Source organism: Anaerococcus sp. Marseille-P3915, assembly GCF_900258475.1.
Lineage (GTDB): Bacteria > Bacillota > Clostridia > Tissierellales > Peptoniphilaceae > Anaerococcus > Anaerococcus kampingae.
The window spans coordinates 346,030-461,372 of the sequence record NZ_LT984888.1; the positions used below are offsets into that span (position 1 = coordinate 346,030).

The 115,343-nt window shown below is 36.8% G+C and carries 88 protein-coding genes and 2 pseudogenes (1 of these 90 running past the window's edge); 75 read left to right on the plus strand and 15 right to left on the minus strand.

Going from position 1 to position 115,343, the window contains the following annotated elements; translation table 11 throughout:
- The first annotated feature begins 497 nt into the window (after positions 1 to 497).
- Positions 498 to 1,627 (plus strand): IS3 family transposase gene (locus C8269_RS09260; protein ID WP_199792160.1). Its coding sequence is split into 2 segments (ribosomal slippage): positions 498 to 765 and positions 765 to 1,627, totalling 1,131 coding nucleotides; the frame shifts between segments, so codons are not numbered across the junction.
- A 982-nt stretch (positions 1,628 to 2,609) separates the two neighbouring features.
- On the opposite strand, the gene groL is transcribed toward C8269_RS09260, so the two are convergent.
- The 3 genes from groL to C8269_RS09275 form a co-directional block, all read right to left on the minus strand.
- On the minus strand, positions 2,610 to 4,229 hold the full coding sequence (gene groL, locus C8269_RS09265; protein WP_106461434.1) for a chaperonin GroEL: 1,620 nt from the start codon (positions 4,227 to 4,229) through the stop codon (positions 2,610 to 2,612).
- A gap of 15 nt (positions 4,230 to 4,244) precedes the next feature.
- Complete coding sequence (locus tag C8269_RS09270; protein ID WP_106461435.1) at positions 4,245 to 4,529, minus strand: co-chaperone GroES; 285 nt, start codon at positions 4,527 to 4,529, stop codon at positions 4,245 to 4,247.
- 120 nt (positions 4,530 to 4,649) lie between these two features.
- The gene (locus C8269_RS09275) at positions 4,650 to 5,138 is read right to left on the minus strand and encodes a hypothetical protein (RefSeq protein WP_106461436.1); all 489 of its coding nucleotides are present in this window, start codon (positions 5,136 to 5,138) and stop codon (positions 4,650 to 4,652) included.
- A gap of 152 nt (positions 5,139 to 5,290) precedes the next feature.
- On the opposite strand from C8269_RS09275, the gene C8269_RS09280 reads away from it, so the two are divergent.
- The 27 genes from C8269_RS09280 to C8269_RS09415 all read left to right on the plus strand — a co-directional run bounded on the left by C8269_RS09280 (position 5,291) and on the right by C8269_RS09415 (position 50,625).
- Positions 5,291 to 6,067: a hypothetical protein gene (locus C8269_RS09280; protein WP_106461437.1), complete on the plus strand. Its 777-nt coding sequence runs from the start codon at positions 5,291 to 5,293 to the stop codon at positions 6,065 to 6,067.
- A 534-nt stretch (positions 6,068 to 6,601) separates the two neighbouring features.
- Positions 6,602 to 21,595 carry a SpaA isopeptide-forming pilin-related protein gene (locus tag C8269_RS09285; protein WP_234025876.1) on the plus strand — a complete coding sequence of 4,998 codons (14,994 nt, stop codon included), beginning with the start codon at positions 6,602 to 6,604 and terminating at the stop codon, positions 21,593 to 21,595.
- A gap of 1,070 nt (positions 21,596 to 22,665) precedes the next feature.
- Positions 22,666 to 24,810 carry an isopeptide-forming domain-containing fimbrial protein gene (locus tag C8269_RS09295; RefSeq protein ID WP_106461439.1) on the plus strand — a complete coding sequence of 715 codons (2,145 nt, stop codon included), beginning with the start codon at positions 22,666 to 22,668 and terminating at the stop codon, positions 24,808 to 24,810.
- A 401-nt stretch (positions 24,811 to 25,211) separates the two neighbouring features.
- Positions 25,212 to 25,865, plus strand: a complete 654-nt coding sequence (locus C8269_RS09300) for a DUF6710 family protein (protein WP_442778141.1) — start codon at positions 25,212 to 25,214, stop codon at positions 25,863 to 25,865.
- Between the two features lie 197 nt (positions 25,866 to 26,062).
- On the plus strand, positions 26,063 to 27,325 hold the full coding sequence (locus C8269_RS09305) for a hypothetical protein (protein WP_106461441.1): 1,263 nt from the start codon (positions 26,063 to 26,065) through the stop codon (positions 27,323 to 27,325).
- Between the two features lie 1,106 nt (positions 27,326 to 28,431).
- Complete coding sequence (locus tag C8269_RS09310) at positions 28,432 to 29,586, plus strand: hypothetical protein (protein WP_106461442.1); 1,155 nt, start codon at positions 28,432 to 28,434, stop codon at positions 29,584 to 29,586.
- Positions 29,587 to 29,648: 62 nt separating this feature from the next.
- Complete coding sequence (locus C8269_RS09315; RefSeq protein ID WP_106461443.1) at positions 29,649 to 30,983, plus strand: hypothetical protein; 1,335 nt, start codon at positions 29,649 to 29,651, stop codon at positions 30,981 to 30,983.
- A 924-nt stretch (positions 30,984 to 31,907) separates the two neighbouring features.
- Complete coding sequence (gene gltX, locus C8269_RS09320) at positions 31,908 to 33,389, plus strand: glutamate--tRNA ligase (RefSeq protein ID WP_106461444.1); 1,482 nt, start codon at positions 31,908 to 31,910, stop codon at positions 33,387 to 33,389.
- A complete protein-coding gene (gene cysS / locus C8269_RS09325; RefSeq protein WP_106461445.1) occupies positions 33,389 to 34,807 on the plus strand; it encodes a cysteine--tRNA ligase in 1,419 nt (472 codons plus the stop codon). The genes gltX and cysS overlap by 1 nt, the downstream gene beginning before the upstream one ends.
- Complete coding sequence (gene rlmB, locus C8269_RS09330) at positions 34,807 to 35,511, plus strand: 23S rRNA (guanosine(2251)-2'-O)-methyltransferase RlmB (protein ID WP_106461446.1); 705 nt, start codon at positions 34,807 to 34,809, stop codon at positions 35,509 to 35,511. The genes cysS and rlmB overlap by 1 nt, the downstream gene beginning before the upstream one ends.
- Positions 35,498 to 36,037, plus strand: a complete 540-nt coding sequence (locus tag C8269_RS09335; protein ID WP_106461447.1) for an NYN domain-containing protein — start codon at positions 35,498 to 35,500, stop codon at positions 36,035 to 36,037. Before rlmB ends, C8269_RS09335 begins: the two co-directional genes overlap by 14 nt.
- A gap of 7 nt (positions 36,038 to 36,044) precedes the next feature.
- Entirely contained in the window at positions 36,045 to 37,085 is a 1,041-nt protein-coding gene (locus tag C8269_RS09340) for a sigma-70 family RNA polymerase sigma factor (RefSeq protein WP_399525091.1), read from the plus strand.
- 131 nt (positions 37,086 to 37,216) lie between these two features.
- Complete coding sequence (locus C8269_RS09345; RefSeq protein WP_106461448.1) at positions 37,217 to 37,951, plus strand: ABC transporter ATP-binding protein; 735 nt, start codon at positions 37,217 to 37,219, stop codon at positions 37,949 to 37,951.
- The gene (locus C8269_RS09350) at positions 37,932 to 39,584 is read left to right on the plus strand and encodes a hypothetical protein (protein WP_106461449.1); all 1,653 of its coding nucleotides are present in this window, start codon (positions 37,932 to 37,934) and stop codon (positions 39,582 to 39,584) included. The genes C8269_RS09345 and C8269_RS09350 overlap by 20 nt, the downstream gene beginning before the upstream one ends.
- A 61-nt stretch (positions 39,585 to 39,645) precedes the next feature.
- On the plus strand, positions 39,646 to 40,440 hold the full coding sequence (locus tag C8269_RS09355) for a nucleoside hydrolase (protein WP_106461450.1): 795 nt from the start codon (positions 39,646 to 39,648) through the stop codon (positions 40,438 to 40,440).
- Positions 40,431 to 40,916, plus strand: a complete 486-nt coding sequence (locus C8269_RS09360) for an FUSC family protein (protein ID WP_106461451.1) — start codon at positions 40,431 to 40,433, stop codon at positions 40,914 to 40,916. Before C8269_RS09355 ends, C8269_RS09360 begins: the two co-directional genes overlap by 10 nt.
- 113 nt (positions 40,917 to 41,029) lie before the next feature.
- On the plus strand, positions 41,030 to 41,575 hold the full coding sequence (locus C8269_RS09365) for an ECF transporter S component (protein ID WP_106461452.1): 546 nt from the start codon (positions 41,030 to 41,032) through the stop codon (positions 41,573 to 41,575).
- A gap of 55 nt (positions 41,576 to 41,630) precedes the next feature.
- On the plus strand, positions 41,631 to 42,269 hold the full coding sequence (locus C8269_RS09370) for a CpXC domain-containing protein (protein ID WP_106461453.1): 639 nt from the start codon (positions 41,631 to 41,633) through the stop codon (positions 42,267 to 42,269).
- Positions 42,270 to 42,345: 76 nt separating this feature from the next.
- Positions 42,346 to 43,653 (plus strand): coproporphyrinogen dehydrogenase HemZ, encoded by a 1,308-nt coding sequence (gene hemZ, locus C8269_RS09375; RefSeq protein WP_106461454.1) that lies wholly within the window; start codon positions 42,346 to 42,348, stop codon positions 43,651 to 43,653.
- Positions 43,646 to 45,052, plus strand: coding sequence for an aminoacyl-histidine dipeptidase (locus C8269_RS09380; protein WP_106461455.1), 1,407 nt, complete (start codon positions 43,646 to 43,648; stop codon positions 45,050 to 45,052). Before hemZ ends, C8269_RS09380 begins: the two co-directional genes overlap by 8 nt.
- A 129-nt stretch (positions 45,053 to 45,181) precedes the next feature.
- Positions 45,182 to 45,448: an HPr family phosphocarrier protein gene (locus C8269_RS09385; RefSeq protein WP_106461456.1), complete on the plus strand. Its 267-nt coding sequence runs from the start codon at positions 45,182 to 45,184 to the stop codon at positions 45,446 to 45,448.
- A 157-nt stretch (positions 45,449 to 45,605) separates the two neighbouring features.
- Positions 45,606 to 46,337, plus strand: a complete 732-nt coding sequence (gene sufC, locus C8269_RS09390; RefSeq protein ID WP_106461457.1) for a Fe-S cluster assembly ATPase SufC — start codon at positions 45,606 to 45,608, stop codon at positions 46,335 to 46,337.
- Between the two features lies 1 nt (position 46,338).
- A complete protein-coding gene (gene sufB, locus C8269_RS09395) occupies positions 46,339 to 47,751 on the plus strand; it encodes a Fe-S cluster assembly protein SufB (RefSeq protein WP_106461458.1) in 1,413 nt (470 codons plus the stop codon).
- Positions 47,751 to 48,794 (plus strand): SufD family Fe-S cluster assembly protein, encoded by a 1,044-nt coding sequence (locus tag C8269_RS09400; RefSeq protein ID WP_106461459.1) that lies wholly within the window; start codon positions 47,751 to 47,753, stop codon positions 48,792 to 48,794. The genes sufB and C8269_RS09400 overlap by 1 nt, the downstream gene beginning before the upstream one ends.
- A gap of 1 nt (position 48,795) precedes the next feature.
- Complete coding sequence (locus C8269_RS09405) at positions 48,796 to 50,016, plus strand: cysteine desulfurase (protein ID WP_106461460.1); 1,221 nt, start codon at positions 48,796 to 48,798, stop codon at positions 50,014 to 50,016.
- Entirely contained in the window at positions 50,016 to 50,447 is a 432-nt protein-coding gene (sufU, locus tag C8269_RS09410) for a Fe-S cluster assembly sulfur transfer protein SufU (RefSeq protein WP_106461461.1), read from the plus strand. The genes C8269_RS09405 and sufU overlap by 1 nt, the downstream gene beginning before the upstream one ends.
- The gene (locus tag C8269_RS09415; RefSeq protein WP_106461462.1) at positions 50,434 to 50,625 is read left to right on the plus strand and encodes a hypothetical protein; all 192 of its coding nucleotides are present in this window, start codon (positions 50,434 to 50,436) and stop codon (positions 50,623 to 50,625) included. The genes sufU and C8269_RS09415 overlap by 14 nt, the downstream gene beginning before the upstream one ends.
- Before the next feature lie 116 nt (positions 50,626 to 50,741).
- On the opposite strand, the gene C8269_RS09420 is transcribed toward C8269_RS09415, so the two are convergent.
- Entirely contained in the window at positions 50,742 to 51,986 is a 1,245-nt protein-coding gene (locus tag C8269_RS09420; protein WP_106461463.1) for a DUF6930 domain-containing protein, read from the minus strand.
- 324 nt (positions 51,987 to 52,310) lie between these two features.
- On the opposite strand from C8269_RS09420, the gene C8269_RS09425 reads away from it, so the two are divergent.
- Both C8269_RS09425 and C8269_RS11155 read left to right on the plus strand, forming a co-directional pair.
- Positions 52,311 to 52,535, plus strand: coding sequence for a hypothetical protein (locus C8269_RS09425; RefSeq protein WP_106461464.1), 225 nt, complete (start codon positions 52,311 to 52,313; stop codon positions 52,533 to 52,535).
- Positions 52,536 to 52,781: 246 nt separating this feature from the next.
- A pseudogene (locus C8269_RS11155) lies at positions 52,782 to 53,072 on the plus strand (Fic family protein); the annotation flags it as partial.
- 126 nt (positions 53,073 to 53,198) lie between these two features.
- Here the strand turns inward: C8269_RS11155 and C8269_RS09435 are convergent.
- Both C8269_RS09435 and C8269_RS09440 read right to left on the minus strand, forming a co-directional pair.
- Positions 53,199 to 53,444, minus strand: coding sequence for a hypothetical protein (locus tag C8269_RS09435; protein WP_106461465.1), 246 nt, complete (start codon positions 53,442 to 53,444; stop codon positions 53,199 to 53,201).
- A complete protein-coding gene (locus C8269_RS09440) occupies positions 53,434 to 53,925 on the minus strand; it encodes a dihydrofolate reductase (RefSeq protein WP_106461466.1) in 492 nt (163 codons plus the stop codon). The genes C8269_RS09435 and C8269_RS09440 overlap by 11 nt, the downstream gene beginning before the upstream one ends.
- Before the next feature lie 72 nt (positions 53,926 to 53,997).
- Between C8269_RS09440 and C8269_RS09445 the strand changes: the two genes are divergently transcribed.
- From C8269_RS09445 to C8269_RS09500, 12 genes are all read left to right on the plus strand, one after another.
- A complete protein-coding gene (locus tag C8269_RS09445; protein WP_106461467.1) occupies positions 53,998 to 54,555 on the plus strand; it encodes a chromate transporter in 558 nt (185 codons plus the stop codon).
- Positions 54,545 to 55,096: a chromate transporter gene (locus C8269_RS09450; RefSeq protein ID WP_106461468.1), complete on the plus strand. Its 552-nt coding sequence runs from the start codon at positions 54,545 to 54,547 to the stop codon at positions 55,094 to 55,096. Before C8269_RS09445 ends, C8269_RS09450 begins: the two co-directional genes overlap by 11 nt.
- A 245-nt stretch (positions 55,097 to 55,341) precedes the next feature.
- The gene (locus tag C8269_RS09455; RefSeq protein WP_106461469.1) at positions 55,342 to 56,346 is read left to right on the plus strand and encodes a LacI family DNA-binding transcriptional regulator; all 1,005 of its coding nucleotides are present in this window, start codon (positions 55,342 to 55,344) and stop codon (positions 56,344 to 56,346) included.
- 66 nt (positions 56,347 to 56,412) lie between these two features.
- On the plus strand, positions 56,413 to 57,483 hold the full coding sequence (uxuA, locus tag C8269_RS09460) for a mannonate dehydratase (RefSeq protein ID WP_106461470.1): 1,071 nt from the start codon (positions 56,413 to 56,415) through the stop codon (positions 57,481 to 57,483).
- A gap of 63 nt (positions 57,484 to 57,546) precedes the next feature.
- On the plus strand, positions 57,547 to 58,959 hold the full coding sequence (gene uxaC / locus C8269_RS09465; RefSeq protein WP_106461471.1) for a glucuronate isomerase: 1,413 nt from the start codon (positions 57,547 to 57,549) through the stop codon (positions 58,957 to 58,959).
- 66 nt (positions 58,960 to 59,025) lie between these two features.
- Positions 59,026 to 59,652 (plus strand): bifunctional 2-keto-4-hydroxyglutarate aldolase/2-keto-3-deoxy-6-phosphogluconate aldolase, encoded by a 627-nt coding sequence (locus C8269_RS09470; RefSeq protein ID WP_106461472.1) that lies wholly within the window; start codon positions 59,026 to 59,028, stop codon positions 59,650 to 59,652.
- Positions 59,652 to 60,677: a sugar kinase gene (locus C8269_RS09475; RefSeq protein WP_106461473.1), complete on the plus strand. Its 1,026-nt coding sequence runs from the start codon at positions 59,652 to 59,654 to the stop codon at positions 60,675 to 60,677. The genes C8269_RS09470 and C8269_RS09475 overlap by 1 nt, the downstream gene beginning before the upstream one ends.
- Positions 60,678 to 61,012: 335 nt before the next feature.
- Positions 61,013 to 62,182, plus strand: a complete 1,170-nt coding sequence (locus C8269_RS09480; protein ID WP_106461474.1) for a Gfo/Idh/MocA family protein — start codon at positions 61,013 to 61,015, stop codon at positions 62,180 to 62,182.
- Positions 62,183 to 62,186: 4 nt separating this feature from the next.
- Positions 62,187 to 63,212, plus strand: a complete 1,026-nt coding sequence (locus C8269_RS09485) for a Gfo/Idh/MocA family protein (protein ID WP_106461475.1) — start codon at positions 62,187 to 62,189, stop codon at positions 63,210 to 63,212.
- Positions 63,205 to 64,059, plus strand: a complete 855-nt coding sequence (locus C8269_RS09490; protein ID WP_106461476.1) for a sugar phosphate isomerase/epimerase family protein — start codon at positions 63,205 to 63,207, stop codon at positions 64,057 to 64,059. Before C8269_RS09485 ends, C8269_RS09490 begins: the two co-directional genes overlap by 8 nt.
- Positions 64,059 to 65,147, plus strand: coding sequence for a Gfo/Idh/MocA family protein (locus C8269_RS09495; protein WP_106461477.1), 1,089 nt, complete (start codon positions 64,059 to 64,061; stop codon positions 65,145 to 65,147). The genes C8269_RS09490 and C8269_RS09495 overlap by 1 nt, the downstream gene beginning before the upstream one ends.
- Positions 65,148 to 65,162: 15 nt before the next feature.
- Positions 65,163 to 66,554 (plus strand): MFS transporter, encoded by a 1,392-nt coding sequence (locus tag C8269_RS09500; RefSeq protein ID WP_106461478.1) that lies wholly within the window; start codon positions 65,163 to 65,165, stop codon positions 66,552 to 66,554.
- Between the two features lie 315 nt (positions 66,555 to 66,869).
- On the opposite strand, the gene C8269_RS09505 is transcribed toward C8269_RS09500, so the two are convergent.
- Positions 66,870 to 68,039 (minus strand): IS110 family transposase, encoded by a 1,170-nt coding sequence (locus C8269_RS09505; protein WP_106460365.1) that lies wholly within the window; start codon positions 68,037 to 68,039, stop codon positions 66,870 to 66,872.
- A 284-nt stretch (positions 68,040 to 68,323) separates the two neighbouring features.
- Between C8269_RS09505 and C8269_RS09510 the strand changes: the two genes are divergently transcribed.
- Positions 68,324 to 70,435, plus strand: coding sequence for a glycoside hydrolase family 3 protein (locus C8269_RS09510; protein ID WP_106461479.1), 2,112 nt, complete (start codon positions 68,324 to 68,326; stop codon positions 70,433 to 70,435).
- A gap of 711 nt (positions 70,436 to 71,146) precedes the next feature.
- Positions 71,147 to 72,139: a sugar kinase gene (locus tag C8269_RS09515; protein WP_106461480.1), complete on the plus strand. Its 993-nt coding sequence runs from the start codon at positions 71,147 to 71,149 to the stop codon at positions 72,137 to 72,139.
- A 60-nt stretch (positions 72,140 to 72,199) separates the two neighbouring features.
- On the opposite strand, the gene C8269_RS09520 is transcribed toward C8269_RS09515, so the two are convergent.
- The 3 genes from C8269_RS09520 to hcp form a co-directional block, all read right to left on the minus strand.
- Positions 72,200 to 72,880: a TMEM164 family acyltransferase gene (locus C8269_RS09520; RefSeq protein WP_106461481.1), complete on the minus strand. Its 681-nt coding sequence runs from the start codon at positions 72,878 to 72,880 to the stop codon at positions 72,200 to 72,202.
- 64 nt (positions 72,881 to 72,944) lie between these two features.
- Entirely contained in the window at positions 72,945 to 73,589 is a 645-nt protein-coding gene (locus tag C8269_RS09525; RefSeq protein ID WP_106461482.1) for a Crp/Fnr family transcriptional regulator, read from the minus strand.
- Positions 73,590 to 73,660: 71 nt separating this feature from the next.
- Positions 73,661 to 75,277 (minus strand): hydroxylamine reductase, encoded by a 1,617-nt coding sequence (gene hcp / locus C8269_RS09530; protein WP_106461483.1) that lies wholly within the window; start codon positions 75,275 to 75,277, stop codon positions 73,661 to 73,663.
- 176 nt (positions 75,278 to 75,453) lie between these two features.
- Between hcp and C8269_RS09535 the strand changes: the two genes are divergently transcribed.
- From C8269_RS09535 to C8269_RS09565, 7 genes are all read left to right on the plus strand, one after another.
- Positions 75,454 to 76,539, plus strand: coding sequence for a glycosyltransferase (locus C8269_RS09535; protein WP_106461484.1), 1,086 nt, complete (start codon positions 75,454 to 75,456; stop codon positions 76,537 to 76,539).
- Positions 76,540 to 76,701: 162 nt separating this feature from the next.
- The gene (locus C8269_RS09540; protein WP_106461485.1) at positions 76,702 to 78,315 is read left to right on the plus strand and encodes a mannitol dehydrogenase family protein; all 1,614 of its coding nucleotides are present in this window, start codon (positions 76,702 to 76,704) and stop codon (positions 78,313 to 78,315) included.
- 131 nt (positions 78,316 to 78,446) lie between these two features.
- Positions 78,447 to 78,824 carry a GntR family transcriptional regulator gene (locus tag C8269_RS09545; protein ID WP_106461486.1) on the plus strand — a complete coding sequence of 126 codons (378 nt, stop codon included), beginning with the start codon at positions 78,447 to 78,449 and terminating at the stop codon, positions 78,822 to 78,824.
- A complete protein-coding gene (locus C8269_RS09550; RefSeq protein ID WP_106461487.1) occupies positions 78,817 to 79,899 on the plus strand; it encodes a DUF5808 domain-containing protein in 1,083 nt (360 codons plus the stop codon). The genes C8269_RS09545 and C8269_RS09550 overlap by 8 nt, the downstream gene beginning before the upstream one ends.
- A gap of 121 nt (positions 79,900 to 80,020) precedes the next feature.
- Entirely contained in the window at positions 80,021 to 82,006 is a 1,986-nt protein-coding gene (tkt, locus tag C8269_RS09555) for a transketolase (protein ID WP_106461488.1), read from the plus strand.
- A gap of 78 nt (positions 82,007 to 82,084) precedes the next feature.
- Entirely contained in the window at positions 82,085 to 82,666 is a 582-nt protein-coding gene (locus C8269_RS09560; protein ID WP_106461489.1) for a DJ-1 family glyoxalase III, read from the plus strand.
- A gap of 7 nt (positions 82,667 to 82,673) precedes the next feature.
- Positions 82,674 to 83,657: an NAD-dependent epimerase/dehydratase family protein gene (locus C8269_RS09565; protein ID WP_106461490.1), complete on the plus strand. Its 984-nt coding sequence runs from the start codon at positions 82,674 to 82,676 to the stop codon at positions 83,655 to 83,657.
- A gap of 171 nt (positions 83,658 to 83,828) precedes the next feature.
- Here the strand turns inward: C8269_RS09565 and C8269_RS09570 are convergent, their stop codons facing one another.
- Positions 83,829 to 85,388, minus strand: a complete 1,560-nt coding sequence (locus C8269_RS09570; RefSeq protein WP_106460705.1) for an IS1182 family transposase — start codon at positions 85,386 to 85,388, stop codon at positions 83,829 to 83,831.
- 86 nt (positions 85,389 to 85,474) lie between these two features.
- On the minus strand, positions 85,475 to 85,912 hold the full coding sequence (gene msrB, locus C8269_RS09575; protein WP_106461491.1) for a peptide-methionine (R)-S-oxide reductase MsrB: 438 nt from the start codon (positions 85,910 to 85,912) through the stop codon (positions 85,475 to 85,477).
- Between the two features lie 114 nt (positions 85,913 to 86,026).
- Here msrB and C8269_RS09580 point away from each other — a divergent pair, with 114 nt between their 5' ends.
- The 4 genes from C8269_RS09580 to C8269_RS09595 all read left to right on the plus strand — a co-directional run bounded on the left by C8269_RS09580 (position 86,027) and on the right by C8269_RS09595 (position 94,058).
- Positions 86,027 to 87,247 (plus strand): aminotransferase class I/II-fold pyridoxal phosphate-dependent enzyme, encoded by a 1,221-nt coding sequence (locus tag C8269_RS09580; RefSeq protein WP_106461492.1) that lies wholly within the window; start codon positions 86,027 to 86,029, stop codon positions 87,245 to 87,247.
- 332 nt (positions 87,248 to 87,579) lie between these two features.
- A complete protein-coding gene (locus tag C8269_RS09585) occupies positions 87,580 to 91,833 on the plus strand; it encodes a 2-hydroxyacyl-CoA dehydratase (protein WP_106461493.1) in 4,254 nt (1,417 codons plus the stop codon).
- A gap of 105 nt (positions 91,834 to 91,938) precedes the next feature.
- Positions 91,939 to 93,207 carry a Glu/Leu/Phe/Val family dehydrogenase gene (locus C8269_RS09590; protein WP_106461494.1) on the plus strand — a complete coding sequence of 423 codons (1,269 nt, stop codon included), beginning with the start codon at positions 91,939 to 91,941 and terminating at the stop codon, positions 93,205 to 93,207.
- Complete coding sequence (locus C8269_RS09595) at positions 93,207 to 94,058, plus strand: hypothetical protein (protein ID WP_106461495.1); 852 nt, start codon at positions 93,207 to 93,209, stop codon at positions 94,056 to 94,058. Before C8269_RS09590 ends, C8269_RS09595 begins: the two co-directional genes overlap by 1 nt.
- Before the next feature lie 25 nt (positions 94,059 to 94,083).
- Here C8269_RS09595 and C8269_RS09600 read toward each other — a convergent pair whose 3' ends face one another.
- Both C8269_RS09600 and C8269_RS09605 read right to left on the minus strand, forming a co-directional pair.
- Positions 94,084 to 94,767, minus strand: a complete 684-nt coding sequence (locus tag C8269_RS09600; RefSeq protein ID WP_106461496.1) for a DUF554 domain-containing protein — start codon at positions 94,765 to 94,767, stop codon at positions 94,084 to 94,086.
- A 107-nt stretch (positions 94,768 to 94,874) separates the two neighbouring features.
- Positions 94,875 to 96,413, minus strand: a complete 1,539-nt coding sequence (locus C8269_RS09605; RefSeq protein WP_106461497.1) for a helix-turn-helix domain-containing protein — start codon at positions 96,411 to 96,413, stop codon at positions 94,875 to 94,877.
- A gap of 153 nt (positions 96,414 to 96,566) precedes the next feature.
- On the opposite strand from C8269_RS09605, the gene C8269_RS09610 reads away from it, so the two are divergent.
- From C8269_RS09610 to guaA, 17 genes are all read left to right on the plus strand, one after another.
- On the plus strand, positions 96,567 to 96,782 hold the full coding sequence (locus C8269_RS09610; protein ID WP_106461498.1) for a helix-turn-helix transcriptional regulator: 216 nt from the start codon (positions 96,567 to 96,569) through the stop codon (positions 96,780 to 96,782).
- Positions 96,769 to 97,494, plus strand: a complete 726-nt coding sequence (locus C8269_RS09615) for a DUF3169 family protein (RefSeq protein ID WP_158698405.1) — start codon at positions 96,769 to 96,771, stop codon at positions 97,492 to 97,494. Before C8269_RS09610 ends, C8269_RS09615 begins: the two co-directional genes overlap by 14 nt.
- Positions 97,487 to 98,371 carry an ABC transporter ATP-binding protein gene (locus C8269_RS09620; RefSeq protein WP_106461500.1) on the plus strand — a complete coding sequence of 295 codons (885 nt, stop codon included), beginning with the start codon at positions 97,487 to 97,489 and terminating at the stop codon, positions 98,369 to 98,371. Before C8269_RS09615 ends, C8269_RS09620 begins: the two co-directional genes overlap by 8 nt.
- Positions 98,364 to 99,554 carry an ABC transporter permease gene (locus tag C8269_RS09625; RefSeq protein WP_234025877.1) on the plus strand — a complete coding sequence of 397 codons (1,191 nt, stop codon included), beginning with the start codon at positions 98,364 to 98,366 and terminating at the stop codon, positions 99,552 to 99,554. The genes C8269_RS09620 and C8269_RS09625 overlap by 8 nt, the downstream gene beginning before the upstream one ends.
- A 205-nt stretch (positions 99,555 to 99,759) precedes the next feature.
- Positions 99,760 to 100,380, plus strand: a complete 621-nt coding sequence (locus C8269_RS09630) for an NfeD family protein (RefSeq protein ID WP_106461502.1) — start codon at positions 99,760 to 99,762, stop codon at positions 100,378 to 100,380.
- Complete coding sequence (gene floA / locus C8269_RS09635; protein ID WP_106461503.1) at positions 100,380 to 101,321, plus strand: flotillin-like protein FloA; 942 nt, start codon at positions 100,380 to 100,382, stop codon at positions 101,319 to 101,321. The genes C8269_RS09630 and floA overlap by 1 nt, the downstream gene beginning before the upstream one ends.
- Positions 101,314 to 101,727, plus strand: coding sequence for a hypothetical protein (locus C8269_RS09640; RefSeq protein ID WP_106461504.1), 414 nt, complete (start codon positions 101,314 to 101,316; stop codon positions 101,725 to 101,727). Before floA ends, C8269_RS09640 begins: the two co-directional genes overlap by 8 nt.
- Before the next feature lie 51 nt (positions 101,728 to 101,778).
- Complete coding sequence (locus C8269_RS09645; protein ID WP_106461505.1) at positions 101,779 to 102,738, plus strand: PhoH family protein; 960 nt, start codon at positions 101,779 to 101,781, stop codon at positions 102,736 to 102,738.
- On the plus strand, positions 102,713 to 103,171 hold the full coding sequence (ybeY, locus tag C8269_RS09650; protein ID WP_106461506.1) for an rRNA maturation RNase YbeY: 459 nt from the start codon (positions 102,713 to 102,715) through the stop codon (positions 103,169 to 103,171). Before C8269_RS09645 ends, ybeY begins: the two co-directional genes overlap by 26 nt.
- A 5-nt stretch (positions 103,172 to 103,176) precedes the next feature.
- Positions 103,177 to 103,995 (plus strand): diacylglycerol kinase, encoded by an 819-nt coding sequence (locus tag C8269_RS09655; protein ID WP_106461507.1) that lies wholly within the window; start codon positions 103,177 to 103,179, stop codon positions 103,993 to 103,995.
- Positions 103,992 to 104,387: a cytidine deaminase gene (gene cdd / locus C8269_RS09660; RefSeq protein ID WP_106461508.1), complete on the plus strand. Its 396-nt coding sequence runs from the start codon at positions 103,992 to 103,994 to the stop codon at positions 104,385 to 104,387. Before C8269_RS09655 ends, cdd begins: the two co-directional genes overlap by 4 nt.
- Positions 104,384 to 105,265, plus strand: a complete 882-nt coding sequence (gene era, locus C8269_RS09665) for a GTPase Era (protein ID WP_106461509.1) — start codon at positions 104,384 to 104,386, stop codon at positions 105,263 to 105,265. The genes cdd and era overlap by 4 nt, the downstream gene beginning before the upstream one ends.
- Positions 105,252 to 106,028, plus strand: coding sequence for a DNA repair protein RecO (gene recO / locus C8269_RS09670; RefSeq protein WP_106461510.1), 777 nt, complete (start codon positions 105,252 to 105,254; stop codon positions 106,026 to 106,028). Before era ends, recO begins: the two co-directional genes overlap by 14 nt.
- A complete protein-coding gene (glyQ, locus tag C8269_RS09675; protein WP_106461511.1) occupies positions 106,018 to 106,899 on the plus strand; it encodes a glycine--tRNA ligase subunit alpha in 882 nt (293 codons plus the stop codon). The genes recO and glyQ overlap by 11 nt, the downstream gene beginning before the upstream one ends.
- Positions 106,892 to 108,955, plus strand: a complete 2,064-nt coding sequence (glyS, locus tag C8269_RS09680; RefSeq protein WP_106461514.1) for a glycine--tRNA ligase subunit beta — start codon at positions 106,892 to 106,894, stop codon at positions 108,953 to 108,955. Before glyQ ends, glyS begins: the two co-directional genes overlap by 8 nt.
- Positions 108,956 to 108,964: 9 nt before the next feature.
- On the plus strand, positions 108,965 to 109,801 hold the full coding sequence (locus C8269_RS09685) for a pyruvate, water dikinase regulatory protein (protein ID WP_106461516.1): 837 nt from the start codon (positions 108,965 to 108,967) through the stop codon (positions 109,799 to 109,801).
- A gap of 10 nt (positions 109,802 to 109,811) precedes the next feature.
- Positions 109,812 to 111,344, plus strand: a complete 1,533-nt coding sequence (gene guaA / locus C8269_RS09690; protein WP_106461518.1) for a glutamine-hydrolyzing GMP synthase — start codon at positions 109,812 to 109,814, stop codon at positions 111,342 to 111,344.
- Positions 111,345 to 111,575: 231 nt separating this feature from the next.
- Here guaA and C8269_RS09695 read toward each other — a convergent pair whose 3' ends face one another.
- Positions 111,576 to 112,844: an ISL3 family transposase gene (locus tag C8269_RS09695; RefSeq protein ID WP_106461520.1), complete on the minus strand. Its 1,269-nt coding sequence runs from the start codon at positions 112,842 to 112,844 to the stop codon at positions 111,576 to 111,578.
- Between the two features lie 709 nt (positions 112,845 to 113,553).
- Between C8269_RS09695 and mobC the strand changes: the two are divergent.
- From mobC to C8269_RS09710, 3 genes and pseudogenes are all read left to right on the plus strand, one after another.
- Positions 113,554 to 113,727 (plus strand): annotated as a pseudogene (gene mobC, locus C8269_RS09700) (plasmid mobilization relaxosome protein MobC); the annotation flags it as partial.
- A gap of 124 nt (positions 113,728 to 113,851) precedes the next feature.
- The gene (locus C8269_RS09705) at positions 113,852 to 114,817 is read left to right on the plus strand and encodes an AAA family ATPase (RefSeq protein ID WP_106461522.1); all 966 of its coding nucleotides are present in this window, start codon (positions 113,852 to 113,854) and stop codon (positions 114,815 to 114,817) included.
- Positions 114,814 to 115,343, plus strand: the 5' end (the start) of a protein-coding gene (locus tag C8269_RS09710; RefSeq protein ID WP_106461523.1) for a S8 family peptidase. The gene runs 2,020 nt beyond the window's last position; 530 of the gene's 2,550 nt are visible here — the first part of the coding sequence; the start codon lies at positions 114,814 to 114,816; its stop codon lies off the right edge, out of view. Before C8269_RS09705 ends, C8269_RS09710 begins: the two co-directional genes overlap by 4 nt.

A 115,343-nucleotide genomic window follows, 5' to 3' on the forward strand; every position in this document is an offset into this window, starting at 1 on the left:
CTGATAACAGAAGGGAGGTGTTCACATGAAGATTATTTTATCCTTCTTAATCTCCGTCATGGCAGACGTGGTTAGTCACCTAATCTGCAAATGGTTAGATGGACGTAAACGTGATAACTAGCCTAAATAAAAAACCAGGAGCTGCAACTCCTGGTTTTTTTGTGTCCACATGGACTGATTATAATATCCTTCTTATTTAATAATACTATACCAGGATTTAAATTGATTTCAATATTAATCTTTCTTCTCGCTTCGCTGCGAGGTGGTCTGCACGGGCCCCTAGCTACGGCATGCTCTCGGCCGCTAGGGCAATTTTAGCTTACCATCAAATCACTTCGTAATTTGGGATAAGTATAGATACGAGCAGGACGGGCTTATTTTTATAGTTTGATTGAATTATGATATAATTAAAATGTGGTATGGATACAATAAATAGTACAATTTAAAATCGAATATATGATACAATAAATAATAAGAAATCATAGGAGGATTTTAAATTGGCTAGACACTACGAAGACGACTTCAAAAGGCAAATAGTAGAAATCTTTAACCAAGGAAACTACACATATAAAAAACTAGGTGAAGAATACGACATAGCACCATCAACAATAAGAGGATGGGTAAATAGGTACAACAACTCAAACTCCTTCGACATAGATGATAATAGAACAGAAGAAGAAAAGGAACTAATCAGACTAAGAAAAAAACTAAAACAGCTTGAAATGGAAAATGATATTTTAAAGCAAGCTGCACTACTACTAGGCAAAAAGTAAAGCTCATAATCTCAAATAGAGATAAATACAGTATTAGTGCAATGTGTAAGTTTTTAGGAATAACAAGAAGCTTAATATACTATCATATAAACAAAGAAGAATCTAAAAACAACCTAAAAACAGAAGAGCTTTTAGAAGAGAAAATCAAAGAAATATTCAGAAAAAGTAAAAACGCGTATGGATCTAGAAAAATCAAAGTAGAACTAGAAAATCAAGGCATAATAGCATCAAGAAGAAAAATATGTAAAGTAATGAAAAAACACGCCTTAATCTCAAGCTATACAGTAAAACAATACAAGGTAGAAAAAACTACATGTAACAATAAACAAATAAAAAATAAAGTAGACAGACACTTTGATAATAGAGAATCTTTAGAAGCATGTGTAAGTGACTTAACCTATGTAAGAGTAGGAAATAGCTGGAACTATATATGTGCAATAATAGATTTACACAACAGGGAAATAATAGGCTATGCAGCAGGTAAAAATAAAAGTGCTGAATTAGTAAAAGAAGCAATTTACTCAATAAGATATCCATTAAATAAAATAAAAATATTCCATACAGATAGAGGACGAGAATTTGATAATAAGAGCATAGATAAAATCCTAGATGTATTTGGAATAGAAAGATCCTTAAGCAAAAAAGGAAGTCCTTATGATAATGCTGTAGCTGAAGCATTTAATAAGGTAATGAAAACAGAATTTGTTTATCAGAAAGAATTTAGAAGTTTAAATCAACTAAAATTAGAACTATCAGAGTATGTTTACTGGTACAACAACCTAAGGATCCATGGATCCTTAGGTTACTTGCCACCAGTTAAATATAGACATTTAAGATTAAATAGATATTATTAGTTAATCTTAAATTAGTACGTTCGATTTTAGATTGTACAAATAGGTGTTGACAATCCAATGTTATCGCACCCATTCCACGCGAAGCCCTAACCCCATTCATGACAAGCCTGTCGGCTCGAGGAGACAAATGGTGGTAGGACTGGTGCAGAGGCAGAGTGGTCAAGCGAAGCTTGATAAAAAAAGCGATAACTAACCTAATAAAAAACCAGGAGCTGCAACTCCTGGTTTTTTTGTGCCAATATGGACTTATATTATCATTTCTTGGTTAATTATATTATATAAGGATTTAAATTGATTTCAATACTAATCTTTCTTCTCGCTTCGCTGCGAGGTGGACTGCACGGCTCCTCAGCTACGGCATGCTCTTGGCCGCTTGGGCAATTTGTTTATGCCGAATAATAGTGCGGTAGCACGGAGATCTTCGTAGAAGCTATATTCGGACGGGCTTATTTTTATGGTTTGATAAAATTATGATATAATATAATTGTTATCACCTCCATTCTGATAACAGAAGGGAGGTGTTCACATGAAGATTATTTTATCCTTCTTAATCTCTGTCATGGCAGACGTGGTTAGTCACCTAATCTGCAAATGGCTAGAAACTAGCCCGTCGGCTCTGGGAGACCCTCCACGGAGTGGTCAAGCGAAGCTTGATAAAGTAAAAGTGATAACTAGCCTAAATTAAAAACCAGGAGGTGCAACTCCTGGTTTTTTTGTGTCAGCATGGACACATAATAATATCTTTCTTGTTCAATGTTATTATACCAAGGTTAAATATAATTTCAATATTAATCTTGCTTTTCGCTTCGCTCGACCGCTCCGCGGGGCTCCTCTACGCGCCGGAGGGGCGTGTTTTTCGCTTCGCTGCGAGGTCCTCTGCACGGGCCTGCTTAATATTTCCACTCTCTTTTAAAATATATAGCAAATTTCTTATAAAATCCAAATTAAAAAGCACCCACAGGGAGTGCTTTTGATTTGGATTTTAGTACATTGGCATTTGTGGGCCAGCTGGCATAGCAGGTTCTTCTTTTGGTATATCTGCTACTGCAGCTTCTGTTGTGAGTATCATTCCTGCGACAGATACTGCGTTTTGTAGGGCTGATCTTGTTACTTTTGTTGGTTCTACTATTCCTGCTTCAAACATGTTTACGAATTCGTTGTTATAAGCGTCGTAGCCTTCTTCTTTGCCGCTGTTTTTAACTTTTTCTACTATTACTGATCCGTCTAGGCCTGCGTTTGCTACTATTTGTCTTAGTGGGGCTTCTAGGGCTCTTTCTATGATTAGGGCTCCTGTTTTTTCATCGCCTATTAGGCTTTCTCTTAGGGCTTCTACCTTATCGATTGCTCCTACTAGGACTACTCCACCGCCTGCTACGATTCCTTCTTCTACTGCTGCTCTTGTTGCTGATAGGGCATCTTCGATTCTGTATTTCTTTTCTTGCATTTCTGTTTCTGTAGCTGCTCCGACATTGATTACTGCTACTCCGCCTGCAAGTTTGGCTAGTCTTTCGGCTAGTTTTTCTTTTTCGTATTGGCTTTCTTCGCTTGCTTGTTGAGTTTTGATTACTTCTACTCTTTCAGCTAGTTTTTCTTTATCGCCCTTGCCTTCTACTATGGTTGTGTTGTCTTTGTCTACTTTTACTTTCTTTGCTGAACCTAGCATGTCGATTGTTGCTTCTTTTAGGTCCATGCCTAGCTCTTCGCTGATTACTGTTGAGCCTGTTAGGATTGCTAGATCTTCTAGCATGGCTTTTCTTCTGTCACCATAGCCTGGAGCTTTGACTGCTACTACGTTGAAGGTTCCTCTTAGTTTGTTTAGGATTAATGTTGTGAGGGCCTCTCCGTCTACATCATCTGCGATGATTAGTAGTGGTCTTGATTCTTGGACGATTTGTTCAAGGAGTGGCAATACTTCTTGGATGTTTGAGATTTTCTTATCTGTTAGAAGGATGTATGGGTCATCTAGCTCTGCTATCATTTTTTCGTTGTCTGTGGCCATGTATGGTGATAGGTAGCCCTTGTCAAATTGCATTCCTTCTACTACATCTAGGTAGGTGTCTGTTGTTTTTGACTCTTCTACTGTGATTACTCCATCGTTGCCTACTTTTTCCATAGCATCTGCTATTAGCTTGCCGATGTTTTCATCTTGTGATGAGATTGTACCGACATTTTCTATAGCTTGTTTGTCTTCTACTTCTTTTGAGTTTTCTTTGATGTAGTCTACTACTATGTCGGTTGCTTTTTTAAGACCTTTATTTAAAACTATTGGATTTGCTCCTGCTGCTAGGTTTTTAAGGCCTTCTTTGATGATTGCATGTGCTAGGACTGTAGCTGTTGTTGTACCATCACCTGCTACATCGTTTGTCTTGGTTGCTACTTCTTTTACAAGTTGAGCTCCCATGTTTTCAAATCTATCTTCTAATTCTATGTCATTTGCTATTGTAACACCATCATTTGTGATTGTTGGTGCACCATAAGCCTTATCTAATACTACGTTTCTGCCCTTTGGTCCAAGAGTTACTCTTACTGCATTTGCAAGTTTATCAATTCCTCTTTCAAGACCATCTCTTGCATCTTTTCCAAATTTAATATCTTTTGCCATCTATATCTCTCCTTCTTAAGCTTCTACTACTGCTAAAATGTCGTTATATTTGACAACTATATATTCGCTATCTTCTAGCTTTACATCTGTTCCTGCGTATTGAGAATAAATAACCTTATCCCCTACCTTTAGGGAATCTTTTTTCTTCTCGTCGTTTTCTATATCTGCGCTTATAGCTACTACTTCAGCATATTGTGGTTTTTCTTGAGCACTTTCTGGAAGCACGATTCCACTAGCTGTAGTTTTTTCAGCTTCAGCTTTTTTAATAACAATTCTATCTCCGATTGGTTTTAAGTTCATGTCTGATCCTTTCTTTTGCTTATCGCAAATGATTAATGATAAATGATTGGTGTTAGCACTCATTAACTTCGACTGCTAACTCATAATAGTAATATACTAAGAAGAATATTTTTTGCAAGCTTAAATGGTATTTTTTATTGTGGCTGTCAAAAACCTTATAGAAGAATTTTGCTCTCTCAAGATTCTCACCATCTCTTCAAACATCAATGATTGGGCTAGATTTTTGCTGGATATTAGGGCCTTTTCGCTGGCGAGACTTGAGATTTTCTCTCCTGTGATTAGGACTATTTCGCTATTTTCTATTCTTTCAACATATTTCACATTTACAAAGGCTCTTGTTTCCTTGTCGTAATCGCTTTTTCTGTATTTGAAAGGGAAAAATACACCATTTGAGTCGATTACATAAGGCAGGTTGCGGTGGATTTGGTAGTTTGCCTTTATATGCTTGTCAATTCTTTGCTTATCCTTGCCATGATGGTAGTAGAGATTTTTAAGAAATAGGGCAGGGCCCCTTTGGTCAAGGTAGGCACCGTCTTCACAATAGATTCTAGAATAAATCCCCTTGCCCTTCACATATTCGGGAAGGATGGCAATTATTAGTTCGTTCATGAAACCTCCTTTCAAACACTAGACAATGAGTGTACTATAATTGTACAATAAAAGTTAGATAAATACAATGGACATTCGCAAGGATAATTCATCTTTATACTTTGCAAAAGTTTAAGGTATAATATAATAAAAATACATACAAAGGAGAGAACATGAATTTTTCATTAGTTCCAATAGCAGATACAAAATTTTTAAACTTCATCTACCTAGGCCTAGGTTCAAATGGCAAGGGCCTTATCGCCTTATTTAACACCAGAGGCAATACCATGATAAAGGAATCTGTGGCCAAATCCCTAGAAATAGAATTGATTGATAGTGACTATATAGACGAGAAAAAGACCTACAAAAGGGGATTTTTGAGCGAGCTACTCATCGGAGGGCTTAAGCTAAATAGGGTACCAGTCCTTGTAGCAAAGGATGAAGTCTTTGACCTTGGAAGAGATCAATTGGGCAATACCAATGACTGCGACATGGTCCTAGGTTGGAATGTCATAAGCCAATTTGCCTGGAGAGGAAATCTTGCCGAGGGCAAATTTGAAGTCCAAACATCAGACTTTTTAGAGCCAAACGCTATAAAAACAAACCAACCAATCCTAAATATAAGCCTAAATAACAAGATTATAAAGGCAGCCATAGACACATCTAGACCTCTAACCATTGTCTCAAAGCCTATAGGAGCTGATATAATAGATGCAGATGCAGATCTTTCCCAAACGATGAAGCTTATGGGAGATGCCACAGAAGATATAAATTTCCTCAATAGGTTCACCTTCAAATTAGACAATAAAGAAGTAAGGATAAGGTCAGTTGCCATAGATGAGAGCCTAAATGACAAAGATATCCAAGTAGTCTTCGGAGCAGACCTCTTAAGACAGACCAAATGGTCAATCTATGGTCCACAAGCCTTCATCAAATTAGAAAATTATTAAAATCTTTAAAAATTTATTCATAATTTAATACAAAAAACACCAAGGCTGGGCGAAAAATTCTTCTCCCAGCCTTATAATATTTCTAAATCTTCTCTCACAAACCATAATTTAAAATATCACAATCTTTTACATTTTCAGAAATCTATAGAAATTTTATACATATTAACATTCCAAAAAATAAAATTAAATAAACTAATAATTAATTTAAAATTTTCCCAAGAAAATCCCAATATATATAAAATTGTTCTGATATTTTTAAGAAATTTATATATATTTCGATCAAAAATATATTTAAAACCAATTTTCCTTAGCATGTAAAAGCGTCAACCATGGCATTTTTATCTGTTGTCAAAAATCAAAAAGTATTATATGATAGATATATATAGAAACTAGGCCAATGTGCCCAAAATTAATTATAAAAATATTTCTAAAAAATCACTTATCAATAAAAGGACTAGATATGATAATAATTATCCATAAAAAGAAATACCACAGAAGACACAGAGCAAATTTAGACGAAGAAAGGAGGTCTATATGAAAGTAAGATTAAGCCTATTGACAAGAAAGGTCTTTGCCCTAATAATTGCAACGTCCATGTCCATTCCGACAAACGTATTCGCAAGCGAGCCTGAGCCACAAAATTATGAAGAGGACTCATCAATAATGGGCCTTGCTCAAAATGAGACCACAGAGGACGTCAAAGCAGCAGAAATAGATTCAACAAAGCTTGTAGAAAGCAAAGACTACCTTATAGATATGAAGGCTACACTCGATGAATCCCTCACAAAGATTGACTATGAAATAAGGCTAAAGAGAAAGAATCCTCTTGCAGAAGGAGAAGATAAGGACTTAAGCCTATCTCTAGTAGCCATGCCAAATATCAACTCCCTAAGGTTAGTTTCTGCAAGCGCCATAGATGCTAATAAGGAAAACGACCTAGCAGTAGAAACATCTGATGATGAACTTAATAGCCTTATACTAAAAAATAAGGCCCATGATGAAATAATCTATAAGATAAGTGCAGACATCAGAGAAGCAAAAGATGGCAGAAACTTCGATCTAGCCCTAGGACTAGCAGAGGATAATGATGAGGTCTTAACCTACAAGCTAATAGCCAAAGAAGAAGACCTAGATGATGGTGAAAATACCATCAAGACAATCAAGCTAGAACAAAGTGATGCTAACAATCTCACAGCTACATACAAAGAAGAAGGAATTTTAGGAGGCATATTTGTAAAATATGACCAAATAGAATGGACAGACTACCTAGCCAATGAAAAAGAAGAAGTAAGAACAGTAGACTATGTGCTAAAACCTGATGCAAATCAAATCACAGACGAAACAAAAATCAGACTAGACTACTACAAGATGAGCCCAGAAGGTTTTGTAATCAATAAGGAATTTAGCCAAGAAATCGATTTTGCAGAAAAAATAAATTTCGAAATTCCAAAAGCCTACCTTGCTAAGCTAAGCCTAAGTACAAAGGTAGATAAGAAAAACACCCATATCGCATCCTACCAGCTAAATAATAGGGAAATCAAAAACCCTATATATATAGAAGGAAGCGAAGAAGAAAATAAAGAGGGAGAAGAAGACCCAGCGCCGGCTCCTACAGAAAACCAAACTCCTGCCGCTGACAAAACTCCATCAGAAGAAAATGATAAACCAGCTAGCCAAGCTGAAAAGGAAGATGAAAAAGACCCTAGCGAGGAAGAGGAAGATCCAGCCGACAAATTATCAGCCCTCCTCCTAAATAGGGATAGCCTAGAAGCCAGACTTAAAAACGAGTCTAGACTCACAGAGGCCATGGCAAAAACTGTAGATGAAATCACATCCAGACTCTATGCCTACGACAAGGACCAAATCTATTGGGAAGACCTACTAAACTATACCAAGGCTATAGCCCAAAGAGATAAGCTAGAAGAAGCTGACCTTAGAGAAATCATAGGGGACTTAATCACCGGTCTAAACAAGGAAACCTACAAGGTAGCTAATATAAATATCGACGAAATAATCAAATTTGTCTACCCACAAGAAAAGGAAAATCCAGAAAATCTAGAAAATAAGCCAGAAGAGCCAACAAATCTCGAAAAGGCCGACAAGGAATTAAAAGAAGCTCTAGCCGATAAGACTAAGGGCATCGAAGAAATCCAAGCCCTCCTAGATTCTTTTGAAGAAAAATATAAGCTTACAAGAGAAGACCAAGAAAAGCTAATGACAGCTAATAACGATGCCATTAATGCTCTTGTAGAAAAGGACAGGGAAGAAAATACAAGATTTAACAATCTTAGACAATTGCCACAAGGAAATTCAGACTCTTTTGAGGGTAAGAAGTTCAAGCTCAAGACAACTATGCAAGTTAAGGCATCTAAAGCCTGGCCAATCCCATCTGGTTGGTACTTTGATGTAAACTTAGGCCCATACCTAAGAGAAGATTGGGGTCAACAGCTTAAGGACCTCAACCATCCTAAACTTGGTCTAGTAGCAACTGCCCAAATGTTAAGGATTGGTAATAATAATGTTATTAGATACACCTACGTAAGAAAGGTTACAGAAACTATAGACCTAAATATAGACCAAAACTTAGAATTTGATGCAAAAGCAATTGGTAACCAAAACTCAATTACTCTTAACATCAAAGTAGCTCCAAAAAATAACCCGGTTCAAAACTTGTATCCAATAACAGTCTATAAAGATACCCCAAGTCCAGTTACAAGTGAATATGTTGTAAAGGATGAGGGAGAAACAAAATCAGGTACCTATCCTTACCAACTAGACTGGAGGACAACCTCTCAAAAACTTAAAGACAATAAGGGAAAGGTAATAGACAAGTTAGTTGATTTGGATAAGTCCAGACTAACAGGAGCCTATGTAGAATGGGATATAGAAGTCGATACAGATAAGCTTGTTGACCCTAAAAACCCACTTGACCTTAATAATCTAAACCTAACAGTGTTTGGATCAGCTAACCAAGGCCTTACCAATATCTACTACAAGGCATCTAAAAATAAAGATGACCTAGAGACAACAGATGGTTATATTTCTTCAACAAACCTTGGAGAGCTTTTAAGCCAAAATTCTCAAATAAGTAAAGCTGATCTTGGACAGAAATTAGTTGATAATAAACCAGAAGGAAATAAGTTATACATCAAGGTCAAAGCAACAATTGACCCTGACCAAGTTCACGAAACCTACTCAATTGGCTTTAGACTAAACCCTGATAAGAACTATATTGATGGTTTGTTACAAGACATACTTAATAAATACAACTCTATCCCTACTCCACTCAAATGGCTAAAGGGAGTGAAAGAGGCTAGAAGATTTGCAGAAGTACCATTCAACCTAGTTGAAACAAATATTCCTGCAACCTTCCTCGGTCTAACAGATAGGTTTACCAACGAGAGATTCTACTACGACAACACCAGAACCATAGTTGCAAACAGAAAATCAGATACTAAGGTAGATTGGTACGCCCTAGATTTAATCAGACGTGGCGAAAGCCAAGACCCAGCCCTAGATAATCCTGATTTTGATAGAAATAATGGCAAAGACAAGAAAACAATTAAGGCAAAAAAGGTCTACTACCTACCACTCAAAGACGGTGGCTATAGGAGAACTACCCAAGCAGGAGATGTTGTCTTACAAAATGGTCAGTATTTCCCAGGAACCATAGTTTCTTATGAATATCCTAACCACTCAGGAAAAAGAGACGACACCTACAACTTTAGGCCTAACCTAAAAGAAAAGAAGAAATTTAACGTCGACGAGTCTTACGATTATGAAGGCGGTCGTGTGAATCTCTTTACAGAAAAAATCTCTGCCCAAGACTTAGCCAAAGGCTACATAGCCTATATAGAAAGTCCATATCCAATCATGCGTATCAATAGAAACTTCGATATGGTATCATGTTTCAACGACCGCGTCAATGCCCCAGTATACACAGGCAACACCAAGGTCTTCTTAGATATACATGAGGATGTATCAGGTGACTACCTCCTAACTAGAATAAATGAGTCCATAGGTAATCCATCCGGCGAATATAGCTTAAAGAATTACCTAGCTGGGAACACTTATGACGGAGTTTCTCTAAACCATAATGGTGATTTAAGCCAAGGCCAAGCCATGGAAGAACTTATGAAAAAGATCTACTTCTATGGTGAGGAAGTAAAGAAGGAATACACAGCAGGTAAGTACGATTCTAATACTAAGGGCCAAGAGATGCACAGGCTCATAGAATCATCCATGTACCAAAGGGTAATTCACCACTTTACAGATGGTAAGTCCCTAGAAAAGGATTATTTCGATACCCCATCATCCTACAATGTAGATGAGTGGAAAGTTCCTCACACCTTATCAGGTACCCGTCAAACCTACCCAAAAACTGGTTGGGACGGCTCTTTTGAAGGAAAGGACCCTAATAGAAGAATAAATAATGAGCCAGGAGCTCCTAGAAAATTAAAAGATAATGAAACCCAGATAGGAAACTACCCACCAGTCCAATCCACCCAATACGAAATGGCCCAAAAGCTTTATAAGAAGGTTATTGATTCTTATAGAGAAGGCAATAATTGGAATCCTGACAAGGCAGATTCTGTAAAATTAGTATTCTACTCCCACACAGACGAAGGCAAATACCAAGAGCTAATCGCAGGTCGTGTCATGGCTCCAATTGAGATTGATAAATATAAGAAAGACGGCAGCAAACTTGCAGATGCTAAATTCAGATTTACCAATATCGATACAGGTGAGAAAAAAGAATGGACATCAACAGATGATAACAAGGCTCACAAGCTCTACCTAAGACCAGGTAAATACAAGGTCCAAGAAATGAAAAACCCAAAAGGTTATCAAAAAATCAAAGACTTTGATATAGAAGTAATAAGAAAAGAAATCCATCCAGATGATGGTTCATACGATGCCAAAAAACTTCCAAGAATCCATGTCAACGATGGTTTTGAAACAGAAGTATCAATAGACCAAACCACTGTTCCAAAAGATACAGACGGAAAAACACCTCTTGTAGTACTTGACGAAGACAACAAAATCAAAGTCAAGGTCACAAATATAGAGGATAACCTCGGTAAGCTTGAATTTATAAAAAGAAATAAGTTTATAAAACTAGACGGTGCAGAATTTAGGCTTAGAAAAATAGAAGCATTAGATTTAAATGATGCTAAAAATAAATTCAAAGACCCATCTAAACTAACTTATGATTCAAAATACGACAAGACCGAAAAGGGAAATATTGGTGAATTCAAATTCGATCATATCCCTGCTGGTTTATATGTATTAGAGGAAACAAAGGTTCCAGAAGGCTATGAAAAAGCCCCACTCTACCTAATCGAAGCTAAAGAAATAACAGATGCTAATGATAAGAAAAAGGTTGAAGTAAGCTTTGTACAAGAATACAAAGAAGTTACAAATGAAAAGGGTGAAAAAGAAGCAAAAATAGCAGATGCAAATCTTGAAACAGAAAAGGCCACCAGAGATAAAAAACTCGTTGACCTTCCTATAATTAGGAATAAGGCCAAAAAGACAGAAATCAAATTTAGAAAAGTAAGAACCGAAAACCTAGACACTGCAAAAGAACACCTAGGCTTAGGCGATGCTAAATTTAGACTCATGTCCCTAAAAATGGTAGATGGTGACTTCTACTTAGAAGAAGCCTACACAGATAATTCCACCAAAACCAAAGCTCCAAGAGCCAAGGTCGATGGCCAACAAGCAGAGGGCGGCGGATATATCACCTTCAAAGACCTAAAAGTCGGAGTCTACCTCTTAGAAGAGCTAGAAGCACCAAAAGGCTACAAAAAAACCGACCTCTATGGTTGGAAGCTTATAGTAAGCTTAGATAAAGATGGCAACTTCACCCACAAGCTCTATGAAGTACCAAAGGCAAAAGAAGGCGAGAACCAAGATAAAATCTTTAACTCCAATAAGTTAACAGAGGTTAAGATATCTGAAATCATAAATGATAAAGATAAGATAAAAGCCTATCAAATAGGCAACGACGCCAGAACTATAGACATTACTTTCAAAAAATACAAGGGAAAAATCGTAGAAAAAGATGGCAAACCAGAAGTAGAAGCTACAGAAGTTAATGAAAAATTATTTGGCAAAAATAATCAGCCGGTAAGCTTCAACCTCTACAAGTCAGACTTCTACGGGGCAATAATAGGAGAAAAGGATGAAAAAGGAAACTTTATCCCAATAAATAAAGAACCAATCATCCAAGATGAAAAGGGCATATTCCACCTCAAAGGCCTAGAATTTGGTGGCTACTATATCCTAAGAGAAACAAACCCACCAAAAGACTACAACAAGGCTGATGACATCCTTCTAAAGGTAGAGGCAGAAGCCATAGCCAACGAAGGCCATATGAAGGTAATCGTAAGAGACCCTAATACCAACGCCAAAACCGACTTCCACTCAGTATTTAAGGGAGTAGTCGACTTCCTAGAAGATGAAAAACTAGGAAAATTCTCCATAAAGAAAGTCGGTAATGCAATAGGATACACTGACAAAAACGGCAATCCAATAAGAGTCGGCCTAAGACGTGCCTATTTCAGACTCTACACAGCAAATGAAGATTACGAGATAGAGTACAAGGATAAGGACAAAAAGTATCCAAAAGAATACATCCAAAAGGTAACACCAGGAGTACCAATCACAAAAGATGATGGCAAAGGCGGCCAAACTGGAAAGAGCCCAAAAGAAATCGAAGAAGAAGCCCCTAACCAAGGTATAGTAACCTTCGACCAACTAAAACCAGGCCACTACGTCCTAGAAGAATTTAGGGGACCTGCAGGCTACGAAAGAGATCCAAACCCATGGTACATCCTAGTAGAAAGAGACGGAACAGTCAAAAAATACAGGGACAACCCAAGCAAGACCAGAAATCCAAAACAAATGGACTACGCTGCCCAAAGCATAAGATTCAGGATGGCAGGCCTAGATATATCTGAACCGTTACAATTTAATAGACTAATGGCAGCACCTTTGTCAGGTGGACTAGAAATATCTGATGAATCTATCCCACAAAATGTAATGGCAAGTGGCTGGCAAAATGTTGACCCTGATAAGTCCGATGATGAGAAAATCTACACCAATGATACAAATAATAGGGTAGAATCAAAGATAATCTCTATAAACAAGGATGACGGAAGCAAGGCATATAGACAACAAATCTTAATCCATCCAAATAAAAAGTTAAAACAATTTGTAGAATTTGAAAGATTTAATGGAACAGAAACATATAATAGTGTAAAAGTATTAAGTGCAAAAGAAGTCGATGACGGCTCAACACTTGAACAAATTTATGGCACACCTAAAGACGTTAAGAATAAAGTAAACCCATATGATAAATACAACAATAATGTCAATATAGCAAGATTTTCTACTAATAGTGCTACAGATAAACCTATTCTGATAGAAGTAGAAGTACCTTATAGTAAGGGAGAAAAAATCGGCCTTAAAATAGGTTACTACCTAGAAGGAGTAGGCCAGAAAAAAACCTCAAGCATTTATGCAAAAGGGTATGACAATGAAGATGCTATAAACAAAGAAACAACTTATAGTGTTACAGTAGATAAAAATATAGTAAATGGTAGCGTAAGCGTAACTTCTGACAAGACTGAAAACTTAAAAGAAGGTGACACAGTCAACCTAAAAGTTGAACCAGATAAAGGATACAAACGAAAGAGTTTATCCTACACTGCAAATGGAGTTACCACTCAAATCTCTGGCAATAGCTTTACAATGCCAGCAGCAGATGTAACAGTAAGTGCAGTCTTCGAAGAAGAAAAAGCACCTAAGCCAGACCCAGGAACACAAGAAGGCCACAAGGTCAACACAAGTAGTACAGGTGGCGGAAGCATTAGTGCAAGCCCTCAAAATCCTGTCGCAAAAGATACAGAAGTAACAATAACTATTAAACCAAATTCTGGCAAGAAGTTAGCTGAACTACTAATAGATGGTTATCCAGCAGAAGTTAATGGAAATACCGCTGTCTTCGGCATGCCAGACCACGATGTAAATGTCGAAGCAAGCTTCATAGATGAAAATACCCCACACCCAACAGGTGAGATGATCTTAAAGGCAAACTTCATTTATTCCAACCAAAAGGACGGAATAGATAATAGTAAGGATGAGCCAAAAGGTTCTCCAGGTACAGTTGAACTTTTCGTCAACAAAAGACAAGGCCTAGTAGACAATTGGGTCAAAGTTCCAAATAGCGAAAGACCTGCTCCTTATAAGGGCACCTTAGAATACAAAGGTCTTGACCTAGATTCTGATTACAAACTAGTCTATACCAGAGATACAGAAATAGCTGGTGGTTGGGGATCTGAGACTGTATCAGAATACCGATTTGATTCTAGAGATGTTAAAGAGAATAATACTGTAATAGTCAATATCTCAAATGGTAACCTAACTGAAATCTTCAACCACGATGAAACAGGTTTTAGGATTCCGCTAAGAATTACCAAGGTCAATGAAAACAAGGCTGCTCTAACAGGTTCACAATTTAAGGCTCGTAAGCTTGTAAATGGTGAGAGAGTTCCAATCTATGAGAAAAAAGAAGATGGTACTTATGTCGATACAGGCAAAACAGGCTTCCCTAAATACTACGATGAGAAATTCGACGGAGTGTCAGAGGCTACTGGTAAGCCAGGAGATAACTACTTCAGAGAGCTAACCCCAGGTATCTACGAGCTTGAAGAAATCAAGACCCCAGATAACACCTATAGGCCTCCAAAAGATAAAAATGGTAATAACATGAAGTGGTACTTCAAGGTAGTAATAAACAAAGAAAAAGTACCAAGAGATGCCAACTACATGGATATCACCTTTGACTTTGAACACACTTTCTCTGAAAATGACGATTTCAATATCGGCATAAGTGAAGCTGAAAAGAAAGAACTTATAGGTAAAACTATCAAGGGCTTCAAAAGGGGAGACCCAGACTTTGCAAGATACATCGAGGAAGTAAGAGATGATGGTCGTTCCGATCCAGCAAGGCCAGACGCCCCATACAAGTGGATCCACGATGCTAGAGTTACTAACTACAAAAACAAAACAAAGCTAAGCTTCTTCAAAAAGGATAAGGCATCTTATCAAAATATAGGAGGAGCAGAATTCTCCTTAAGAAAGGCTAAGCTTGATAAAGAAGGAAAGCTAGTATTTGAAAATAACAAGCCAGCTTATGAGAAAGAAACAACTAAAGGCGCAGATGGATCAGACCTTACACCAGAACAGCTAGACTCAATGAGAGTCCAACCTTATGATGAGAAAGAGAAATTTGCTAAGGCAATTTCAAATGACCAACTAGGTGTAGAATTTACCAACATAGGTGAAGGCACCTACATCCTAGAAGAAATCAAACCAGCCGATGGTTTTAAGCCTACCGACTCCTTCCTAGCTATCACCTTCACAGAAGATGAAAAAGGTTCATGGAAGCAAGAGGTAAAAGGCTACGAGAAAAACGAACAAGGCGTTTACCAAGAGATGTCTGATACAAACAAGTTCTTCTCCAAAAACACAAAGGGCGAATTTGTAAGTGTAAACAACGAAAAAGCCTACATCGACCTCAAATTCCAAAAGATTGAAGGAAAGAAGGACAAAAAAGGTAAGGATATACCTGTAGAATCAGCCGACTTTAAGCTAACCCAAGTCGATAAGGATGGCAAGAAGGTTGAGGGTGGATATGAAAAGACTATCTACTCATACGCAAACTCTCACTTCGAGTTCAAATACCTACCTCTAGGTCGTTACAAGCTCCAAGAAACTAGAGCTATTACAAAATTTGAAAAACCAGACCCATGGTTCTTCAATGTAGTCCAAGATGAAAAAACTCATAAGCTAAAAATAGTCTTCGAGAATGACCCAGATGGAAAACTTGATGAATCCATAGGCTTTAAGACTAAGCAAAATGGAGAGCCTGATTATGATGATGACGGAAATTACCAAGACCTCAAAATCAGAAACTACTCCAAGACCAACTTCTCCTTCATGAAGTTTAGAAATGAGACCGATAAAGATGGCAAGAAGCTCCCACTAAAGGACGCTTACTTTAGACTTACAAAAGTTAGATTCTCAATGGATGAAAAAGCTAAGGCCTACGAGTACCACAATGAAAAAGACGGTGCAGGCCTTAAGAAATATGTCCGTGGTAAGAAAGTTACAGAATATGATCCTAGTGGCAAGGTAATAAAATTCACTTACGATAATAAAGAATATAAGTATGACGAGAAAAATAATCTTGTTAGCGTAGGGGGACAAAGGCCAACAGAAGAAGACAAAAAAGTCAAACCAGACGCAATCTCAAATGCTACAGGTAAGTACAGTGCCCTACGTCGTTCCCAATCTACTGGTAGGGTAGACTTCCAAAACCTAGGTGAAGGTATCTACCAACTAGAAGAAGTAGGCATCCCAGAAGGCTACCAATCTAACACCAAACAATTTAAGTGGATATTCAAAGTTGAAAAGTCAGATGATGGCTTACAGATAGTAAGAACCTACAAGGACAGTAAAGGTAATAGTCACGATGTCGAAGAAGAATACTTCCAAAAATACGATAAGGACTATTACGACAAGTTCTACTCAAAGAATAACTTTAAGAAAAACTCCAATATTACCGGTGACGGTAAGGAAAATCCTTACGAGATAACCAACACCAAGACCACCACAGACCTCAAGTGGAAGAAAATTGGAGGCAGGGATACATCTAATATAATAAAGAAGGACACCAAGTTCGTTTTATTAAAAACTTCAAATGATCCAAATAACCTCAACTCTGCCAAATTAGGTCAATCAGAATTCCCACCTTACCAAGTGGAAAGCGATGAAGGTGTCTTTGAAATCACAAACCTAGCCAAGGGTGTCTATGTATTAATGGAAACCAAGGCCCCAGATGGCTATGAAAAGATGGATAGGCAGATAGGAATAAAAGTCTATGAAGATTCAAAGGGAGCCTTACAAAAAGAATACTTTGAAATAAAACTTAACAAAGAGGGAAATAAGGAATTAGTAAAAAGTCCTGGAGAGTTCCAAAACTTATTAAATAGAAATGCACAAAAACCAGAAACTCATACTGAAGCCGATGGAACTTTCTACGTAATCAATAAGTCCAAACCATATTTCTTCTACCTATACAAGGGCTTTATGAAGAAAGAAAAAGAAAAGGACGTATTTACTGACATCACCAAGGGCAAGCTAAAGGTAAAAATCTACGCCGACCCAGCTGATAAGAAAAACACTGATAAAACAGTCTATGAACAAACCATAGACCTATCAGAAAATGCCCCTTACAGGATAGACTTAAACAACAATATTAAGTTTGGAAGAGACTATCTATTAGAAGAAGTAAAATCCCCAGATGGATATGCTAAGACTAATTATAGGTATAAACTAAGATTTGCCTATGATTCTTCCTGGGACACTCCATTTGTAGCAACCCTAGTTGCAGTCTTAAAGGAAGTGAAAAAGGAAGATGGCACTACGGAATGGGTTCCACTTACAAATAAGGATGGCAAAAATATCTCGGACTCTGGTCAATATCTAGGAGATGGAAAATCCATCAACTCAGGATTCCGATTCCAAATCGTAAACAAGAAAACCGAAGTTGTCTTTACCAAAAAAGGAAAAGACAAGGTAGAAGAAGATGGCAAACTAGTAGATAAAGAAACTCCACTAAAAGGCGTTGAGTTCTACCTAGAAAAACAAGACCCAGACGATATAGGGAAGAAAAACCAAGGTTATTATCCATTGACAGCAAATATGGAAATGATAAAACCTAAAATCGGTGATGATGGAACTAAATCTTACTACTACATTAGTAATGAGACTGGAAAAGAAGTAGCAGTTAATAATTTCAATCCAGAAAAAATAACAGATCCACCGGTTAAAATCTACAAATCAGGAGAAGACGGTAAATTCAAAATAACAGACCTAATCGACGGCTACTATAGACTTATAGAACCAAAAGCAGCCAAAGACGCTGATGGCAAAGAGTACATGAAAGTCAATGGCCCAATCAAAAAATTCAGAGTTGAAGATGGTAAGGTAAAAATTTACACAAACGACAAAGAAAATAAGCTCATAGAAAAAGAAGTAGATGGTACAAGTGAAGCAACAGTAACCCATATCATCAACCAAAAACCAGGCAAGGGCGAATTTACCCTAACCAAGGAAGATGAAGATGGTGGTAAATTAGATGGCGTTGAGTTCACTCTCTATAAGACAGACGGGGAAACCCAAGTCGGAGAAAAACAAACAACTAATTCTAATGGTAAAATCAAATTCACCGGCCTACCTTACGGCTACTATTGGCTCAAGGAAACAAAATCCAAAGACGGTTACATCCTAGATACCAAGAAAAAACTAATAGCCCTAGGTGGAGATAAAAAATGGGATGTTCCAGGCAGAAAAGAAGATGTTTGGAAAGCAATCAAATTTGAAGGTACCCAAGATGAACTTGTATCAACAGCTGACAGCCCTAATAAGGATACAGTATATCCAAACAAGGCCGAAGGCATCTTTGCTAAATTCAAATTCAAGATTGACGAAAAAGCCGACATCAAACCAGGAGATTATTTCACAATCAAATTCTCCGACAATGTAGACCTAGATGGTATCAATAAAGATAATACCGATAAGGGTCAAAAGGTTGACGAATACTTCAACATCATAGGACCTGCAGGACTTCTTGCAAAGGCCAAGGTAAATGATGACAGAAGGTCAATCACCTACATCTTTACAGAATATGTAAAAGACTACAAGCCAAACTCCATGTCCATGTTCCTACAACTCTTCCCTAACAGAAGAAAAGTAGACCACAAGCAAGACATAGAAGTCACAGCAGATATAGGACATAATACTGATCCAACAAATCCTAACTATTCTAACTATCATTACTCAGACTCTATAACCATAGACTACAGAGGAAAAAATGAAAAGATTGGATATAATGGTTACCAAAATCCAGATTCAGATATATCATCCTACATGCTAAGGTTAAACCCAGATGGTAAGACCTTTACAGCGATTTTATATCTAAACCCATGGAATAGAGAGATGTTAGGCAAGACCCTATCATTTACAACAGATGAAGATATCCTAGTAAATGATAATCTATCAGTAAAAACCTATATCAAGAATGGAGCAGGTAGTCATCCAAGCAGTGGAAATATTGATGGATGGGAAGATGGAGACCTACCAGATTCCTACGATATCTACGAAGAAGATTCAGATGGTAAGCTCAAAGTACGCTCTGACTTAAGTCTAATTACAGATAAGGGTGATGAATACAATTGGTATCCAACTAAAACTTGGACAGAATCATTAGAAGTTAATCCTTATTACGGTTATGATTATTCTCAATATGATTACAATTATGGTAGATATAGGTATTACAAATATGTCACCAAGGACAACAGAGATGATAAAATCACCAGAAAAATAGATATCCCAACTAGATACCTAAACAGAAAAGGTGATTCAAAAACTGCAACCTATGTAATAGAAATTAAGGGTGAGTTAAACAAAAATGCCAAGTCACTAAAAACTAGGGCAGATGAAACTCACTACAACTACAGGACACAAAACCGTACAACCTACAAAGATTCCTACAAATCCTACTTTGAAACCTGGTCACAATTCTTCAACCCAGGAGCAAGTGGAAATGTCAGCAAGGAAATCAAACTTGTAAACTTCAAAAACAAAATAGAATTTGCAAAAGTAGATGGTGGTGTCCTATCAAATGTAGTAGATAAGACTGAGGAAAATTCTCAAAAACTAAAGGATTTGGGCATAGGTCTACCATTAAAGGGAGCAGAATTTAAACTTGTAAAAGATGGAACTGATGTAGACAAATCAACAAGAACATCAGACGACAATGGAATCTTCTCATGGGAAGGCCTAGTACCTGGAACCTACCAAGTCATAGAAACAAAATCACCTGATGATACAAAATATGACTTGCCAAAAGATGCAATTTCAACCTTTAAAGTAGATGAAAATGGAAATATTGTAGAAATCAAAAACAATAAACAAATCCTAGAAAACTACAGAAAAGCTGAAATAAAAATAAGAAAAACTGACCAAGATGGCAATACCCTAGATGGTGCAGAATTCTTACTAACTGCAACAGGCAAACAAAAGTACACTGCAAATATAGGAACAAAACAAGCAGATAATACAATCCTATTTGATAAGCTACCAGCAGGTACCTACACCCTAACAGAAGAAAAAGCCCCACAAGGCTACACCAAATCTAAAACAGTTTGGAATCTAGAAGTCACAAAAGATGGTAAAGTCAAATGGACAAACTCCTTTGATGATACAAATGATATGAAGAAAGTTTCTGTAAATACCTATTCTGGAGATGCTGATAAAGAAAATCTAAAATCAGAAATCCTAGGTATAGACACAGACTCAAAGACCTTCAGACAAAAAATTACCATCAAGGCAAGATCAAGCGAGCTTGAAAAAGCAAGGCTAATCTTAGACTCAGTAAACACTGACCTAAAATTAAGCCAAACAAATACCAAGGTAAGATTGGTACAAGCAAGTGGTGATACTATAAAAGATGCTGATAACACATCTTACACAGTCGAGTTCAATGATGGCAATAGCCTAGATCTAAGAATAGCCCCTCCATACAGAGAGGAAAAGAAAAACAATCCAGTAGGATCAAGCTCTGGAAATACTAGCGAAGAAAACAAAAATGATGCAGACGCAGTAAGAGAATATATCCTCATAGTAGACATGCCATACAAAGACAATGCAAGAATTGGTGCCAAGGCAACCTATGATGTTGGACAAGTCGACAAAACAACAGGTAAAGTCACATTTGGTACAGAAGATATCAAGACAGAACTAGATAAGTACGCAACAAAAGCAAATCTAACAATTGGAACTAACAATCTAGATATGACAGCATACAAAGACAAATATCTAGCCCGTGACATCAACCTACTAACAACCGACATAGGCAACATCAAAAAACCATCTATCTACTTCCAAAAAGTAGACGAAAAAACTAAAAAAGCTCTAGCAGGCGCCCAATTCAAACTTCAAAAGAAGATTAATGGTACCTATGTTGACCTTAATGAAAAAGGCGAAGAAGATACTACCCTAACAGCAAAATGGACAGCCATATCTGATGGTGAAGGTAAATTCCAATTTGAAAACCTAAAAGACGGCATCTACAAAGTCTATGAGACCAAAGCCCCATCAGGCTACGCCCTAACAGATAGAATAGCCTTCAGATTTGAAGTGAGAAATGGCAGACTATACAAGCTAGACAAGAATAATGAAGAATCAAAGGGTATAATCCTAAAAGTGACAGATTCACAAGGAAAAGAAGTAGATAATACTGATGCAAACAGGATTCAAATAACCAACAAACAAGCCCAATACCCATACACAGGCGGCCCAGGCACCTGGATAGGATTCACCCTAGCAGGAGTAGCAGTAATGCTAGGCGGAGTATTTATCTTTTACAAGAGACAAGCCCGTCTGGCTCAGTGAAGACCTCCACAGAGTGGTCGAGCGAAAAGCAAGCCCGTCCGGCTCATGGAGGACCCTCCACGGAGTGGTCGAGCGAAGCGAGAAAAAGCTATAGAAGCCTAAGGGAAAAAGGGCAAAGCCCCTAAAAAGAGAGGAAGCTTATAAAAAGCTTCCCACCCCACCCTTGCTTCGACCAAAGGCAAGCCCGTCGGCTCATTGAGACAAGCCTAACAGGGTAGTAAGTTATCAACAAAAAACTAAGAGCGATAATTCGTAAGGTTCAAAACTGTATAACAAACCAAGCTAATAGTTGCTCAAAGCAAACCAAAACCCAAGTAGTACTAATAGATCTCTCGACAAGCTCGAGAAAAGGGAAAATGAAGGAAGCTCGAGAGCTTCCCACACCCCTTCCCATTTCGAGCATTGCGAGAAATCTCATAGTTCTGTATATAAAGGGTTCTGTAACTACATCGGCATTAGCCAAATACGATCACCCTTGCATCGACCGAAGTGGAGATGTCTAAAGGCTCTCTCGGAAGTCAAACAAAAACCAAGAGCAACAATCCGTAAATATTCACAAAAGGGGTAAACAACCCCCACAAACACCAATAATTATTAGGCCATAAAAAGCCTATGATTATATAAAACAAATCGCCGCATCTACTGGGCGAAGAAGACACTTGCCCTAAAAAGCAAGAAAATATGTCAAAATTCCCGAAACTATGGTATAATAGTAAAAAGGGAAATGCTTTCAAATAAGGTAAAACCAAAAAAAAGAAAGCAACCGGCAATACGCCACAAATAATAGACAGCCCGTCCCTATTTATAGAAGGCAAAAAGGTACATAAACCAGAGCCCCTATAAGCAGCTGGCCCACCAGCACGAAAGGCAAGTCGCTGCCTTTCTGAAAAAGCAAGCCCGTACGAATGCCGCTTCTTCGAAGCTCTCCGCGCTCCCGCGCTATCATTCGGCGCAAACATGCCAAATCAAGGCATGTTTACGTGGCACACAGAGGACCTCTATAGGAGTGTCATTCAGAACGGAATTGCAAAACACAGCGACACTGACAAAAAATAAAAAAGGAGAAAATTATGAAAAAGAAAATTTTGTCATTATTAACAGCATTCGCAATGGTATTCGGAATAATAGCCGCACCATTCACAGCAAGTGCAGCTGAAGGTACAACTTTAAAACAAACCACAACTTCAGTTACAGTTCACAAAATTTTACAATCTAAAGAGAATTTGGATAAAAAAGTTGGTGAAGAAGGAAATCAAAAAGATGTATTCCCAGGTTTAGTAGGAATAGATGGAACCAAGTATGATGGAAATCAAATAAAAAGTATAGATAACTACTTTGGACAAGGTTCTAAAGATATCGGCGGAGTATACTTTGTTTGGACAAATGAGAACGATCAAGTTATTACTGCTAATGGTGAAGTTGTTAAAAAAGATAATAATATCATCACTGTAACTAATAACAAGCTACCAGAAAAAATCACAAAAGACGACCTTAAAACAGCTTTAGCAGGTGAAACAGTAGATAATAAGGGTCATGAATTTGATACTTCAAAACTTAAAACAGGTAAGTATAAAATTTATGAAATTCACAGTTTATCTAGCTATGTAAATGGAGAAAACACTCTTACAAAAATGAAGGCTGTTCCAGTTGTTATTAATCTTCCACTTAACGACATAGTAAAAGCTCACGTTTATCCAAAGAATACTGAAGATAAACCACAAATTGATAAAAACTTTGATTCTTCTAATACATTAGGAACAGTAGAAGATAAAGGTAAAAATCAAAAAACTGGTGCAAAATATGAAAATTATGCAGCAGAAAAAGCAACAGCTAAAGCAGAAATTGGTAAAGTAATACCATATGAAGTTAAAACTGAAATTCCAGCTGATTCAAAATATGAGATTCTAAAATGGACAGATAGTATGACTGATGGTCTTACTTTTGACAAAGACAGTTTAAAAATAACTGCAGATAATGGTATAACATTTGAAGCTAAAGATTACGATGTAATCGCTGATGATCATGGTTTTACATTAAGATTTACTCAAAAAGGTCTTAATAAAGTACAAAACAAAGATAAAGCAATTAACATTACTTTAAAATACAGTGCAACAGTAAATGCTGATGCAGTTATCGATAATCCAGAAAAGAACGACATTAAGTTTGATTATGGTAACAAACCAGGTAAAGAAGTAAAACCTACTGAAGTAAAACCAAAAGACAAAGAAATTAAAGTAAAGAAAACTTGGGCTGTAGATGGTAATGCAGTTACTGAAGCAGATAAGACAGTAACAGCTGTATTCACACTACAAGTAAAAGATGGCGAAAACTGGAAAGACGTTGATTCTTATACATCAACATCAGCAGAAGAATTCACTCATACATTCACTGGTCTAGATGATAATAAAACATATAGAGTAGTAGAACGTGTATCTGGATATGAACCAGAATATGTTACAACAACAGAAGCTGGTAAAGTAGAAATCAGGAACAACAAAGATTCTGAAAATCCAAAACCACTTGATCCAACAGAACCAAAAGTTGTAAATGGCGGTAGAAAATTCGTAAAAGCTGACCAAGATAATGGTGCAAGACTTGAAGGTGCAGAATTTAAGATTAAAAATGCAGAAGGTCAATTCCTAAAAGCAAAATCTGGTGCAAACATCCAAGAAGCAATGACAGCTTATAAAGCAGCAGATAAAGAATATAAAGACGCAGTTGCTTCACTAACACAAACCAATGGCGTTATTAATTACACAGAAAAAATTACAGCTGATAAAGTTAAAGAACTTAGAGAAAAAAGAGATAAAGCCTTTGTTGCAGCAAATATCGCTTATGAATGGACACCAACTGAAGGTGATGCAGCAGTATTCAAATCTAATGAAAAAGGTCAATTAGAAGTAACAGGTCTTGAATATGCTAAAAACTATGAAATAGTAGAGATTAAAGCTCCAGCAGGATACGCTCTACCATCAAATGCAACACAAAAATTCGACGTAGAAAAAGGATCATACACAGCTGACGCAACTGGTGTTGTATACGAAGGAACAGATGTAGTAAAAACTGGCGAAGGCGCAGACGCTAAGAGAATCAACAACAAGAAAGTAACAATCCCACAAACAGGTGGTATTGGTTCACTAGTATTCATCGCAGCAGGTCTTGCAATCATGGGCGGAGCTTTTATAGCATACAAAAGAAGCCAAGCTACAGCTTAATTAATAACAATTAATTAAATAAAATCTTATTGATCAGTACGTACAATAAGAAAAACACAAAGCCACAAGGGGCCTCCCGCCCCTTTACTTTGTACCTACGCACTTTATCAAAATACTAGTGAGTTGTTTTAACGTATACGTTATATACAGTGTAAATATTAACATAGTAAATATAAATAAGATAAAGTAAAAATTAGATTATCGTGTGACCATTTGATAATGAGAATTGGTATTATAATATAGATTTATAAAAATATAAATAATAAAAATGTACTAGTAAATTTTATACTATATTATGGGCTGAACTCTATTTAAATGTGATAAAATTAAATAATTGAAATGTTTTGCTAGATACTGGAGGATAAAGGGTGTTCAATTTTCTCACAAAATTTAGAAAAAAAGTGAATTTCGCAGATGATATGGATAATTTAATTAATAATATAAAAAAGAGTTATGAGTATAGTTCAGTTATTGAAAATTGCAATACAGCAACTACGATTATTGCCAATTATATAAATAATAAGGTTGCTTTTGAAACAATTTCTGGAAAATATGATTCTTTTAATAGATATAACTTATTAAATGTCTATTTAACATTATCAAGAGCTATGAATTGTGAGTTAGACTGTGTAACAATCAAAAAATCATTTATTATTAATGAAATTCCGATTAGGACAAATCCATGGAATATAAAAAGTGTTTTTGATAGTTTTCTTATTATTAATGATGATAATGTTTTGTCGGCTGAAAAAGGGGCATTAAATATTATCAATAGTTACTTATATCCTATGAATTTTGTAATGTGCATCAATGGAAAACATTCACAATTCGCTGCAATCTCACAAGGAAAAGGTGAAAGTTTTTTTACAGAGAGATTTGATTTTAGTAAATTATATGATTTATGTAGGTATGATGGAGTTAATTTCAAGGATAATGATAACAAGATAGTTAAATTAATTGATAAATATACACCTGAGGAAATTATGTTTGCTGGTATTTTGTTTGAAATTGGTAGAGTTCGCTTAGAAGAAGATTTTAAAAGTCCATATGCTTAAGTGAATTGGTAACTATATTTAAAATAGTTGGATTTTTTGATTTTGTTAAGGGACCGCTAAATATTATTGTTTTATTTTAATAATATTATTATATAGAAGAATTAACGTTGATGGATTAGATTAAAGAATTTTATATATGAAGTTTACGAATTGTATTAATTTATGCAGTATTTGTTTTGGGATTAAAGGATGTACGTATGAAATGGAATGAGTTTAATAGAAAGGTGAAACTTTTATTGGGTAGATTTTTCACATTTGAGTTTGACGATGATAGAATAATCTATTTTGTAGGTAAAAAAGAGTACACATTTACAAGGTCAGAGTATGAAAAAATGGTCAATCAACTTGATTCGTGCTATAGCTCAAATTATTCAATTTATAATGATAAACATTATGAGGTTATGGTAGATCAAACAGATAAAATATCGAGGCGAATTCCACCTAGAGTTATTTCTCCTGCTAGTACAAAGAAGTTTAATCTGTATGATAAGAGGAATAAAATAGATTATAAATTTCAGAGCATTTCAGATTTGATGATTTTAAATCTATTAAAATCAGAAAATCTTAATGAATTAAGAAGATTTATCAGCTCTAACTTTAAAAGTTATATGGATAATAAAGACTTTAAATTATTTAATTTATTAAGAGTGTCTATTAGAAGTTTTTATTCTATTTATGTGACTTATGAGAATAAAATTGGGTGGGATAAGATTGTTAAGTACGTAGACGCTTTTTTATTTAATCTTTGTCTTAGTTACGGCTTTTCATTTAGAATATTAGATGCAGATGATGATTCTTTTCATAGAGGATATCGTTTTAAACTTAGAACAAATAAAACAAAAGATTTGGAAGCTCCCAAATTATTATATAAAAAAGATTTAACAGAACAGTATCATATGGCTGTGTCTTCTTCAGATCCATTTATACAGTTTATTGGATTTTATCACATAATGGAATATTTCTTTGAAGAGGTTTATAAGGAAGATATAATAAAGACTACTAAAGAAATACTAATGAGACCAGATTTTTCTCCTAAAAATTCTAAAGATATCATGAAAGTGGTCGATAATATTTATAATAAGAAGGATGATAGTATTGTTGGAGCAGAATTGGATTCTTTAGAGATTACCTTAGGTAAATATATAAATATAGAAAGGATAGTAGATAAACTAAACGAAATTGATGAAGTACTAGTTCAATATTATAAAAATTGTGAAGTTGGATTTTCTGGTGGAATGAAAGTAGATTTAGAAGTTAATAATAAAAAAATTTTTAAACATTTGTCAAAAAGAATATACGTAACGAGAAATTCACTAGTACACAGTAAGTCTAATGATATTAGGGTGAAAGAAAGAGGGATATATAGCCCTTTTAAAGACTCAAAAGATTTGAATATGGAGATTCCTTTACTTAAGGTGATTGCTGAGGAGATTATTATTGGGTCTGCTAAAGAATTATAGGTGAATAGTTGGCTTTATATTATGAAATAATAAGCAACACCAATAATAAAATCAAATTATTCACATTTTATAATTCTTTTTTATAAAGTCGTAGATTAGGAAATATTAAAGACAGCAAGCCTAATAGATTTTATAAGATAACCAAAATCTTAGTTACCGTTAGGTGGATTGAGTGATAAAGAAAATTAGGAGTTAAATTCTCCTCTTTTACTTACCTAATTCACATTAATTTAAGGTATTTACATAAGTTTTAGTCAGCCCACACCCATTGATAATAATAATCTTTATAAATAGATATAGCTATAACAAAAGTTTAAAAGTATCTGGGGGATTGGGTTATATGTTTTTGTAGGAAGATAGCTAATGCCGATGTAGATACAGAACCCTTTATAAACATGCGGATGGGGTTCTCTCACGTTCGTTCGAGAAGGGTACGTGTGGTTTAGGTATTGGCTAGGTTGGGATATTTCTATTTCTTACCACTATTTACATATAAATAGCATATTAAAATAACTAATAGCTAGTCCACATCCATTGATAATAATCTTTACAAATAGATTTAAACTTATCAAAGACTTAGGATCAAAAGTGTAGGGATTTATTAGATAAATAGTCAAAACATTGAATTAACACAAATCATGGTAAAGTAAGAATAAGTAAAAATAAAATATAAGACAAAGACCCACAGGAGAGCTGGTATTGGTTCACTAGTATTCATCCCACCAGGTCTTGGTCTCCACGAGCCGACGGGATTGTTACATACAAAAGATCTCAAGCTGTTGAAGCTTAAGTAAAAACAAAATAACAAAACTTATTGGTCAGTACGTACAATAAGAACAAATACAAAGCTCAAAGGGTCAAAAGCACCTTTACTTTGTACCCGCATGATTTAATAAAATATTGTTTTATCGTATGTGGTATATACACAGTAATAATACAAAAGGTAAAGTAGAGAATAGATTATAGCTGATACCATATAAATATTTGATGTAGGTTCAGTTGGCATTACAGCTCTATTTCTTGTTAGCGTTTAGTATCAGGATTTAAGTAATTAAAGTTGATTTCAATTTATTTTATAAATATGAGAGGATTGTAGGATTAGAAGCATGTTAGAAGATAAATTAGCTAGTCTTTTTGAAGCTGAAAATATTTATGATGTTTGCAGGATTTTTGATGGATATTTTTATAAAAAATCTAATTGTAGAATAATGATATCTGGTTATGGAAGTTTCCAAAAGCCTTCTCCAGATAAAAATATGGTTATTAATGGCTATTCAATCACTGGATTTACTAATTATGATCAAGTTTTCTATTTGGATAGCAGATATAAATCTAAGGTAGATAAGCTAATAAAATCAAACAAGACAATCAATTTTGATATGAATATTTTGTCTAATCTAAAGAAGTTAGTGAAATCAAATTATGAGAATGATAAACTATTAGAATATTTTAATTATATAAAAGAGAAAAACTATAATGTTAGTATGGTTGCTACTTTGTATGAGAAAGCAGAGCATGTAATTCCTAATGAAATATGGATGAATTATGTGTTGTCTTTTGCAAAATATGATTCTATCGACAAAGTTACATATTGTAATTTAAAAAATGAGTATTTATCTGAAAAGTACTATATATGGGCCAAAGATATCTATGATTTAGAAGTAGATAATCAAGATAATATCTTATATAATTTGATTGTTTGTCTTTTAGCAAAATCATTCATATTGAGAGTTAAAAAAGATAGTATAAAAAATAAAATAATTGAACTTTTAGATTTTAGCTTAAATGTTTTGAGAGTTTACCCAGAATTAGAATTATATTTATTTGTACTTTATATTATGAAGGATATAAATGTAAAAAGAGCTTTTGAAAAAGTTGAAACAATTTCAAAAGGCACATTTAAGAGGATAGAAAATACAGCTTGGGATATTTTTCAGATCAGAATACTTGAAAAAATATTTTTTAGTGATTTAAAACAAGGATTACTAAGTTTTCAATACATTGGTACTGAGGATAAGGGATTACAGGAAATTATTAATATAAATCCAATAAAAATTATAGGTGAATATAATGATATAGAAATAAATAAAAGGGATAAGAGTATTCTAGATATAGATAGTGGAGTGCAAAATGAATTAGAAACAATGTTAAATAACTATAGGTGTGTTAATAAGAAGCCTGGTGAAGGAGTAGATTACTTTAAAATACGAAAAAATCTTAATGGTGAGATTAATCACATGGAAGAGAACTATTTCTCTTGAAATAATTAATTTTGTTAGTATCTCATACACTAGGGTTTAAAATAGGAGATTGATTTTAACTAATGGTTAACTTTATTAAAAAATATTTTGGTTATATTATTTATTTTATATTATGGTTTCTCTTTTATCAAATTTTCAGGGATAGTTACAATTTCATGTTGGTATATAGAATGGGTTATTCTAAAATGGTAGGAATATCAGTTGGGGTTTTCACTATTGTGATTTTTGTTAATGATTTTTTCAAAGATAAATCTGTAGACTTGACTGACAAGACAAATTATTATTTGGGATATAATATTAGATACTATGATTTGTATGAAAATAGTATTTTTAAAATATCTAAAAACACGCGTCTTGAAATGTTACTTTCTATTATGCTAATAATTCCTAGCCTATTAATTTTGACAAGATTTACATATAATATATGTTTTTTAAAATATTTATTTGATTTTATTAGATCAATAAATAAATTTTTAATGTCAGCATGGTGTTCTTTATTATCGTTAAGCGGAGTATATCTTATTTTTATTTTATATTCTATATTAAAAGTTACTAGAAAAATTTTCTATGATGGATACAAATTGAATGTTGATATCTTTGGGAATTATAAAAATAAAAAAGAAATTGAAGAACATATTTCAATTATCTATGGAGATAAATTTAAATCGATTTTTGAGAAAAGAAACACTATTAGTGAGATAGATCTTAATGTTATTATGCAGGTATTCACGAAAGATATATTTAATATAGGAAAATCAGTTTCTAATGATAAAGATGAATTCGGTGTATTTATACGTTCAGCTTACTATTATGAAAAAAGTATTATTCAAGATTTGATAAATGGAAATAAAACTGATGATAAAATAATAAAATTAATCAGTGATTACTATATTTCTAAATGGCAGAAATATATTTGGATTCCTAATGTCTGTATTTGTCCTTCTGCAGTTATGGAAATTGCTATGAATGACTTAAATTCTATAAACTATATTTACAAAATGTGCGGTAATAGTGTTGCATTTGACAATAGTTTTAAAAAAAGGACTGATATTGAATGGAATAATAAAAAAAATAAAACTAGCAATAAAGTAATAAGTGAAATAGTACAGATTATCGGAATTTCTTTTTCAGATGATTTATTTATCAAAAATTCATATTATGCAACTGATATTTATAGGATCTTCGATATTTTGAGTGATTTGAGGAAGCATGAATGTATTTCAAAAAAAGATCTAGGAGCATATATCGAATATTTGTTGGATAATTTATACTTTAGGGGAAAAGATGTTGATGTAAAAGTTAAAGTTAAGATTAAAGATTTTGAATCATGTGTAAGTCATAGCGATAATGAAACACTAAAAGATGCAATAAAAAAATACCGAGTTGCTAAAGATTAAGTAAATTTGAAAAGAAAATAAAAACCTTAGTCGCAAGTACGAGGACTGAGCTATAGTGAAAAGAGGGGGGGTTCCTCTTTTTATATGCCTAATTCACATTAATTTAAGGTATTTAAATAAGTTTTAGCCAGTCCACACCAATTGATAATAATAATCTTTATAAATAGATATAGCGATGACCAAAGTTTAAAGGCATCTGGGGATTGGCTTATATAATTTTTGTAGAAAGCTAGCTAATGCCGGTGTAGATACAGAACCCTTTATAGACAGAACCATGAGTTCTCTCACTACGTTCGAGAAGGGAGGTGGAGTTGGAAGCTTTTTAAGCTTCCTTTATTATCCTTTTTGAATATTTATGGATTGGTGTTCTTGGTTTGTTGTTGACTTCTTGCTACCCTGTTAGGCATGTCTCCTAGAGCCGACGGGCTTGGTCTCTTTGAGCCGACAGGCTATCCTCACGTTTATTCGAGAAGGGAGTGTTATGCTGTAAGTATTATCAATGTCTATATATTTTTTTGTATGGACAGAAATAATAAATCCTCCAAGATCTTGGTGGAGTTTCAGCTACTGCACGCTCTTGGCCGCTAGGGCAAATTTAGCTTACCATCAAATTACTTCGTAATTTGGGGCAAGCATGGAAACGTGGCTATGGCAAAGTTTTCTAGAGCTTGTGGCTCGTCTTTTTTATCTTTTTAGATATGGATTATGAATATTAAGTTTTGCTATTAGAATTCCTTTGCAAATATTTACCGTTAAGCCCATTAATGCTTGCTTTAGTTGTAAAAAAATGATATAATTAGATAAGTTAAGGTATTGAAGGGAAGTGGGAGTTGCTTCCCTTTGTTTACTTATTTATTAATTTTAAGTTTTATATTATAATAGAAGTAAGAATTGATTTAAAGAAAGATTATAAAGGAGATTATGATGAGTGACGTTAGAGTTAGATTTGCACCTTCTCCAACAGGATATCTACACATTGGTGGTCTTAGGACAGCCCTTTTTAACTACCTATATGCTAGACACACTGGCGGAAAGATGATTTTAAGAATTGAGGATACTGATAGGACACGTTTTGTGGAAGGTGCCCTTGAAAATCTTCTTAAGGCCCTTAAATGGTCTGGTGTTGAGATTGATGAAGGTGTTATGCTTGATGAAAATGGAAATGTTACCGAAAAGGGTGACTTTGGTCCATATATCCAATCTGAAAGGGTTAAGGCTGGCATTTATGACAAATATATCGACCAATTAATCGATGAAGGCAAGGCTTATTATTGCTTCTGCTCTCAAGAAAGAGTGGATAAGGTTCGTGATCAAATGAGAGCTGATGGACTTACACCAAAATACGATGGTCTTTGCCGTTCTATTCCTCTTGAAGAAGCCAAACAAAGGGTTGCTAATGGGGAAGAGCACACTGTTAGACTAAAATTACCAAAGGACTATGATATTTCCTTTAATGACAGAATTAAGGGCAAGATTACCTTTAATACTGATGACCAAGATGACCAAGTTCTTATTAAGAGAGATGGTTTCCCAACTTATCACTTTGCTGTAGTTGTGGATGACCATTTGATGGGCATTACCCATGTCGTTCGTGGTGATGAGTGGATTTCTTCTACACCAAAGCATGTTTATTTATACGAAGCTTTTGGTTGGGAGGCTCCAGAATATATCCATCTACCTACCGTTTTAAATAAGGACCACAAGAAATATTCTAAGAGAAATGGCGATGGCATGGTTGAGGACTTTATCGAAGAAGGCTACACACCAGAAGGTCTTATCAACTTCCTATCATTACTTGGTTGGTCACCTGATAGTGAAGAAGAAATCTTTACTCTTGATCAATTAGCTAAGCAATTTGACTTTGATAGGGTAAATAAGACTGGTGCTGTCTTTGATAAGAAGAAACTTGACTGGGTCAATGGCCACTATGTTAGGGACCTAAGCCCAGAAGAGCTTGCAGAAGATATCAAGCCATACCTAATTAAGGCTGGTCTAATTGATGAGTCTTATGACCATGACAAATTAGTTTTACTTGCAGAAACATGGCAATCAGCTATTGATAAGTTCTCTGATGCAGCAGAACTTGTTAAAAACTACTATATAAAGAGTGCTGATATCGACTATGATGATGATGCAAAAGAAGCTATTTCTACAGATGATGCCAGAATCCTATTTAAGGCATTCTTAGACCATCTTGCAGAAGTTAAGGAAATTGACCCAGACTTTGCTAAATCAATTATGAAGACTATCCAAAAGGAAACAGGCATCAAGGGCAAGAACCTATGGTTCCCAGTAAGGGCAGCTGTAACAGGTTCTGTCCACGGCCCAGACCTATCAAATGCCTTCCTAATCATGGGCAAGGACCTAGTTAAGGAAAGGCTAGAATTTGTAAGGGATAATTTTTAATGAAAATTTATAATACTCTTAGTAGACAAAAAGAAGTATTTAAACCAATAGAAGAAAGCAAGATCAAGATGTATGTCTGCGGACCTACAGTCTATGATTACATGCACATAGGCAATGCCAGACCCCTAGTTGTCTTTGATACCTTCAGACGTTTCGCAAAATTTAGGGGTTATGATGTAAAATATGTGGTAAACTTCACCGATGTCGATGATAAGATAATCAAAAAATCAATCGAAGAAGGCATCACTACAAAAGAAGTCACAGACCGCTATATAGACCAATATATGGCAGATGCCAAGGACCTAAACCTTGATGAAGAAGACACCATCCATCCAAGGGCAACCGAGGTTATGGATGATATAATCGCCTTCATAGATGGCCTTGTTAAGAAAGGTGTGGCATACGAATCAGATGGGGATGTTTACTTTGATGTAAGCAAAAAAGCTGATTATGGCAAATTATCAAGAAGAAATCTTGACGACCTCATGCACGGGGCCAGCAATAGGCTTGATAATGATGATGTAGGCCGCAAGAAAAACCCAGCAGATTTCACCCTTTGGAAAAAGACAAAAATTGATGGCGAAGTGGCTTGGGATTCTCCTTGGGGAGCTGGCAGACCTGGCTGGCACATAGAATGTTCAGCCATGAACAAGAAAATCTTGGGCGAAACCATTGATATACACGCAGGCGGGGAAGATTTGGAATTTCCTCACCACGAAAATGAAATAGCCCAATCTGAAGCCCTAAACGAAGTCAAATTTGCCAATTATTGGATGCACAACGGCATGATCCAGGTCAATGGGACAAAGATGAGTAAGTCTTTAGGCAATTTCTTTACTCTTGATGATATCAAGAAGGAATACGACCTAATGACCATCAGATTTTGGCTTTTGACCACATCATATAGGCAGCCAATTAATTTTACCAGGGAAATAATTGAACAAGCTCAAAATTCCCTAAACAGACTAAATAACGCAGCCTTTAAGCTTGAAGAAGACCTAGCAAGGGCAAGCGATAGGCCTATGGATGATAATGAAGAAAAACTTCTAGCAAATCTAGATGCGGCAGAGGCTAACTTTATAAGAGTCATGGAAGATGACCTAAATACAGCAGATGCCATTACAGTCTTATTTGATCTAGCCAAATTTATAAATACCAATATAAGCTCTGCTTCTTCAAAGGCCTTTATAGAAAAAACTAAGGCTCTTTATGACAGTCTCTACGATGTCCTAGGGCTTGTGGCCAAGAAAAAGAGCCTAGATATAGACGAAGACTTTATCTTAGCAAAAATTGAAGAAAGAGCTGCTGCCAAAAAGGCCAAGGACTTTGCAAAGGCAGATGCCATCAGGGATGAACTTTTAGAAATGGGCATAAGCCTAAAAGATACCCGTGATGGGGTCAAGTGGGAGATAAGCTAATGGATAGAATATATGGCAGAAAACCAGTCCTAGACACCCTAGATTCAGATATTGAAATCTATAGGGCCTACATCCTAAGGCAAAATTCCAAGATAATTGACAAGCTTATAAAAAAGCTAAGGGCAAAAAATATTGAAATAGATTTTGTAGATAAGAGTTTTTTTGATAAAATAGATATGAACCACCAAGGGGTCGCCCTTGATGTGGAAAGTTTTAAATACAAGGACCTAGCTGACATCGATACTTACAAGAGGCTAATAATCCTAGATCAAATAGAAGATCCTCATAACCTAGGAGCTATAGTAAGAAGTGCCGAAGCCTTCGGCTTTGATGGGGTAATAATACCTGAAAGAAGGTCAGCTGAGGTAAGTCCAATAGTCTATAAGACAAGTGCTGGGGCAATAAATAACATCAATATAATTAGGGTAAAAAATATTTCTCGAACCATAGAAGAAATCCAAAAAGAGGGATTTTGGGTCTATGGCCTAGCAGGCGAAGGAAGCCAAGAGATAGATAAAACCGACCTTAAGGGCAAAATAGCCCTAGTAGTAGGCAATGAAGGTAAGGGTATCTCTAGACTTGTAAGAGAGAAATGTGATATACTAATTAATATACCGATGAAGGGTTTTGTAAATAGCTTTAATGCATCTGTTGCCTCAGCTATAGCCATGTATGAGGTCCTAAGACAAAATGGCTTTGACTAAAAAAAACATAACCTATGTTGATGGCTACAATGTCATAAACAAATGGCCGGACTTAAAGGACTTATCAAAAACAAACCTTGCAGCCGCAAGGGATATGCTCATAGAAGAAATGGCTGAATATAGCGTTTTGAGGGCGGAAGAGATGGTGATAGTCTTTGATGCCTATAATCTTGATAGACTTAAAGAAACCATAGAAACAAAGTATAAGATGAAAATTGTCTATACAAAGAGGTTTCAAACGGCAGATACCTATATCGAAGCAGAGCTTGCAAGAGTAGGCCGTCGCCACAATGTCAAGGTCGTAACAGATGATGGGGCAGTGCAAAATATGGCCCTAGGCAAGGGAGCAAGCAGGATGACAGCCCTAGAGCTAAGGGGAGACCTCTTAGGCTTAAGGAGAAAGATTAAAAAAAGCCAAAAGGCAAATTTCAGTCACAACTACAGGTCTTATCCTATATCAAAATCTCTTGCAGCCAAACTTGACCAGCTTAAAATCAAGCTAGAAGATGAGGATAAAGATAAATAAATTCAAAATGGGTGATAATATGGATAAAATAAATTTAGAAGATAAGGAAACTTTAGAAAAGCTTAAAGATTATCTGGACAATCCGGATATGACCGATGAAGACTTGCTAAAAGTCATAGAATCTCTAACAGAAGACCAAAAAGAAGAAATCCTAGAAATAATCGCAGAAGATGACGAAGATTTTGACGATGATGATGACGATGATGACCTAATAGGATCAGCCAAAAAAGGAGTCAACACCTCCCTTGCCCCAATCAAGCGCAAGGATATGATGAAGCTATCAGACCTAAACAACGAAGAGATAGTAGAGCAATTCCAACTTGGCAACCAAAACGCCCTAGCAGCCCTAGTCGAAAAAAACCAGGGCCTAGTAAGGAGTCGTGCGTCCTATTTCTTTAGGTCCCACGGCAATGACCTAGACCTAGAAGACCTCGTCCAATCAGGCATGCTCGGCATGATAAGGGCAGCGGAGAAATTTGACCTAAGCCTAGGCTACAAATTTACAACCTATGCCTACAAGTGGATAGATAAAGCCATTAGAAAGGCCATAAATAAAGAAGGCCACACCATCAGGATTCCAGCAGGCAAATACTTAAAGCTAAACAAGCTTAAACAAATCTTAAAGGCCAACCCAGAGGCAAGCGATGAGGAACTCTACAGGATATTAGAAAACGAAGGCATCAACAAAAAACAAGCCGATGACCTTTTCCTAATAAATAGAAACCAAGTCAACTCCACCTCCTTAAATATCAACCTAGACAGCGAAGACTCCACAGGAGATGAGCTAATGGACATGGTAGGAGATGAATCGACCCCAGTAGATATGCTAATCTTAGAAAAAGACATGGAAAACTTCCTAATGCAAGCCCTAGACCAACTAACAGATAGGGAAAAGCAAATCATAATCTACAGGTATGGCCTAGACAACGAAAAACCAAAAACCCTAGAGCAAATAGGTTCTATCTACGACCTCTCCAGAGAAAGAATCCGTCAGATAGAAAACCAAGCCCTAGGCAAGCTAAAAGATTATTCTGATTTGGTTGGATAAAAATTACAATACTCTTAGGATTTTAGATCCTAGGGGTATTTTTTTAAATAAATTTTTTATAATTATTGTATATTTTTGATGTATTGAGGTAAAATGATAAAAACGATTCTTAGAGATTAGAAAGGATTTTTATGATTAAAGTTGAAAATTTTACTAAGGAATATAAGATAGGAAAAAAGGCTGTGGATGACATCTCCTTTGAGGCGAAAGATGGTGAAATCTTTGGATTTCTTGGTCCTAATGGGGCTGGTAAGTCTACTACCATCAAGTCTATTGTAGGGATAAATTCTAAGACTAAGGGGGAGATTTTTATAAATGGCCTCCGTATCGAGGATGACCCTATAGCCTACAAGAGCCAGTTTTCCTATGTGCCTGACAATCCAGAATTATTCGAAAATTATTCAGGAAACGAATATATAAATTTCATAGCAGATATCTATGGGGTGGATACTGAAACTAGGAAGGAAAGGCTTGATCATTATTTGGATTATTTTGATATAAGAGAGGCCATGAAGGACCCTATTTCAACCTATTCTCATGGTATGGCCCAAAGGCTTGCCATAATCGGTGCCCTTATCCACGACCCACAGGTTTTAATCCTTGACGAGCCAATGGTTGGCCTTGATGCTAAGTCTGCCTTTAATCTTAAGAAAATCCTTAGGGATAGGGCGGCAGCTGGCAAGTGTGTCATGTTTTCAACCCACGTTATGGAAGTGGCCCAGGAATTATGCGATAGGATTGGCATTATTTCTAAGGGCAAGCTTATCGCTATCGGAACTCTTGATGAGATTAAGCATATAGCCAACAACGATGGGTCTCTTGAATCAATTTTCTTGGAGCTTACAGATGAAAAGCAAGAATATTAAAACTATAGCAGCCTATGCTTTAAGGGAAAGTTTCTTCCCCTATAGGCCATCAAAGCAAGTTGCAAATGTGCCTAAAAACTACTTGATGAGAATAATCCTATTTATCTGGACCTATGTATTTTTGGGGGCCATATTTATAGGGGTCTTTAAGGCAAGCGCCATGATTTATGTGGGAACTGGTCAAAATCACATGTATTTTGTAAATTTTGCCATAGCAATCACCATGATGATCTTCATATTTTATGTGCCTGATATCCTCTCAAAATATTTCACCAAGGCAGATATTTCCAATTACCAGACCCTACCCCTAAGCCAGGGCGAGCTTTTCTTGGGCAAGGTAATCGGCGGGATAAGCTCATTTTTTGACTTTTTCCTATTTTTTGCCATTGGCCTATATATATATTTTGGCGAGGCTGGTTTTGACCCAATGACTTTGATTTTGGGCCTTATCACCCTCCTTCCAATGATTGCTATACCTTATGGGCTTATTTGCCTGATGATTTTACTGATTAAGAAATTTACCAATGTCAATAGGCATGCCAAGCTTTTTAAGACCCTGGGATATCTTTTGATGTTTGGGGTCATGGGAGTGATTTATTATTTCTCCTTCTCATCATCATCATCATCTAGTGGACCGAAGTTTAATATAGATGTAGATAATGTCACATCAATGCTTGGAAATGTGTCAAATGTCTTCTTTAATGCTAAGATTTTTGGCATGAGCCTTACCGGACCAATAATACAGAGACTGGGCTTTAGCTTATTACTCTTGGCTCTTGCGGCTCTAGTATTATTTTTAGTATACAAGCTTGGAGATAAGTATTATTTTGATGCGGTCTTTGATGACCACATAGATATGGATAAGAAAAAGAAGGTCAAGGCCAAGGATGTTGAAATCAAAACATCCAGCCAATTTAAGGATATTTTCCTTAAGGATATTAAGACCTTATTTTCAAATATAGTCTTCGTGGCAGGCCCTATATCTATGGTAATAATCTTTTCGGTTATGGGCTTTACTACAGGTAGGAATCTTATTGAGGATTTGGACCCTACTTTAATCCAAAGCTCAATGACATCTCTTATATGCTTTGCGGCAGCCTTTGCCCTAAGTCTTCTTATTTGGACTAATGGCAATCCAGCGACCACTTCCCTTTCTAGGGAGGGCAAGAGCTTTTACCTTATCCAGACCCTACCGATAGACCCTAAGAGCCATCTCTTGGCTAGGTTTACTTCAAGCTATGTGGTTATAAGTATTTTTAACCTAATACTTGCCATAGCCTATGGCTTAATTCTAAGCCTTGGTCTTATTAATAGCCTTTTATTCTTCCTTGGCCTAAGCATAGGAGGAGGCTTTGCGACTATGATTAGTCTTTACTTTGGGACCTTTGTGGTCAATACCAATTGGAAGAAGCCTCAAGAAGTTCAACAGGCAAATCCTTTGAAGTCAATAATTTTCTACCTAGGGTCCTTGCTTGTTACAGGCCTTCTTGTTGGAGGATTTTTCCTAATAGATGGTCTTACAGGATCTATGGCTATTGCAGTTGGCCTTATTATCCTTGTCCTAGTTATAATTGTTGGCCTAATCTATATGGCTTGCCTTAAAAAATACAAGAAAGGCTTTATGGACGTATAAAATTTCCCGACTTTAAAAAGTCGGGTTTTTTAGTATAGTAAGTAAGCAGAAAGGAAGAATTATGGAATATCAAAAACCCTTTATTTATATAGATACAAATTTTAGCCCGGCAGATGGGCTTTTTATAAAAATGGCCCTAGACTCTTATGATTTTGAGCTTGTGGGACTTTCAGCAAATAGGTCTTATATGTCAAGTAGGGCAGCTGGTGAAAATATTTTGGGCCTTATTAATAAGGAAGATTTATTTTTAAGTGTTGCAAAAAATTTCAATGATAAGGAATCTGCCTTTGATGATGAAATTTTTAAGGCAAGTGGCGATTATCTAGAAGAGATGGATGCTTTTGAAAATCTCTACGACATAGCAAGCGACTGCGGAAGATTAGATATAATCGCAAGTGGGGACCTAGGAAACATTGCCAAGGGTCTAAGAGAATTTGAAGATCTGATAGATTTTATCGACCACATATTTTTAATCTTGCCAGATGCTAAAAAAATGGCTAAGGAAGACCTTGAAGACCTTGATTTTATCTTAGGATCAGGCATAGAAATATTTGCCATAGATGAGAAATTTGCAAAAAAATTCACCCTTGATGATGAAGATTTGGAAAAAATTAAAAACTCTGACTCTAATCTAGCAAGGATTTTGGAAAATTATGATAAAGAGGCTCTTGCTGGGGCCCTCCTTCTCTACCTATCCCAAAGGCCAGAGGCCTTCATCTTTGATGCGGCAGGTCTTAAGGTTAATTTTGATGAAAAGTCAATCGACCATTCATCACAAAGACCAAAGGCCTATCTGGTAAATAAGGTGAACGAAGAAAGCTTTTATGACTACCTAAGAGGAGTCCTATGCAATTAAGGATGCCAGGGCCAAGGATTAGAAAAACGGGTATAGCAGTCCTTATTTCCATGATCATATCCCATTTTAGGCCTGGCGAGGGCCTTGCCTTTTATTCGGCAATTGCTGCTATCATATGTATGCAGCAAAATGTCCACCAAACCTACCACAAGGGCCTGGGTAGGATAATCGGGACAATCTTTGGAGGCTTTGTGGGCCTTTTCTACCTTTTGATTTTCCCAGCTGGGTCAATTCCTGATCTTTTAAGGCTGATTATAACGGCAATCCTTGTGACAGTGGTAATATGGGTTATGGCAAATATAAATAAAAAGGATGCCGTATCCATAGCTGGCATTGTATTTTTGTCAGTTACCATCAACCACGCAGGCGACCTTGTGCCTTTTAATTTCGCCATCAACAGGATAATCGACACCCTAATCGGAGTACTTGTGGCATTTTTCGTAAATTATATAGATTTTAAGATTAAAGAATCGTAATTTCAGACTTTTAAGAGCTAAATTTAGCTTCTTTTTTATATTTATTTTAACAAATTACTAAAATGTGGTATAGTAGGGGGGATAGAATATTGCATAGAAAAGAAAGGATTATTATGAAAAAACTTACTACTCAGAAACTCGTATACATGGGTTTATTTACAGCTCTAGTGTACATATTTTCAAGGTTTTTCCAAATTCCAATAGTAACTCCACTTGGACAAACTAGGTTTCATTTGGGAAATGTATTTTGCCTTTTAGCAGGACTTCTTTTAGGACCTGTCAATGGTGGACTTGCAGCAGGTGTGGGCTCAGCTTTATTTGACTTATTTGACCCAGTTTACTTCACATCAGCTCCAGTTACCTTTATCACTAAATTTGCCATGGCCTTTGTAGCAGGCATGATTTACAAAAATAGGAAAGAACTTGTAGATAAACCAAAAATTGTTATCGGATCAATTTTAGGCCAAATCACCTATGTGGTTTTATACCTAGGTAAGACCTTTATTAAAAATAAATTTATCCTTGGTCTAACCCTAGAAGCGACTATGGCAGAAGTAATCCAAAAGGCAGGAGTATCACTTACAAATGCGGTTATTTCAATAATCATAGCATCAATATTGGCTATTCCTCTCCTAAAAGCTGTAAAATTTGACGACTAGTCTCCCAAATTGGGTAAATATTAATAATAAGTAGCCCAAGATAAGGAGATTAGACATGCAAAGAAGAGAGAAAAGATTTGAAATAGCTTGTCCCAAGTGTGGGGTAAACTTTGAAAAAGACTTGCCAACAGCAATTTTTGCTGATAAGCCAGAAAGAAATGAGATTTTAGAGGGGAAATTTGGGGAAATGACTTGTCCAGAATGTGGCAGGGCCTTTATCCTAAACTACCGCTTTGCCTATACAGATGAGTCAAAGTCTTTTATGATTATAAATGACCCAGACTTCATCGACAAGAAGGCAAGGCTAGCCTTTTCCACATCCCTTGGCCTAATTGGCCTAGATAGGAAAAACGAGCTTTATAAGCACAGGCTAAGAATAACTTATGACTATCCATCCCTCAAGGAGAAGATTTTAATCTTCGAAAAAGGCCTTGATGATAGGGTAATTGAACTTATGAAATATTTCCTAGTCCATTCCGATGACTTTGCCTATAAGGTAGAACAGATCAAAAGCTTCTACTATGGGGCAGACAATAAATTCTACCTAGAAACAGCCCTCAATGTAGGGGCAAGCCTGGATTTTTCACAAACCCTATATGATACAATCGTAAATAATTACGGGGAAATCATCAAAAAAGACCTAAATCATTTGATAGATAGGTCCTGGGCAGAGGAATTTTTAAGGGCTAAATAAAATATTTTAATCATTTAAAAAGACTTGGCTATTTGATTAGCCTGGTCTTTTTTTGAATATTTTGTATAATTTTCCTATGAAGATAAAATTAGAAGAAAAAAAACAAAGAAAAATCGTATATGACATCCTAAATATATTTTTTGACCACGAAGACATAATTTTTACCGAGGATGATTTTGACCTAGCTATTGGCCATGAAGAAATTTTCTACAAGGGCAAGGTCTATAGTTTTGTTGATAATAAGAGTCTAAAGAGGACTTTGTATGAAATCTTATCGGCCCTTACTGGCTATGAGTCACCTTGGGGGACTCTTACAGGATCAAAGCCCTCCAAGCTTTTAAAAGCTAAGAGTTTAGAAGAAATCAAAGAGACCTACAAGGTCTCAGATGAGAAAATTAGGCTCTTAGAAGAGGTTAAGAGCGAACAAGAAAGGCTATCCTTTGATGAGAAAGCCTTTAGCCTTTATATAAATATCCCTTTTTGTCCCACTAGGTGTGATTATTGCTCCTATCCGACTTTAGTTGGTCCCCACCACGATAGGGGAGCCTATGTGGAATATTTAATTAGAGAAATAGAAGAAATCGACCTTCCAAGAGATCTTGATTCAATTTATATAGGCGGGGGTACTCCTTCGTTTTTGAGGGCAGATGAGACTATCAATTTGCTTGCTGCCATAAATAATAAATTTACCTACCAGGAATTTACCTTTGAGGCTGGCAGGGAAGATACGCTTGATAAGGCCAAGCTTGAGGTCCTAAAGGCAGGAGGAGTTGATAGGATTTCCCTAAATCCTCAGACCTTTAATAAAAATATCCTAAAATCTCTCAACAGGCCCTATGATTATGACCATTTCCTAAATATTTATAAAAAGGCAAGGGACCTTGGCTTTATAATAAATATGGACTTTATAATAGGTCTAGAAGGAGAAAATTCAAAAGATTTTGCCAAGAATTTTAAAATCCTAGGAGAACTCTTACCGGATAATATCACCTTCCACGCCCTTGCTATAAAATCTGGGTCAAAGTATAAGGAGAAAGATTTGGCTGGTGAGAGAGACCAAGCCCTTATAATTTCAGAAAAAATTGATGAATTTACTAGGAAATTTTCCTACAAGCCCTACTATCTTTATAGGCAAAAAAATATCGTATCTAACCTCGAAAATGTCGGTTATCAAAGAAATAATACATCGCAGAGGTATAATATTATTATTAATGAAGAAATCTCAAATATTATTGGCCTGGGCATGAATGCCAATTCCAAGCTTAAAAATGGAAATAAATTCAGAAATCCTAGAAATTTAAGAGATTATTACCAGGATTTTGATGAGATTTTAAGGGCCAAAAATAAGATGATTAAAGAATATTTGGAGGATATAAATGGATAAAGCTTATTCAGATTACGTATTTAAATTTTTTAGACAATTAGCAGAAATTCCTAGAGAAAGCGGCAATGAAAAGGAAGTATCTGACTTTCTTGTGAATTTTGCCAAGGAAAGAAACCTAGAAGTAAGCCAAGATGAGGCCCTAAATGTGATTATTAGAAAGCCTGCATCAAAAGGCTACGAAGATCATCCAATAGTTGCCCTTCAAGGCCACATGGATATGGTTTGTGTAAAAGTTGAAGGAAGCAATCACGATTTTGAAAAAGACCCAATCAAACTAATTGAAGAAGACGGCTGGATTACAGCTGATGGAACAACTCTAGGGGCAGATGATGGCATAGGTGTTGCCTTTATCATGGCTGTTTTAGACGATGATTCCCTAAAACATGGCCCAATCGAGGCAATTATCACAACTGAAGAAGAAACCTCAATGGGTGGTGCAGGCAGACTTGACCTTAGCCAAATTACAGCCAAATACCTAATTAACATAGATTCTGAAGAAGAAGGAATCCTAACTGTAGGCTGTGCAGGGGGTCTTGACCTTGAAGTAAACTTCCCTAAAGAATATGAACAGCCACTTGGAGACTTTGTAGAAGTTGGCCTAAAAGGCTTTGCAGGCGGCCATTCAGGTATGGAAATAGATGAATTTAGGCTAAATGCTATAAAAACCCTAGCTCGCCTTATCCAAGGCATAGATGGCCTACAAATTGCAAGGGCAAATGGCGGAGTTAAGAGAAATGCCATCCCATCAGCAGCAAGTGCTGTATTTGCAGTAGCAAATAGAGAAGATGCAATAAAAATAATCAATGAAAGAATTGCAGAAGTTAGAAACGAATACAAGGATGTAGATCCAGATGGGGAAATTTGGGTAAAAGAAGCTAATTTTGATGGCAAGGTCCTAAGCAAAGACCTTTCAAAGAGAATTATTGACTTTTTATACACAATCCACGATGGTCTATATAAAAAGGTAGACGGATCAATTGTCACAAGCTCAAACCTTGGCCTTCTAGAAGATAGGGAAGATTCAATCTTTGTCAACCTCATGAATAGGTCAGAAATCGACTCTCAAAAGGAAGACTGGGCCAAAAAACAAGCCCTCCTTGTAGAATATTTTGGCGGAAATTCTGAAGTTGTAAGTGAATATTCTGGCTGGCAAAGGGAAGATTCTCCAATAATCGATCTTGCAAAAGAAGTTTGGAAGGATGTTCACGGAGATGAAATGGAAGTTTCTACAACTCATGGTGGCCTAGAATGCGGACTTTTCAAAAAGACCCTCAAAGATACAGAGATGATCTCCTTCGGTCCTGATATAGAAGGTGCCCACTCACCAGCAGAAAGGGTAAATATAGAATCAGTAGCAAATAACTACAAATTCCTAGTAGAATTACTTGAAAGAATTTAGTTAAATTAGCAATAGCTGAAATCTGCGAGGGTTTCAGCTATATTTTAATTTTTTATAAAATCGTTTGCAAATTAACAAAATTCGAGTATCCTTATATTAGGGAAAAGAATATATGACGAAGGAGGTATCATGTACGAACAAAAAGTAACGCTTTCGAATGAAATTGGTTTACATGCTAGACCAGCATCCATATTTATAAGACAAGCCGTTCAATTTCCTTGTGATATAAGTGTCGAAAAAGCAGGCAGGTCATACAATGCCAAGTCTATCATGTCAGTTCTGAGCATGAGTGCTTCTAAAGGCGATGACATAATCATAAGAGCAGAAGGCGATGAAGAAGAAGAAGCCGTTAAATCGCTAATAGATTTAGTAGAAAATAAGCTAAATAACTATTAGCATATAAATACTTACTTACTAACAAACATCAAGACGAGCAAGGGCTCGTTTTTTTGTGCCCTTTGGGGTATTGTGATTAGTGGAAGTTTATTGATAATCCCTAGTAAAAAGGTATGATTTAAGAGTAGAAAAAAAGAGAAGTAAAAAGAGGTAGATAATGACTGAATTATTAAAGATAGAAAATCTTCACGTTTCAGCGAAAGATAAAGATATATTAAAAGGTATTGACCTTAAGGTAGGAAAGGGCGAGGTCCACGTAGTCATGGGGGCTAATGGATCAGGTAAATCAACCCTTATGAATGCCATCATGGCCAATCCTATTTATGAAGTTAAGGAAGGAAAGATTTATTTTGAAGGCGAGGATATAACAGATCTTAGCGTTGATAAGAGGGCTAGACTTGGTATCTTTATGTCCTTCCAACACCCAGATGAGATTCCTGGTGTAAAATTATCAGACTTTCTAAGAATTTCTGAAGAGCAAATCACAGGTTCTAAGCCAAAAATTCTTGCCTTCAATAAAAAATTACAAAAAGAGATGGAAGACCTTAAGCTTGATGATTCTTATGCCAATAGGTATGTAAATGTAGGCTTTTCTGGTGGTGAGAGAAAGAAATCAGAAATCCTACAAATGCAAATGCTAAGTCCAAAGCTTGCCCTACTTGATGAGACAGACTCTGGTCTTGATGTTGATGCGGTAAGGATTGTATCAAAGGGTATAGAAGACTTCCTAGATGGGGAAAAATCTGTAATAATCATCACCCACCACAGGGAAATTTTAGCCAATATCAAGGCTGACTATGTTCACATTCTAAAAGATGGCAAGATCAAATATTCAGGAGGCGATGACCTAATGGATAGGATCGAAGCTGAAGGATACGAATGGGTGTAATATGAAAGAAATCAATATTGAAGACCAACTAAAGGATATTGACCGCGGTTATTATGACTTTTTCAATGAATTTATCTATTCAGATATCACTGAAAAGGGTCTAAATGCTGATATAGTCAACGAAATATCCGATAAGAAAAATGAACCAGAATGGATGAGAAAGAGAAGATTAAAATCTCTTGAAATATTTGAAAAGACACCAAACCCTTCTTGGGGACCAGACTTATCTGAGCTTGATATGGCAGATATCACAACCTATGTCAAGCCACCAACAGATAAGAAAACTGCCTGGGAAGCCCTACCTGAAGATATAAAAGATACCTTCGATAGGCTTGGAATACCACAAGCTGAGCAAGAAAGCCTTGCAGGTGTAGGTGCCCAATACGATAGTGAGGAAGTTTATCACTCTATCCAAAAACACCTAGAAGACCAGGGAGTAATATTTATGGACTTCACCTCAGCTATTAGAGAGCATGAAGACCTAGTCAAAAAATATTTCCAAAAGGCAATCCCACCTACACTTCATAAGTATGCAGCCCTTCACGGTGCCGTTTGGTCAGGTGGTTCCCTAATCTATGTACCAGAAGGAGTAAAGGTAGATATACCTCTCCAATCCTACTACAGGCTAAATGCCCCAGGAGCTGGACAATTTGAACACACAATGATAATAGCAGAAGATAATTCTAGGGTTCACTTCATAGAAGGTTGTTCTGCGCCAAAATACAATGTCGTAAACCTACACGCAGGTTCAGTAGAAATTTTTGTCGGCAAAAATGCCGAAGTAAGGTTCTCAACTATAGAAAACTGGTCAAGGAATATGTACAACCTAAACACCAAACGTGCCATAATCCAAGAAGGCGGCAAGATGATTTGGGTATCAGGATCCTTTGGATCAAAGGTATCCATGCTTTATCCAACTTCAGTCCTTGCTGGTAGAAAGGCCAGAGCAGAATATACAGGTATTACCTTTGCAGGTGATGGCCAATATATTGATAATGGTTGCTCTATGATCCACCTTGCTCCAGAAACCTATTCAACAGCCCTAACCAAGTCAATTACAGCAGGCAATGGTAAGTCCATGACTCGTTCCCTAGTTGAAATGAGGAAAAACTCAGCCGGTTCAAAATCAACCGTAGACTGTGAAAACCTCATGATTTCAGAAGGTTCCCAGTCAGATACCATACCAGTGCTTGATATTAGAAATGACGATGTAGACTGTGGCCATGAGGCAAAAATCGGTTCAATTGACCAAAGCCAGGTATTTTACCTAATGAGCAGGGGGATTCCAGAAGATGAGGCCAAGTCAATGATAGTAAGAGGTTTTGCAGAGCCAGTATCAAAGCTCTTGCCTCTAGAATATGCAGTTGAGATGAATAATCTAATCGATATGGAACTTGAAGGAGCAAACGGCTGATGACAAAGATAAATCAAATGAGACAGCCAACTTGGGCCTACCTAGGACTAAATTCGGCTGATTATGAATTAGTAGAAATAGAAAAAATTCCTTTTGAAAATGCAAACTCAGAAGGCAGCTTAGATAAAGTAGATGCGGCTTTTGCTAGCGAAATTTACGGTCTAAGCGATGAAATAAAAAAAGAAAACAAAGACTTTAGAAATTATTACAAGGCTTATGATATCAAGGATAAAAAGGATACAGAATTTATTCACTTTAAGCTTGATGATGAAAATAATATCCTAGTTTCTGCCATAGACATAAATGCAGGAAGGGATTCTGAGTCTTCCTTCCTGGTTGATTTTTCTGACCAAGGAGCCGAAAAAGTTTTTATCAACTCACAAATAAGGGTAAATCTAGAAGAAGACTCTAAGGTGAAATTAGTAGTCCTTGTTAATCTATTAAGTGAGGCAACAAACCTTAACTCCATAGCCACAAGGCTAGGAGATAGGGCAGAGCTTGATATCACCTATATAGAAATAGGAGCCAGCCAATCTATGGTCAACATCAGAAATATCCTAAGAGGTCATAAGGCCAAGGTCATAGAAGATGGTATTTACTTCAAATCCAAGGAAGAATACCTAGACCTAATGGCTGTAAATGAGCACTACGGCCTAGAAACAGACTCATCTGCCCTCTTCAATGGGGCCTTAAAAGAAAGAGCTGAAAAGAATTTCAAGGGCATAGTAGACCTTAGACGTGGATGTACCAAGGCAGATGGCAAGATAGGAGATTATTCTATGATGCTATCAGATCAGGTCATCAATAAGTCTGCCCCAATCCTACTCAATGAAGAAAGAGAAGTAGCAGGCAAGCATGCCGCAAGCGTGGGCAGGATGAACAGGGAAATGCTCTTTTACATCATGAGCCGTGGTTTTAGCAAAAAGCAAGCAGAATCAATGATGCTAGAGGCAAACTTTGCCCCTGCCATAGATAAAATTGAGGACGAAGATCTAAGAAATCACATCAAAGACCAAGTCCACAAGCTAAATAGCAGGCATTAATATGGATATAGAAAAAATTAGAAATGACTTTTCCTACCTTGACTCAAAAAAGGTAGGAAAGGATGTAATCTACCTAGATACAGCAGCAACTAGCCAAAAACCTAACAGGGTAATAGAAGCTGTTGATTCTTATTATAAGTACAAAAACGCCAATCCCCACAGGGGAGCCCACTATTTGTCATGGGTAGCTACAGAGGCCTATGAAAATGGTAGGGATGTCATAAAGAAATTTATAAATGCAGGATCAAGGAATGAAATAGTCTACACCAAGACTACAACCGAAGCCCTAAATCTCTTGGCCTATTCCTATGGCCTAGACAATCTAAAGGCAGGCGATGAGATCCTAATCACAATCCTAGAGCACCACGCAAATCTCGTTCCTTGGCAAATGGTAGCCGAGGCTACAGGGGCAAAGCTAGTCTATGCCTACCTTAAGGAAGATGCTTCCCTAGATTATGATGACCTAAAAGCAAAAATAAACGATAAGACAAAAATTGTCTCCATAACAGGAGCTTCAAATGTCACAGGCGAGATTATAGATGTCAAAAAAATAATCACCTGGGCCAAAGAAGTAGGTGCTACAACTATAGTAGATGCAGCCCAATTAATAGCCCACAAGAAGGTCGATGTAAGAGATTTAGATTGTGATTTCCTAGTCTTTTCAGGCCATAAAATCTACGCCCCAATGGGCATAGGCGTCCTTTATGGCAAAGCTGAGCTTTTAGATAAGATGAAGCCTTTTAATCTAGGCGGAGATATGATAGAATATGTCTATGAAGATTATTCAACTTTTGCAAAAGCACCCATCAAATTTGAGGCGGGTACACCAAATGTAGGTGGGGTAATAGGTCTGGTTGAAGCGATAAAATATGTAGAAGAAATTGGCATGGATAATATTCACGCTCATGAGATGGAACTAACAGAATATGCCTATGACTTAATTAAGGACATAGAAAATATAAAGATAGTTCATCCAAAATCTGCCGAAGAAGGAGCCCTAATCTCCTTCGCCTTCACAGACATCCACCCACACGACATATCCTCAATCCTTGACAGCAAGGGGATAGCAGTAAGAAGCGGCCATCACTGTGCCATGCCACTTCATACCTATCTTGGCCTAAGCTCCACAGCCCGAGCCTCCTTTGCTATTTATAACACCAGGGAAGAGGTCGAAATCTTTGCAAAAGAGCTTAGAAATGTAAGAAAGGTAATGGGACTATAATGGATATGCAAGAAATATATAGTCAGATAATCCTAGATCATTCAAGAAATCAAGCCAACAAGCATGACCTAGAAGATCCTGACATCAAAGAAGACGGCCACAACCCATCTTGTGGTGACGAGATAGTATTACAACTAAAATTAGATGGGGATAAAATCGTAGATGCAGCCTTCACAGGCGATGGTTGTGCCATAAGCCAGGCAGCCACATCCGTAATGTGTGACATGTTAATAGGCAAAACCAAAGAACAGGCTGACAAGATGGCAGACATCTACCAAAGAATGATCAAAAGAGAAGATGTGACAGATGAAGAGCTAGAAGAATTAGAAGATGCAGTGGCCTTCCAAAACATCAGAAACATGCCACAAAGGGTAAACTGTGCTCTTTTGTCATGGAACACCCTAAGGGCAGTCTTAGATGAAGAAAAATAAGCTAGAAAACCTAGAATTTATCACATCCCTAATCACAGCAGGCTTAGTCTACATTCTTTGCTTCCTCCAATACAAAAAGGAAAACAAATTTTGGTGGCTAATCCTCTTAGTAGCGATATTAATGACTGCCAATGCTTATGTAAAATACAAAAAAACAAAAGATTCTATACAGAAATAATATTTTTAAAGCGGATTTACCTAGGTTATTTTATGACTAAGGTTCCAATTAAAGAGGTCCTAAAACCTCTTTAATGGAATTAATCTGTACAATTGAGAGCCAACTAGGGCTCTTTTTTAGTTAAAAAGTTTATAATCGCTAAGGTAGTCTAGTTTAGAAAAAACAAAATTCTTAAAATCCTCTTCAAAATCTCCTACTAATAAACTTTGGGCAATAGAATATATAACTTCATCTGGGATTTCATTTCTCTTCTCTTTTATATCTTCTAGAGCTTTCAAGTAGCCTAAAATCTCCATCATAATCTCTTCAGAAGAAGTACCGCCACCAGGGCCGGCGCTCATCTTACTATCAAATTCTTCTCTTAGCAAATCCAATTGTTCTAAATTTTCATCAAGAATAAGGTCAATTTTTAAACTTTGACATATTTTTTCTAAGAGATAATAGGTTCTTTTATCGTTGGCTCTTATCTTTACTGGTTTTAGTCCTACATTTACTATGCTTTCAAAGAAGTCATTAACTAGAGTGTTTGGATCCTCTCTGTAATTTTTAACAGGCCTAATGGGAATAATAGTTCCACTATTATTTTCTAAGGCTAAGATAAATTGAGGATAGTAGGTATTTGAGTTTTCTTCATTAACTGGAGCTGTTACAACGGTGAGTTTACATTCAATATCAGTTTTATTTATTATCCTTTTTAATTTTTTGGCTATATCCATACGGACCACAGATGCCCTAATATAGGGGTCATCATTTTTCCAATCAAGGTCAACATCACAGTTTATAAGGTATGTTCCATTAATTTTTTCAAATAATATGAGTTTATCTGCCTCAGGCATAATTTTTATGCCTAAATCTTCAAGGCTATTTTCTTCTAAAAGTTCAGCCAAAGCCAGGCAAGCTTTCAGGGCTTGCTCTATATAATGGTAGTCACTATCCTTGTTAAACTCACTTAAAGGAGAAAAAGGAGTGGTTTTTCTAAAATGAGGCATAGACAAGGCTCCTCTTATATTTATAGAATTTCTCTTTTTATAATCCCTAATATCATTAGCTTCATTACTTGTAATATCATCTTTATTTCCAAGCACTAACTGATAATTATAATGATCTAGAGATGAAAGAAATTTGTCGTAGTCAGATACATGTCCTTCAATTTCAAAAATATCTCTAAAATACAGGATACTCTCAGAACCGGTATATAGACTTATAGCGTTGTATTGTCCGTTGGAACCCATTATGCTAATAAGTCCGATTTTACCATCGTCTAGTTTTATAGCAAAAACATGGTTGTCATCCATTTTCTTCCACAACTTTTTATTTTTGTATTCAAAAGCCAGCTTGTAATACTTATCTAGGTTATTCATCGTTCATCCTTTTCTTGAAGTATATTAGATTTGATTTAATATTGTTATAAGATTATTCTACCCTTATGTGTCTGAATTTACCGAAATTTGCTAGTAGAATAATATTGCCAACAATAAGAACTATTTGAAAAATAAATAAATTCACCTGAAAATAATATTTAAAAATATTAGAGATAGCCACTAAAGGGGGAAAATAAATAGGATTCTTTTAAAAATCAGCTACTAAAAAGGTCGGATATGTAAAGAATAAAAAAAGACAATCCATGGATGAGAAAAGTTTTTACCGAAGTGATATAATAAAAGCAAAGAAGAAAAGGGAAAATCATGAAAATCACATATAAAGACCTAGAAAAATTAAAAGAATATGTAAATTCCAACATCAATTCCTTGCCTAGCCAAACTTATCAGTCAATAGTAGATGATTTTGAGATAAAATTCACCCATGAATCTACAAAAATAGAAGGCAACACCCTAAGTATAAGCGAAGTAAAAACCCTTCTAGTAGACAATATTTCAGTAGGGGGGCAAATACCTAAGGGAAATCTATGAAGTCATAAATAACCAAAAAGCCAATAAATATATTGAAGGAGAAATTAAAAAAGGAGCCAGCCTAACAGAAAACTTAATTAAAGACATCCATCAAATAGTAACAGAAAACATCATCCAAGGCAGTCTTACTAGAAATCACAACGTAAGAATAACAGGAGCTTCATTCAGGCCACCAGATTGGGTAGAAGTAAGGGATAATATGAAGTGGCTTGTCGGGGATTTTAATGAAAAAAATCCAAAGAAAATCCAATAGAGCAAGCAGCTTTTTTCCACGCTGAATTTGTAAGAATCCACCCATTTCCAGATGGCAATGGAAGGTGTGCGAGGATTTTATTAAACTTCATCCTAGAGATTAATGGATACAAGGGAATAATAATTAATTATACAGACAGACCAAGATATTATGAATCACTGGATAAGTATGCAACAAATAAGGGCCTAGATGATTTTTATAATTTGATTCTAGAAAAGGAATACGAGGTCTTAGAAGATTATAAGAATGAAATAGATAAGGCCAAGGCCTATGGGGATAATTAGCTTGATTTAATTATTATAAATTTATGATATAATATTATTAAGAATTTTAAAGATTCATTCTTATGATAGGAAAACCTGATGAAGCCTATCAAAAAGGCCAGCTATTTTTTTAGCTGGTCTTTTGCTTTATAAAAATTCTACTTCTGATTCGCCTATTACGACAGATGGAACTCCTGCCCTGTGGGCTGCCCTTACATCGGCATAGCCATCTAGGGTGTCCCTATATTTTAGAAATAGCTTAAGGCTAGGCATGGATGAGGTTATATTTACCATGTCGTATTCTGCGTATTTTTCTGGGTCTTCTTTGGCTTCTGCTAGGATATTTGCACAATCTGGGCAGAGGTCGCTTACAAAAAGTATCTTATCTTTCATTTTTTATCCTTTCATATTCTACATATTTAAAGCTAAGTCCATTTTCAAAAATTGAATCAGACTCACTTTTTATCCTAAAATTAGGATCTGTATCGAAATTGTGAAGGAAAATTTCTGCAGGTCTTGTGGCATCAATCTTTGTAATGATGGCTCCATCGCAATAATCTATAAGCAGGTCTACAAGTTCTGCCCCTCCAATTAGGAAAGTTTCCTTATCAAGATTCTTTATATAGGAAAGAAGGCTTTCTAGATCATTAAAGACCCTGGCTCCCTCTCTTTTTAGATTTTTATCTCTAGATAAAATCAGATTTTCTCTACCTGGTAGGGCCCTGCCCATTGAATCGAAGGTTTTTCTTCCCATAATTAATACCGATCCCATGGTCGTATTTTTAAAGTGAGCAAGGTCTGTCTTTATGTCATAAAGCATCTTATTATCCTTGCCTATGGCCCAATTTTTATCAACTGCTAAAATTATCTTCATAATCCCTCCGATTTATTTATACCCAAGAAAGATAGAAAATAAATAGTAAAGTGTAAGGAGAAAGAGGTAGATATGAAAAATAAATTATGGCAAATCTTTAAGTCAACCTTCTATCTTTCAGCCTTCACCTTTGGAGGTGGTTATGTAATCATAACCCTTATGAAAGATAGTTTTGTAGATAAATTAAAATGGATAGATGAAGAGCAAATGCTCGATATGACAGCCATAGCCCAGTCGGCTCCAGGAGCTGTAGCAATCAACGCATCTGTGGTTGTAGGCTATGAAATAGGAGGGATCCCTGGCATGGTCGTTGCAATCCTTGGCACAAGCCTACCACCCCTTATAATCATATCGGTAATTTCGATGTTCTATCAGGCCTTCATCTCAAATATTTATATAGCAACCTTTCTAAAGGGCATGCAGGCAGCCATTGCCGCTCTGATTTTTAAGGTATCTTACGATATGACTAAGGATATCCTAAAGGAAGGGTCAAAAATTGCCCCAATCATAATGGTGGCAGCCTTTATAGCAGCCTTTATTTTTAAGGTCAATATTGTCTATATCATCTTAAGCCTGATAGTCCTTGGCACAATAAGTTCGATTATTGAAAGGAGAAAGCATGCTTCTTAAATTATTTATAAGCTTTATAAAAATCGGCCTATTCTCCTTTGGGGGAGGCTATGCAGCCCTTCCTCTTATCCAACAAGAGGTAGTGGTAGAAAATGCCTGGCTTGGAGCCAGCGAATTTAACGATTTAATCACTATTAGCCAAATGACACCAGGACCTATTGCCATAAATTCCGCAACCTTTGTAGGAACGAGGGTGGCAGGCCTTGCTGGAGCCATCGTAGCCACAGCAGGCTGCATCCTACCATCGGCAATAATTGTCGGAGCTCTGTCATATTTTTACAAAAAATACAAGGACCTAGGCCTAATAGAAAATATCCTAAAATACCTAAGGCCAGCCATAGTCGTGATGATTCTAATAGCAGGCATAGACATAGGAAAAACGGCCATGTTCGGCGAAGCGTCCCCAGCCCTAGCCAGTTTTGATATAAAAATGCTAGGAATATTTATAGGTTCACTAATAATGCTAAAAAAAGACCTGGACCCTATAAAGGTCATGGTCGCAGGCGGGGCAGCCTATTTGCTCTTGACCTTGGTCATTTAATTAAATTTTATAAGTTTTTTTGATAAAGACGACAAAATTTTTGCCGTTTTTATCTTTATATAGATATTTTTTGGGTATAAAGATAATGAATACGATTGTAAGCTTGGCTTATTTTTTAAATTTTTAAAGATTTTTTTAAATATCTATTGACAAGAGCGTTTTCATCGTATATACTTTTAATTGAGGAAACCTGTAAGCGGTTACATTTTATTTTCAAGATGTAAGGATTTTTGAAAGAGGGAAGAATGGATATTTACGATATTGCGAAAAAATCAGGTTACTCTACTGCTACGGTTTCTAGGGTTATTAATAATTCAAAGAATGTGAGCGACAAGGCTAGGAGGATTATCGAGGAGATTATCAAGGAATCTGGCTACAAACCTAATAGGGTTGCAAGGTCCCTTGCCAAGAAATCTACCCAGCTGATTGGGATTATGGTTCCTGATATTAGGGGCTATTTTGAATCTCAATCAGCCTATGAGCTTGAAAAGATTTTGACTGATAAGGGTTACACTACGATTTTGTGTGTGACGACTGATGAGCTTAGTAGAAAGCTTGCCTACCTTGATGTTTTGATTGAAAATCAGGTTGAGGCTATTATCGGTGTCGGTTCTACCTACGAAGAAGATAAGTTTTATAAGGAACTTTCTGAATTATCCAACGATATTCCGACAGCTTTATTGAATGTTGTTAGCAGGGATAGGGTTGATTCTATTGTTAATGTCTATATTGACGAAGCTGATGCTATGGATAAGACTGTGGGGCTTTTACATAGGTCATCTTGCAAGAAGATTCTTTATGTATCCCTTGATACCGGCTTTACTTCTAGGTCTTATCTAGCTAAGAAGGCTGGTTTTATGGAAGCCCTTGATAAATATTATGGATCTATTGATTTTAATGAGTTTAAGATTAGAGACTTTGATAAGGATTTTGATAAGCTAATTACTTTCCTTAAGGAAAACCCTACTTTTGATGCTATCCAATTTGAACTTGATAGCCTGGCGGTTGTGGCTTATAAGTATCTGGCTAAGGAAGGCTTTAAGGTTCCTGAAGATTTGGCCCTTATCGGTTTTGATAATATCCAGGCGACTAATTACACTAACCAAGCTATTACTTCTGTTGATCAAAGGATTAGCGACCAGGTTAATATTGCAGTAGATAATTTGATGAAGCTTTTAGAAAATGATGATTCAGCCAACACTAATATTGTTTTAAAGGCTAAACTTGTTGAAAAAGAGACGACTATTTAATTTTGTTATATGAAGTCGAAGGACTTTTATTATAAATTGTGCTTAGGTTAAAGGAGGAGAACACCTATGAAAATGACATTTAGACACTATGGTAACGATGATCCTATATCATTAGAGTATATCGCTCAAATTCCAGGAGTTACTGGGGTTATGGTGATGATGAATGAATGGGAAGCAGGAGAGGTTTGGGAGAAGGATGTCTTCCAGGAATATGTTGACAAATGCCATGCAGTAGGGCTTGAATGTGAGATTATCGAGTCTATCAACGTTCACGAAGATATCAAGATGGGTCTTCCAAGTCGTGATAAGTATATCGAAAATTACAAACAGTCCCTAAGAAATGTCGCTGCTTGTGGAGTTAAGACAGTAATTTACAACTTCATGCCAGTGTTTGACTGGGTTAAGACAGAGCTTTACAAGGTTCTTCCTGATGGATCAAATACCCTTGCTTTTGACCAAGCCAAGGTAGAAGGCCTAAGCCCACGTGATATGGTAAATGAAATCCTTGATGGAGCAGGAAACTTCGAGCTTCCAGGTTGGGAACCAGAAAGACTTGCCCAATTAGAAGAAGTTTTAGATAAATATAAGGACATAGACGAAGATAAATTAAGAGAAAACTACAAATACTTCCTTGAAGGAATTATTCCAACATGTGAAGAAGTAGGCATCAAGATGGCTGTTCACCCAGATGATCCAGCTTGGCCAATCTTTGATATTCCAAGAATCACATCTACTCCAGAAGACTTAGAAAAAATCGTAAACCTAGTAGACAGCCCATCAAATACACTTTGTATCTGTACAGGTTCCCTAGGATCTAGAGTAGAAAATAATGTTGCTGAAATAATTGCTGACTTTACCAAGAGAGGAAAAGTTGGAGCAATACACGCTAGAAACATCAAGTTTACTGGCGAAAAACAATTCTACGAATCAGCTCACCTTTCTAAATGCGGTTCTCTAGATATGTATGAAATAATGAAAGCCCTTCATGACAATGGCTTTGACGGCTACCTAAGACCAGACCACGGCAGAATGATCTGGGGTGAAGAGGGTAGAGCAGGCTATGGCTTATATGACAGAGCCCTTGGTGTTGCTTACCTAAACGGTCTATGGGAAGCACTCGATAAAAAAGATAGATAAAGCAAAGTAACTAGGCCCTTGGCCTAGGACTTTGAATGTAAAAATATAAGAAAGCGAGGTCTTATGAAGAAATTTTTAGATGATAATTTTATGATTCAAAACGAATTTGGCCAAAATCTTTACCATAAATATGCCAAAGATATGCCAATATTCGACTTCCACTGCCACCTAGAGGCAGAGGAGATTTACGAAAATAAAAACCTTCCATCAATAACTTACGCTTGGCTTGGTGGAGACCATTACAAGTGGAGAGTAATGAGAGCTAATGGTATTGATGAAAAATACATCACAGGCGATGCAGATGATTTTGCAAAATTCGAAAAATATGCAGAGATTATGCCAAAGCTAATAGGCAATCCAATCTACCACTGGACCCACCTAGAGCTTAAAAACTACTTTGGCATAGACTATCCACTAAATAAGGATAATGCAAGAGAAGTATTTGATAAGTGTAATGAAATTCTTGCCAAAGATGAATATAGACCAAGAGGCCTAATAGAGATGAGCAATGTAGCTGCAGTTTGTACCACAAATGACCCAGCAGAAGAGCTCAAATATCACAAGCTTTTAGCAGAAGATGAAAGCTTTAAAACAAAAGTAATCCCAGCTTACAGACCAGACAATGCCCTTTATATCGAAAAAGAAGGCTTTGCTGCTTATATTAAGAAACTTTCTGATGTATCAGGTATTGAAATTAAAAACTACACAGACATCAAAAAAGCCCTTGTAAAAAGGATGGAATATTTTAAAGAACTAGGCTGCATGGCTTCAGACCAAGCTTTTGCCTTTATCCCTTACAAGAGAGCAAGCGAAGAAGAGCTTAATGAGATAGTAGAAAAGAAACTTTCTGGAAAGAATGTTTGCCCTGAATGCGAAGAAAAATACAAGACAGAAATGGCTATTTTCTTAGCAAAAGAATACAAAAAACTTGACTGGGCAATGGAAATCCACGTAGGGGTTATAAGAAATAACTCTAAGGTCCTCTTTGACAAACTTGGAGCAGATGTGGGCGGAGATGCACAAAACGATCTAGCTTATGCAGAAAATTATGCAAATCTACTTTCAGCTTTTGAAGAAAATGATGGCCTACCAAGACTCTTGGTATTCCCACTAAATCCAAAAGACAACTATCCAATAGCAACAGTTGGCGGATCCTTCAATAGGGCCAATGACAATGGCATGCAAGATGTCCAACTTGGTACAGCTTGGTGGCACTTAGACCACAAAGAAGGCATGATCGAGCAAATGAAAGTCTTCTCATCAGTAGGAGTTCTTGCAAACTTTGTAGGCATGCTTACAGACTCAAGGTCCTTCCTATCATATCCAAGACACGAATACTTCAGACGTATCCTATGTGACTTTGTAGGTGGCCTAGTAGAAGCTGGCGAATATCCAGCCGATGAAGAATTTTTAGGCAAGGTAATCCAAGATATTTGCTATAACAACGCAATCAAATTTATAAAAATAGACTTATAAAAAGGCGAGGGCCTTTGCCAGAAAAAAAGACAAAAGCCTTTAGAAAATAAAAATAAAGGAGCATATATGAGTAAAATTCAAACAATTTCAAGAGTCCTAGAACTAGGAATAGTTCCAGTAGTAAGAGCAGAATCAGCAGACCAAGCAATCGAGTATTGTAAAGGTCTATTAGATGGTGGAATCAACACATTAGAAGTAACCTTTACAATTCCAAACGCTATAGAAGTATTCCAAAGAATCCAAAAGGAACTTCCAGCTGATACCCTACTAGGAGCAGGTACAGTTCTAGATCCAACAACAGCAAGACTAGCAATAATGAACGGAGCTAAATTTATAGTATCTCCATCATTTGATAAAGAAGTTGCAAAAATGTGCAACATCTACAACATCCCTTACATGCCAGGATGCGTAACACCAGCAGAAATGCTTGAAGCATACAAATACGGAGTAGACATCATCAAACTATTCCCAGGTTCACTTCCAGGACCATCATATATAAAAGCAATCCACGGCCCATACCCACACTTCCAAATCATGCCAACAGGCGGTGTAAGCCTTGAAAACATCAAAGATTGGTTTGAGGCAGGAGTAGTAGCAGTAGGAGCAGGATCAAACCTAGTAAAAGGCAGCAGAGAAGAAATAGCACAAAAATCAAGAGAATATTTAGAAAAAATTGCGGAGGTAAGAAAATAATGAGTAAAAAAGTAGTAACACTTGGCGAGATAATGCTAAGACTTTCAACACCAGGATATGAGAGATTTGTACAAGCAAATAGCTTTGATGCTATCTATGGTGGTGGAGAAGCAAACGTAGCAGTTTCACTAGCAAACTATGGTTTTGATGCATACTTTGTAACAAAACTTCCAACACATGAAATCGGACAAGCAGCAGTAAACTCCCTCAGAAGATACGGCGTAAACACAAACTATATCGTAAGAGGCGGAGATAGGGTTGGTATCTACTACTCAGAAACAGGCGCTTCATCAAGACCATCAAAGGTAATCTATGACAGAAGCAACTCTGCAATAGCTGAAGCAAAGGCAAGCGAATTTGACTTTAAAGAAATCTTTAAAGATGCTAAATGGTTCCATACATCAGGAATCACACCAGCAATCTCAAAAGAAGGCGCAGAAATCACAAAAGAAGCAATGAAGGCTGCTAAAGCTGCAGGTGCAAAGGTATCAATCGACCTTAACTACAGGGCTAAGCTATGGACACCAGAAGAAGCTCAAAAGGTAATGAGAGATTTAATGCAATATGTAGACGTATGTATAGGAAATGAAGAAGACGCATCATTATCACTAGGCTTTACACCAAAAGGCCTAGATGTAACAAGCGGTAAGCTAGATGTAGAAGCATATCATGAAATCTTCAAACAAATGAAAGAAGAATTCGGCTTTGAAATGATCGCATCAAGCTTAAGAGAATCATACTCAGCATCTGATAATGGCTGGTCAGCCCTAATCTATGATGGAAAAGACTTCCACAAAGCTCCACAATACGATGTAAGAATCGTAGACAGAGTAGGCGGCGGCGACAGCTTTGCGGCAGGACTAATCACAGGCCTACTAGATGGCAAATCTCCAGCAGATGCCCTTGACTTTGGTGTAGCAGCATCAGCTCTAAAACACACAATCAAAGGCGACTACAACCACATGTCTAGAGAAGAAGTAGAAGTACTTGTAGGCGGTGACACATCAGGAAGAGTTCAAAGATAAGATAGAAGATCGGGAGTATTCCTATCGGAGCAAAGATAAAATCCAAAAACGCTTATCCGACTGCGGAAATTTAGAAATTCTAAAACTCATAATTCTGTAAATCGCAAACTCGCTAACGCTCAAACAGTGCGATTTACGGGCGAATTATTTCCTTTTGAATTTCTTGAAATTTCCTCCGAACGGAACGCTTACTTTTGGATTTTATCAGATAATCAACAAACTTAGGGAGGGCCATCCCCTCCCTAGCTTTACAAAATATTGGCAAACGCTTTCGTGAACTAAAAACGATTGGTATATATTACTTATCATTAATAAAAGAGTAAAAGGAGAAAAAAATGGCAGATAGAAAATTAAAATTCGGAATAATTGGTTTTGGTACAGAAGGTTCAATGTATGGTAACTTCATCTCAAAAGATATGGTGCCAAATGTAGAAGTAACAGCAGTATGTGATATAGACAAAGAAAAACTTGAAAAAGCTAAGGAACTTTTCCCAGAAGCAGCAATATTTGAAGACTATAGAGAAATGATAGATTCAGGACTTGTAGAAGGAATCGTAACCTGCGTACCTCACTATCTTCACCCAGAAATGGCAATTTATGGCCTCGAGCATGGAGTAAACGTCCTAAACGAAAAACCAGCAGGTGTTTATACCAAACAAGTAAAAGAGCTAAACGAAGTAGCTAAAAAATCTGATAAGGCTTATGCTTTATTTTTCAACCAAAGAACAAACCCACTTTACAGAAAATTAAAAGAAATTCTAGATTCTGGAGAACTAGGCCCAATCAGAAGAACCAACTGGATTATCACAACTTGGTGGAGACCAGATGCTTATTACAAGCAATCTGAATGGAGAGCAACCTGGGGCGGCGAAGGTGGTGGAGTCCTTGTAAACCAAGCACCACACCAACTAGACCTAATCCAATGGATGACAGGTGCACCAGATAGGGTATATGCAAGCGTCCACTACGGTTACCAAAGAGACATAGTAGTAGATGACCAAGTACACTTCATAATGGAATATGATGATGGAAGAACAGGCGTATTTGTAACAAACACCAACGAAATCATAGGTACAGACAGACTAGAAATCGTATGTGACGGCGGAAAAATCGTAGTAGATGATTCTAAAAAGGCAACAATCTATAGACTAAAAGAAACAGAAAATGACCTAAACGCAAGAATGACTGTAGAAGATGTAAGAATGCTCTTTGCAGGTCAAATGAAATTTGATGAACTATTTGATGTAGAAGTAATAGAAGAAAACTCAGTTTGGGGCGGCCAACACTGTGAAGTAATGAGAAACTTTGCAGCTCATATCCTAGACGGTGAAGAGCTTCTAGCAAATGGAGCAGAAGGAATCAACGGCGTAAGACTAGCAAACGCTGTTCACCTATCAAGCTGGTTAGGCGAGCCTGTAAGCGTAAAAGACTTTGATGATGACAAATACCTAGATATGTTAAACGAAAAAATCAGAGAAGAAGGAAAATTCGAAGAAAGAAAGTAAGACTATGCTAAAAGTTGGAGTAATTGGACTAGGGACAGTATCTCCCATCCACCTACACTCAATAAATCAATCGCCACACGCAAGACTTGCAGCGGTTTGCGATATAGATACAGACCTTGCTCAGAAAAAGTGTGATGCCACTCATTGTGACATCACACCAATCTATAGCGATTATAAGGAAATGATAGATAAGGAAGATTTAGATGTAGTTCATATTTGCCTTCCTCACTATCTTCACGCCAAGGTAGCAAAATATGCCCTAGATAAGGGACTTCACGTATTTTGCGAAAAGCCAGTAGATGTTGGCTATAAAGAGACAAAAGAACTCTATGATCACTATATGAAATACAAGGACAAGCAAAAACTTGGTATCTGCTTCCAAAACCGCTACAACAAGACAGTGGTAAAACTAAAAGAAGAACTTGAAAAGAACAAAGAAGAAGTCTTTGGAGTAAAAGGACTTGTCACATGGTTTAGGGACATAGCCTATTATAAGCAGGCCCCATGGAGAGGTACAAAAAAGGAAGCTGGAGCTGGAGTAATAATCAACCAAGCAATCCACACCCTGGACCTCATGGCCTATGTGACAGGCAAGGATTGGAAAAGCCTAACAGCCACCCTATCGAAGTTAATGAATAAGGAAATCGAAGTAGAAGATACAGCAAGCGCCTTTATCAAATACGAAGACGGGGTAAACGGCTTATTCGTAGCAACAAACGCCTACTCAATCACAGATTCCATAGAGCTTCAAGTAATAACACAAAAGCAAAAATACACTATAAAAGAAAACAGACTATTTGACAGACACCTAAATCTGCTAGCAGAAGATGACAAATCAGACCAAACCAAGGACTATTACGGGGCAGGTCACGAAAAGCTAATCAACAAATTTTATGAGGCAATCATAAATGACACAGATGATTATTGTGACCTAGCTGATGCGATGGAAACCATGCAAATTATCCAAGCAATGATGGACTCATCAGAAACTGGCAAGGAAATAAAGAAAGAGGACATAGTAAATGACTAAAATTGGAGTACAAGCATCAACAGTAGTTGATGCATTCAAAGAAATTGGACCTTACGAAACTTTCAAAAAACTCAACGAAATCGGATACAAATCAGTAGAAGTATCCCAAGTTGAGACAAGCAAGGAAAACATTGACCAAATCATAAGAGCCTGCAAGGACTTTGACATGGAAGTAGCTTCAATGTCAGCAGCAGTAGAGTCAATGTTTCCTGGCCAAGAATCCCTTGACACTGACTTTGACAAAATCGTAGCAGATTGTAAGGCTGTAGGCACAGACCTACTAAGAATAGGAATGCTTCCATTTGATAAGATGGCAAGCCTAGAAAAGGCAATCGAATTTGCAAAAAAAGCTAACGACTTTGCCCTAAAATTAAAAGAAGAAGGAATCAAGCTTTACTACCACAACCACCACGTAGAATTTGTAAGATATGACGGCAAATATCTCTTAGATATCATAGCAGAAAATGCCCCAGAGCTAGGCTTTGAGCTAGATGTACACTGGGTACAAAGAGGTGGAGAAAATCCTGTAAATATCCTAAAGAAATACGCAGGCAAGGTAGAATTAGTCCACCTAAAAGACTACGAAGTAATGCCACTAACCATGGAAGATGTAGACTTATTAAGGACAGATATGGAAGCCTTCAGACTTGCCTTTGACAACAGGGTAAGATTTGCCCCACTAGGCCAAGGCTCACTTCCACTAAAGGAATGTGCAGACCAAGCCATAGCATCAGGCTGCAGATACTTACTTGTAGAACAAGACTCATCCTACGGTAGAGATCCATTTAATGAACTAAAAATCTCTTATGATTGGTTAGTAGCAAATGGCTATGGAGACCTATTCTAATGGCAGTAAATAAAAAAGACGGCATGAACTACGCTCCAGTTGGCAAGGCCAACAAGGTAGTAGAAGATGGCCAGTTTAAGGTAGCAGTAGCTGCCTTAGACCATGGCCATATCTACGGCATGTGCAATGGCCTAAAAGAAGCTGGCGCAAATATAGTTTATGTCTATGACAAAGACCCTAAAAAAATCGAAGAATTTAGAGAAAAATTCCCAGAAGCTCAGGCGGTCGATTCTCTTGATACAATCCTAGAAGACCCAGAAATCAAGATGGTAGCAGCAGCGGCCATCCCAAATCTAAGGAGCGCCCTAGGTAATAAAGTCATGAAGGCAGGCAAGGATTATTTCACAGACAAGACCGGTTTTACAAGCCTAGACCAGCTAGCAGAAACTAAAAAAGTCTATAAAGAAACAGGCAAGAGATACTTTGTCTACTTCTCAGAAAGACTCCACGTAGAAGGAGCAATCCTTGCAGGAGAATTAATCAAAGAAGGAAGAATTGGAAAAGTCCTCCAAGTAACAGGCTTTGGCCCACACAGCCTAAATAAGGAAAGCCGTCCAGATTGGTTTTTCAAAAAAGAAGAGTACGGCGGAATCCTAGCAGATATAGGAAGCCACCAAATCGAACAATTTTTATATTACACTGGCAATGATGATGCAAAGGTCATCTCAGCTAAGGTAGCAAATTACAATAACCCAGACACACCAGAGCTAGAAGACTACGGCGATGCGACCTTAGTAGGTGAAAATGGAGCAACCTTCTTCTACAAGGTCCACTGGTTTAGCCCAAAGGGACTTTCAACTTGGGGAGATGGCAGGACCTTCATTACAGGCACAAAAGGCTATATAGAAGTAAGAAAATATACAAATGTAGGCGAAGAAGCCACAGGCGATCATGTATTTGTAGTAGATGAAAATGGGGAAGAGCATATAAAAGCCAATGGCAAAGTAGGCTTCCCATTCTTCGGGGAAATGATTCTAGATTCTCTAAATGGCACAGAAAATGCTATGACCCAAGAGCATATATTCAAGGCCCAAGAGCTTTGCTTACTATGCCAAGATCAAGCAGAAATTATTAAAGCGAACTTATAAAATAGAGGGAATATTATGAATAAGAATATAAAACCGTTTGGCATTAAAGATAAGATAGGTTACGCCTTTGGTGATATAGGTAACAACTTTACCTTCACCCTAGTATCATCCTTTTTAATGTTATTCTATACCAACGTTTGGGGAATTGACCCAAAAGTTGTCGGTGGACTATTTTTCGTATCAAGATTAGTAGATGCCTTCACAGATGTAGGTATGGGAACAATCGTAGATAGATTTGCCGGTAATAAGGACGGTAAATTTAGACCATTTATGAAATGGGGAGCAGTTCCAGTAGCAGTTGCAGGCTTCTTGCTCTTCCAAACAGGATTTAAAGACTTTGACTACGGAATGAAAGTAATCATAATGTATGCAACCTACATTCTTTGGGGTTCATTATGCTATACCTTTATAAACATTCCTTATGGATCCATGGCATCAGCTATCACACCAGAAGCTGACCAAAGAACAGAATTATCCACATTTAGAACCCTAGGTGCTACAATTGCAATGCTAGTAATTGGTACCCTAACACCATACTTATTATATCAAAAAGTCCCTGGCCAAGCAGACGTCTTGCTAGAAGGAAGATTCCCAGTAGTAGCAGGCTTATACGGACTTATGGCAATAGCATCCTACCTTCTTTGCTATAAACTTGTAACAGAAAGAGTAGATATAGCTAGAGAATCAGGCGGAGAAAAGGAAAGCATTATATCAGGTATAGGAAATGTCTTAAACAAGAGATCCCTCCTATCAATAATCCTAGTATCAATCTGTCTACTACTAGGTATGCTTCTAATCGGTTCAATGAACGCTTATGTTTATGGAACCTACTTTGGTAACTCAACAGGTATGCAATTAGCAGGCCTTGTAACAACCCTACCAATGCTAGTAACAGCACCAACAGCCATGAAACTTGGCCAAAAGATTGGTAAAAAAGAAGCGACAATTATCGGTTTATTCGGTTCAGGAGCAATTTACTTTATACTTTATGTATTAAAAGTTAAAAATATGTATGTCTTCCTAGCAGGAGCAGGAATTGCTTACGTATTCTTAGGCATCTTCAACACCCTAACCTGGGCAATGATTACAGACGTAATAGATGACCTAGAAATCAAAAATGGAGTCAGAGATGACGGAAAAGTATACGCTATCTACTCATTTGCTAGAAAATTAGGCCAAGCCTTCGCAGGTGGTCTAGGTGGTTTTGCCCTATCAGCAGTAGGATTTGTAAAAGGCGCTGCAACCCAAACACCAGAAGTAGCCCTAGGAATCTACAACATAGCAACTCTAATCCCAGCTATAGCACTAGCTTTAGGCGGAATAGTAGTACTATTCCTATATCCACTAAGCAAAAAACAAGTTGAAGAAAACAACAAATATCTAGAAGATAAGAGAGAGCTTAAGTAATAAAAAATCGACCTCCTAAGTGGCCCAGCCCAACTGGGGGTCTTTTTTCAAAAATTATAAAGAGAAAGACTAACTATTAAAAGTCAAGAGGTGAAATAAAAAAATATAGGGATTGATATAGATAAAAAATGAATAAAAATAGGCACAACAAAAAGACCTAATATTTAATAGATTTTAAATATTGGGTTCATAAGTTTTTTGCTCATGAAATTGTAATTTTTTTCAAAAAAACCTGTAAAAGGTAAAGGCTACACCCTAGCTTCGCTCGCCATTTACAGAAGCTTTATCAAAAATTTGTAAACAGTTAAGCAAAAACTAACTCTGCACTTGATAAGGTTCATTCTTAGTAAGAACAGCAAAAATAGTATGACAAAGCTTTCTAGCAACAGCATTAGTAGCAACTAAATGATGTTTTCCTTCACTAATCTTTTTTTGATAATAATCTGAGAAAACAGGATCACAAAATTCAGCTCTAAGAGCAGATTGAAACAAAGCACGTCTAAGGTATGGAGAACCTCTTTTACTCATATGATTGTAAGTAGATTCATATTCTCCAGACTGAGAAATGCTAGCATCCAAACCAGCATAAGCGACAAGTTTAGAAGGATTAGAAAATCTTTTAATATCACCAATTTCACCTAATATAGTAGCTGCATTAACAGAACCGATACCTGGAATAGTAGTAATTGGAGAATTAAGTTTTTCAAGTAAAACCTCAATTTCATTCTCAACATTAGAAACCTGAGTTTGAATAAAAGAAATTTGCTCAATAAGCATTTTGATTTGAAGACTAAAAGAATCCAGGCAGAAATTAATACCAAAAGAAGAAGAAGCCTTTTTAGAAAGCTCATCAATCTTCTTAGAAGCATAGTTTTTCTTAGAAACAGATTCAAGAAAAGTATTCAAATCATCAGAATTAATATCCTCAAAATCAGAAGGAGTAGAGAAATTTGAAAGAATTTCCTTAGAAGTCTTCCCAAAAATATTACTAAAAGAAGAGGCGTATTCAGGAAAAACTTGATCTAAAAGTGCAATAGTTTTTCTTTTAAGATCGCCAATTGAAGAAATGAGGTAGGACCTAAATCTGGAAAGATTCCTCAAAGACAAATAATCTTCATTAGAAAGTGAAGTCTCAACGAAATCTCCATATCTAAGAAGATCAGCTATTAAAAGAGAATCAATAATATCAGTTTTTCTCTTTCTGATTTCTACACCTTGTCGCCAACCGTCAGTTTGGATTGGATTGATAACACGAACAGTAAAGTTTTTTTGGGCAAGATATGAGTATAGAGATAACCAATAATGACCTGTAGCTTCCATACCAACTTCAAGTTCATTTTTGAAAGCTTCTAGTTTAAGGACTAAACTCTCAGCGCCATTAATGGAATTTGAAAAAGAAAAAGCCTTAAAAATAACCTTTTTCTTGTCATCAACTAATGAAGCAACATGAGTATTTTTACCAATATCGATACCTAAATAGAACATTTGAAACCTCATAAAAAAGTATTTTAGATAGACACCTCAAAATCTAATAACGTTACTGCCTTATGGTATATACGAAGTACCCTGAAAGGGTCAACATCTAACTTATTCGTAAACAGTTAAAAGATTAGAGGACTCACTCTTTCAAGTACGAGATTAAATCTCAAGGAAGTGACGAGTACACTCTATCTAATAACAATATTATACAGTAAATCTGAATAATACTTAGTCGAAAAAGGCTTATAGGTTACCTTTAACAACCTAAATACATTATATAAGGAAGTCACATGAAAAGACAACCAAAACTAGAAACTAGAAGCAAACATATCCTAGAAGTAGAAGGACTAAAATTTAAAGACCTAAACGATAATGGCGTTCTTGATCCATATGAAGATTGGAGATTAGATTCAGAAACAAGGGCAAGAGATCTTGCAAACAGGATGACTGTAGAAGAGCTTGCAGGAAATATGGTAATAAAAAGCCAAAGAATGGGTCTAGCCCAGGAAGATAAGTCCAAAACAAGCCACGATGGCATCCTAGATGAAGAAGTATACGAAGATAAAAATATCTTTATCGGTCAAATAAACCACGGTTCAACAAAGCACATCAAGGAAATGGGACTAAGACACTTTATCCTAAGAGAAAACTTCTCTGAAGAAGACATAGCAAGATGGGTCAATGCCCTAAATGAAGTGGCAGAAGAAAGCCGTCTAGGTATACCTGTAATAATAGCATCAAACTCAAGAAATGAAAATGCCGAAAGAACCTTCGGCATGAACGATGCAGTAGGAGTATTTACAACCTATCCATCAACCCTAGGCCTTGCAGCAGTATATCTAGGAGATAAGGCAAGAAATTACCACCCAGATGGGGACTATGACTATTCAATCTTTAAAGAATTCGGCGAGATAGCAAGAGATGAGTGGAAATATTCAGGCCTTAGAAAAGGCTATATGTACATGCTAGATACAGCCACAGACCCAAGATGGCAAAGATTTTACGGAACCTTCGGTGAAGATGTAGAATTAATCACAAAAGCAGGCGAAGATTTATTAGATGCTTTCCAAGGCGAAGAAGTAAACGAAGAATCAGTAGCCATGACCATGAAGCACTTCCCAGGTGGAGGAGCAAGGGAAAACGGCTTTGACCCTCACTATGCAGAAGGTAAGTTCAACGTTTATAGGACACCAGGCTCTCTAGAAAAATACCATATGCCACCATTTAAGGCAGTAGTAGATAAAAATGTATCATCAATCATGCCTTACTACTCAATCCCTGCCCACGAAAAATCAGCAGTACAAAATTACAAGGGCAAGAGGATTCCGTTTGAGCCAGTAGGCTTCGCCTTCAACGAATACTTCATCCAAAATATCCTAAGAGAAGACATGGGCTTTAAAGGATACATCAACTCAGACTCAGGTATCCTAGATAACATGGCATGGGGTGTAATGCACCTTGAAAAACAAGATCGTGCAGCCTATGCAGTAAATAACGGGGTAGATTTAATCTCAGACACCAACGAGTCCCACTGGATAATCAAGGCCTACGATGAAGGCAAAATCTCCCACGAAAGACTAGTAGAAGCAAACGTAAGACTCCTAAAAGAAATGTTTGACCTAGGACTCTTCGATGAGAAAACCTACGTAGATCCAGCAAAGGCAAAAGAAATCGTAAGAGATGAGAAAAACCTAGAAAAAGCCTACTCAGCCCACCAAAGATCTGTAGTATTATTAAAGAATAAAGAAAATACTCTTCCACTAAAGGAAAAAACAAAATTATACTTCGACTACCTTCACAAGGAAGCCGACAAGGCAGAAACCTTTAGAAATGAAGCGCTAAAAGAATTAAAAGATAGGGATGACATCATCCTAGTAGATAGCCCAGAAGAAGCTGAAGCAATCTTTGTACAAATCACACCTAAATCAGGCAACTACTTCTCAGCAACCCCAGGCCTCCTAGAATTAGACCTATGTGAAGAAAAAACAAATAAAGCCCTAGACGGCTCAGAATACACAGAAACAACAGTAGCAAATATAGGAAAATTAGAAGAATACAGAAAGCTAGCAGACAAAAACAATGCAAAACTTCTAGTATCAGTCAACTCAACAATGCCATGGCTATTAGAAAATGCAGAAAAATACGCAGACGTTCTCTTAGCAAACTTCGAAACCTTCATCCCAGCTCAATTAGATGTATTAGTAGGCAAATTTGCCCCAACAGGCAAACTACCATTCACTTTCCCTAAAAACGAAGCAGTCCTAGCAGTAGATGAAAACGGAATCTGCGCATCTCCAAACGACGTCCCAGGCTACGACAAACACAAATACATGAAAGAAACCTACGCCTACAAAGACGAAGAAGGAAACGAATACAAACTAGGCTACGGCCTAAGCTACTAAAAAAAGCCTGGCAAAGCCCAGGCCTACATAGGCTAAAATTTATAAAAAAGTAGAACCTATAAACAATAAATATCATTTACTTAGATAAAATCGTTTTTATTTCAAGTAGAGGAAGCGTAAAAAAATTTTGTTGAGCATAGCGAATCAAAATTTTTAGCTGACAAGACTTGAAATAAGAGATTTTGAACCAGAATGAAAAGAAGTTAAATATCAAAAAGAGATTGCCAAAGGCAATCTACAGCATGCCCTCCGCAGGAGCCGCTTGGAGGGTGTAAGTCTCCATGAGCCGACGGGCTTGCTCGGGGTGGAAGGGGGACATAAACGCCCCTTGATTTGGGGCGTTTATACCGGAAACATAGTGCGGTAGCACTTAAGAGTTTGCGTAGTAAACGGGTTTCCGGGGCGGTGAGGGAACATGCGGCGCTCTAAGCCGCTTGGGCAAATTGTTCCCTTGGCTCTCCCCCTTTTACGAAGATTCAATTATAAATAATCATAATTAATTAAGTGACATAGTTACGAAGAAAATTATTAAAAATAACTCTTCATGAAATAATAAAGCTCCTATTATTCAATAGTAAATAAAAATAATTTACTAATTGATAAAATACCGAAGAAAAATAGTAAATAATAACTATTAATTAAGTAAATAATTTACAAAAAATGGGATAGTTAAGGGCCAGCCCTTAACTCCCGATACCGAAAGGAGGAAAAATGAAAGATAAAATTGTTTGCATGGGAGAACTAATCCTACGACTCTCCCCACCAGGTCATGAAAGATTTATCCAAGCAGAAAATTTTATGACCACCTACGGGGGCAGTGAAGCCAATGTAGCTATAGCCCTAGCCAACTTAGGCCAAAAGGTAAAGATGATCACAAGACTTCCAGACAATTTCATAGGAGATGCAGCTATAGATAGCCTCAGAGACTTTGGCATAGATATGAGCCATGTAGCCAGGGGAGGAGAAAGAATAGGAATCTACTATGCAGAAAATGGCATAGGCTTAAGGCCATCCAAGGTAATCTACGACAGGAAAAATTCCTCCATGAGTCAGGCCAAATACTTTGAATTTGATTGGAAAGACATATTCGAAGATGCCAAGATTTTCTTCCTATCAGGCATAACAGCAGCCCTATCAGAAGAGGGTAGAGAACTTACCAGATATGCTATAAAAAGAGCCAAAGAATATGATGTAGAAGTAATCTTTGACCTAAACTACAGGTCAAACCTCTGGCCTTTAGATCAGGCAGCAGAATTTTATAAGTCAATTCTAGATGATGTCGATATCCTAATAGGAGTACTTCCTAGCCTTCACTCATCCTTTAAGGGAGTATTTGACCATGTAAGTGTATCAAATATGCTCATAGATCTATACAGAAAATATGATTTGAAATATGCTATATCCACAATCAGGACCTCATTTTCAGCATCCAAAAACGCCCTATCAGCAGGTGCCTATTGTGGGGACGAATACATCAAAACCAGGGCTTACACCTTTGATATAGTAGATAGGATAGGAGGAGGAGATGCCTTTGCAGCAGGACTTATCAATTCCTACTCAAAGGGCAATGATATGTACGATGCCCTAGAATTTGGGGTAGGCCTATCAACCCTAAAACACACCATGGAAGGCGACTACGCAATTTTTACAGAAAGACAAGTAAGAACTCTAATCTCAGGCAATAAGAGAATGATATTTTATTAAAAATGACATATTAGAAAAACAAAAACCGACGCAAAAATTTGCGTCGGTTTTGCGTCGGTTTTAAATTTTTCTTGCTTTTTTATTTCTGATTTTCTCTTTAATAATTTCTACTAGATAAATCGCCCCGCTCATTAGGCCTGTCATGGCTAGGGAGATTATTATTGGGCTAAGGCCGTTGAAATATTCTATAGGGACCTTGACTAGGTAGCCGTAATTGGCATTTAGGCTTAGGTCTAGGATTAAAATTATAGAATTTATAACAGCTGTCGTTAGAAAAATCTCTTTAAATCCTAATTTTTGCTTATTTTTTAGGCAAATTAGCATTCCACAAGCCATTAGGACGTAGTGGTTGGCCACATAGGTTAGGTTTGTGACATGGGGCCAGGCAAATTTGGATGGATCTGGTATAGAAAAGGCGATGCTTGTCCCAATTAGGGCAAGATCAGCAAAATAGGTTTGGATTTTTTCTTTTTTAAGAAAGTAAGAAATTGCAACCATTATCCCTGCAAGCCTGCAGTGGTAGAGGGGAAGGCCTTCCTTAATTAAAAGGTCAAAATCCATGGCATACCAGGCAAATAAGATTCCCTGAAGGATAAGGGAAGTAACTAATAAGCTTTCTAAAAGCTTTTTTTTGTCTTTGAGTTTGTAAATTATTAGTAAAAATAGAATTAGACCAAGCCTAACATAGGTCATGTTGAAGGCAAAAGTCCCATCTGTTGTGTGTCTGAAAAAATATTGCATAGCTATCCTTTATAAAATAATATAGGATTATTATATAATATTTTCGGGCCCTTGCCTAGGTCTTTTATAAAATTTCCGTTAATTTTTCCTTGTTTATGGCAATTTTTGATCCATTTATAGATAGTAGACCATCATCGGCCATCTTTGACAGTTCTCTAGAAAGAGATGGCCTGGTTGTGGTTAGGAAATCTGCTAGGGCCTCCCTATTCATATTTAGATTTATCTTGCCATCTTCTTCTATTTCTAGAAAATATTTGGCAATCTTTTGGCGAAGGCTCATTTGGGAAGTGATTTGGTTTTTCTTAGAAAGGGCCAGGCATTTCTTGGATAGGAAGGTGATATAGGATTTTAGGAATTTTTGATTGTTTGACCTTTCAAATAGGCCCTTAAAGTCCTTGATGATAAGGATTTTAGAATCCTTATCGCAGACTGCATCAAAATCAAAGGGCTCATTTAGGTAGGCATAGACTTCTCCAAATAATACTTGCTTATCAAATTTTTGGAAGATATACCTCTTGCCATTTGAATCTATTTGATAAACGCTAAGGGCTCCTTCCTTTAGGAAAAACAAGTCGCCTGACCTATCACCGATCCTAAAGACATAGGCATCTTTAGCATAGGTTTTTTCGATTATTTGAGTATTGGCTGTCATGTCTTTTATTTCTTCATCACTTAAATTTTTAAATATAGATATTTCTTTTAAATTCATACTTACCTCTTTTTAAAAGATACCCCACTGTATAAAAAATAAGCAAAGCCATGAGACTTTGCTTAAATTTTTTAGCCAATCATTTTTTCTAAATCTTCTTCTACTGTGGTATTTGGAGCTATGTTGAAGTTTTCTACTAGGAAGTTGACTACTGTCTCTGATAAGAAGGCAGGAAGTGTTGGTCCTAGGTGGATATTTTTAACTCCCAGGCTTAGAAGGGCAAGGAGAACTATTACAGCCTTTTGTTCATACCAAGCTATGTTGTATTCGATTGGTAAATCATTTACACTTTCAAGGCCAAAGGCATCTTTTAGGGCTAGGGCAATTTGTACAAGGGAGAATGAATCGTTGCATTGACCAGCATCTAGGACTCTTGGTATGCCGTTGATATCTCCTAGGCCTAGCTTGTTGTAGCGGTATTTTGCACATCCTGCTGTAAGGATTATTGTGTCTTGTGGTAGGCTTTTGGCAAAGTCTGTGTAATAAGATCTCTTAGAGCTTCTACCATCGCAGCCTGCCATTACGACAAATTTTCTGATATTGCCTTCATTTATTTCATTTATAACCTTATCAGCTAGGGCTAGGACTTGATTGTGGGCAAAACCACCGACAATCTTTGTATCTTCAAGATTTGTTGGAGCTTGACAATTTTTAGCCTGTTCGATTATAGGAGAAAAGTCCTTGTAGCCATTTTCATCAGCTTCTATGTGGATTGCTCCTGGATATGCTGCATTTGATGTTGTATAGAACCTATCAAGGTAGGTGTTGTTTTTCTTTGGTGGGACAATGCAGTTGGTTGTCATAAGGATTGGGCCGTTAAATTTCTCAAATTCTTCATTTTGGCTCCACCAAGAATTGCCGTAGTTGCCGTGGAAGTGGTCGTATTTCTTAAAGGCTGGGTAATAATTGGCTGGAAGCATTTCTGAATGGGTGTAGATTTCTACTCCAGCATCCTTGCTTTGTTCAAGGAGCATTTCCATATCATTTAGGTCATGGCCTGAAATTAGGATGCCTGGCTTAGATCCTGCTGAAAAATCTACTTCAGTCATTTCTGGATTTCCAAATCTTTCGGTATTGGCCTTATCTAGAAGGGCCATTGCAGCAACCCCGTGTTCTCCTGTTTTTATTACTAGGTCAATTAGGTTGTTGATTTCCTTATCTTTCTTGATTGTTTCTGTTAGGGCGAAAGATATAAATTTATCGACATTTTCATCTCTGTAGCCTAGGACATTGGCGTGGTGGTTGTAGGCAGCCATTCCCTTAAGACCGTAGGTCACAAGCTCTACGAGAGATCTTTCATCTTCATTTATGATATTTAAAACACCTACTTCGATGGCCTTTCTTTTTAATTCTTCATCATCAAATGATATGTAGGCTTCAACTTCGTTTAGGTCTGTGATTTGGTGTTTGTTTGTGATTTTTTCCTTCATGGCCATTGTTTTTTTAACCGCATCTAGGATAAAATCTTCATCAAAATTGGCATTGGTTATGGTTATGAAAAGATTGTTAGAAATCCTGTCATAGACCTTATCACATACCTTTCCTGCCTTCATTACTATAGATGCTAGGCCCTTGGTTGTATATATTAAAAGGTCTTGGAGATTTGCAACGTCTTCACTCTTGCCGCATACGCCGACTTTGGTGCATCCTTTATTTCCTGCTGTTTCTTGACATTGATAACAAAACATATATTTTCCTCCTGATTTTTCTTCTTCAATTCTTATATTTCAATTATAGAAGAAATTTCACTAAATATCTGTAACATTAGTTACCAAAGATGATTTTTTTAAAATTTTTATGAGTTTAGGACGAAAAATGATATAATAGGACAGAAATCATATATTGTAATAGAAGGGAGTAATCCTTGAAAAATAAAATTAGAATTGTCCATGTCATGGGGTCAATGGGTGTCGGTGGAATAGAAAGTCTTCTTATGACTATAATGAAAAAGCTAGACCCTGATAAGTTTGCCTTTGATTTTTTGGTCCACAGGATTGATAATCCACTGATGAAAGAGCAAATTGAAAGTCTTGGTGGAAGGGTATTTACCATAGATAAGCTAAATCCACTTAAACCTTGGGTCTACTTAAATGACTTGGATAAGTTTTTTGATAAACACAAAGAAATAAAAATTCTTCACAACCACTTTAGGGGAACAGAGGCCCTTATCCTAAGAAAGGCCAAGGCCCATGGTCTTGTGACTATATCACATAACCATGGCATCCAAAATTCCTCAAAGCTTAAAAACTTTATAAGAAATCTTTTTAAGGGTCAAGTCATGAAATATTCTGATTATAGGTTTGCTTGTTCTGATGAGGCAGGTAGAGACCTCTATGGAGCTTCTTATGTAAAGATAAATAATGGTATTGACCTGGATAAATTTAGATTTTCTGACAAGTTAAGAGATGAGATAAGAAAGGAATTTGACCTTTGTGATAAGTTTGTGCTTTTAAATGTGGCAAGCCTTATGAGTGTTAAAAATCAAAGCTTTTTAATAGAAATCATGCCAGAACTTGTAGAAAAAAATCCAAAAACTCGATTAATATTTTTAGGTAATGGGCCAGATGAAAATATGCTTAAAGATAAGGCAAGGGAGCTTGGAGTCTCTGACTTTATCTTGTTTTTGCCATCTAGTAATAGGGTAGGGGCCTATCTTTCAGCAGCGGACCTTTTCTTATTTCCATCTCTCAGGGAAGGGCTTGGCATAGCGGCTATAGAAGCCCAGGCATCAGGCCTTAAGGTCTTAGCATCAGACAGGATACCAAAAGAAGTGGGCATAAGTCCTTACTTAAAGTTTCTTCCTTTAGAAAAGGCTAAGTGGATTAGGGAAATCCTTGATACTATGCCATATGACAGGCTAGATTTTTCTAAAGAAATATCTGACGCTGGTTATAATATAGCAAGCACAGTTTCATACCTAAGTGATTTTTATCAAAGTATTAGCCTGTAGAAAAATTATTTGTAAATAAGAATAAAAATAATTGCTAAAAACCGATTCTTATCATATAATATAAGTAGAGAGAAATCTTTTTCCTGATAAATTCTGGAAAAATTTTATAGGTAGAATGTAAGCGCTTAAGTTATCTATTTTTAGGCAAAGAAAGGAAATTATATGACAGAAGTTAAATTATCCCTACAATCAATTCAAAATGACAAGGCCCTATGGGAAGAAAAAGGCTTTGTCTTGCCAAGCTATGACATTGAAAAGGTCAGAGCAAATACTAAAGAAAACCCTGAATGGGTGCACTTTGGTGGTGGAAACATATTCAGAGCCTTCCCAGCTAGAATTCAAGATGAAATCTTAGATGAAGGTCTTGCTGATACAGGAGTTATTATTTTTGAAACCTTTGGTGCAGAAAAGCTTGACTATATATTTGGTGCAAATGATAACCTATCTACAGCTGTAACACTCAAATCTGATGGCACTGTTGACCTAAGAGTAGTAGGAGCAATTGCAGAAACAGTAAAAGCAACTAAGAGCCAAGATTGGGCAAGGGCTGAAGAAATCTTTTCCAAAGAAAGCCTAAAAGTAGTATCTTTTACTATCACAGAAAAAGGCTACAATATCAAGGGTCTAGATGGTGATTTCACAGATCAAGTTAAGGCTGAAATGAAAGATAAGGACCTTAATGTTTCTAACTCTATGGCCATAGTTGCAGCTCTTTTATACCACAGATTTAAAAATGGAGCTTATCCAATAACCATGACATCAATGGATAACTGCAGCCACAATGGTGATAAGCTAAAGGCATCAGTACTAGATTTTGCCAAGGCTTGGGTAGAAAATGGCATAGTTGAAAAAGAATTCGTTGAATATTTAGAAGATGAGACCAAGGTATTTTTCCCATTATCAATGATAGATAAGATTACACCAGTTGCAGATGAATCAATCGGTAAAATCTTAAAGGAAAAAGGCTACAGCCCAGTAGAAAGTCCAATTATGGATGGCAGACCACAACCACCTTCATATGTAAATGCAGAAGAAACAGAATACTTAGTAATAGAGGAATCAAAGGCTACATCCTATCCAGCATGGGATAAGAAGGGCATCATCTTTACAGACAGAAAGACAGTAGATGAAGTAGAAACAATGAAGGTAACAACCTGCCTAAACCCACTTCATACTGCCCTTGCAGTCTACGGTTGCCTACTTGGCTATGACCTAATCAGTGCAGAGATGAAAGATGAAGACCTAGTTAAACTCATCAAGGGAGTAGGCTATACAGAAGGCATGCCGGTAGTAGTAGACCCAGGTATCATCAATCCAAAAGAATTTATCGATACTGTATTAAATGTTAGATTCCCTAACCCATTCCTACCAGATGCTCCACAAAGAATAGCAACAGACACATCTCAAAAGGTGGCTGTAAGATATGGTAAGACCCTAAATGCTTATAAGGCTCAAAACCCTGAAGCAATCAAAGACCTAAAATTCATCCCAGCTGTTATAGCAGGTTGGTTAAGATATCTACTAGCTATAGATGATGAAGGCAAAGCCTTTGAACCATCACCAGATCCAATGCTAGCAAGCCTACAAGAAGACCTTAAAGATGTGAAATTTAAGGACAACGAAGGAATCGATGATAGCCTACTAAAGATTATAGGCAATGAAGAAATCTTTGGCATAAACCTAGTAGAAATAGGCCTTGCTGATAAGATAATAGCAGACTTTAAAGAAATGAATAAAGAAGAAGGCGCAGTAAGAAAATTCCTACAAAGCCTATAAAATACAAAGACCACCGGGTAACTGGTGGTCTTTTTTTGCCTAAATTAAAAGGCGAAATTTTTTTGTAATTTTGACTTGCACATCATACATACCTGTTATATAATATCTATAACAGATAGGGAGGAGGAAAGATGTTTTTAGAAATTGATTTTGAATCGGATATAGCGATTTATGAACAAATCAGAAGGGCCTTTATTGTGGGTCTTGCTCGTGGAGACCTAAAGAAGGGAGACAAGCTGCATTCTGTAAGGGACTTGGCCGAGGAAATTGGTATAAACCTACACACCGTAAATAAGGCCTACAAGCTCCTTGCAATCGATGGTTTCATAGTCATGGACAGGAGGTTTGGGTCTATGGTTGGCAAGGATTTTGAACCGGTAGATGATAAGGAAGTCAATCTCATAAAAGATGAATTAGCCTATCTTGCATCTTTTGCCAAGCTTAAGGGCCTTAGCAAGGAAGATTTTATTGCATGTATAGAAAATATTTGGGAGGATAAAAATGACTGAAGGAAATTTCATCTCTATACTTTACGCTTCATCCATCTTGCTTGTAGGAATCTTGCAAGTCTTTGTCAATTCTTTTTCCAAAAAAGGCTACGTTTTTGGGATTAGGCTTGATGAAAATAGCGATGGTTTGAGAAAAATAAATAAAAAATACAAACTAGTAACTCTGATTTTAACTATAGCCTTAGGATCTATTCAATATTTAATATCACTTGTGACAAATAATGTCGGCTGGATAAGCCTATATTTTTTCCTAAGTTTGGGACTTATCATGATTCCTCTAATTTGGGCCAACAAGGAAATTAGGAAAATTACTAAAAATAGTAAGCAAGAAAGGAAAAAGCTTGTAAGCATCGGAGGAGTAAGGAAAATTTCCTACAAGCCAATCTTCCTTATTTACGGCCTAAGTCTTGCCCTAATCATAGGTGGCAGCCTATATTTATACCTAAATTATGACAAGCTCCCTGATAAGCTTATTATGCATACAGATTTTAATGGAAATGTCACTGACATCCAGGATAAGACTTTGGCAAATGTCTTTATGCCAAGCCTTATAAGCCTAGCAAATTTGGCACTTTTTGCCATTGTTAATTATTTCCTAATCAAGGCAAGGCCAAGGCTTAGCCAGGAAGACCCGGAAAGGTCTCTAGCTGATAATACAAAGGCTAAAAATCTTTGGTCCTATTATCTCGGGATAAATGCCCTTCTCATGACCATTCTTTTTGAAATTGGCATAACAAGCTTTAGCTTTGGAGGAGGAAATGGCCTTGTAAATATCCTAACAGGTCTTACCCTCATAACTTCAATTGGAGGAGTAATTTATTTAGGTTTTAAGGTGGGAACTGACGGATCAAGGCTTAATAATTTATCCTACACAAGCTTTGAAGAAGATGATGATAATTGGGTGCTTGGATCTACAATCTATAATAATCCTGACGACCCAGCTCTCTTTGTAAATAAGAGAATTGGTGTGGGGATGACTGTAAATATAGGAAGGCCAATGGGTAAGGTCATTTTAATCCTTTCAATTATAATTTTAATCGCAAGCCTTGTAGCCTTATTTAAATATTCAGCCTAAGCTTGTGTCTACTAGCAAAGCTAGTTTATTAAATAACATTTTTATGATGATGGGGATAAGTGAAGTATAATAGGCTTGAAATAAATATGCACATCTACTAATTTTTTGCAAAGGAGACTTAATGTTTACAAGTGATGATTTAAAGGCAATTAATGCCATTAGAACCCTATCCATTGCCCAGATAGAGAAGGCAAATTCTGGCCACCCAGGCCTACCAATGGGTGCAAGCCCTATGGCCTATGTTTTATTTAACAAGCTTTTGAAGGCAAATCCTAAAAATCCAAAGTTTTTTGACAGGGACAGGTTTATCCTATCAGCAGGCCATGGATCAGCCATGCTTTATTCCTTACTTCACCTGTCAGGCTATGATTTATCCATGGATGAGCTTAAAAACTTTAGACAAGCCGGCTCAAAGGCTCCAGGCCATCCAGAACTAGGCATGACCGAAGGAGTAGAGGTTACAACAGGACCTCTTGGTCAAGGTATAGCCCAAGCTGTCGGTATGGCAGCTGCTGAAAAGCACATGGCAGCCCTTTATAATAAGGATGATATGAAGGTAATTGACCACTACACCTACGCCCTATGTGGTGATGGCGACCTAATGGAGGGGATTTCTTATGAAGCAATGTCACTTGCAGGTCATCTTAAATTAGATAAGCTAATCATCCTTTATGATTCAAATGATATCTGCCTAGATGGGGACCTATCCACATCTTTTTCAGAATCAGTAAAAGACAGGGTACTTGCACAAAATTGGGCCTATGATAAAGTTGCCGATGGCAATGACCTAGATGCAATCTATGAAGCAATAACAAAGGCTAAGGAAAATGACAAGCCAACCCTAATTGAAGTAAAGACTATAATTGGTTTTGGTTCCAAAAACCAAGGCACAAACAAGGTTCACGGGGCACCAATCGGAGCAGAAGACTTTGAATATGTAAAGAAAGCCTATGAATGGAGCGCAGCAGATTTTGAAGTTTCTGATGATATCTATAAAATATTTGAAGATGGAATTAAAGCACGAGGAGAATCTGCAAATGAGGCTTGGGATGAGCTTTTAAAGTCTTACTCAGAAAAATATCCAGAAGACTACAAGGAATTAATGGCAGGAATCAATAGAGAGCTACCAGCAAATTTCATGGACCAAGTCAGAAAATATTCTCATGAAGATAAGGCCCTTGCTAGCCGTGCATCAGGAGGAGAAATCATCCAAGACTTGGCAAAGATTACCAGAAACTTCTGGGGTGGATCAGCTGACCTCTTCTCATCAAACAAAACTAATATCAAGGATTCAAAGTCCTTTAGAGATGATAGCCCATGTGGTAGAAATATTTGGTATGGTGTAAGAGAATTTGCCATGGCAGCTATAGGCAATGGTATCATGGCCCACGGAGGAAGCTTCCACCATGTGTCAACCTTCTTTGTATTTTCTGACTACCTAAAGCCAGCTGTAAGGCTTTCAGCCCTATCACACCTACCACTAACCTACGCCATGACCCACGATTCAGTAGCTGTTGGGGAAGATGGCCCTACCCATCAACCAATCGAGCAACTTGCTATGCTAAGGGCAATTCCAAACACCCTAGTTATAAGGCCAGCAGATGCCAATGAGACAAGACTTGCTTGGAAGGTGGCTCTAGAAAGTAAGGATAGGCCAGTAGTTATTGCCCTTACTCGTCAAAATATCCCAACCTTAAAGGAAACTGAAAATTTAGAAAATATCGATAAGGGTGCCTATATCATAAAAGATGCCGAAAATCCAGAACTTATCCTAATAGCAACAGGTTCAGAAGTGGCTCTTGCCCTTGAAACAGCAGAAAAGCTTGAAAAATCAGGAAAGGCTACTAGAGTAGTATCCATGCCATCTATGGAATTATTTAGAGAACAAAGTGATACCTACAAGGAAGAAATACTATCAAAAGAGCTTACAAAGAGAGTATCAATTGAAATGGGAACATCCTTTGGATGGTCCGAATGGACAGGCTTAGATGGTCTAAATATTGCCATTGATAGGTTCGGTATATCTGGCCCAGGCGAAGAAGTTGCAAAAATTCTAGGCTTTGACCCGGATGCAATAATTGAAAAGATAAACAAAAAATATTATTAGAATCAAGGCTATGGATTTTCCATAGCTTTTTTCTTAGATAATGCATATAATAATAGGAGAAGACAAAGGAGAATTGTTATGAAAATATGTGTACTTTTAGCAAATGGCAATGAAACTATAGAAATACTTACAGTCGTTGATTATCTAAGAAGAGCTAATATCGAAGTAGATATGGTATCTACAACAGGAGCTATAAATTTAAAGACTTCCCACGGCATAGAATATAAGGCAGATAAGCTTATGGCTGATATAGATAGAAAATCCTACGATGGTGTCTATATACCAGGAGGCACCAAGGGAGCAGAGACTCTTAGGGATAATGACGAGGTAATAGATTTAGTTCGTGAGTTTAACAATGAAAACAAACTAATTGCTGCAATCTGCGCTGGTCCAATAGTGCTTGATAGGGCAGGTGTCCTTGCTGATAAAAAGGCCACATCCTTCCCAACTATTAAGGAAGAACTTAAAAATGTTGGGGAATATATAGATGATCAAATAGTAGTCACAGATGGCAATATCACAACAGGAAGAGGTGCTGCTGTTACAAATTATCTAGCCCTAAGACTTGTTGAAATCATCAAGGGTGAGGATGCCAAGGAAGATCTAAAATACGGCACCCAACACATAGCAGTAGAAAATTATTTTGGAATTAAATTTTAGGTAAAAGATGAAAAATATCAGGAAAATATTTATCCTAGGAGGGGCCAATTTATTTGCCAGAGAGCTTATAAAATACGGTCTTGACCAGGGTTATAAGATAAAAGCGGTAGATTTAATTAAATCTAGCGATATAGAAGAAAATGAAAATTTAGAATATGTCCTAGCAGATTTTTTTGCCCTAGGAGATAAGCAAGCTGTGGAGATGATTGGTGATTGCGATAGCTTTGTCTATGCCGGCGGCATCGATGATCTAGTTGTGCCTAGAAAGCCTGCTGGCAAATTCTTTTATGAGAGAAACGTCCTTCCAACAGGTAGGATAGCAAGGCTTGCCAAAAAAGCTGGCATCAGAAATTTCCTTCTTTTGGGAGATTATAGGTCAGAAATAGCAGAAAAAAACCAAATCTTAAGGAAAAATAATTACCACCACGAGCCATATATAGAAACAAGGCTTATGCAAGAATCAATAGCAATCTTTGAAGGCGATGGTCTTATGAATGTCTCAATCCTAAGGCCGGGCCTAATAGTAGGCAAGTCTAACAAAAATGCCCTAGCAGCCCACATAGACCTAGTAAGGGCAAATACAACAATACCTGTCACAGAGGGTGTGATTCCAATAATTTCAGCAAAAGCTCTAGCTCAAGGAGCAATTTTTGCCCTAGAGTTAGAAAATCACAAAAAAACCTACGCCCTAGCTACAGGAAATATTTCCTATAAGGCTCTTTATGAGAAAATCCTTGAAATAATGAAAAAGACTGACGGCAAAAGCTTGGTTTCAAGGACTTTTGACGACCTCTTAGAAGCTTATGAGGAAGATCAAAAAATTACAGAAAGAAAAAATCTAGAACACGGCATAAGCCAAGTAAATATGCTAAGGGCCATGACTATGGATCTAAGCCTAAAGGGCGATTTTGACCTTGGTGATGAAGATTTAGGAGAAGAGATAGGAAAAATGATAGATCTCTACCTAAATGGAAGCCCTGTAAAAGCATAAAAAGGTGATGTTGCAGAATAGGTAAATCTATTCTGCGCATTGCTTTTTTTATTATATATCTGTATCAAGCCATTAATTTTTATAGAAGTTTTTAAGTTGAGAATGAATTTTTCCACATTTTTATTAAAAATAGGCTCACTTAATAGAGCTTATGAAATTAATATTTTTTTCTTAAGCAGCTTTGTATTTTATGATGTTTAAATCTTTATTTTCTATTTTTGATGACAGTTTATTTAAGTTTAGTGCTATTGATAAGAGGCATATTTCACTTATTATATTTTCTTTTCCTCTATGGTGGAATCTGTTGTAGTTTAAGCCTGACTTTATTTTGGAAAATGCTCCTTCGGCTTGGATTGATCTATTTAATCTTTCTTCTATTCCTTGGTCAGATATTATGTTTTCTAATGATTCTTTCCTATATTTTTGGAAGGTTTCTGCTATGTAGATTCCTTTAGTTTTTTGACCATCTTTGTTCCAATCAAAACACCTATAGACCTTTGTAGTTGTTATATATCCACTTTTTCTTTTATTGTATCTGTCCTTGCATCTTATGAATTCTTTGCCTTCTTGTGATATATATTTGTCTTGACTTTCATCATAGATTAGACTTCCCTTAAATTCTTGCTCTTTTTTATATTTTCGTGTTTTTGATTGCTCATAGTTTGATGGTTTTATGTACGATGTTAGCTTATTTTCTTCTAGATATACATAGTTTTCTTCACTTTCATATCCTGCATCTGCTACTATTTTGTCTAGTTTGTTTGGATAGTTTTCTTGTAGTTTTTTTAAGAATGGTTTTAGGGTGTACATATCGTTTGTATGGTGGGATATATTTTCACCTATGATGAAACCTGATGCGCTTGCAAGCTGAATGTTGTAGGCTGGCTTTAGTTGACCATTTCTCATGTGGTCTTCTTTCATTCTCATGAAGGTTGCGTCATGGTCTGTTTTTGAGTAGGAGTTTCTGTAATCTCCCATTATTTCTAGGTGTTCTTGATAAGTTTCTAACTTATTTTTCCAATCTTTTAGTTGTTCATAGTCTCGTTGGAGTTGATGTTTTCTTTTTCCTTGACCATGTACGAAGTTTATTTTCTTTTCTTTACATTTTTTACTTACTTGATTAAATACTATCTTTACTACTTCTAATACTAACGATGAGCTTAGGTCTTTATTTAAATTTAAGTGTTTTATTATTCTAATTCTTAGTTTTTCTTGCCATTTTTCTATGCTTCCTCTCCAGACAAAGCTGTATCTGTTAGCATAGGCTTCTATTTTCGTTCCATCTATGTAAATGCTTGATAGGTCTATTTGCTTTTCTTTTATTAATATTTGGACTATTTGCTTTAATAGGTTGGGTGCTAGTTTTACTATTTTTTGTCTGAACCTATTTATGGTAGAGTGATCTGGCGGATTTTGTCCGTCTAGTAAATATTTTATTCTTAGATCATATTTGCATGATTTTTCTATTTCCCTTGATGAGAATATTCCTTCTGAATAGCAGAATATTACTATCTCTAGCATGGTTACTGGATTTACAGTAGGTTTCCTTCCAAATGATGAGTAGACTTTTTTTAGTTCTGTTAGGTCTATCCTTTCAATTATATTTTTTACTATCCTTAGTTTTATATCATCTTGGATGTATATTTCTGTGTTAAAGTTTAATTTTAATTGAATTGTATCACCAACTAGTGTAAGATTAGTTAATGATGATGTATTTGTAACGGTTTTCATAAATACATTGTATCAGAAAAAGACGAGGATTTCACTTTCCTCGTCTTTTTCTATGTTAGGACTTTTGCAACAGCCCCTTTTTAAATTTAATCAAAAAGCTTCAAATACTTGCCATAGCCTTCCTCTTCAAGCTTATCTTTTGGAATAAAGCGAAGGCTAGCTCCATTTATGCAATACCTAAGACCAGTAGCCTCTCTTGGTCCATCTGGGAAAACATGGCCCAGGTGGCTATCAGCTTCCTTGCTTCTTACCTCAATTCTTTTTCTCATAAGGGTGAGATCATCCTTTTCTGTAAGCTCAGTGTCCTCAATTGGCTTGGTAAAAGAAGGCCAACCACAGCCTGCATCATACTTATCAAGAGATGAGAAAAGTGGCTCCCCAGAGACAATATCTACATAAATCCCATCTTCATAAAAATTGTCATATTCAGAAGAAAAAGGCATCTCAGTTCCATTTTCCTGGGTCACATGATAGGCTTCTTCGCTTAAAATTTTCTTTAAATCTTCTTTTTTATATTTAGTCATAATACCTCCCTTAATCTTGTTTAAACTTGTAATTAATTTATACCCATATTCCCAAACTATTAAAAAATTCACTTTTAGGTATAATAATAAAAAGATTTTATTAAGGAGCAAAAAATGTCAATGACAATCAAGAAGGCTACTTGGCCTATTGCCAAGGATTTGGCCTTTGATATAAATAATAAAGCAAATGCAGCCATAGAAAAATATGGCAGGGAAAATGTAATCAATGCGGCCCTTGGGACCTTGGCAGATGATTCTGGAAAGATTATTGCCCTTGATAGTGTTTATGACAGGCTAAGTCAGATGGATAGGTCTATTATAGCATCTTATGCCCCAATTGAGGGAGAAGATGGTTTTAGGGAGGCTGTTTTAGATAGCCTTTTTGAAAATCACAGACCAAAGGCTTTTATGACCGCCATTTCAACACCAGGCGGAACAGGGGCTATCAGGTCAGGGGTTTTTACCTATGCAGATGAGGGAGATCCTGTTCTTAGTCATGACTATTATTGGGGCCCATATAAGAAAATTTGCGATGAATTTGGCAGAGATTTCATCACTTATAATTTCTTTACAGATGACTACAAATTTGATATAGAAGCTTACAAAGTTGCTATGGCAAAGGCTTTAGAAAATAAGGATAGGCTCGTTTCAATAATAAATTCTCCAGGCAATAACCCAACTGGCTATTCTCTAAGCGATGATGAATGGGATGAGGTGATTAAGGCTTGCCAAGATCTTGCCAAAGCTGGCAAGAAAATCACATTAATTGTTGATGTGGCCTATATAGAATATGCAGGAAGCGGCAAGCAAAAGGAATTTTTTGAGAAATTTACAGGCCTTGACCCAAATTTCTTTGTGATAGTGGCTTATTCCATGAGTAAGTCCCACACAGCCTACGGCCTAAGAAGTGGGGCAGCAATCGGCATCTCTTCTAAAAAAGAAATCATCGATGAATTTGAAAATAGCCTTGCCCACTCAGCTAGGTGCAATTGGTCTAACGGGGTCCACGCACCACAGCTTATCCTAAAAGATTTGGAAAATGACAAGGATGGCTACAAAAAGGAATTAGAAAATTTAAGGCTCATGCTAGAAAAAAGAGCTGAGATATTTGTAAGAGAGGCTAAGGCGAAAAAATTAGCAATGATTCCGTATTTTGGTGGATTTTTCACCTTTATTCCAACAGATATGGCCTTTGAGATAGCAGAAAATCTCGAAAAAGAAAACATATTCACCATTCCCCAAGCTAAGGGAATTAGGGTTGCAATTTGTGCAACAAATAAAAAGGACATTATAAAATTAGTCGATAGGCTTAGTTACTTTATGGCAAATTTATAAAAATTTTAGAATTATCTTTTTAGATAAAATAAATATAATTTAGACCAAGCTTTTGCTTGGTCTTTCTGCTTGCATAAAAATGTAAAGAAAATTTTACAATTTCCCATAAATTTTATAGGGCTTATAAGCTTATAATTTAGCCAAAGTTTGTCACTATTTTATAATAAGCTTGAAATAGCCATTTATAAATATATAATAGGCTTTTATTTTAGAAATAAGGGGTATAATAATATTAAAATTTTTATGTATTTTCTTAAATTTTTGTTAGATATTTAATAATGATAAAAATTTATTAAGTATGAAGGTATTTTATTCATTTAGAAAGGAATAATATGAATTTACATATGGGACTTGATGTTGGCTCTACTACTGTCAAGGTGGTGGTCACTGATGAGCTTTTTAATACAATTTATTCTATTTATATCCGCCACAAGTCAGATGTGAGGGCGACTGTTAAGAAGGTCCTTACAGATTTATACCATAAGTTTGGCAATCTAAGTCTAACTATGAATGTGACAGGATCTGGCGGCATGTTTTTAGAAGATATTTTGGGTGTAGACTTTGTCCAGGAGGTTATAGCAGAAACCCGTGCTATCAGGAAATTTATCCCTCAGACTGACGTTTTGATAGAGCTGGGTGGGGAAGATTCAAAGATTACCTACCTTTCTGGTTCTGTTGAGCAGAGGATGAATTCGATTTGTGCAGGAGGTACTGGGGCCTTTATAGACCAGATGGCAGCCCTCCTTGATACAGATGCGGCAGGTCTTAATGAGCTTTCCAAAGCCTACAAGAAGATTTATCCTATAGCATCTAGGTGCGGGGTCTTTGCCAAGACTGATATCCAAGCCTTGATGAACCAGGGAGCCAGCAGGGAAGATATAGCAATTTCAGTCTTCCAATCTGTAGTCAATCAGACAATTTCAAACCTGGCCTGCGGTAGGCCGATTAAGGGTAATGTCACCTTTTTGGGCGGTCCCCTTCACTTTTTATCTTCTCTTAGGGACAGATTTGTAGAGACCCTGGGAGAGGATGAGAATAATTTTTATATACCAGATGATGCAGAAGTTTACGTAGCCAAGGGGGCTGCGATTTTATCTAGCGAAAATTCAAAGCCCGTGGCCCTTAAGGACCTCATTACAAGGCTTGAAAATGCCAAGGAAGTAAATCTAGAGATGACCAAAAGGCTTGACCCTCTTTTTGAGTCTCTTGATGATTATGAATATTTTAAGATTAGGCATAAGACTGATAAGGTCAAATATAGGGACCTTGCTACTTACCAGGGCCCAATCTATGTAGGCCTAGATGCAGGCTCTACAACCAGTAAGATGGTCTGGCTATCAGAAGATAATGAAATTTTATTAGATGATTATAGGATGAATTTGGGAAGGCCCCTAGAGGTTGTCATTTCAATGCTTAAAGAAGGTCTTGCTAAGAAAAATCCAAAGGCCTATATAGCCTCATCCGGAATCTGTGGTTACGGTGAAGATTTCATCAAAAATGCCTTACATATTGACAATGGCGAGGTAGAAACCATTGCCCACTACAGGGCGGCTAAGTTTTTTGATCCTGATGTAGATTTTATCCTTGATATTGGCGGCCAAGATATGAAGGCCATGCACATAAGGGATGGGATAATAGACTCTATCCAGCTAAATGAGGCCTGCTCTTCAGGCTGTGGGTCATTTTTATCAACCTTTGCAGCATCTGTATCCATGGATGTTAAAGAATTTCAGCAAAGGGCAATTAGGAGCAAGGAACCGGCAGACCTTGGTTCAAGGTGTACGGTCTTCATGAATTCCAAGGTCAAACAGGCCCAAAAGGAAGGCTCTGAGGTAGAAGACATAGCAGCTGGCCTTTGCTATTCGGTAATAAAAAATGCTATCCAAAAGGTAATTAAGATTAGGGACCCAAAATCTCTTGGCAAAAATATAGTAGTCCAAGGGGGAACCTTTTATGGGGATGCCATCCTAAGGGCCTTTGAGAAGATTTCTGGAAGAGATGTTACAAGACCGGAAATTGCAGGCCTTATGGGGGCTATGGGTATGGCCTTAATTGCCAAAGATAAGTCCACAGGCTCATCAAATATGGCAGGTCAAAGAGAGCTTGAGAACTTCTCCTATAGCCAAAAATCAGCCAGGTGCGGTAGGTGTACAAATAATTGTGCCCTAGTAATAAATACCTTCGCCGATGGGAGGAGATTTATCACAGGCAATAGGTGCGAAAGAGGGGCAGGCATCAAGCTTGATAAGAAAAAAGATAACCTAAATATGTACAAGTATAAGTATAAGCTCCTCTTTGATAGAAAGACTCTGGGAGATGGTGCCCGCTTTGGTAGGGTCGGCATTCCTCGTGTTTTAAATATTTATGAAGATTATCCTTTCTGGCACAAGTTTTTTGATAGCCTAGGCTTTGATATTATCTTATCAAGTGACTCAGATAGGAAAATTTATGAAAAGGGCATAGCCACCATCTCATCAGAGACAGCCTGCTATCCAGCCAAGCTTGTCCACGGCCACATGGAAGATTTAATCGACAAAAAGCCTGACCTAATCTTTTATCCAGGTGTTTTTTATGCCTACAAGCAATTTGATGCGGCCAAAAACCAGATGAATTGCCCTGTAGTAAGTGGTTATCCTGATGTTATTAAAAATAATGTCGATAGGCTAAATGAGTTAAGATTCCTAAACCCTTACTTATCCTTTGAAAGTGAGGAAATCATCAAAAAAAGACTTGTCGAAGTCTTTGAAGGCTACACTCATGAGGGCAATATCTTGAGAAAGAAGGAAATTGAAAATGCCGTAAGCTTGGCTTGGGAGGCTGAGCAAGCCTACCATGATCAAATAAGGAAAAAGGGCAAGGAAATAATTGACCATGTAAGGGCCCATGACTTAAATGCCATAGTCCTAGCAGGTAGGCCTTACCACATAGATCCAGAAGTCAACCACGGCATAGCAGACTTAATCGAATCGATGGATATACCTGTTCTTTCAGAAGATGCCATCGCCTACAATGTGAAAGATTTGACCAAAGAGCTCAGAGTCCTTGACCAGTGGTCCTACCACGCAAGGCTTTACAGGGCCAGCAAATATGTTGCAGAAAATGACAACTTCGAGCTTATTCAGCTTAATTCCTTTGGCTGCGGCCTTGATGCAGTCACAACCGACCAGGTAGAAGAGCTTTTAAAATCTCATGGCAAGATTTATACCCTTTTAAAAATAGATGAAATTTCAAACCTAGGAGCGGTTAAAATCAGACTGAGATCTCTTTTAGAAGCTCTTGACCAAAAGAAAAGAGAAGGCATAAGCTTTAAGACAGATCCAAGTGACTTTGCCTACGAAAATACCGAATTTACCAAAGAAATGAAACTAGAAGGCTACACAATCCTTGCCCCACAGATGGCAAGAGAGCATTTCAGGATAATGGAACATGCCTTTAAGGCCTTTGGTTTTAATATAGAATTTCTAGATACTATCGATGAAGATGTCATAGATACTGGCCTTAAATATGTAAACAATGACTCCTGCTACCCATCAATAACAGTAGTCGGCCAGCTAATCCATGCAGTTAAGTCAGGCAAATACGACACCGATAAGCTTGCCCTTCTAATGACCCAAACCGGCGGAGCCTGCAGGGCATCCAACTACGTAGGCTACATCAGAAAGGGCCTAAAGGATGCGGGTTTTCCAGATCTACCAGTAATTGCCCTATCAGCCCAAGGCATAGAAACCAACGAGGGCTTTGACCTAGTCAGATTTAAAAATATTCCACTTTTAAAACAAGCTATCAGGTCAATCCTTTTGGGAGATCTTATAAATAGGGTGTCAAATGCCACAAGGCCTTATGAAATCGAGCTAGGCTCTGTAAATGACCTCAAGGAAGCATGGATAAATAAGCTTTCAGCAGAAATTGGAACGATGAAAACCAAGAGATACAGGCAAGTAATCGAAGAGATTGTCAGAGATTTTGAAGAGATACCAGTCTGCAACAAGGAAATTCCAAAGGCAGGTATAGTCGGAGAAATCTTAGTCAAATTCTTGCCAGAAGCCAACAACCACCTCCAAGATGTCCTTGAAGCTGAAGGAGCTGAGGTAGTTATGCCAGATCTGACAGATTTTCTCATGTACTGTATGAAAAATACAGAATTAAAGCGTGACCTATATGGCAAATCAGCTGCCACAGCCAGGATGGGAAGGCTTGGAATCAAGCTAATAGAAGCAAATAGAAAGCCAATTAGAAAGGCCCTTAGGGCAAGCGAAAGATTTGATGAACCACTTTATATAGACGATATAGCAGACCTTGCTAAGGAAGTCACATCCCTTGGCAACCAGGCCGGAGAAGGTTGGCTTCTTGCAGGGGAGATGGTAGAGCTAATCCACCAAGGTGCTCCAAATATTGTCTGCATCCAGCCATTTGGCTGCCTGCCAAACCACATCACCGGCAAGGGAGTCATGAAAAAGATAAGAGAAACCTATCCAGAAGCCAACATAGTTGCCATAGACTACGACCCAGGCGCATCAGAAGTAAACCAAGTAAACAGGGTCAAACTAATGATGTCTGCTGCAAGAGATAAGATGAAAGCAAAATAGATTTTAAATCATCCTAAGAAATTAGGGTGATTTTTTTGAGAAAAATTTTACTTTGGTTGTATAATAAGGATAAAAGTTAATTTTTATTTAAGAAAGAAGGCAAATATGTCAAACGCTAAAGAACAATTTCTAGACCTACAAGGCAAGCTTAAAAAAGTTTGTGAGATTGCAGGCCTATCTGAATCATTTTATGAGATAATCAAAGAACCTGAAAGAATCATAGAAGCAAATATTCCTGTAAAGATGGATGATGGCACAACAAAGACCTTTAGAGCCTTTAGGTCAGCCCATTCCACAGCCCTAGGTCCATCCAAGGGTGGGGTCAGATTTCATCAATCAGTGACATATGAAGAAGTCAAAGTCCTATCTACCCTAATGAGCCTAAAGGTAGCCCTACTTGGACTTCCACTTGGCGGTGGTAAGGGAGGAATTGTCGTAGATCCTAAAAAACTTTCCGAAAGAGAGCTTGAAATCCTATCACGTGGCTTTGTCAGAGCAATGAATAATTATTTAGGACCTAGAATTGACATTCCTGCCCCAGATGTAAATACTAATGCCAAAATCATGGGATATTTCACAGATGAATATATAGCCCTAAACGGTGGTCGCCAAGATATAGCAACCTTCACAGGCAAGTCAACCGACATGGGTGGATCCCTTGGAAGAAGCGAAGCGACAGGCTTTGGTGTTTATCTAACAATTAAAAAATACTACGAAAAAATCGGCAAGAGCCTAAAAGGTGCCACAGTTGCCCTTCAAGGTTTTGGTAATGTTGGATCTTTTGCTGCCAAATATCTTGCAGATGACGGAGCAAAAATTATCGCAGTAAGCGCAAGAGATGAGTCGGCTGAGGCTGGTTCATCAGCAATTTTTGATGAAAATGGCTTCGATCCAGATCAACTAAATGAAATTAGAGAAAAAAAAGGCTCAGTTTTAAATAAAGAGGCAGAAAAAATCACAACAGAAGAATTTTTCGCCCTAGACTGCGACATCCTAATCCCAGCAGCCCTAGAAAATGTAATAAGTGATGCCAATGCAGATTCAATCAAGGCAAAACTAGTAGTAGAAGCAGCCAACGGCCCTGTCACAGAAGCGGGAGAGAAAATCCTAAATGAGAAAAATATCCCACTTATTCCAGATATTCTAGCCAATTCAGGCGGAGTTTTAGTCAGCCACTACGAATGGGTACAAAATATCACAGGCTCCTACCTTTCTGAAGAAGAAGTAAGGGCCAAACAAGAAAAAGACATGACAAGGGCAATCGGAGAAGTCTTTGCTACAGCTGATAAATATAAGGTTACCTTCAGACAAGCAGCCTTCATCCTAAGCCTAACAAGGATAGAAAAAGCCCTCAAACTTAAGGGAAGATTTTAATGCAAATAAGAAAACTAGAAAGGCCTGACCTTGCAAAAGTAAGGCCTCTTTTAGAAATCGCCATAAATGATAAGTACGGGGCTTCTTACCCCAAATTTTCATCCCTAAGTGATCTTTATAGGGAGCTAGAATATTCTATAGAATTTATGGCAACAACTACTCTTATAGCCCTAGAAAATGATGAGATAGAAGGCCTTGTCACCTATTTTTGGGATGATGATGAAAAATATATCCAAACAACCCTCCTTATCATAAAAAATAAGGACCTAAAAATCTTAGAAGGCCTTTTAGAAAAGATTAAAAAAGACCATAAGGCCTATCCTATAAATATCGGTCTTGGGGAAGAATCTTGGATAAATAAGGAAAAATCTTTTGTAGAAAAAGCAAAAATTGTAGAACACTCCCATGTCCTAGAAACTAAAAACCTAAATAAAACAACAGATTACACAGATAATATCGAAATTCTAGCCAAGGAAGACTTCGCTTCCTACAAGGATTTCCACGATAGTTTTGCAAAAGATATGTACTATTCAAGTACCAATTTATATAGGGACTTTGATAGGTTCAGGGTCTTTGTAAAAAAAGATGATGGAGAGATTATAGCTAGTCTATTGGTTAAAATCTACGGCAAAAATCCTTGCAAAGCTGAAATTTTTGGACTTTTTATGAAAGATCCTAATAAGAAAATATGTGATAGCTTAATAAAGGAAATGATAAATTCTCTTATAGAAGAATTTGGGAAAATAGGGGAAATTAAGTATTTTGTAGAAGTAGAAAAAATCTTAGAACTCGAAGTAGCCCTTGCAAATGGCTTTGAAAAATTAGATACCTATATACTTTATAGGGCATAGAAAAATCCTCCAAGTGGAGGATTTTTTAAAATAAGGACATTATAAGACTGATTATTATAGGAAAGGCAAGGGCTGGTAGGGCATTTGCTATCCTAAAGTCGACTATATCAAGCATGGATAGGCCTATGGCAAGTATTGTAAGGCCGCCGACTCCCGAAATATTGGCTAGGACAAAGTCTGTAAAAAGTGAAGAGAGAATGCCTGCTAAAAGGCAAATAGATCCTTCATAAACTAGGACTGCAAGGCTTGCAAAGGCAATGCCCCTACCAAGGCTAGCCGCAAGAAAAAGGGCAGAAAGCCCATCAAGGACTGATTTTGTAAAAAGAATCGAATAATCTCCCTTAACACCAGCATCAATTGATCCAAGTATACCCATAGACCCTACGCAAAAAAGCAAAATTCCAGAAATAAAGCCTGTCGAAAAGTCACTTTCAGAATTTTTAATAAACCTATTTTTAAGAAAGTCTGCAAACTTGTCAATACCTCCCTCAAGATCTAGGTATTCGCCTACAAGGACCCCGCCCACTATAGAGATGATCATAATCATAATATCACCCTTGAGTGCAGAATCGATTCCTAAGACAATAATGGCAATCGGCAAAAATTTCATAATTGCTTCTTGGTACTTGTGGGCAAGCCTATTAGAAAGGCCGGTCCCAAGCATTCCACAGGTAAAAACTGCCAGGGTATTTACTATTACAGCTAACATCTAATCATCTCCTTTTATACAATATTTTCATTATTATACACAAAAAATTCATAAAAGAAAAGCCCTCTGACAAAAATTGTTGGGGGCTTTTGATATTAAAAATTATTCTAAAGTGGCCTTGGATCATCAAAAAATTCTGGATATTCCGTCTTGATTTCCATAAATTTCTTTGATAGGATTTGGTCTAAAATCTTAAAAGACCTGTTAACTCTAGGCAAGTTTTCAAGGTTTAGCAAGAGCTTATCACCAAGGTCTGCCTCAAGCAGGAAGTCTGTAATTATGACTTCATATTCTGAATCTTTAAGCCAATTTATATCAAGCCTTGGCTTTGTATAGATGTCTGCACTTAAGATAGTAGATGCTGTAGAATTTATAAAATCCTGTATAAGTCTTGAATGGTACCTATCATAATTGGAAATGATAACGGCCTTAGCTGGTTTTACGCTATCAATCATATGGCCCAAAAGGCCTGGCCAAGTCGAATAAATCGCATAGACCGTAGCTTCTGTCGAATATCTCTCTCTAAGATTAGGATACTTATCCAAAAGCCCATCCATCATGGCATAGATATCTTTGTAGAAATCTATATTGATAAACTTTATATAATTAAGTAAATGCTGGCTCTTTGCTACGAAAAAGTCGGCTTGCTCAACATTAAATAGCCTTACATAAAAGTAAGAGAAAATCTCCTTGTAGGCATTTTCAAGATTCGTCTTATCAATTCCGTACTTATCGCAAAGCTCTATAGATTTATCATAAAGATAGGCATAATAGTCCTTATAAATTGGAACAATTTCAAAGATTTCATCAAGGCTCTTAAAGTATGGGGTGTATTCATGGTTTATGAAAAATGCCAAAATCTGGTATAAAACCATGGTCAAATCACCATTTTCATCAGGAAGAAGTCTTCTTGTAGCCCTGGCAACTTCGATATTTGACAGGCATTTTTTGACAAAACTAAGCATGTCTTGGTCAATCTTTCCAAGCTTAAATTTAAAGCCTCGCCTATATCTGATAAGAGATATGGCAAGGGCTGTTTTGATATAAGAATATTGGCCAAAAATAATCTCCATGTATAAGGACTTGCCAATGCTTTCTGCAATAGTAGTTACATCTTTTTCATCGATAAGACCCTCAAAAGGCCAATCTAGGGGGCTTATTTGAGTGCTTATGAAAAGATTTAGGTAAAACTTCTCTATATCATACTCATCGCCCACAAAATCAAGGTCTGCATAAGAAAACTCTATATTATAAATCTCCTTGATAGCTTCGTTAAGGTAGCCAATATTTCTAAAAATAGAAGAATCGCTGGTATTAAGCCTAGTAGCCAAATCTTTTTTATTTTTCATTTCATCTAAAAAAGTAATGGTCAAAATTTGGCTTATCAGAGCGTTTTTGATAAAAATTTTCTTTATAGTTTTAAGACCTATATCAAGGATAAAATCAGCCTTGACAAGGTTTGAAGTCATTTCAAATTTGGCATAATTTTTAAATAATTTCTCAAGAGAACATATATAATTGTGAATAGTTTTTTTGCTAAGGTCTAAATCATCTACAAGCTCATCAATCCTAACCCAGGTTCCATCCTTATAAAATAAGGCCTCAAGGAGCTTGTACATGTTTTCATCTTGCTTTAAAAAGATCAAAGTAATCACCTCTTTTTAGGTATATCTAACATTATACCCGTATTTCAATAATATATTTAGAGGGGAGGTAAATAAAAATATATTTGACAAATAAAGTTGTCAAATATATAATAGTGACAAGAATAGTTGTCAATTATTTGGAAAGGAGGGGCGATGGACCTAGTAAATAATTTGGCGGATTTTAGAAAAAAAGCAGGCTATAACCAAGCAGAGCTTGGAGGGCTTGTCGGAGTCAGCCGCCAGACCATAAGCCTAATAGAAAGAGGAGATTACAACCCATCAGTGACCGTGGCCCTAAAAATTGCCCAGGTCCTAGATGTGGATATCAATGAGATTTTTAGACTGGAGGATAGTGATGAAAAAGAATAAAAAAAGCTTCTTAGCTAGCATATTTGCTATGGCTGGATTTGGATTGATTGTAGGTTTTGGAGCAGGTTTTATTTTTAGAAAATTAAATGTAGGTGGCCTTGTATATGGTCTTAATAGCTTTCTAAGCGACCATATCTTGGCTTTGATTATAGGACTTTGTAGTATATTTGCGGGATTTGGCTTTTATTTCTACTTGAAAGGGAAAAAAGAAGTTGAAAAGGGCATAAGGCAAGATGATTTTATTGAAACAAAGTATATAGACTATGCCAATGCAATGAGAGATGCAGGCTTATTTACCCTCATATCCCTTGTTATAATTATCTATAACAAGATGAAAACAAGCCCAGACTTTGTAAAAAATACCTTGCTTGTATTAGGGATTTTGCTAGTTTTTACAGCTATAAATTCCATCTTGTCTTTCCTTACTTATAAACTTGTCAAAAAAATTGAGCCAGAAAGAAAGACTGAGGTCTTTGATTTCTTTTTTGAAAGCAAGTTCATGGCTGAATCTGACGAGAGAGATAAGGTCAAATACTACAAAAAGGGCTACCTAGCCTATAAGAGGATGCTTATGAGTCAATTTGTGATAATAATAATCCTATTTTCCTCAGCCCTCTATGAAAATATAAGCCCAATAATAGCCCTAATTGTCCTAATACCAAGCTTGATTGGTGTATTAACTAATGGTTTTGCAGGAGAGAAAAATGATTGAAATAAAAAACTTAACTAAAAATTTTGGGGACCTTAAGGCTCTTGATGACGTGTCCTTTGAAGTCAAAAGAGGCGAACTTTTCGGAGTCATCGGCCAAAATGGGGCGGGAAAATCTACACTTTTTCGTTCCATGATGAATTTCTATGACCACTTTGCTGGAGAAATTCTTTATGAAGGTGAGCCAATGGCAGACGTGCCCCTAGAAAAAATTGGCTTTCTTCCAGAAGAGCGTTCGCTCTCACCAAAGAAAACCATCAGGGAAGAGGTGAAGTTTTTTGCTAGGCTTAACCAAATGAGAAATCTTGATGAAAAGACCTTAAAAAGCTACTTTGATCGTTTTGAAATCAAGGGAAGTCTGGATGATAAAATAAAGTCACTCTCAAAGGGCAACCAGCAAAAGGTTCAACTTCTTGCAAGCCTAATCTATAAGCCAGAATTTTTAATCTTAGACGAACCATTCTCAGGCCTTGACCCTTACAATGCCAATCTTTTGATGGAGATAATCAAGGAAATCAACGAAGAAGGTACAACCATAATTTTTTCATCCCACAACATGGAAAATGTCGAACACCTTTGCGATAGGCTAATCATGCTAAAAAATGGAAAAATTGTCCTAAATGGATCACCAGATGAGATTAGAAATTCCTATGAAAAAGACCTGGTGAAAGTAAGGGCTGATGCAGATTTATCAGAGCTTTTCCCAGCTTATGACTTAAAAAGAGAAGGAAATTTCTGGATTATCAGATTAGAAAATGAAGAAAACGGCAGGGAAATTTTTGAGAAACTTGTAGGAAAACTCGGCTACCTTGAGATGTTTAGCCAAGAGCCACCAAGCCTAAATGAAATTTTTGCCAGAAAGGTGGAAGAAAATGAATAGAAAGTTAATAGTTGCCCTTGATTCCTTCAAAAAACAAATCAAATCGCCTGCCTTTTGGGCCATGGTTTTTATACCAATCCTTGGAATGCTAGTGCCTATAGGTATTAATTATTTCCTTACAAAATCAGACAAGGCAGATTCAACTACTAAGTATTACCTAGTAGCAGATGAAACTATAAAGCCTTACCTAAAGGAAATGGAAAATGAATATAAATTAGTTTCAAAAGATGAAGCGGAAAAGACTTTAAAGGCAGAGAAAATTGAGTCTTACGGGGAGATTTCTGAAGAAAATGGCCAGATAAAACTTATTATTGAGACTAAAACCATGGATAGCAAGGCACTTTCAAAATTGCCTCTTCTTGCAAATGAGCTTCAAAATGCCATTAATATCAAAAATGCAGGTTTAAATGAAGAGCAAATTGGGATTTTTTCGACCAAGGCAGATATAAAAATCAATCAAATTGACAAGGGCAAGAGCCTTATGATCTATGCCTCCTACTTCATCCTTTTGATGTTCATGTATTTTATGCTAATCATGTATTCAAACATCCTGGTCGTCGATATAGCCACAGAAAAAGGGTCAAAGATGATTGAGTTTATCTTCTCATCAGTATCTGCCAAGGACTATTTTGCTGGCAAAATATTAGGTAACTTCCTAGCCATAATCGTCCATTCGATTTTATATATAATTTTTGGAGCAATTTCCTATTTTATAATCAAATCCAAGGGCCTTTTAGACTTTATAAAAATTGATTTTAGCCTGGATAAGACAAGCCTTATGATAATAGGGGAGATTTTCATCTTTATTATCCTCTCGCTCTTGGCCTACATGATAATAGCTGCCATGCTGGGCTCTCTTGCCAGCAAGCAAGAAGATGCTTCAAAGGTTGCAAGTCCGCTTATGATTACAATTGTAGGGACCTTTATGGTGGCCATGATTTTTATGAATAGACCTGTAAATTTATTTGTAAAAATCGCATCATTTATCCCGTATATTTCCGTATTTTTCATGCCTTTAAGGTTGATTAAGGGAAGTGCTGGAATAATTGAAGGCGGTCTTTCTCTAATAATTTTGGCCCTAAGCTTATATATTACTTATATCCTAGCTTCAAAAGTCTATAAGAAACATATACTAAATTATTCGAATGATTCGATTTTTACTAGGAAAAGAAAACACAGATAATAAAGGGGGCCGCAGGCTCCTTTTTTCTTGGGGATTTTGAAAAGGATTTTGAAAAGTGCTTTTCTCTTTTGTTAGCTTGTCCTTATGTTGATTTTTTGCCCCATTTACTAGATAATAATTATAAGGAAGATAATATTTTAAAGTGGGTTTGGGATTGATTTTTAGATGCTCTTTCTCATTTTAAATTTTGTACAAGGAGGTATTTATGCTTGGAAACGACCTAGTCATAGCTTTTGCCTTTATATTGGCAGTTATTTCTATGATTTGTGTGCTTTTTACCCAAAAGAAATTGCTCTTTGCTGGTATTGCTTTAGGTTTATTTGCCTATTTTTATATAGCAGCATCCTTTTACAATATAGCTGACAATGTGACTTTAATAACCTTTATAGCTGGAATAAGCCTTTTAAGCTTGGAGCTTTTTATTCCAAGTTTTGGCCTTATTGGAGTGGCAGGCCTTGCCCTTACTATTTATTCGGTGATGGATTCTTTTATAGATCCTAGGATGGGCCTATTTGTAGTCCTTACTACAGGCCTTGCAATCCTTGCTACTGTCGCTATCTTTGTAAAACTTGGTTTTAAGGCAGAACTTTTTGAAAAGTCAATCCTAGAAACAAAACCCAAATCTATATACACTGGCAAGAAGGTTGAACTTTCACATCTTGTTGGAAGTGTGGGTATAACTAAGACAATCCTTAGGCCAGCAGGCAGGATTGAGATAGATGGAGAACTTTATGATGCCATGGCCAGGGCAGAATTTATCGAAAAGGGAAAAATGGTGTCAGTTGTTGATATCAAAGATGGCCATATAAGAGTGAAGGAGATATAATGGAATATTTAATTTTAGGACTAATATTTGTATTAGTTATAGTATTTTTTACAATGGTACCAGTTGGACTTTGGATTACTGCGAGGTTTTCAGGCCTTAAGATATCTATGGCAAGCCTTGTGGCTATGAGATTTAGGAGACTTTCTCCATCAAAGATTGTAGCTGCGATGATCAAATCTTATCAGGCAGGTATTCCAATTTCAACAAATGACCTAGAAAGCCACTACCTAGCTGGTGGTAATATCAACCAAGTAGTTGATGCCCTAATTGCAGCAGAAAGAGCCAATATAGATCTTTCTTTTGAGCAAGCAGCAGCAATTGACCTAGCAGGTCGTAATGTTTTTGAGGCAGTCCAAGTGTCAGTTACACCTAAGGTTATCAATACACCAGTTATAGCAGCAGTTGCTAAAAATGGTATAGAGGTAAAGGTAATCGCCAAGGTAACTGTAAGAGCTAACATCGAAAGGCTTGTCGGTGGTGCTGGTGAAGAGACAATCATTGCCAGAGTTGGTGAAGGTATTGTAACAACAGTAGGTTCATCAGATTCCCACGCAGCTGTTCTAGAAAATCCGGACAATATTTCTCAAACCGTTCTAAACAAGGGCCTTGACTCAGGTACAGCCTTTGAAATCCTATCAATTGATATAGCAGATGTGGATGTAGGACGAAATGTTGGTGCAGAGTTACAAAGAGACCAGGCAGAGGCTGATAAAAACATTGCCCAAGCCAAGGCTGAAGAGCGTCGTGCCCAAGCTATTGCCCTAGAGCAAGAAAATAGGGCCAAGGTAGTAGAGGCTGAAAGTGAAATCCCACTTGCTATAGCCCAAGCCTTCAAAGAAGGCAATCTCGGAGTGATGGATTATTACAACCTCCAAAATGTTAAAGCAGATACAAAAATGCGTCAGTCAATTTCAGATTCCAGTGAGGATTTAGATGTCTAAGCGAAATTCATTTTTGAATTTTCTTGACCAATTGGCAGCAGAAATCGAGGCTGAAAGCCAAAAGACTAAAAATAAGACTCTTGCAGAAAAGGGACTGGATTCCTTCGTAGACTTCCTAAATGATTTGGGAAATCCGGCAGATCTAACCAGCCAAAAACCAAATATCGAAGCTCAAAGAAAGCTTAAGGCAGATTTTGCCACCAAACATGCGGCAGAGCTTAAGAAAAAATCTGCCCCAAAAGAAGAAGGAGATTCTAAGGCTCGTGCAAGGCTAAAAGAAGCTGAAATAAAAGAAGTGACTGACAAAAAAATAGACGATATGAAAAGATCTAAAAAGAGAAAAAGGCTTAGGGATGCAGTCATCATGGCAGAAATCCTAGCAAAGCCAGTCTCAAAAAGAAGATAAGGATGTGTTAATATAAAAGAATATATAGGAATTGAAGTGCCAGAGAGACTGATGAGTCTCTTTGGTAATTTTGATAGTAACAGAAAATATATAGAAGACAGGTTCTCTGTGAAGTTAAAGCTTAAGGATAATGACCTAGAAATTTCAGGAGATGAGGCCAATGTGAGCCTTGCTTCAAAATTAATTGCCCAGCTTTTAGAAGAGATTAAAAGAAGTGGGGACCTTGATTTTCAAAAGATAAAATACGATGCAGATATGCTGGAAAGGGAAAATAGGGATGTGGTAAAGGGCCTTCTAAATGAAGTCATAGTCACAACTTCAGCCGGCAAACCAATCAAGCCAAAGACCCTGGGCCAGAAGGCCTATGTAGCAAAAATTTTAGAAAATGACATCGTCTTTGGAATTGGACCGGCCGGTACAGGTAAGACCTATCTAGCAGTTGCCATGGCTGTGAGAGCCTTTAAAAATAACGAGATAAACAGGATAATTCTCACTCGTCCGGCAGTAGAAGCAGGAGAAAGCCTAGGCTTCTTGCCAGGTGACCTCCAAGATAAGGTAGACCCTTATCTAAGACCCCTTTACGATGCCCTTTTTGAAATCCTAGGTTTTGATTCCTACCAAACCCTTGTTGAAAAGGGAATCATAGAGATAGCTCCCCTTGCCTACATGAGGGGTAGGACCCTTGATAATTCCTTTGTTATCCTAGATGAGGCCCAAAATACAACCTATGAGCAGATGAAGATGTTTCTAACCCGTCTTGGTTATGGGTCAAAGGCCATAATCACAGGTGATAGGACCCAGATTGACCTGGGCAAGGGTAGAAAGTCAGGCCTTGTTTCAGCAAGCCACATCTTAAGAGATGTTAAAGGCATTGAATTTATGAACTTCACTTCAATTGACGTGGTCCGTCATCCTCTTGTCCAAAGGATAATTGATGCCTACGAAAAGGAAGATGAGCGTAGGGAAGAAAAAAGAAGGCAAAACGATGAATCTTCTAATAAGCAACAATAGCAAAGAGGACCTAGACCTTGACCAAATCGAGGCCATGGCCTATAAAACCATTGAAGAAGTCCTAAGGGTGGAAGATTTTGCAAGCCATGTTGAAGTCTCACTTAGCCTTGTAGATAAGGATGAAATCCATGCCCTAAATAGGGACTACAGGGGAGTTGATAGGCCTACAGATGTCCTATCCTTTCCTATGGATGATGAAATTTTCCCTGGAGAAGAGGATGTAGATCTTATCCTTGGAGATATAGTAATTTGCCTTGATATAGCAAAGGCCCAGGCAGAAGAATATGGCCACAGCCTAGACCGTGAGCTTTCCTATCTAATCTGCCACTCGACCCTCCATCTTCTAGGCTATGACCACATGGAAGATGATGAAAAGGCCATCATGCGTGGCAAGGAAAAAGAGATTATGAAAAATCTAGGAGTCTTTAAATAGATATAATGGATAATAATTACGACAAACTCAAAGAAAATTTAAAAAAGGAAATCTTAGAAGAGCTTAGGGAAGATGAGCCAGAAGTAGCAGGCGAGGACTATGAGCCACTAAAACTTAGCCATGGGCAGAAATTCCTAAAAGGTTTTGACTATGCCTACGAGGGCCTAGTCTATGCCATAAACCACGAAAAGAACATGAAATTTCACATCTTAGCCAGCATTTTGGTCTTGGTGGGCTCTTTATTTTTCAGCCTATCAAGGGTTGAAATGATGTTTTTAGTTTTTGCTGTGGTCTTTGTCATTGCCCTAGAGCTTTTAAATACTGCCCTTGAAGAGGCGGTAGACCTAGCAAGCGGGGGCAAGTATTCTAAGCTTGCCAAGGCGGCCAAGGATGTATCTGCTGCGGCTACCTTTGTTGCAGCCATTAATGCCCTTTTTGTGGCATATCTGATATTTTTTGATAAGTTTTTAACTTTCTACGATTCAGTAATCCTAAGGATTGCCAGACGTCCTTCCCACCTTGCCCTAATTACCATTTCATTAGTAATTATTTTGACAGTATTTTTGAAGGGAGTCTTCTACGAAGGCCACGGAACGGCCATGAAGGGCGGTTTTGTGTCAGGCCATACATCAGTAGCCTTTGCCCTGGCAACCATGGGAGTTTTTCTAATTGATGAGCCCCTTGTAAGGTTGATCCTAGGCGGCATGGCCCTAATAGTTGCAGAAAGCCGCTATGAGGCAGACATCCATTCGACAAAAGAGATAATAAGAGGAGCCATCCTTGGTATATCCATGGCCATGGCTATATTTGGGATATTTTCATGACAGAGATAAAAGATTTAATAAAAAGAACCATAGCCCTTAAAGAAAAGGCCTACACCCCCTATTCACACTTTAGGGTGGCAGCCGCAGTCAAGATGAAATCCGGCAAGATCTATGAGGGCATAAATATAGAAAATGCAGCCTATTCGCCAACCCTTTGCGCAGAAAGGTCAGCCCTAGCAGGGGCCATCAGTGCTGGCGAGAGGGAAATTGATACTATAATTATAAATGGCGATAGCGAATATACATATCCTTGCGGGGTATGCAGGCAATTTATAAGAGAATTTGCTGATAAGGACACAAAGATAATAATTGCAAAGGATGAGAACTCATATAAGACCTATACAATCGATGAGCTCTTGCCATATAGCTTCAGCAAGGAGGATTTAGAATGAAATCAGGCTTTGTATCGGTGGTAGGCAGGGCCAATGTGGGCAAGTCTACCCTTATGGAAAAGATTTTGAGGGAGAAAATCTCAATCATTTCCAACAAGCCCCAAACCACCAGAGATAAGATTAATATAATATACAACGACGATGATTCACAGATAATTTTTATAGACACACCAGGCATTCAAAAGCCAAGAAATATCCTCCAGGAAAGGCTACTTAGCTTTTCTAAGGAAAGTCTAAATGAGTCAGACCTGGTGACCTTTGTCGTAGATGATTCAAAAGAAATTGGCAGTCTTGATAGGATGATAATTGATGATCTTAAAAATGTGAGAGTTCCAATAATATTACTTATAAATAAGACTGACTTACTTACAGAAGATGAGCTTTTTGACCTAGAAGACCTCTACGATGAGGAAGAGATTTTCGATGCAATATTAGGAATCTCAGCCCTTGATGATAAAAATATCGACAAGTATATCTCTCTAGTCAAAACATATCTGAAGGAAGGCCCAGCCTACTACGACAGGGAAATGATCACAGATAAGACCGAAAGGTTTGTAGTAGGAGAGATAATCAGGGAAAAAGCCCTAAGGCTTCTATCAGAAGAAGTCCCACACGGGGTAGCTGTAAGAATTGATGACTTCAAAGAAAGAGAAGATAAGGACCTAATTGACATCAGGGCTTCAATCATAATTGAGAAAAATTCCCACAAGCAGATAGTAATTGGCAAAAATGGCCAAATGATTAAGCAAATCGGCATGGATGCCAGAAAAGAAATCGAAAGCTTTTTGGCAAGCAAGGTCAATCTCCAGCTTTGGGTCAAGGTTGAAAAGGACTGGAGAAAGAAAGAAAAGTTGGTAGACCGCTTTGGCTACAAGTGATTTAAAGGATATAGAAGGCATCGTCCTAAGGGAGTTTAAATATAAGGAGGCCTCTAAAATTATCGAACTCTTCACCAAGGACTTGGGCAGGATTTCAATCAATTGCCAATCAGTTCTTAAGAAAAACTCCAAAAACCTAGGTCTTACCAATCGCTTCATCCTAGCCCACTACGACCTTTACAAGAGCAAAAAAGATTTTTACGGACTAAGGGAGGGCGTAATTGTAGAAGCCTTTCCCAAGTCAAGCAAAAATTTCGACATAATCTTATACAAATCAGCCATAGCCGACCTGCTTTTAAGGACAATCGACGCTATCCAGATAGAAACAGTTTACAAACTTCTATTAAATAGCTTTATGGCCTTTGAAGAGGCTGATACTAATTTCATAAATATATTCTTGGCCTTTTACCTCAAATACGCATCCTTTTCAGGTTTTAAGCCCAACTTTAAAACTTGCGGGATTTGCGGTAAAGATATAAGAGGCCACGGCCTTTATTTTTCACCAAGAGAGTCCTCGCTCATATGCGAGACTTGCAAAAACAAGGCAAAAGACAGCGTATATTTGACTCTTGAAGAATACAAATATTTTAATAAACTTCTTTACACAGAGTCAAAAGAATTAAAAAATATAAAATTAGTGGAAAATTACGAAAAAATCGGCAAAATAATAATAGACTACACTCTTAAGAACCTAGATCTAGGATATTTTCCATCCGTCAAATGGGTCCTTAAGACACTCGAAAGGAATATAAATGTACTTTGAAGATTTAATTTTAAAACTAGAGGAGTATTGGAAAGAGCAAGGCTGCTCAGTAATGATTCCATACGACATAGAAAAGGGCGCAGGAACTATGAACCCTCACACCTTTCTTAGAGCTCTAGGACCAGAACCATGGAAGGTATGCTATGTAGAGCCTTCTAGAAGACCTGCAGACGGTAGGTACGGCCAAAACCCAAACAGACTTTACCAACACCACCAAATGCAAATATTACTTAAACCAACCCCAGCCAATATTCAAGACTTATACCTAAATTGCCTAGAAGCCATTGGAATAGATCCAAAGGCCCACGACATAAGATTTGTAGAAGATAACTGGGAATCTCCAACCCTCGGTGCTTGGGGCCTAGGTTGGGAAGTGTGGCTAGATGGGATGGAAATCACCCAATTTACCTATTTCCAACAAGTAGGCGGAATCAACTGCACCCTAGAAAGTGGAGAAATAACTATAGGACTTGAAAGAATCTGCATGTACCTTCAAGATGTGGACAATGTCTATGACATCAAATGGTCAGAAAACTTGACCTATGGAGACATCTTCAAGACACCAGAATATGAAAACTCCAAATATTCATTCGAAGATGCAGATAACGAAACTCTAGAGACTTTATTTAATATCTACGAAAAAGAAGCAGGAAGACTCATAGAAGCAGGCCTTGTATATCCAGCCTATGACAATGTATTAAAATCAAGTCACACCTTCAACACACTTGATGCCAAGGGTGCTCTATCTGTTTCAGAAAGAAATCACTATATCAAAAGAGTAAGGGATATTTCAAGCCTAGTAGCAGAAAAATATATAGAAAAAAGAGAAGAAGAAGGCTTCCCACTCTTAAGAAAGGAAAAAGATGCATAATTACCTATTAGAAATTGGTGTAGAAGAAATACCTTCAGCTTATGTCAAAAATACCAAGACCCAGCTAAGGGATAAATTTACAAGGCTTTTAGAAGAAAATAAATTCTCATACGAGGCCATTGAAATAGAATCCACACCAAGAAGATTTATGATCAAACTCGTAAATGTAGAAGAAAGCCAAAAAGAAGAAATTAAATCTGTAAGAGGACCAAGTGTAAAGATAGCCTATGATGAAAATGGCGTTGCAAGCAAGGCTCTAGAAGGATTCTTAAGAGGACAAGGGGCAAGCCTTGATGATGTGATTATAAGAGAAGTAAAGGGCGAAGACTATATCTTTGTAGAAAAGAAAGAAGAAGGCAAAAGCCTAGAAGAAGTTCTAAAAGAAGAAGTATTTGAACTAGTCAAATCCATATCCTTCCCTAGATCAATGAGATGGGGCGGCAAGTCCATCAGATGGGCAAGACCAATCAGATGGTTTGTTTCTCTATTAGATGATAAAGTTTTATCTTTCGATGCAGATGGCATAGAAGTAGGAAATATCACCAAAGGCCACAGGTCCCTAGGCTCTGACCACATAGAAATAGAATCAATCGATACTTATGAAAAACAACTAAAGGATAATTTCGTAATTCTAAGGGGTAAGGACAGACAAGACATCATCCAAAGAGGCCTTAATTCCCTAGCAGGCCAAGTAGGCGGCACCTACATGAAAGATGAAGACCTCCTAGATGAGGTGGTAAATATTGTCGAATACCCAACAGTCCTTGTAGGTGATATAGACCAAACCTACCTAAGCCTACCAAAAGAAGTAATTACCACACCAATGAAGGACCATCAAAGATATTTCCCAATCTTAGATGACAAAAACAAGCTCCTTCCATACTTTCTCCTAGTAAGAAATGGTGATGACTACAAGAGTGAAAATGTAATAGAAGGAAATAAAAAAGTCCTAGTAGCAAGGCTAGAAGATGCAAAATTCTTCTACGATATAGACGCATCAAAGCCACTAGAATCTTATTTGCCAGAGCTAGATAAGTTAGTATTTTTCGAAGGTCTTGGCACCATGGCCCAAAAAACTCAAAGACTAGTAGATTTAGCAGAAAGATACCAAAAAGAACTAGGCCTAGGCAATGACATCATAGAAGATGCCAAAAGAGCAGCCAAGCTTTCAAAGGCAGACCTAGTCACAAAAATGGTAGTAGAATTTACCGAGCTTCAAGGAACCATGGGCGCAATCTATGCCCAAAACTCTGGCGAAAACCAAAGGGTAGCAGAAGCAATCAAAGAGCAATATCTGCCAAAGGGAGCAAGCTCAGACCTACCAAAATCAGTAATAGGTATCCTCCTATCAATAGCAGATAAGATGGATTCTATTGTAGGCCTTTACGCTATAGAAAAATATGTCACAGGATCAAAAGACCCATTCGGCCTAAGAAGGGCAGCCCTTGGAATAATAAATATAATACTTGCAAATGGTATAGACGTAGACCTAAGAAAGCTAATCTCAGAAGCCCTCCTAGTCTACACAGAGGTAAATGCCCTAGCCTTTGACTATGACACAACTCTAGACAAAACCCTCGCCTTCATCAAAGACAGGCTCAAAAACAAACTTTTAGATGATGGTTATAGGTATGATATAGTAAATGCTGTAGTAGATACAAATAATACCAACATTCTAAGAATGAGTGAAAAGGTAAAGGCAGTTACAGCCTTCATAGATGAAAATGAAGACGGCCTATCCTACCTAATCAGGATAAATAACCTAGCCAAAGACACAGGAGCTGACCTAGTAAAGGCAGACCTACTACAAACAGACCTAGAAAGAAGTTTCTATGAAACCATATCAAATATCGATGAGATAGCCCTAGTAAATGCTGCTGACTACAAAAAAGAGCTAGAAAATATTCAAGCCACAGCCTTAGTCGGTAATGAATACCTAGACAAGACCATGATAAATGATGAAAACGAAGAAATCAAAAACAACAGATTAGCTATGCTAAATCAAGTACAAAAGAGGATAGCTAGGATATTTGATATATCACAAATAGTAAGATAGGAGGATTTGATGGACGATGTTTTAACGATTGTGATAATAAGTGACTCCACCGGGGAAACAGCAATAAACTACATGAAATCAGTAACAAGTCAATTCCCAGACCTAAAAACAAGCATGAGAAGATTCTCAGACATAGTAGATACAGATGAAATAGACGAGATTCTAGCCGACCTTCCATCCTATTCCATAATAGTCCAAACCCTAGCCAACAAAGAATTAACCCAGTATCTTAGATCAAGGGCCAAAGATCTAGATATAACAGTCTTAGACATCCTATCATATGGAATCGATAAGTTTGAACAATTTACCGGCCATAAGGCAATTAGACAAAGAGGCCTCACCAGGACCCTATCAAGAAACTACTTCGAAATGATAGAAGCCATAGAATTTGCCATCCAATACGACGATGGCAAAGACTTCAGGGGCTTTCTAAAATCAGACATAGTCCTAGTAGGAGTATCACGCACATCTAAGACACCTACAACCATGATCCTAGCCACAAAAAATTTCAAAGTCTCAAACCTACCACTAGTGCCTGAGGCCAAACTTCCACAGGAGCTCTTTGAAGTCGACCCAAGAAGGATAATAGGCCTAATCATAAATCCAGACAAGCTCTCAGACATCAGAGAAACAAGGAGCAAGTCCCTAGGCATAGTTGGTGAAAGCAAATACTTTGACAAGGGAAGAATCGAAAGAGAGCTAGAATACGCCAAAGAAATATTTTCTGACCTAGACTGCAAAGTCATAGATGTAACAGAAAACACAGTCGAACAAACAGCCACAGAAATTGTCCAATATTACTACGAGAACTTCCCAGAAGAAAAGGAAGTACGAAACTTAAATTAAAGGGGAAACAATGAAGAAAGAAAAAATCCTAGTCTTAAACTTCGGCGGCCAATACGACCAGCTCATAGTAAGAAGAGTAAGAGAAATGGGAGTCTATGCAGAACTTCATGAGTGCGACACCAATCTCAGCGAAATCAACCTAGACAACCTAGCTGGTATCATCCTAACAGGCGGCCCACAATCAGTAAACGATAGCGAAAGCCCAAAAGCCGACAGCAAAATCTTTGACCTAGGCGTGCCAGTATTAGGCATCTGCTACGGCCACCAATACATAAATTATGTAAACGGCGGCACAATCGAAACACCAAACTTAGCCGAATATGGCAAAACCGACCTAAAAGTAGATAAGGAAAGCTGCCTATTCAAAGACATTCCAGAAGAATCCATAATCTGGATGAACCACAAAGATAGGGTAAAAGACCTAGCAGAAGGCTTTAGAGCAACAGCATCCACAGCCAACACAGACGTGGCAGCCATGGAAAACACAGACAGAAGCCTTTACTCAGTCCAATTCCACCCAGAAGTAGTCCACTCAGAATACGGCCAAAAAATCCTAGAAAACTTCGTCCTAGGAATATGTAAGGCCGAAAAAACCTGGAAAATGAAAGACTTCGCCAAAGAAATCATAGCAGAAATCAAAGAAAAATACCAAGGCGAGAAAATGATCTGCGGCCTATCAGGCGGAGTAGATAGCTCTGTAGCAGCAACCATAGTCTCAAAAGCCATAGGAGATAATCTCCAATGTATCTTCGTAGACCACGGTCTACTAAGAAAAGACGAAGCAAAATCAGTCATGGAAACCTACAAAGGCCTAGGCCTAAACGTCAAAATGGTAGACAAATCCAAAGAATTCCTAGACCTATTAAAAGGCGAATCCGACCCAGAAACAAAAAGAAAAATCATAGGCAACCACTTCGTAGAAGTATTCGAAGAAGAAGCAAAAAAAATCGGCGGAGCTAACTACCTAGTCCAAGGCACAATCTACCCAGACGTAATAGAATCCGGCAAAGACAAAGCAAGCGTAATCAAAAGCCACCACAACGTAGGCGGCCTACCAGAAGACATGGACTTCAAAGGCCTAGTAGAACCACTAAGACTCCTCTTCAAAGATGAAGTAAGAGCCCTAGGCGAAGAAATAGGCGTCCCACACGACATGGTCTGGAGACAACCATTCCCAGGACCAGGCCTTGCCATAAGAGTAATAGGAGACATCACAGAAGATAAACTAAGAATAGTAAGAGAAACCGACGCCATCCTAAGAGAAGAAGTCAAAAACTTCGGCCTAAACGAAAAAATCTGGCAATACTTCACCGTATGGACCCCAATCAAAACAGTAGGAGTAAAAGGAGATGCTAGAAGCTACGACAACGTAGTAGCAGTAAGAGCAGTCACAAGTACAGACGCCATGACAGTAGAAGCAGCAAACCTCCCATACGAACTAATGCAAAAACTATCAAACAGAATGATAAACGAAGTAGAAGGAGTAGGCAGAATAGTCTACGACATAACCAGCAAACCACCAGGAACAATTGAATGGGAGTAAAAACATCGCAAGCGATGTTTTTACGTCAGCCCCATATATCGAGCACGAAGTGCGAAGATAGATGGATGGCTGCCCTTCTGCAGCGTAACGAAAAAGATGCGACCGAGTAGGGAGCATTTTTTTTGTGAAGTCGCTGAATGGGATTGAAAATCAGGCTCTTTGTCAAATCGTGTTGGTAATTAAAAATCAACTACATTCTTTATCGGGGATAGAAATTTCTATCCCCGATTTTTAACTAGCAAATAAATTTCTTGAAATAAGTATTCTAGTTCTAAAATTCGCAAAATTCCTGTAACCAAACGCCACTCTCTTTAAAACCTTAATGTAATTGTTTATCCCCTCAATAGCACCATTAGAATACTCAAAATTAAATGAATTCTTAAGATAATCAATATATTCAAGGCAAGTATTAATAGATACCTGCATCTTAAACCCAACCCTATCCCTAAAATAAATCAAATGCTTTTTAAAAGACTCAAAATCTCGATTTTCAATATCTTGCCTAATAATCTGATAGCAAGTATAAGAGTCTTCTAAAACTTTATCAACTGAAATACTTTCATTAACAACATCTAACTGAGAAATATACCTACCAGGGAAATGAATTTTCTTAGAAAGGACTGTCGAACTAAGCAACCTATAAGGTTTTAGAAATAGCTTCCAATATTTCTTAAGCTTCTTGTAATCTAAAGAATAAGTAGAAAAAGTCTTCATAGTATCAACTCTAATCTGATTAAAAGATCTAGAAAAAAGACCAACAATATGGAATCTATCAATAATAATCTTAGCATTTACAAATAACTCCTTAATCAAAGAAATATAGGGACTATACATATCAATACAAATAATCTCAACTTGATTTCTAACAGATTTAGGAAAAGAAGAAAAATATCTTTTTAAAAAAGGTAATTGTCTATTCTCAACAATATCAACTATCCTTGCATTATCAGCATCACAATAAATAAAACTCATAGCACCTTTAGCATCTTTAGTTGATTTAAATTCATCAAAACATAGATGTTTAGGGAGTGTTCTAAAATCTACATTAAAATAATTATCAAATCTAGCTAAAAATCTAGCAACACTAGTAGTGGAAATGTTGTTATCCCTAGCAATATCTTTAATTGAAATTTTTTTAGTTAAATCAGCGAATATGTGTTTTTTTACTTGATTAGAAATATTACAATGTTTATCAACTATTTTAGACTCAAGTAAGAAGTATTTATCACAAGATTTACAAAACATTTTCTGCTTCTTTAAATCAATTAGTACAGGATTATCACCTGCCCTAGAGCACCTTACAATAGATGATTTAAATCCGTACCTAATTAGATTATGGTTTAAACCACAATGAGGGCAAACTTGATTAGAATATTTTAATTTAGCTGTTAGAATTGTATGAGTTACACCTTTAATAACTTTGTGATATATTCCATCAGAAAAATTAAGGTTCTTATCTTTGATATTCAGCAAATTTGTAATAAAATAATTGTTAGACATATTTAATCTCCTTTTTAATTTGTAGCTGATTTAATTATAGGGTAAATGATTAAATATGTCTTCTTTTTTTACTAAAAAATCGTGCTGACAGAAGTTTCATCTACTTCTACCAACACGATTTATTATAGAACCGAAAATCATGAATTGATTTTCAAGTTTGATATCGACCCACTCAAACGAAGAGACATTATAATAAAAATAAAGCTAGGACATCGCAAGCGATGTTTTTACATAAGCCCAATATATCGTTCACGAAATGCGAAGATAGATGGATGGCTGCCCTTCTGCAGTGTAACAAAAAAGATGCGACCGAATATAATGCTAGCAAAAATATCGTAGGCGATATTTTTGCGATAATCACTATTTATCAAACAAAGGAACTTTGCGCAGTATAAATAGATGATTAAGCTTATGTCACAAATCCTAAAAAATCCTGACGAAAAGGAAGATTTTTTAGGTTTGTGGCTGGAGCATTTTTTTGTGAAGTCGCTGAATGGTACCCCCAATTATGCAGTAATTTTCAAGTATGATAGCGACCGACTCAAATGCATAGAATAAAAAATAGCTACTGGTACTCAAATGGTACTGGAAGTAAAAAAGAATAAACTAAATAATTCTTCCAAGTACTTTACATGAGGACAAAAAATAAGACCATAGTTTCAAGCTGCGGTATTTTTGGCTACATATTACGAGGATTAATTTATTTTGACATCTCCAATGGATACTTTCAAATGCAACAAATAATATAAACCAGATTGCAAAAACCACTAATACAACTGGTGTCATTTACAAGAAAGATATTGATTATATGAGAGAAAAAATAGAAAAATTATCAAAAGAAATATGGGATATACATTCGTTATTATTGAATAACATCAAATAATTAAAGCTTTATTTTCATATTAAATAACTTTAGTAGTTATAAGACTCATAAATTAAAACTGATATATCGAAAATATTAGACTTATTTGGTATAATAGTTATACCGTTAAGAATGGAGGGAGAAAATGGCAACAATAAATCAAGTAAAAGAGCTACTCAAAGCTCATTTTAGTGATGATGGCGATAAATTTAAAGTAATAGCTTTACAAATAGCAGCTCATGAAGCCAAAGTAGGCCATACAAATAGTGCTAGAGAGATAAAGGCATTAGTGGAAAACTCTCCATCAGCTAAAAATAATGTAGTTAAATTTAATAATAACAACAAATCTTTAGGACTAAAATATTCCGATATAGGAATTGAAGAGCTTGTAGTTAGGAATTCATTAAAAAACAAGATTGATAGAATAATTTCAGAATATAAGAAAAGAGATGTTTTGTTAAAAAACGGTTTAAAAAACAGATCTAAATTATTGTTAGAAGGAGATCCTGGGACAGGAAAGACAATGACAGCATCAGTAATTGCATATGAATTAGGATTACCTTTATATTCCATACAAATCCACCATCTGATTTCTAAGTATATGGGAGAAACAAGTGTGAAGCTAAAAAAAATTTTTGATCAGATAAGAGAATATAGAGGGGTATATTTATTTGATGAATTCGACGCTATTGGTTCGGATAGAAGCTTTGATAATGACGTTGGAGAAATGAGAAGAATACTAAACTCATTTCTGCAATATATAGAAGAAGATGATTCAGCCAGTATAATAATTTGTGCTACTAATAACCCAAATATGTTAGACAAGGCATTATTCAGAAGATTTGATGATGTTTTTGAATATAAACTTCCAGATAAAGAACAAATAATAAGATTAATAGAAATTAATCTGTATGGTCTTGATTTAAAAAACATTATTACAGAAAATGTAATTAAAAACTCACTCGGACTTAGTCATGCGGATATAGTTACGGCGTGCAAAGAGGCTAAAAAATATGTTTTATTAAACGATAAAAAGATATATGAAACCATTTTATTGGATTTTATAAAAGAAAGAAAACAGTTTTTGCAATATAAAGAGGTTAGTCAATGACTAAAGAATTAAAAAAGCATTTTAGAATAAAAAAGAACAAAGAGTCAATTCCATTTTCACCAATCAATCGTCGAGGAAAGATAAATATTCCAAAAAGAGACAGGAAAAGTCATGCGGACTTACTTGAAAGTCAGTTTAAAAACATATGGGATAAAGAAGTATCAGATAGTCAAAAAGTCAGCTCCATTTCAAAAAGAGATGGAGTTTATTTGCAATTTAGAGGTAAAGAAAACTATAAATTGATTTTTAAAAGTTTAGAAGATACTCGTCAAAAAGTCAGGTTATGTAGCGTGAAAGAGGAAGACGGGATACAATATGCTACCGTTTTTGTTCCATTTAAAAAGAAAGACTTTTTCTTAAAGAAAATAAATAAATTTAAAGACAATGATAAAGGAACAGATGTTGTCGCATCTATTGAGTCGATTAATGAAGCTATGGTAAATGAATTATGGACAGATACTAAAGAGATTCCAATTAAAGATAAAGAAGCTTGCGAAGTTTGGCTTTCTGTTTATAGTAATAATAC

Excerpts from the sequence above, each read along its gene's own strand:
- groL (WP_106461434.1), bottom strand. The coding sequence starts at position 4,229 with ATGGCAAAAGATATTAAATTTGGAAAAGATGCAAGAGATGGTCTTGAA.
- C8269_RS09270 (WP_106461435.1), bottom strand. The coding sequence starts at position 4,529 with ATGAACTTAAAACCAATCGGAGATAGAATTGTTATTAAAAAAGCTGAA.
- C8269_RS09275 (WP_106461436.1), bottom strand. The coding sequence starts at position 5,138 with ATGAACGAACTAATAATTGCCATCCTTCCCGAATATGTGAAGGGCAAG.
- C8269_RS09280 (WP_106461437.1), top strand. The coding sequence starts at position 5,291 with ATGAATTTTTCATTAGTTCCAATAGCAGATACAAAATTTTTAAACTTC.
- C8269_RS09285 (WP_234025876.1), top strand. The coding sequence starts at position 6,602 with ATGAAAGTAAGATTAAGCCTATTGACAAGAAAGGTCTTTGCCCTAATA.
- C8269_RS09295 (WP_106461439.1), top strand. The coding sequence starts at position 22,666 with ATGAAAAAGAAAATTTTGTCATTATTAACAGCATTCGCAATGGTATTC.
- C8269_RS09305 (WP_106461441.1), top strand. The coding sequence starts at position 26,063 with ATGAAATGGAATGAGTTTAATAGAAAGGTGAAACTTTTATTGGGTAGA.
- C8269_RS09310 (WP_106461442.1), top strand. The coding sequence starts at position 28,432 with ATGTTAGAAGATAAATTAGCTAGTCTTTTTGAAGCTGAAAATATTTAT.
- C8269_RS09315 (WP_106461443.1), top strand. The coding sequence starts at position 29,649 with ATGGTTAACTTTATTAAAAAATATTTTGGTTATATTATTTATTTTATA.
- gltX (WP_106461444.1), top strand. The coding sequence starts at position 31,908 with ATGAGTGACGTTAGAGTTAGATTTGCACCTTCTCCAACAGGATATCTA.
- cysS (WP_106461445.1), top strand. The coding sequence starts at position 33,389 with ATGAAAATTTATAATACTCTTAGTAGACAAAAAGAAGTATTTAAACCA.
- rlmB (WP_106461446.1), top strand. The coding sequence starts at position 34,807 with ATGGATAGAATATATGGCAGAAAACCAGTCCTAGACACCCTAGATTCA.
- C8269_RS09335 (WP_106461447.1), top strand. The coding sequence starts at position 35,498 with ATGGCTTTGACTAAAAAAAACATAACCTATGTTGATGGCTACAATGTC.
- C8269_RS09340 (WP_399525091.1), top strand. The coding sequence starts at position 36,045 with ATGGGTGATAATATGGATAAAATAAATTTAGAAGATAAGGAAACTTTA.
- C8269_RS09345 (WP_106461448.1), top strand. The coding sequence starts at position 37,217 with ATGATTAAAGTTGAAAATTTTACTAAGGAATATAAGATAGGAAAAAAG.
- C8269_RS09350 (WP_106461449.1), top strand. The coding sequence starts at position 37,932 with ATGAAAAGCAAGAATATTAAAACTATAGCAGCCTATGCTTTAAGGGAA.
- C8269_RS09355 (WP_106461450.1), top strand. The coding sequence starts at position 39,646 with ATGGAATATCAAAAACCCTTTATTTATATAGATACAAATTTTAGCCCG.
- C8269_RS09360 (WP_106461451.1), top strand. The coding sequence starts at position 40,431 with ATGCAATTAAGGATGCCAGGGCCAAGGATTAGAAAAACGGGTATAGCA.
- C8269_RS09365 (WP_106461452.1), top strand. The coding sequence starts at position 41,030 with ATGAAAAAACTTACTACTCAGAAACTCGTATACATGGGTTTATTTACA.
- C8269_RS09370 (WP_106461453.1), top strand. The coding sequence starts at position 41,631 with ATGCAAAGAAGAGAGAAAAGATTTGAAATAGCTTGTCCCAAGTGTGGG.
- hemZ (WP_106461454.1), top strand. The coding sequence starts at position 42,346 with ATGAAGATAAAATTAGAAGAAAAAAAACAAAGAAAAATCGTATATGAC.
- C8269_RS09380 (WP_106461455.1), top strand. The coding sequence starts at position 43,646 with ATGGATAAAGCTTATTCAGATTACGTATTTAAATTTTTTAGACAATTA.
- C8269_RS09385 (WP_106461456.1), top strand. The coding sequence starts at position 45,182 with ATGTACGAACAAAAAGTAACGCTTTCGAATGAAATTGGTTTACATGCT.
- sufC (WP_106461457.1), top strand. The coding sequence starts at position 45,606 with ATGACTGAATTATTAAAGATAGAAAATCTTCACGTTTCAGCGAAAGAT.
- sufB (WP_106461458.1), top strand. The coding sequence starts at position 46,339 with ATGAAAGAAATCAATATTGAAGACCAACTAAAGGATATTGACCGCGGT.
- C8269_RS09400 (WP_106461459.1), top strand. The coding sequence starts at position 47,751 with ATGACAAAGATAAATCAAATGAGACAGCCAACTTGGGCCTACCTAGGA.
- C8269_RS09405 (WP_106461460.1), top strand. The coding sequence starts at position 48,796 with ATGGATATAGAAAAAATTAGAAATGACTTTTCCTACCTTGACTCAAAA.
- sufU (WP_106461461.1), top strand. The coding sequence starts at position 50,016 with ATGGATATGCAAGAAATATATAGTCAGATAATCCTAGATCATTCAAGA.
- C8269_RS09415 (WP_106461462.1), top strand. The coding sequence starts at position 50,434 with ATGAAGAAAAATAAGCTAGAAAACCTAGAATTTATCACATCCCTAATC.
- C8269_RS09420 (WP_106461463.1), bottom strand. The coding sequence starts at position 51,986 with ATGAATAACCTAGATAAGTATTACAAGCTGGCTTTTGAATACAAAAAT.
- C8269_RS09425 (WP_106461464.1), top strand. The coding sequence starts at position 52,311 with ATGAAAATCACATATAAAGACCTAGAAAAATTAAAAGAATATGTAAAT.
- C8269_RS09435 (WP_106461465.1), bottom strand. The coding sequence starts at position 53,444 with ATGAAAGATAAGATACTTTTTGTAAGCGACCTCTGCCCAGATTGTGCA.
- C8269_RS09440 (WP_106461466.1), bottom strand. The coding sequence starts at position 53,925 with ATGAAGATAATTTTAGCAGTTGATAAAAATTGGGCCATAGGCAAGGAT.
- C8269_RS09445 (WP_106461467.1), top strand. The coding sequence starts at position 53,998 with ATGAAAAATAAATTATGGCAAATCTTTAAGTCAACCTTCTATCTTTCA.
- C8269_RS09450 (WP_106461468.1), top strand. The coding sequence starts at position 54,545 with ATGCTTCTTAAATTATTTATAAGCTTTATAAAAATCGGCCTATTCTCC.
- C8269_RS09455 (WP_106461469.1), top strand. The coding sequence starts at position 55,342 with ATGGATATTTACGATATTGCGAAAAAATCAGGTTACTCTACTGCTACG.
- uxuA (WP_106461470.1), top strand. The coding sequence starts at position 56,413 with ATGAAAATGACATTTAGACACTATGGTAACGATGATCCTATATCATTA.
- uxaC (WP_106461471.1), top strand. The coding sequence starts at position 57,547 with ATGAAGAAATTTTTAGATGATAATTTTATGATTCAAAACGAATTTGGC.
- C8269_RS09470 (WP_106461472.1), top strand. The coding sequence starts at position 59,026 with ATGAGTAAAATTCAAACAATTTCAAGAGTCCTAGAACTAGGAATAGTT.
- C8269_RS09475 (WP_106461473.1), top strand. The coding sequence starts at position 59,652 with ATGAGTAAAAAAGTAGTAACACTTGGCGAGATAATGCTAAGACTTTCA.
- C8269_RS09480 (WP_106461474.1), top strand. The coding sequence starts at position 61,013 with ATGGCAGATAGAAAATTAAAATTCGGAATAATTGGTTTTGGTACAGAA.
- C8269_RS09485 (WP_106461475.1), top strand. The coding sequence starts at position 62,187 with ATGCTAAAAGTTGGAGTAATTGGACTAGGGACAGTATCTCCCATCCAC.
- C8269_RS09490 (WP_106461476.1), top strand. The coding sequence starts at position 63,205 with ATGACTAAAATTGGAGTACAAGCATCAACAGTAGTTGATGCATTCAAA.
- C8269_RS09495 (WP_106461477.1), top strand. The coding sequence starts at position 64,059 with ATGGCAGTAAATAAAAAAGACGGCATGAACTACGCTCCAGTTGGCAAG.
- C8269_RS09500 (WP_106461478.1), top strand. The coding sequence starts at position 65,163 with ATGAATAAGAATATAAAACCGTTTGGCATTAAAGATAAGATAGGTTAC.
- C8269_RS09505 (WP_106460365.1), bottom strand. The coding sequence starts at position 68,039 with ATGTTCTATTTAGGTATCGATATTGGTAAAAATACTCATGTTGCTTCA.
- C8269_RS09510 (WP_106461479.1), top strand. The coding sequence starts at position 68,324 with ATGAAAAGACAACCAAAACTAGAAACTAGAAGCAAACATATCCTAGAA.
- C8269_RS09515 (WP_106461480.1), top strand. The coding sequence starts at position 71,147 with ATGAAAGATAAAATTGTTTGCATGGGAGAACTAATCCTACGACTCTCC.
- C8269_RS09520 (WP_106461481.1), bottom strand. The coding sequence starts at position 72,880 with ATGCAATATTTTTTCAGACACACAACAGATGGGACTTTTGCCTTCAAC.
- C8269_RS09525 (WP_106461482.1), bottom strand. The coding sequence starts at position 73,589 with ATGAATTTAAAAGAAATATCTATATTTAAAAATTTAAGTGATGAAGAA.
- hcp (WP_106461483.1), bottom strand. The coding sequence starts at position 75,277 with ATGTTTTGTTATCAATGTCAAGAAACAGCAGGAAATAAAGGATGCACC.
- C8269_RS09540 (WP_106461485.1), top strand. The coding sequence starts at position 76,702 with ATGACAGAAGTTAAATTATCCCTACAATCAATTCAAAATGACAAGGCC.
- C8269_RS09545 (WP_106461486.1), top strand. The coding sequence starts at position 78,447 with ATGTTTTTAGAAATTGATTTTGAATCGGATATAGCGATTTATGAACAA.
- C8269_RS09550 (WP_106461487.1), top strand. The coding sequence starts at position 78,817 with ATGACTGAAGGAAATTTCATCTCTATACTTTACGCTTCATCCATCTTG.
- tkt (WP_106461488.1), top strand. The coding sequence starts at position 80,021 with ATGTTTACAAGTGATGATTTAAAGGCAATTAATGCCATTAGAACCCTA.
- C8269_RS09560 (WP_106461489.1), top strand. The coding sequence starts at position 82,085 with ATGAAAATATGTGTACTTTTAGCAAATGGCAATGAAACTATAGAAATA.
- C8269_RS09565 (WP_106461490.1), top strand. The coding sequence starts at position 82,674 with ATGAAAAATATCAGGAAAATATTTATCCTAGGAGGGGCCAATTTATTT.
- C8269_RS09570 (WP_106460705.1), bottom strand. The coding sequence starts at position 85,388 with ATGAAAACCGTTACAAATACATCATCATTAACTAATCTTACACTAGTT.
- msrB (WP_106461491.1), bottom strand. The coding sequence starts at position 85,912 with ATGACTAAATATAAAAAAGAAGATTTAAAGAAAATTTTAAGCGAAGAA.
- C8269_RS09580 (WP_106461492.1), top strand. The coding sequence starts at position 86,027 with ATGTCAATGACAATCAAGAAGGCTACTTGGCCTATTGCCAAGGATTTG.
- C8269_RS09585 (WP_106461493.1), top strand. The coding sequence starts at position 87,580 with ATGAATTTACATATGGGACTTGATGTTGGCTCTACTACTGTCAAGGTG.
- C8269_RS09590 (WP_106461494.1), top strand. The coding sequence starts at position 91,939 with ATGTCAAACGCTAAAGAACAATTTCTAGACCTACAAGGCAAGCTTAAA.
- C8269_RS09595 (WP_106461495.1), top strand. The coding sequence starts at position 93,207 with ATGCAAATAAGAAAACTAGAAAGGCCTGACCTTGCAAAAGTAAGGCCT.
- C8269_RS09600 (WP_106461496.1), bottom strand. The coding sequence starts at position 94,767 with ATGTTAGCTGTAATAGTAAATACCCTGGCAGTTTTTACCTGTGGAATG.
- C8269_RS09610 (WP_106461498.1), top strand. The coding sequence starts at position 96,567 with ATGGACCTAGTAAATAATTTGGCGGATTTTAGAAAAAAAGCAGGCTAT.
- C8269_RS09615 (WP_158698405.1), top strand. The coding sequence starts at position 96,769 with ATGAAAAAGAATAAAAAAAGCTTCTTAGCTAGCATATTTGCTATGGCT.
- C8269_RS09620 (WP_106461500.1), top strand. The coding sequence starts at position 97,487 with ATGATTGAAATAAAAAACTTAACTAAAAATTTTGGGGACCTTAAGGCT.
- C8269_RS09625 (WP_234025877.1), top strand. The coding sequence starts at position 98,364 with ATGAATAGAAAGTTAATAGTTGCCCTTGATTCCTTCAAAAAACAAATC.
- C8269_RS09630 (WP_106461502.1), top strand. The coding sequence starts at position 99,760 with ATGCTTGGAAACGACCTAGTCATAGCTTTTGCCTTTATATTGGCAGTT.
- floA (WP_106461503.1), top strand. The coding sequence starts at position 100,380 with ATGGAATATTTAATTTTAGGACTAATATTTGTATTAGTTATAGTATTT.
- C8269_RS09640 (WP_106461504.1), top strand. The coding sequence starts at position 101,314 with ATGTCTAAGCGAAATTCATTTTTGAATTTTCTTGACCAATTGGCAGCA.
- C8269_RS09645 (WP_106461505.1), top strand. The coding sequence starts at position 101,779 with ATGAGTCTCTTTGGTAATTTTGATAGTAACAGAAAATATATAGAAGAC.
- ybeY (WP_106461506.1), top strand. The coding sequence starts at position 102,713 with ATGAATCTTCTAATAAGCAACAATAGCAAAGAGGACCTAGACCTTGAC.
- C8269_RS09655 (WP_106461507.1), top strand. The coding sequence starts at position 103,177 with ATGGATAATAATTACGACAAACTCAAAGAAAATTTAAAAAAGGAAATC.
- cdd (WP_106461508.1), top strand. The coding sequence starts at position 103,992 with ATGACAGAGATAAAAGATTTAATAAAAAGAACCATAGCCCTTAAAGAA.
- era (WP_106461509.1), top strand. The coding sequence starts at position 104,384 with ATGAAATCAGGCTTTGTATCGGTGGTAGGCAGGGCCAATGTGGGCAAG.
- glyQ (WP_106461511.1), top strand. The coding sequence starts at position 106,018 with ATGTACTTTGAAGATTTAATTTTAAAACTAGAGGAGTATTGGAAAGAG.
- glyS (WP_106461514.1), top strand. The coding sequence starts at position 106,892 with ATGCATAATTACCTATTAGAAATTGGTGTAGAAGAAATACCTTCAGCT.
- C8269_RS09685 (WP_106461516.1), top strand. The coding sequence starts at position 108,965 with ATGGACGATGTTTTAACGATTGTGATAATAAGTGACTCCACCGGGGAA.
- guaA (WP_106461518.1), top strand. The coding sequence starts at position 109,812 with ATGAAGAAAGAAAAAATCCTAGTCTTAAACTTCGGCGGCCAATACGAC.
- C8269_RS09695 (WP_106461520.1), bottom strand. The coding sequence starts at position 112,844 with ATGTCTAACAATTATTTTATTACAAATTTGCTGAATATCAAAGATAAG.
- C8269_RS09705 (WP_106461522.1), top strand. The coding sequence starts at position 113,852 with ATGGCAACAATAAATCAAGTAAAAGAGCTACTCAAAGCTCATTTTAGT.